105 protein-coding genes and 1 riboswitch (1 of these 106 cut by a window edge) are annotated in these 112,406 nt (G+C 69.6%); of the genes, 54 read left to right on the top strand and 51 right to left on the bottom strand.

What is annotated here, in order from left to right; all coding sequences use genetic code 11:
• Positions 1-428: the beginning of a polysaccharide pyruvyl transferase family protein gene (locus tag ACZ63D_RS02835; RefSeq protein WP_465352580.1), read on the bottom strand. It extends 745 nt beyond the left edge of the window; only the first 428 of its 1,173 coding nucleotides appear in the window; it begins with the start codon at positions 426-428; its stop codon lies beyond the left edge, outside the window.
• Positions 425-1,006 carry an OmpA family protein gene (locus ACZ63D_RS02830; RefSeq protein WP_465352579.1) on the bottom strand — a complete coding sequence of 194 codons (582 nt, stop codon included), beginning with the start codon at positions 1,004-1,006 and terminating at the stop codon, positions 425-427. The genes ACZ63D_RS02835 and ACZ63D_RS02830 overlap by 4 nt, the downstream gene beginning before the upstream one ends.
• 396 nt (positions 1,007-1,402) lie before the next feature.
• On the opposite strand from ACZ63D_RS02830, the gene ACZ63D_RS02825 reads away from it, so the two are divergent.
• On the top strand, positions 1,403-2,014 hold the full coding sequence (locus ACZ63D_RS02825; RefSeq protein ID WP_465352578.1) for a DUF998 domain-containing protein: 612 nt from the start codon (positions 1,403-1,405) through the stop codon (positions 2,012-2,014).
• Positions 2,011-4,026 carry a glycosyltransferase gene (locus ACZ63D_RS02820; RefSeq protein WP_465352577.1) on the top strand — a complete coding sequence of 672 codons (2,016 nt, stop codon included), beginning with the start codon at positions 2,011-2,013 and terminating at the stop codon, positions 4,024-4,026. The genes ACZ63D_RS02825 and ACZ63D_RS02820 overlap by 4 nt, the downstream gene beginning before the upstream one ends.
• A 92-nt stretch (positions 4,027-4,118) precedes the next feature.
• Here the strand turns inward: ACZ63D_RS02820 and ACZ63D_RS02815 are convergent, their stop codons facing one another.
• The 4 genes from ACZ63D_RS02815 to ACZ63D_RS02800 all read right to left on the bottom strand — a co-directional run bounded on the left by ACZ63D_RS02815 (position 4,119) and on the right by ACZ63D_RS02800 (position 10,130).
• On the bottom strand, positions 4,119-7,376 hold the full coding sequence (locus tag ACZ63D_RS02815) for a GH92 family glycosyl hydrolase (protein WP_465352576.1): 3,258 nt from the start codon (positions 7,374-7,376) through the stop codon (positions 4,119-4,121).
• Positions 7,377-7,717: 341 nt separating this feature from the next.
• A complete protein-coding gene (locus ACZ63D_RS02810; protein ID WP_465352575.1) occupies positions 7,718-8,920 on the bottom strand; it encodes a sensor histidine kinase in 1,203 nt (400 codons plus the stop codon).
• Positions 8,917-9,588 carry a two-component system response regulator CseB gene (gene cseB, locus ACZ63D_RS02805; RefSeq protein ID WP_465352574.1) on the bottom strand — a complete coding sequence of 224 codons (672 nt, stop codon included), beginning with the start codon at positions 9,586-9,588 and terminating at the stop codon, positions 8,917-8,919. The genes ACZ63D_RS02810 and cseB overlap by 4 nt, the downstream gene beginning before the upstream one ends.
• An 8-nt stretch (positions 9,589-9,596) precedes the next feature.
• Positions 9,597-10,130, bottom strand: a complete 534-nt coding sequence (locus ACZ63D_RS02800) for a hypothetical protein (RefSeq protein ID WP_465352573.1) — start codon at positions 10,128-10,130, stop codon at positions 9,597-9,599.
• Positions 10,131-10,285: 155 nt separating this feature from the next.
• On the opposite strand from ACZ63D_RS02800, the gene ACZ63D_RS02795 reads away from it, so the two are divergent.
• Positions 10,286-11,452, top strand: coding sequence for a DUF418 domain-containing protein (locus tag ACZ63D_RS02795; RefSeq protein WP_465352572.1), 1,167 nt, complete (start codon positions 10,286-10,288; stop codon positions 11,450-11,452).
• Here ACZ63D_RS02795 and ACZ63D_RS02790 read toward each other — a convergent pair.
• From ACZ63D_RS02790 to iolC, 5 genes are read right to left on the bottom strand one after another with little or no spacing between them, the layout of a single operon-like run.
• Positions 11,441-12,790 (bottom strand): MFS transporter, encoded by a 1,350-nt coding sequence (locus ACZ63D_RS02790; protein ID WP_465352571.1) that lies wholly within the window; start codon positions 12,788-12,790, stop codon positions 11,441-11,443. The two genes, ACZ63D_RS02795 and ACZ63D_RS02790, sit on opposite strands and share 12 nt — an antisense overlap.
• Before the next feature lie 43 nt (positions 12,791-12,833).
• Positions 12,834-14,693, bottom strand: coding sequence for a 3D-(3,5/4)-trihydroxycyclohexane-1,2-dione acylhydrolase (decyclizing) (gene iolD / locus ACZ63D_RS02785; protein ID WP_465352570.1), 1,860 nt, complete (start codon positions 14,691-14,693; stop codon positions 12,834-12,836).
• A complete protein-coding gene (gene iolB, locus ACZ63D_RS02780) occupies positions 14,690-15,496 on the bottom strand; it encodes a 5-deoxy-glucuronate isomerase (protein WP_465352569.1) in 807 nt (268 codons plus the stop codon). The genes iolD and iolB overlap by 4 nt, the downstream gene beginning before the upstream one ends.
• Complete coding sequence (locus tag ACZ63D_RS02775) at positions 15,493-16,359, bottom strand: Cgl0159 family (beta/alpha)8-fold protein (protein ID WP_465352568.1); 867 nt, start codon at positions 16,357-16,359, stop codon at positions 15,493-15,495. Before ACZ63D_RS02775 ends, iolB begins: the two co-directional genes overlap by 4 nt.
• Positions 16,356-17,303 carry a 5-dehydro-2-deoxygluconokinase gene (iolC, locus tag ACZ63D_RS02770; protein WP_465352567.1) on the bottom strand — a complete coding sequence of 316 codons (948 nt, stop codon included), beginning with the start codon at positions 17,301-17,303 and terminating at the stop codon, positions 16,356-16,358. The genes ACZ63D_RS02775 and iolC overlap by 4 nt, the downstream gene beginning before the upstream one ends.
• Positions 17,304-17,393: 90 nt before the next feature.
• Between iolC and ACZ63D_RS02765 the strand changes: the two genes are divergently transcribed.
• The gene (locus tag ACZ63D_RS02765; RefSeq protein ID WP_465352566.1) at positions 17,394-18,158 is read left to right on the top strand and encodes a GntR family transcriptional regulator; all 765 of its coding nucleotides are present in this window, start codon (positions 17,394-17,396) and stop codon (positions 18,156-18,158) included.
• On the opposite strand, the gene ACZ63D_RS02760 is transcribed toward ACZ63D_RS02765, so the two are convergent.
• The 3 genes from ACZ63D_RS02760 to ACZ63D_RS02750 all read right to left on the bottom strand — a co-directional run bounded on the left by ACZ63D_RS02760 (position 18,127) and on the right by ACZ63D_RS02750 (position 21,194).
• Positions 18,127-19,359: an RNA polymerase sigma factor gene (locus ACZ63D_RS02760; protein ID WP_465352565.1), complete on the bottom strand. Its 1,233-nt coding sequence runs from the start codon at positions 19,357-19,359 to the stop codon at positions 18,127-18,129. The genes ACZ63D_RS02765 and ACZ63D_RS02760 overlap by 32 nt on opposite strands.
• Before the next feature lie 67 nt (positions 19,360-19,426).
• Entirely contained in the window at positions 19,427-20,245 is an 819-nt protein-coding gene (locus ACZ63D_RS02755) for an enoyl-CoA hydratase/isomerase family protein (protein WP_465352564.1), read from the bottom strand.
• Positions 20,246-20,318: 73 nt separating this feature from the next.
• Complete coding sequence (locus tag ACZ63D_RS02750) at positions 20,319-21,194, bottom strand: HTD2 family dehydratase (protein WP_465352563.1); 876 nt, start codon at positions 21,192-21,194, stop codon at positions 20,319-20,321.
• A gap of 159 nt (positions 21,195-21,353) precedes the next feature.
• Here ACZ63D_RS02750 and ACZ63D_RS02745 point away from each other — a divergent pair, with 159 nt between their 5' ends.
• On the top strand, positions 21,354-22,031 hold the full coding sequence (locus ACZ63D_RS02745; RefSeq protein ID WP_465352562.1) for a GntR family transcriptional regulator: 678 nt from the start codon (positions 21,354-21,356) through the stop codon (positions 22,029-22,031).
• Positions 22,032-22,036: 5 nt separating this feature from the next.
• Here ACZ63D_RS02745 and ACZ63D_RS02740 read toward each other — a convergent pair whose 3' ends face one another.
• Complete coding sequence (locus ACZ63D_RS02740; protein ID WP_465352561.1) at positions 22,037-24,820, bottom strand: FAD-binding and (Fe-S)-binding domain-containing protein; 2,784 nt, start codon at positions 24,818-24,820, stop codon at positions 22,037-22,039.
• Positions 24,821-24,874: 54 nt separating this feature from the next.
• Here ACZ63D_RS02740 and ACZ63D_RS02735 point away from each other — a divergent pair, with 54 nt between their 5' ends.
• Positions 24,875-25,636 (top strand): FadR/GntR family transcriptional regulator, encoded by a 762-nt coding sequence (locus ACZ63D_RS02735; protein WP_465352560.1) that lies wholly within the window; start codon positions 24,875-24,877, stop codon positions 25,634-25,636.
• A 36-nt stretch (positions 25,637-25,672) separates the two neighbouring features.
• On the top strand, positions 25,673-26,017 hold the full coding sequence (locus ACZ63D_RS02730) for a DUF3140 domain-containing protein (RefSeq protein WP_465352559.1): 345 nt from the start codon (positions 25,673-25,675) through the stop codon (positions 26,015-26,017).
• Between the two features lie 352 nt (positions 26,018-26,369).
• Here ACZ63D_RS02730 and ACZ63D_RS02725 read toward each other — a convergent pair whose 3' ends face one another.
• The 4 genes from ACZ63D_RS02725 to ACZ63D_RS02710 form a co-directional block, all read right to left on the bottom strand.
• Positions 26,370-26,675 carry a MoaD/ThiS family protein gene (locus ACZ63D_RS02725; protein WP_465352558.1) on the bottom strand — a complete coding sequence of 102 codons (306 nt, stop codon included), beginning with the start codon at positions 26,673-26,675 and terminating at the stop codon, positions 26,370-26,372.
• Complete coding sequence (locus ACZ63D_RS02720; protein WP_465352557.1) at positions 26,672-27,787, bottom strand: WD40/YVTN/BNR-like repeat-containing protein; 1,116 nt, start codon at positions 27,785-27,787, stop codon at positions 26,672-26,674. Before ACZ63D_RS02720 ends, ACZ63D_RS02725 begins: the two co-directional genes overlap by 4 nt.
• Before the next feature lie 31 nt (positions 27,788-27,818).
• The gene (locus ACZ63D_RS02715; RefSeq protein ID WP_465352556.1) at positions 27,819-28,616 is read right to left on the bottom strand and encodes a helix-turn-helix domain-containing protein; all 798 of its coding nucleotides are present in this window, start codon (positions 28,614-28,616) and stop codon (positions 27,819-27,821) included.
• Between the two features lie 220 nt (positions 28,617-28,836).
• On the bottom strand, positions 28,837-29,403 hold the full coding sequence (locus tag ACZ63D_RS02710; RefSeq protein ID WP_465352555.1) for a CGNR zinc finger domain-containing protein: 567 nt from the start codon (positions 29,401-29,403) through the stop codon (positions 28,837-28,839).
• A gap of 81 nt (positions 29,404-29,484) precedes the next feature.
• On the opposite strand from ACZ63D_RS02710, the gene ACZ63D_RS02705 reads away from it, so the two are divergent.
• On the top strand, positions 29,485-30,639 hold the full coding sequence (locus ACZ63D_RS02705) for an epoxide hydrolase family protein (protein WP_465352554.1): 1,155 nt from the start codon (positions 29,485-29,487) through the stop codon (positions 30,637-30,639).
• A gap of 7 nt (positions 30,640-30,646) precedes the next feature.
• On the opposite strand, the gene ACZ63D_RS02700 is transcribed toward ACZ63D_RS02705, so the two are convergent.
• Complete coding sequence (locus ACZ63D_RS02700) at positions 30,647-32,518, bottom strand: FAD-binding monooxygenase (protein ID WP_465352553.1); 1,872 nt, start codon at positions 32,516-32,518, stop codon at positions 30,647-30,649.
• A gap of 153 nt (positions 32,519-32,671) precedes the next feature.
• Here ACZ63D_RS02700 and ACZ63D_RS02695 point away from each other — a divergent pair, with 153 nt between their 5' ends.
• From ACZ63D_RS02695 to ACZ63D_RS02680, 4 genes are read left to right on the top strand one after another with little or no spacing between them, the layout of a single operon-like run.
• On the top strand, positions 32,672-33,328 hold the full coding sequence (locus ACZ63D_RS02695; RefSeq protein ID WP_465352552.1) for an IclR family transcriptional regulator: 657 nt from the start codon (positions 32,672-32,674) through the stop codon (positions 33,326-33,328).
• Between the two features lie 37 nt (positions 33,329-33,365).
• Positions 33,366-34,370: a D-cysteate sulfo-lyase gene (gene cuyA, locus ACZ63D_RS02690; protein WP_465352551.1), complete on the top strand. Its 1,005-nt coding sequence runs from the start codon at positions 33,366-33,368 to the stop codon at positions 34,368-34,370.
• Positions 34,367-35,044 (top strand): cysteate racemase, encoded by a 678-nt coding sequence (gene cuyB / locus ACZ63D_RS02685; protein WP_465352550.1) that lies wholly within the window; start codon positions 34,367-34,369, stop codon positions 35,042-35,044. Before cuyA ends, cuyB begins: the two co-directional genes overlap by 4 nt.
• Positions 35,045-35,056: 12 nt before the next feature.
• Positions 35,057-35,995: a GNAT family N-acetyltransferase gene (locus ACZ63D_RS02680; protein ID WP_465352549.1), complete on the top strand. Its 939-nt coding sequence runs from the start codon at positions 35,057-35,059 to the stop codon at positions 35,993-35,995.
• Here ACZ63D_RS02680 and ACZ63D_RS02675 read toward each other — a convergent pair.
• Positions 35,982-37,343 carry a serine hydrolase domain-containing protein gene (locus tag ACZ63D_RS02675; protein ID WP_465352548.1) on the bottom strand — a complete coding sequence of 454 codons (1,362 nt, stop codon included), beginning with the start codon at positions 37,341-37,343 and terminating at the stop codon, positions 35,982-35,984. The two genes, ACZ63D_RS02680 and ACZ63D_RS02675, sit on opposite strands and share 14 nt — an antisense overlap.
• On the bottom strand, positions 37,340-37,600 hold the full coding sequence (locus ACZ63D_RS02670; protein WP_465352547.1) for a hypothetical protein: 261 nt from the start codon (positions 37,598-37,600) through the stop codon (positions 37,340-37,342). Before ACZ63D_RS02670 ends, ACZ63D_RS02675 begins: the two co-directional genes overlap by 4 nt.
• A 180-nt stretch (positions 37,601-37,780) precedes the next feature.
• Between ACZ63D_RS02670 and ACZ63D_RS02665 the strand changes: the two genes are divergently transcribed.
• Entirely contained in the window at positions 37,781-38,743 is a 963-nt protein-coding gene (locus ACZ63D_RS02665) for a GbsR/MarR family transcriptional regulator (protein ID WP_465352546.1), read from the top strand.
• A gap of 87 nt (positions 38,744-38,830) precedes the next feature.
• On the opposite strand, the gene ACZ63D_RS02660 is transcribed toward ACZ63D_RS02665, so the two are convergent.
• A complete protein-coding gene (locus ACZ63D_RS02660; RefSeq protein ID WP_465352545.1) occupies positions 38,831-39,967 on the bottom strand; it encodes an FAD-dependent oxidoreductase in 1,137 nt (378 codons plus the stop codon).
• Positions 39,968-40,147: 180 nt separating this feature from the next.
• On the opposite strand from ACZ63D_RS02660, the gene ACZ63D_RS02655 reads away from it, so the two are divergent.
• The 11 genes from ACZ63D_RS02655 (at position 40,148) to ACZ63D_RS02605 (ending at position 50,822) form a co-directional block, all read left to right on the top strand.
• Positions 40,148-40,429 carry an alkylmercury lyase gene (locus ACZ63D_RS02655; protein WP_465352544.1) on the top strand — a complete coding sequence of 94 codons (282 nt, stop codon included), beginning with the start codon at positions 40,148-40,150 and terminating at the stop codon, positions 40,427-40,429.
• A 159-nt stretch (positions 40,430-40,588) separates the two neighbouring features.
• Positions 40,589-41,131: a TetR/AcrR family transcriptional regulator gene (locus ACZ63D_RS02650; protein ID WP_465352543.1), complete on the top strand. Its 543-nt coding sequence runs from the start codon at positions 40,589-40,591 to the stop codon at positions 41,129-41,131.
• A gap of 176 nt (positions 41,132-41,307) precedes the next feature.
• Positions 41,308-42,747, top strand: a complete 1,440-nt coding sequence (locus ACZ63D_RS02645; RefSeq protein ID WP_465352542.1) for an aldehyde dehydrogenase family protein — start codon at positions 41,308-41,310, stop codon at positions 42,745-42,747.
• A gap of 24 nt (positions 42,748-42,771) precedes the next feature.
• Positions 42,772-44,049, top strand: coding sequence for an aminotransferase family protein (locus ACZ63D_RS02640; RefSeq protein WP_465352541.1), 1,278 nt, complete (start codon positions 42,772-42,774; stop codon positions 44,047-44,049).
• Between the two features lie 10 nt (positions 44,050-44,059).
• A complete protein-coding gene (locus ACZ63D_RS02635; RefSeq protein WP_465352540.1) occupies positions 44,060-45,100 on the top strand; it encodes an extracellular solute-binding protein in 1,041 nt (346 codons plus the stop codon).
• Entirely contained in the window at positions 45,097-45,978 is an 882-nt protein-coding gene (locus tag ACZ63D_RS02630) for an ABC transporter permease (RefSeq protein ID WP_465353682.1), read from the top strand. Before ACZ63D_RS02635 ends, ACZ63D_RS02630 begins: the two co-directional genes overlap by 4 nt.
• Positions 45,971-46,789: an ABC transporter permease gene (locus tag ACZ63D_RS02625; RefSeq protein WP_465352539.1), complete on the top strand. Its 819-nt coding sequence runs from the start codon at positions 45,971-45,973 to the stop codon at positions 46,787-46,789. Before ACZ63D_RS02630 ends, ACZ63D_RS02625 begins: the two co-directional genes overlap by 8 nt.
• A complete protein-coding gene (locus ACZ63D_RS02620; protein ID WP_465352538.1) occupies positions 46,786-47,826 on the top strand; it encodes an ABC transporter ATP-binding protein in 1,041 nt (346 codons plus the stop codon). The genes ACZ63D_RS02625 and ACZ63D_RS02620 overlap by 4 nt, the downstream gene beginning before the upstream one ends.
• Positions 47,823-49,445, top strand: coding sequence for an amidohydrolase (locus tag ACZ63D_RS02615; protein ID WP_465352537.1), 1,623 nt, complete (start codon positions 47,823-47,825; stop codon positions 49,443-49,445). Before ACZ63D_RS02620 ends, ACZ63D_RS02615 begins: the two co-directional genes overlap by 4 nt.
• A 6-nt stretch (positions 49,446-49,451) precedes the next feature.
• Positions 49,452-50,087 (top strand): flavin reductase family protein, encoded by a 636-nt coding sequence (locus tag ACZ63D_RS02610; protein ID WP_465352536.1) that lies wholly within the window; start codon positions 49,452-49,454, stop codon positions 50,085-50,087.
• Between the two features lie 69 nt (positions 50,088-50,156).
• The gene (locus ACZ63D_RS02605) at positions 50,157-50,822 is read left to right on the top strand and encodes a DNA alkylation repair protein (RefSeq protein ID WP_465352535.1); all 666 of its coding nucleotides are present in this window, start codon (positions 50,157-50,159) and stop codon (positions 50,820-50,822) included.
• Here the strand turns inward: ACZ63D_RS02605 and ACZ63D_RS02600 are convergent.
• Positions 50,806-51,582 (bottom strand): methyltransferase domain-containing protein, encoded by a 777-nt coding sequence (locus tag ACZ63D_RS02600; protein ID WP_465352534.1) that lies wholly within the window; start codon positions 51,580-51,582, stop codon positions 50,806-50,808. The genes ACZ63D_RS02605 and ACZ63D_RS02600 overlap by 17 nt on opposite strands.
• A gap of 760 nt (positions 51,583-52,342) precedes the next feature.
• Entirely contained in the window at positions 52,343-52,606 is a 264-nt protein-coding gene (locus ACZ63D_RS02595) for a hypothetical protein (protein ID WP_465352533.1), read from the bottom strand.
• On the opposite strand from ACZ63D_RS02595, the gene ACZ63D_RS02590 reads away from it, so the two are divergent.
• Complete coding sequence (locus ACZ63D_RS02590) at positions 52,575-59,534, top strand: DUF7927 domain-containing protein (protein ID WP_465352532.1); 6,960 nt, start codon at positions 52,575-52,577, stop codon at positions 59,532-59,534. The two genes, ACZ63D_RS02595 and ACZ63D_RS02590, sit on opposite strands and share 32 nt — an antisense overlap.
• A gap of 800 nt (positions 59,535-60,334) precedes the next feature.
• On the opposite strand, the gene ACZ63D_RS02585 is transcribed toward ACZ63D_RS02590, so the two are convergent.
• Both ACZ63D_RS02585 and ACZ63D_RS02580 read right to left on the bottom strand, forming a co-directional pair.
• Positions 60,335-60,910 (bottom strand): DUF305 domain-containing protein, encoded by a 576-nt coding sequence (locus tag ACZ63D_RS02585; protein WP_465352531.1) that lies wholly within the window; start codon positions 60,908-60,910, stop codon positions 60,335-60,337.
• A gap of 57 nt (positions 60,911-60,967) precedes the next feature.
• Positions 60,968-61,342: a hypothetical protein gene (locus tag ACZ63D_RS02580; RefSeq protein ID WP_465352530.1), complete on the bottom strand. Its 375-nt coding sequence runs from the start codon at positions 61,340-61,342 to the stop codon at positions 60,968-60,970.
• Positions 61,343-61,556: 214 nt separating this feature from the next.
• Between ACZ63D_RS02580 and ACZ63D_RS02575 the strand changes: the two genes are divergently transcribed.
• The 3 genes from ACZ63D_RS02575 to ACZ63D_RS02565 all read left to right on the top strand — a co-directional run bounded on the left by ACZ63D_RS02575 (position 61,557) and on the right by ACZ63D_RS02565 (position 64,377).
• Positions 61,557-62,180 (top strand): superoxide dismutase, encoded by a 624-nt coding sequence (locus tag ACZ63D_RS02575; RefSeq protein ID WP_009077066.1) that lies wholly within the window; start codon positions 61,557-61,559, stop codon positions 62,178-62,180.
• A 385-nt stretch (positions 62,181-62,565) separates the two neighbouring features.
• Entirely contained in the window at positions 62,566-63,492 is a 927-nt protein-coding gene (locus tag ACZ63D_RS02570; protein ID WP_465352529.1) for a winged helix-turn-helix domain-containing protein, read from the top strand.
• Positions 63,493-63,882: 390 nt separating this feature from the next.
• A complete protein-coding gene (locus ACZ63D_RS02565) occupies positions 63,883-64,377 on the top strand; it encodes a hypothetical protein (protein ID WP_465352528.1) in 495 nt (164 codons plus the stop codon).
• Here the strand turns inward: ACZ63D_RS02565 and ACZ63D_RS02560 are convergent.
• The 3 genes from ACZ63D_RS02560 to ACZ63D_RS02550 form a co-directional block, all read right to left on the bottom strand.
• Positions 64,356-64,637: a DUF3040 domain-containing protein gene (locus ACZ63D_RS02560; RefSeq protein ID WP_465352527.1), complete on the bottom strand. Its 282-nt coding sequence runs from the start codon at positions 64,635-64,637 to the stop codon at positions 64,356-64,358. The genes ACZ63D_RS02565 and ACZ63D_RS02560 overlap by 22 nt on opposite strands.
• A 178-nt stretch (positions 64,638-64,815) precedes the next feature.
• Complete coding sequence (locus ACZ63D_RS02555; protein WP_465352526.1) at positions 64,816-65,079, bottom strand: GlsB/YeaQ/YmgE family stress response membrane protein; 264 nt, start codon at positions 65,077-65,079, stop codon at positions 64,816-64,818.
• Between the two features lie 123 nt (positions 65,080-65,202).
• Positions 65,203-66,099, bottom strand: a complete 897-nt coding sequence (locus tag ACZ63D_RS02550) for an RNA polymerase sigma-70 factor (RefSeq protein WP_465352525.1) — start codon at positions 66,097-66,099, stop codon at positions 65,203-65,205.
• Positions 66,100-66,234: 135 nt separating this feature from the next.
• Between ACZ63D_RS02550 and ACZ63D_RS02545 the strand changes: the two genes are divergently transcribed.
• The 5 genes from ACZ63D_RS02545 (at position 66,235) to ACZ63D_RS02525 (ending at position 69,454) form a co-directional block, all read left to right on the top strand.
• A complete protein-coding gene (locus ACZ63D_RS02545) occupies positions 66,235-66,861 on the top strand; it encodes a class I SAM-dependent methyltransferase (RefSeq protein ID WP_465352524.1) in 627 nt (208 codons plus the stop codon).
• Positions 66,862-66,914: 53 nt separating this feature from the next.
• A complete protein-coding gene (locus ACZ63D_RS02540) occupies positions 66,915-67,109 on the top strand; it encodes a hypothetical protein (RefSeq protein ID WP_465352523.1) in 195 nt (64 codons plus the stop codon).
• Positions 67,106-67,621, top strand: coding sequence for a TetR/AcrR family transcriptional regulator (locus ACZ63D_RS02535; protein WP_465352522.1), 516 nt, complete (start codon positions 67,106-67,108; stop codon positions 67,619-67,621). The genes ACZ63D_RS02540 and ACZ63D_RS02535 overlap by 4 nt, the downstream gene beginning before the upstream one ends.
• Before the next feature lie 26 nt (positions 67,622-67,647).
• Positions 67,648-68,178 carry a Chromate resistance protein ChrB gene (locus ACZ63D_RS02530; protein WP_465352521.1) on the top strand — a complete coding sequence of 177 codons (531 nt, stop codon included), beginning with the start codon at positions 67,648-67,650 and terminating at the stop codon, positions 68,176-68,178.
• Positions 68,179-68,314: 136 nt separating this feature from the next.
• The gene (locus tag ACZ63D_RS02525; RefSeq protein ID WP_465352520.1) at positions 68,315-69,454 is read left to right on the top strand and encodes an MFS transporter; all 1,140 of its coding nucleotides are present in this window, start codon (positions 68,315-68,317) and stop codon (positions 69,452-69,454) included.
• A 50-nt stretch (positions 69,455-69,504) separates the two neighbouring features.
• Here ACZ63D_RS02525 and ACZ63D_RS02520 read toward each other — a convergent pair whose 3' ends face one another.
• Together ACZ63D_RS02520 and ACZ63D_RS02515 are read right to left on the bottom strand one after the other, a co-directional pair.
• Positions 69,505-71,568: a phosphocholine-specific phospholipase C gene (locus ACZ63D_RS02520; RefSeq protein WP_465352519.1), complete on the bottom strand. Its 2,064-nt coding sequence runs from the start codon at positions 71,566-71,568 to the stop codon at positions 69,505-69,507.
• 126 nt (positions 71,569-71,694) lie between these two features.
• On the bottom strand, positions 71,695-72,660 hold the full coding sequence (locus tag ACZ63D_RS02515; protein WP_465352518.1) for an Lrp/AsnC family transcriptional regulator: 966 nt from the start codon (positions 72,658-72,660) through the stop codon (positions 71,695-71,697).
• 110 nt (positions 72,661-72,770) lie between these two features.
• Between ACZ63D_RS02515 and ACZ63D_RS02510 the strand changes: the two genes are divergently transcribed.
• Both ACZ63D_RS02510 and ACZ63D_RS02505 read left to right on the top strand, forming a co-directional pair.
• Complete coding sequence (locus ACZ63D_RS02510; RefSeq protein ID WP_465352517.1) at positions 72,771-74,168, top strand: FAD-dependent monooxygenase; 1,398 nt, start codon at positions 72,771-72,773, stop codon at positions 74,166-74,168.
• Position 74,169: 1 nt separating this feature from the next.
• On the top strand, positions 74,170-74,811 hold the full coding sequence (locus ACZ63D_RS02505; RefSeq protein ID WP_465352516.1) for a class I SAM-dependent methyltransferase: 642 nt from the start codon (positions 74,170-74,172) through the stop codon (positions 74,809-74,811).
• A 4-nt stretch (positions 74,812-74,815) separates the two neighbouring features.
• Here ACZ63D_RS02505 and ACZ63D_RS02500 read toward each other — a convergent pair whose 3' ends face one another.
• Complete coding sequence (locus ACZ63D_RS02500; RefSeq protein WP_465352515.1) at positions 74,816-75,220, bottom strand: SRPBCC family protein; 405 nt, start codon at positions 75,218-75,220, stop codon at positions 74,816-74,818.
• Entirely contained in the window at positions 75,217-75,534 is a 318-nt protein-coding gene (locus ACZ63D_RS02495; RefSeq protein WP_465352514.1) for an ArsR/SmtB family transcription factor, read from the bottom strand. Before ACZ63D_RS02495 ends, ACZ63D_RS02500 begins: the two co-directional genes overlap by 4 nt.
• Positions 75,535-75,873: 339 nt before the next feature.
• Here ACZ63D_RS02495 and ACZ63D_RS02490 point away from each other — a divergent pair, with 339 nt between their 5' ends.
• A complete protein-coding gene (locus tag ACZ63D_RS02490; RefSeq protein WP_465352513.1) occupies positions 75,874-76,599 on the top strand; it encodes a S1 family peptidase in 726 nt (241 codons plus the stop codon).
• A gap of 82 nt (positions 76,600-76,681) precedes the next feature.
• Here ACZ63D_RS02490 and ACZ63D_RS02485 read toward each other — a convergent pair whose 3' ends face one another.
• A complete protein-coding gene (locus ACZ63D_RS02485; protein ID WP_465352512.1) occupies positions 76,682-77,581 on the bottom strand; it encodes a LysR family transcriptional regulator in 900 nt (299 codons plus the stop codon).
• Between the two features lie 72 nt (positions 77,582-77,653).
• On the opposite strand from ACZ63D_RS02485, the gene ACZ63D_RS02480 reads away from it, so the two are divergent.
• Positions 77,654-79,438: a gamma-glutamyltransferase family protein gene (locus tag ACZ63D_RS02480; protein ID WP_465352511.1), complete on the top strand. Its 1,785-nt coding sequence runs from the start codon at positions 77,654-77,656 to the stop codon at positions 79,436-79,438.
• 143 nt (positions 79,439-79,581) lie between these two features.
• Complete coding sequence (locus ACZ63D_RS02475; RefSeq protein WP_465352510.1) at positions 79,582-82,149, top strand: glutaminase domain-containing protein; 2,568 nt, start codon at positions 79,582-79,584, stop codon at positions 82,147-82,149.
• A gap of 5 nt (positions 82,150-82,154) precedes the next feature.
• On the opposite strand, the gene ACZ63D_RS02470 is transcribed toward ACZ63D_RS02475, so the two are convergent.
• The gene (locus tag ACZ63D_RS02470; RefSeq protein WP_465352509.1) at positions 82,155-83,651 is read right to left on the bottom strand and encodes an acyl-CoA synthetase; all 1,497 of its coding nucleotides are present in this window, start codon (positions 83,649-83,651) and stop codon (positions 82,155-82,157) included.
• 83 nt (positions 83,652-83,734) lie between these two features.
• On the opposite strand from ACZ63D_RS02470, the gene ACZ63D_RS02465 reads away from it, so the two are divergent.
• Positions 83,735-84,397 carry a TetR/AcrR family transcriptional regulator gene (locus ACZ63D_RS02465; RefSeq protein WP_465352508.1) on the top strand — a complete coding sequence of 221 codons (663 nt, stop codon included), beginning with the start codon at positions 83,735-83,737 and terminating at the stop codon, positions 84,395-84,397.
• Here the strand turns inward: ACZ63D_RS02465 and ACZ63D_RS02460 are convergent.
• Positions 84,384-85,958 carry a succinic semialdehyde dehydrogenase gene (locus tag ACZ63D_RS02460; protein WP_465352507.1) on the bottom strand — a complete coding sequence of 525 codons (1,575 nt, stop codon included), beginning with the start codon at positions 85,956-85,958 and terminating at the stop codon, positions 84,384-84,386. The two genes, ACZ63D_RS02465 and ACZ63D_RS02460, sit on opposite strands and share 14 nt — an antisense overlap.
• A gap of 16 nt (positions 85,959-85,974) precedes the next feature.
• Positions 85,975-87,603, bottom strand: a complete 1,629-nt coding sequence (locus ACZ63D_RS02455) for a GMC family oxidoreductase (RefSeq protein ID WP_465352506.1) — start codon at positions 87,601-87,603, stop codon at positions 85,975-85,977.
• A 405-nt stretch (positions 87,604-88,008) separates the two neighbouring features.
• Positions 88,009-88,093, top strand: a riboswitch (adenosylcobalamin (AdoCbl) riboswitch).
• A 42-nt stretch (positions 88,094-88,135) separates the two neighbouring features.
• Here ACZ63D_RS02455 and ACZ63D_RS02450 point away from each other — a divergent pair.
• From ACZ63D_RS02450 to ACZ63D_RS02440, 3 genes are read left to right on the top strand one after another with little or no spacing between them, the layout of a single operon-like run.
• On the top strand, positions 88,136-88,345 hold the full coding sequence (locus ACZ63D_RS02450) for a CbtB domain-containing protein (RefSeq protein WP_465352505.1): 210 nt from the start codon (positions 88,136-88,138) through the stop codon (positions 88,343-88,345).
• Positions 88,346-88,370: 25 nt separating this feature from the next.
• The gene (locus ACZ63D_RS02445; protein ID WP_465352504.1) at positions 88,371-89,210 is read left to right on the top strand and encodes a CbtA family protein; all 840 of its coding nucleotides are present in this window, start codon (positions 88,371-88,373) and stop codon (positions 89,208-89,210) included.
• Entirely contained in the window at positions 89,207-89,872 is a 666-nt protein-coding gene (locus tag ACZ63D_RS02440) for a (2Fe-2S)-binding protein (protein ID WP_465352503.1), read from the top strand. Before ACZ63D_RS02445 ends, ACZ63D_RS02440 begins: the two co-directional genes overlap by 4 nt.
• A 4-nt stretch (positions 89,873-89,876) precedes the next feature.
• On the opposite strand, the gene ACZ63D_RS02435 is transcribed toward ACZ63D_RS02440, so the two are convergent.
• Positions 89,877-90,434 carry a DUF3558 family protein gene (locus ACZ63D_RS02435; protein ID WP_465352502.1) on the bottom strand — a complete coding sequence of 186 codons (558 nt, stop codon included), beginning with the start codon at positions 90,432-90,434 and terminating at the stop codon, positions 89,877-89,879.
• Between the two features lie 156 nt (positions 90,435-90,590).
• Here ACZ63D_RS02435 and ACZ63D_RS02430 point away from each other — a divergent pair, with 156 nt between their 5' ends.
• Positions 90,591-90,791 carry a hypothetical protein gene (locus tag ACZ63D_RS02430; RefSeq protein ID WP_465352501.1) on the top strand — a complete coding sequence of 67 codons (201 nt, stop codon included), beginning with the start codon at positions 90,591-90,593 and terminating at the stop codon, positions 90,789-90,791.
• 91 nt (positions 90,792-90,882) lie between these two features.
• Positions 90,883-93,255, top strand: coding sequence for an HAD-IC family P-type ATPase (locus tag ACZ63D_RS02425; protein ID WP_465352500.1), 2,373 nt, complete (start codon positions 90,883-90,885; stop codon positions 93,253-93,255).
• Between the two features lie 2 nt (positions 93,256-93,257).
• Here the strand turns inward: ACZ63D_RS02425 and ACZ63D_RS02420 are convergent, their stop codons facing one another.
• Both ACZ63D_RS02420 and ACZ63D_RS02415 read right to left on the bottom strand, forming a co-directional pair.
• The gene (locus ACZ63D_RS02420) at positions 93,258-95,087 is read right to left on the bottom strand and encodes a DUF4236 domain-containing protein (RefSeq protein WP_465352499.1); all 1,830 of its coding nucleotides are present in this window, start codon (positions 95,085-95,087) and stop codon (positions 93,258-93,260) included.
• A 58-nt stretch (positions 95,088-95,145) separates the two neighbouring features.
• Entirely contained in the window at positions 95,146-95,415 is a 270-nt protein-coding gene (locus ACZ63D_RS02415) for a DUF1918 domain-containing protein (protein WP_465352498.1), read from the bottom strand.
• A gap of 251 nt (positions 95,416-95,666) precedes the next feature.
• Here ACZ63D_RS02415 and ACZ63D_RS02410 point away from each other — a divergent pair, with 251 nt between their 5' ends.
• The 4 genes from ACZ63D_RS02410 to ACZ63D_RS02395 all read left to right on the top strand — a co-directional run bounded on the left by ACZ63D_RS02410 (position 95,667) and on the right by ACZ63D_RS02395 (position 100,016).
• The gene (locus ACZ63D_RS02410; RefSeq protein ID WP_465352497.1) at positions 95,667-96,188 is read left to right on the top strand and encodes a PadR family transcriptional regulator; all 522 of its coding nucleotides are present in this window, start codon (positions 95,667-95,669) and stop codon (positions 96,186-96,188) included.
• The gene (locus tag ACZ63D_RS02405; RefSeq protein ID WP_465352496.1) at positions 96,188-96,877 is read left to right on the top strand and encodes an ABC transporter ATP-binding protein; all 690 of its coding nucleotides are present in this window, start codon (positions 96,188-96,190) and stop codon (positions 96,875-96,877) included. The genes ACZ63D_RS02410 and ACZ63D_RS02405 overlap by 1 nt, the downstream gene beginning before the upstream one ends.
• Positions 96,874-99,174 (top strand): FtsX-like permease family protein, encoded by a 2,301-nt coding sequence (locus ACZ63D_RS02400; protein ID WP_465352495.1) that lies wholly within the window; start codon positions 96,874-96,876, stop codon positions 99,172-99,174. The genes ACZ63D_RS02405 and ACZ63D_RS02400 overlap by 4 nt, the downstream gene beginning before the upstream one ends.
• Before the next feature lie 200 nt (positions 99,175-99,374).
• Positions 99,375-100,016: a TetR/AcrR family transcriptional regulator gene (locus ACZ63D_RS02395; RefSeq protein WP_465352494.1), complete on the top strand. Its 642-nt coding sequence runs from the start codon at positions 99,375-99,377 to the stop codon at positions 100,014-100,016.
• A 327-nt stretch (positions 100,017-100,343) separates the two neighbouring features.
• Here the strand turns inward: ACZ63D_RS02395 and ACZ63D_RS02390 are convergent, their stop codons facing one another.
• The gene (locus ACZ63D_RS02390; RefSeq protein ID WP_465352493.1) at positions 100,344-100,781 is read right to left on the bottom strand and encodes a hypothetical protein; all 438 of its coding nucleotides are present in this window, start codon (positions 100,779-100,781) and stop codon (positions 100,344-100,346) included.
• 47 nt (positions 100,782-100,828) lie between these two features.
• Positions 100,829-101,629: an IclR family transcriptional regulator gene (locus ACZ63D_RS02385; protein WP_465352492.1), complete on the bottom strand. Its 801-nt coding sequence runs from the start codon at positions 101,627-101,629 to the stop codon at positions 100,829-100,831.
• Between the two features lie 58 nt (positions 101,630-101,687).
• Between ACZ63D_RS02385 and ACZ63D_RS02380 the strand changes: the two genes are divergently transcribed.
• The 5 genes from ACZ63D_RS02380 (at position 101,688) to ACZ63D_RS02360 (ending at position 105,368) form a co-directional block, all read left to right on the top strand.
• Positions 101,688-102,788, top strand: a complete 1,101-nt coding sequence (locus ACZ63D_RS02380) for a mandelate racemase/muconate lactonizing enzyme family protein (RefSeq protein ID WP_465352491.1) — start codon at positions 101,688-101,690, stop codon at positions 102,786-102,788.
• Positions 102,785-103,954 carry an iron-containing alcohol dehydrogenase family protein gene (locus ACZ63D_RS02375; RefSeq protein ID WP_465352490.1) on the top strand — a complete coding sequence of 390 codons (1,170 nt, stop codon included), beginning with the start codon at positions 102,785-102,787 and terminating at the stop codon, positions 103,952-103,954. The genes ACZ63D_RS02380 and ACZ63D_RS02375 overlap by 4 nt, the downstream gene beginning before the upstream one ends.
• 81 nt (positions 103,955-104,035) lie before the next feature.
• Entirely contained in the window at positions 104,036-104,452 is a 417-nt protein-coding gene (locus ACZ63D_RS02370) for a hypothetical protein (RefSeq protein WP_465352489.1), read from the top strand.
• A gap of 77 nt (positions 104,453-104,529) precedes the next feature.
• The gene (locus ACZ63D_RS02365) at positions 104,530-104,943 is read left to right on the top strand and encodes an SRPBCC family protein (RefSeq protein WP_465352488.1); all 414 of its coding nucleotides are present in this window, start codon (positions 104,530-104,532) and stop codon (positions 104,941-104,943) included.
• Complete coding sequence (locus tag ACZ63D_RS02360) at positions 104,940-105,368, top strand: MarR family winged helix-turn-helix transcriptional regulator (protein ID WP_465352487.1); 429 nt, start codon at positions 104,940-104,942, stop codon at positions 105,366-105,368. The genes ACZ63D_RS02365 and ACZ63D_RS02360 overlap by 4 nt, the downstream gene beginning before the upstream one ends.
• A gap of 40 nt (positions 105,369-105,408) precedes the next feature.
• Here ACZ63D_RS02360 and ACZ63D_RS02355 read toward each other — a convergent pair whose 3' ends face one another.
• The 8 genes from ACZ63D_RS02355 to ACZ63D_RS02320 form a co-directional block, all read right to left on the bottom strand.
• A complete protein-coding gene (locus tag ACZ63D_RS02355; protein WP_465352486.1) occupies positions 105,409-106,011 on the bottom strand; it encodes an SRPBCC family protein in 603 nt (200 codons plus the stop codon).
• Between the two features lie 131 nt (positions 106,012-106,142).
• The gene (locus ACZ63D_RS02350) at positions 106,143-106,496 is read right to left on the bottom strand and encodes a hypothetical protein (protein WP_465352485.1); all 354 of its coding nucleotides are present in this window, start codon (positions 106,494-106,496) and stop codon (positions 106,143-106,145) included.
• Between the two features lie 312 nt (positions 106,497-106,808).
• Positions 106,809-107,951, bottom strand: coding sequence for a hypothetical protein (locus tag ACZ63D_RS02345; RefSeq protein WP_465352484.1), 1,143 nt, complete (start codon positions 107,949-107,951; stop codon positions 106,809-106,811).
• A 212-nt stretch (positions 107,952-108,163) separates the two neighbouring features.
• Positions 108,164-109,957, bottom strand: coding sequence for an APC family permease (locus ACZ63D_RS02340; RefSeq protein WP_465352483.1), 1,794 nt, complete (start codon positions 109,955-109,957; stop codon positions 108,164-108,166).
• 95 nt (positions 109,958-110,052) lie between these two features.
• A complete protein-coding gene (locus tag ACZ63D_RS02335; protein ID WP_465352482.1) occupies positions 110,053-110,325 on the bottom strand; it encodes a DUF3040 domain-containing protein in 273 nt (90 codons plus the stop codon).
• On the bottom strand, positions 110,319-110,639 hold the full coding sequence (locus ACZ63D_RS02330; protein WP_465352481.1) for a DUF3618 domain-containing protein: 321 nt from the start codon (positions 110,637-110,639) through the stop codon (positions 110,319-110,321). The genes ACZ63D_RS02335 and ACZ63D_RS02330 overlap by 7 nt, the downstream gene beginning before the upstream one ends.
• Complete coding sequence (locus tag ACZ63D_RS02325; protein ID WP_465352480.1) at positions 110,636-111,046, bottom strand: phage holin family protein; 411 nt, start codon at positions 111,044-111,046, stop codon at positions 110,636-110,638. The genes ACZ63D_RS02330 and ACZ63D_RS02325 overlap by 4 nt, the downstream gene beginning before the upstream one ends.
• Before the next feature lie 54 nt (positions 111,047-111,100).
• Complete coding sequence (locus ACZ63D_RS02320) at positions 111,101-111,679, bottom strand: hypothetical protein (RefSeq protein ID WP_465352479.1); 579 nt, start codon at positions 111,677-111,679, stop codon at positions 111,101-111,103.
• 101 nt (positions 111,680-111,780) lie between these two features.
• Between ACZ63D_RS02320 and ACZ63D_RS02315 the strand changes: the two genes are divergently transcribed.
• Entirely contained in the window at positions 111,781-112,200 is a 420-nt protein-coding gene (locus tag ACZ63D_RS02315; RefSeq protein ID WP_465352478.1) for a CBS domain-containing protein, read from the top strand.
• Positions 112,201-112,406 lie beyond the last annotated feature (206 nt).

The following is a 112,406-nucleotide window of genomic DNA, read 5'->3' as shown; positions in this document are numbered from 1 at the left end:
CGCTGTGCGGCCGCGGCGGCCCCGGCGACCAATCCCAGATGCCGGGGCCACAGCGCGTTGACGTAGCCGCCGCCGATCAGGTGCACGACGTCGAGCTCGCCGAGCAGTTCGATCCCCGCGTCCCAGCGCGGTGCGCGACCAGGGTCGTGCACCGCGGCCTGCACCCAGGACGCGACTTCCCACGGATCGTCCGACGGCGCTTCGCCGCACAGCCGCCACAAAGTGTCCGTGCAGCGCAAACGTGGGTGCAAAGCGCCGAGCAAATGCTGTGCCGGTCCCGGCGAATGCGTGTCGAGCCAGACCTCGGCGTCCGGTTCGGTGCGGGCCAAGCGGCGAATCCAAGCCGCGGCGATCAGCTCGTCGCCGAAGTTCGGATACCCGCTCGGCCCGACCAGGTAATGCCGGCGGGGGGACGGGGCACGAGTCACGAAGCGACGCTGAGCTGCGTGTCCAACGCCTGGTCGCCCTGCGCCTTTTCGTTGCCGCTCGGCTCGGCCTGCACCCGGTCCTTGGCGACGCCGTCGCCCTCGAGCGCGGTCGCGATCGCCTGCGCGCGCTCTTCGGACAGCTTCTTCGCCTTCTCCGCGTCCGGGTAACCGGCGTGGGTTTCGACCTTCAGCTTGACGTCGTTGCCCTGCATGGCTTTCGCGATCGCGGCCAGGCCTTCCTTGGCCTTGCCGGTCAGTTCCGCCTTCTCCGGCTCGAATTTGATCGGCGAGGCCTGCGAAGCCTGCTGGATCGCGGCGGTGACCGCCTGCGCGGCCGGGCCGTTCTGCCCGGCGGCTCCGTTCTGGCCCTGCGCGCCGTTCTGGCCGGACGCGCCGTTCTGCCCGGCGTCGCCGGACTGGTTGGCTCCGCTGGGCTGCGCGGCTCCGCTGGACTGGGCGGTGTTCTGCCCGGACGCTCCGGATCCGGACGAGTCGTTCCCGCCGCCCGATCCGCACGCGCTGACCAGCGCGACGACGGCTGCGGCTCCGACGACCGCCTTGACGAATGCCCTCTGCATGGGAATTGCGCTCCTTCGGCTGGGGTTCGCCGGGATCTGAACACGGGGCCACGGAGGCGGCAACCGCGGGCTCACCCGGCGCGGCCGCCGACCGCTGGCGCGGTTTCGCGCCGTCAGCAGGGCGGGGGCGGCGGCACGCGGCTTCGCTCTGCGGACCCGACATCCACCCGGGTGAGGGACCCATACGTCCATAAAGGACAGTAAGATCCCGGCGCGCCGACTGGTGTATAACGCCCTATTCAGCTCGCGTGTTGACAGTTCATCCGGGGTGCCCCGGCCGGTCCGGCCCGGCGGGAAAAGGCCCAGAAGCAGGCAGGGGATTCCCGGGGTGCATCTCAGGGTGTTCCCCGATGCCCGGCGGTCACGGCCGCCAGCATGCTGATCGATGTGACCCTCATGACGCGGAAGGCCAGTGCGGCGGCGCCGGTGCTCGCGACCGCGGCCCTGGCGTTTTCGCTGGTGCCGATCCTGCTGCTGCACGTGGTCGCGGCGGGCGCGGTCGACCCGGTCCGCGACGTCATCAGCGATTACGTCTTCCCACCCGGCGGAGCAGCGCTGCTGGCGGTCGCCTCGCTCGGGCTGGCCGGTGCGTCGCTCGTGGTCCGGCACGCACTGCTCAGGCAGGGGTTGCCGAAACACGGCCCGGCGTCGGTGCTGATCGCGTTGTGGGCGGCCGGATTGGTCGTCGCCACGTTTTTCCCGACCGACCCGACCGGCACGGAGACGTCGTTTTCCGGTGCGGTGCACCGTTACGCCGGTGCGGCGATGTTCGTCTGCCTGCCGCTGGCCGGATGGCTGCTGGCGCGCCGAAATCCGGAAGCCAAGGCGGTGCGCTGGCTTTCCTTGGCCTCCGGCGCCGCCTCGCTCGCCTTTCTGCTGGCACACGCGCCGTTGCTGGAGCAGTCCGTGCCCGAGTTCCTCGGGTTGTTCGAACGCGTGCTGTACGCCCTGCTGTACGCGCAGCTTTTCGCCGTCGCCGCGATGGCCCGAACCAAGGTGGCCTCATGACGATTCTCGCCATCGCGCTTGCCGTGCTCGGCGCGGTTTTCTTTTCCGTTGGCGCACTTCTGCAGCACGGGGTGGTCACCGGGCTGTCCGGCCGGCCGCGGATCGGGGAACTGATCCGGGCACCGCGCTGGCTCGGCGGGCTGGCCCTGCTCGGTTCGGGCGCGGGCGTGCACGCGGTCGCGCTGGGGATGGCCCCGCTGACCGTCGTGCAGCCCGTCGGTGTCATCGCCGTCGCGATCACCGCGATTCTCGGCCGGCGACGGCAAGATCTGCCCGCGGTCGCGGTCACCATGCTCGGCGTCGGGACGTTCGTGACCGTCGCCGCGGGCAGCACCACGAGCACCGAGGTCGGCGCCGACGCGCAAACGCGGGCGGCGTTGCTGGTGCTGGGGGTCGTGGCGCTGCTGACGCTGATCGGCGCGCTCGCTTCTCGGTCGTCAGTCCGCGGATTGTGTTTCGGCGCGGCTGGCGGTGCCGCCTATGGCTTCGTTTCGGTGTTGATGCGAGCGGTTTCCCTCGAAATACGTGGCGGCACCGTCGATTTCGGCACCGCGGTGTCCGTTGCCGTGATGGTGACGGCGTTGCTGATCGGCGGCTGGCTCGTGCAGTTGTCCTACCGGTGCGGTCCGCCGCATCTCGCCGTCGCTTGCCTGACTGTCGTGGATCCGCTGGTCGCAGTGGGTCTTGGCGCCGGGGTGCTGGGGGAAGCCACCCACCTCGACGCCGCGGCGACCGCGGTCGCGCTGATCGCGGCGGTGCTCGCGGTCGGCGGTGTCGCGGTGCTGAGCCGGAGCAGTTCTTCTTCTGTCCCTTTAACCAGATCGGAGCGCCTTGTGAACGACGACCGGCCTTTACGCGTAGTGGTCGCCGCTGAAACCTATCCGCCGGACGTCAACGGCGCGGCGCAGTTCGCGTACCGGCTCTCCACCGGCCTCGCCGGACGCGGCCACGAGGTCCACGTGATCAGCGTCGACCCGGACGGCCCGGCACGCACCGAAAAAGACGGCGACGTCGTGGTGCATCGCGTCCGGTCGCATCGCACGCCGTTCCACCGGACCTTCCGGATCGGCCTGCCCTGGGAGGTGAGCAAGGACGTCGCTGCGCTACTGGAGGAGTTGCAGCCGGACCTTGTGCACGTCCAAGCGCATTTCGTGGTCGGAAGGTATGTGTTGAAGCACGCCGCGGAGATGGGTGTCCCGGCGGTGGCCACGAACCACTTCATGCCGGAGAACCTCTTCGGCCACGTGCGAGTGCCGACCTGGCTGCGTGGCGCGGCTTCGCGGTGGGCGTGGCGTGACCTGACGCGAGTGTTCTCGAGTGCCCGCGTGGTGACCGCGCCGACGCCGCGCGCGGTGGAACTTTTGCACGACAACGGTTTCCCGAAGCGTGCGATTCCAGTTTCGTGCGGCATCGACATCGATCGCTACCGGTTGCGCACGGTGTCGCGGACCTCCGATGATCCGACGGTGTTGTTCGTCGGACGGCTTGACGAGGAGAAGCGCGTTGACGAGCTGCTGCGTGCTGTCTCGCTCGTGCCCGGACTGCGCGCGGAGATCATCGGCGACGGTTCGTGCCGGGTCGAATGGGAAAAGCTGGCTGACGAACTAGGCATCGCCGACCGGGTGCGGTTCCGCGGGTTTGTGTCCGAAGAGGACTTGCTGGACGCCTACGCGGCCGCGGATCTCTTCTGCATGCCCGGTATCGCCGAACTGCAGAGCCTCGCCACGATGGAGGCGATGGCGGCGGGGAAGCCAGTGGTGGTCGCGGACGCGATGGCGCTGCCGCACCTGTGCCGCCCGGGATACAACGGCTGGCTGTTCGAGCCGGGAAACGCGGGGGAACTGGCGCAGCGGCTGCACGCGGTGGCGGCCGACCCGGCGACGCGGGCACGGATGGGGGCGGCGAGCGGCCGGATGATCGCCGGGCACGCGCTGGAGTCCACTTTGGATGCTTTTGAGGCGTGCTATGCCGAGGCGATGGGTCGCGTCGCGGCGGTGCCCGCGGCCGCCTGAGGCTTCCGGCTTGGGGGACTGGGGGATGCGGGGGATGGCCGGGTTCGCCGGACGAAGGGGAGGGATCCGGCGAACCCGGCCGGGCTCTGGGTTCAGGCCAGGGTGATCGCGTAGAGCTGGACGCGCGGGTCGTTCGGCAGGCTCACCGACTGGACGGTCTTGGCACTGTCCACTGTGGAGGCGATGCCGAACAGCCGCACCGGCGGACCGTCGACCCCGCTGCCCGCCTTGATGCGATGGGGCAGGTCGAGCACGACCGACGTGCCGGACGGCGTAGATCCAGCCCAGTCGCCGAACGTCACCGGGAGATCCGCGCTGGACCCGTCGCTGTAGTGCACGGTCAGCGAGGTGGACACCGGACCGTTGTGCGACGACCCGATCAGCTGGACCGTTTGGTGCTTACCGGCTGGCAGGAGCAACGATTGCCCGCGTGCTTCCACGAAATTCGCCGCGGTCCCGGTGGAATCGGGTGCCGCGTAGGTGACTCCATTATGGACGAATGGACCGGCTTTCGGCATCAGGTCGGCATCGTAGCTCCACCCACTGCCGTCGAAATTGCCCTCCGTGGACGCCGCGACAGTCGCGGTACCGTCGTGGTTTCGGTCGTGGCTGAGATCGACCGCGCACTGAGTTCCGGACGTCGTCGCGCACACCGTCGGTTCCCGGACCTCGATGCTCGCGGTGCGGGTGACGGTATTCGCTCCCGGTCCGGATGCCTTGAGCTGTACCGAGTACGTCCCGACTGGCGTGTTCGCCGGAACGGTCACCGTCACCGGCGCGGTCTTCTGCGTCGGCAGCCGGAAAGACCACACCAGCTGCAGTGGTTCGGTCCGCACCTGCCAGCCGGACGGTGCCGACGACGTCACGAAGACCGGCTGTGCACCGGGGCTCTGGCCGAGAACGTCCAGGTTCAAGTGGACAGTCTGCGCTGCCGATTGTTGGGGCAGGACAATCGAACCCGGCCGCAGCGTCGTGTCCACATGCCGACGCAGATCGCCGGTCGCCTTGTTCACCGAGGGCGGTTCCGTCCCCGGCTGCGTGCCCCAGCGGGACGGCGTCGAGCCGACTTGGTAGGCGAGGGTGCCGCCGTGCGCGACCACGGACCAGTCGAGCCAGGTCTGCCGGACGTCCCGGCCGTTGAGCGAAACGCTTTGCACGTAACGGTTCGTGTCGCTCGCACCCGGAGCGGTGACGGTGAGCGTTCCGCCCTGCTTGCCCTCGTACTGTCCGATCTGGACGGTCGCCGATTCGAACTGCGGACTGGACACGGCGAGGAAGTTCGCACCACTCATCGTCGGATACAGGCCGAGCGAAGAGAAAACGTACCAAGCGGACATCGTGCCGAGGTCGTCGTTGCCGGTCATGCCGTCCGGACCGGTGGTGAACAGCGTCATCGCCGCGCGGACGACGGTCGCGGTCTTCGCCGGAGCGCCGACCCAGTTGTACATGTACGGCGAGAGCAGGTCGGGCTCGTTGTTGGGGTTGTAGGTGGCCTTGGCGTAGTAGTCGTACGGGCTGGCGATCCAGTCCTTGCGCGCGGTGCCCGCCGGGTCCTTGAGCAGGTTGCCGTAGGCGAAGAAGGAGTCGAGCCGCTTTTCGGTCGCCTGCTTGCCGCCCATCAGCTCGGTGAGCCCGGCGGGATCCTGCGGGACCAGCCATTGGTACTGGTACGCGCCGCCTTCGTGGAACTGATGGTCGGCGTCGACCGGATCGTACGGCGCGAGCCAGGTGCCGTCAGTGGTGCGCGGACGGAACTGCTTGTCCGCGGCGTTCCAGACGTTGCGGTACCACTGGCCGCGCTCGGCGAACATCCGCGCGTCGGCCTGGTGGCCCAGACCCTTGGCCATCAACGCGAGCGCGGCGTCGGCGGCGGAGTACTCCATGGTCGCCGACGTCGGATGCTCGCAGTCGTTGTCGCCGCCCTTGGCCGCGCAGTCCTTGCCGAGGGTGAGACCGCTGGGGATGTAACCGCGATCGTTGTAGTAGTTCACGCCGGAGCGCCCGTTGTACGGCGAATCGGCGGGTGGCGTGCTGGTCGCGTTCTTCTTGAGAAGCGCGTACGCCTCGTCCTCGTGCCCGGCCAGCAAACCCTTCGACCAGGCCTCGACGAGGAACGGCGTCACCGGGTCTCCGGTCATGATGTTCGTTTCGCTGCCCGCCAGCGCCCATCTCGGCAGCCAGCCGCCGTCGCGGCCGATCGCCAGCACGGACAGCGCGACGTCCCGGGCCACCTGCGGTTCCAGCATTTCCAGCAGCTGGTTTTGCGGGCGGTAAGTATCCCAGAGCGAGAAGTTCTGATATGGCGTGTAGCCGTTGGCATGGTGGACCTTGCCGTCGAAGCCCGCGTAGTCGCCGCTGATGTCGCCGGCCAGATTCGGGTGCAGCTGTGCGTGATAGAGCGAGGTGTAGAAGGCGGTTTGCCGCTCGGTGGTGCCGCCGCTGATCTTGATCGCGCCGAGCCGATCGGACCACTGCTTGCGCAGCGCGGCGCGGGTGGCGTCGAAGTCGTAGCTGTCGCCGGTTTCCTTCGCGAGGTTTTCCCTCGCGCCAGGAAGGCCGGTGTAGGAGAGGCCGACTTTCAGGACGACGTCGTGGTCAGCGGCGGCGTCGAAGCTGACCCACGCGCCGTTGCCGCCGGTGCCCGCGGCGTCGCGGCTGCCCGCGGTGCGGGTGGTGCCGCGCCAGGTGCCGTAGGAGGCGAACGGGCGGTCGAAAGTGGCGGTGAAGTAGACGGTGTGCTCGTCGTGCCCCGCGCAGAAGCCGCCCGCGCGCACACGACCCTCGAGGGTCCGGTCGCCGACGACGTGGATCTCGGAATCCTTCACCGACTGGTTCGCCTGACCGGTGTTGAACAGCACGTTGGCCTGTCCGGTCGACGGGAAGGTGTAGCGCTGCCAGCCGGTGCGCGGGGTGGCGGTGAGTTCGGCGTTGACGCCGTATTTCTTGAGCCCGACGCGGTAGTAGCCGGGTTCGGCCTGCTCGTCGTCGTGGCTGTACCCGGATTTGTAGGAGTTCTTGTCGACGGAATCGACGGCCCCGGTGGTCGGCATGACCGGCAGTTCGCCCATCACGCCGCAGCCGACGCCGGAGAGGTGGGTCTGGCTGAACCCGTAGAGGGAGTTCTGCTGGTAGTCGTAGCCGCCTTGGCCGCCGGTGTCCGGGCTGACCTGGACCATGCCGAACGGCGCGCTGGCTCCGGGGAAGGTGTTGCCGAAGTTCTGCGTGCCGACGAACGGGTTGACCAGCGTCACCGGATCCGCCGCCGCCGCGCTCGCGGGCGTGGCGGGCGCCAGCCCGGCCAGCACGAACCCCGCCGCCGCGGCGGCCACCCGTCTCTTCTGCGACCACATGGACGCGCTACCTCCAGGGCTGACAACGTTGTCATCATGCGAGCCGGCCCCGAGGCGACCGGCTGGTGAGCAGCTTGTCATCCCGGCGGGGCTTTGAGAAGGCCGACAACGGGACAGCTTCCTCCGGCTTCCGTCCGGTGCGCCGTTCTCGAGGGGCTGCTTCCCGGACTTCGCCCGCTCGCCCCGGAAGCATGGAGGGGCTCCTTCGCCTGGAACCTGATTCCCGCACGGAGTCGTTCCCGGGCTCGGGTTCTTGCGGGAAGTTGTTCCTCGGGCTCGGGTTCTTGCGGGGAGTCGTTTCTCGGGCTCAGGTTCCCTGCGAGGAGCCGTCCCCCCCGGACTCAGGTGTCCGCAGGAAGTCCTTCCCGGACCGACGATTCCGGCAACCGCAGCACCGCCCGCGCCCCGCCCTCCGGGAGGTTCGCGAACTCCAGCTCCGCCCCCAGCACCCGCGCCTGCGCGACCGCGATCGTCAACCCGAGCCCGTGCCCCCCGCCCCGCGAGTCCGTGCCGGTCCGGAACCGCGCGGGTCCCTCCCGGAGCAGCACCTCCGGATACCCTGGCCCCCGGTCGCTGACCGTCACGCACCGCCCCTCCACCTCGACAGTCACCGGCGGGGCCCCGTGTTTGGCCGCGTTCGACAGCAGGTTCGCCAGGATCCGCTCCAGCCGCCGGGGATCCGTCCGCACGGGGACCGCGGCCGGGGCCACCGCGTCCGGCACCCGCCGCCGGACGAATTCCGCGAGGTCGAATTCCGCCAGGTCCGCCCGTTCGGCCGCGGTGTCCAGCCGGGCCACCTCCAGCACGTCCTCGACCAGCGACCGCAGCGCGGCGACCCGGTCGCGAACCAGTTCCGCCGGGCGTCCGGGCGGCAGCAGTCCGGCGGCGGTCACCAGACCGGTCACCGGGGTCCGGAGTTCGTGCGCGATGTCCGCGGTGACCCGTTGTTCCGCGGCCAGCCGGGCCTGCAAGGCGTCCGCCATCGCGTCCACGGCTTGCGCGAGGTCGGCCGTTTCGTCTCTCGGGCGGGGGCCGATCGCGTCGCGCACTCTGGTGGTGGCGCCGCTCGCAACGTCGCGGGCAGCGTCGGCGGCCCGCCGGAGGCGACGGGCCATCCCGGCGCCGAGTACGACGCCCAGCAGCGCCCCGGCGACGGTCACGACAGCGGAACCCGCCAGCAATTCCCGATCCACAGTGGCCAATGCCTGCGTTTGCGCGGCATAGCTGACTCGCACCGAAACGACGTGCCCGCCGGATTCGGCGGCTGCCCACAGCACCGGTCCGTCCAAATAGGTCGCTCGGTAGCCGCCACGGACGGCGTCGCGCAGGGGAGCGGGCAGCGCCGGATCGTCGAACTGGCCGTCGACGCCGGGGTTGCGCAACAGCAGCTGGATCCATTCGTCTTGCGCACGCCGTGCCTGGTCGGCTTGGGTGCGCGCGAATTGCTGGTGTACCAGCAAACTCAACGTCAGCGCTACGGCGGCCGACACGAGCGCGACCGCCGCGGTCAGCCGCCACCGAAGCGTGGCGGGGAAGAGTTTCACGGCTCGGCGCGGAGCTTGTATCCGAAGCCCCGCACGGTTTGCAGCCGGTCTTGACCGATCTTCACCCGCAGCCGTTGCACGTGGACGTCGACCACCCGCGTGTCGCCGCCCCACGCGTAGTCCCACACGCTGGCCAGCAACGTGTCCCGGCTGAGCACAGTGCCGGGCGATTCGGCGAAGCGCAGCAGCAGCCGGAGTTCGGTCGGCGTCAGGTCCACCGGCTGCCCGGCTCGGCGCACGTCCAGTCCGGCGCGGTCGATTTCGAGGTCGCCGAAGCGGACGAACGCGTCCTCCTCGGGCCCGGACCAGCCGCTTCGCCGCAGCACCGCTTGGATCCGCGCGATCAGGACCGCGGTGTCGAACGGTTTGGTGACGTAGTCGTCGGCGCCGGCTTCGAGCCCGAGCACGACGTCGACCGCGTCGTCGCGGGCGGAGACCATCAGCACCGGCGTCCGGCTTTCCTCGCGGATCCGGCGGCACAGGCTGACCCCGTTGAGCCCGGGCAGCATCACGTCGAGCAACGCCACGTCCGGCGGCTGCGCGCGGAACTGGTCGAGCCCGGCGAGCCCGTCCGCGGCCGTCGACACCCGGAACCCGGCGCGTTCCAGGGCGAGTTGCGTCGCCTCCCGGATCACGTCGTCGTCCTCGACGAGCAATACCTGCGTCATGTCCCCTCTCACCCCGGCGAGAAACCGTTGCCGGTCCAGTGGTAGCGGGCCACCCCGTTGTTCGGTCCGGTCGCCGACATCGTGGCCAGCTGCCCGTCGAGCACGGTCAGCATGGCGCCGGAGTTCTCCAGTTTGAACAGCTGTTTCCCGCCGATGGTGTAGACGTAGCCGCCGAGATACGCGCTGACCGGCACGCCCGTCGCGCCGCTGCTGCCGATGCCCGGAGCCCCGACCGCGCCGCACGGGTACACGTTCACCACGACGTCGACCTCGCCGGTCAGCTCGTGATAGGCGGTGCTGACCGGATACGACCCGGCGCTCGGACCGTACGGACACGGCTGCAGCGCCGCCTTCGTCCTCGCGCTGACCGTCGGATCCGCACGCAGCAAAGCAACCGCGTCGACGCTCGGGCCGCGCGGATTGTTCGCTGGTGCCGGGGCGGCTGCTGCCGGTGGAGCCGGGCCAGCGACGCGCACACCGTCCACATCGGAGCAAGCGGTGAGCGACAGCAACGCGACCGTCGCGACCACTGTCCTCCGCATGCTTCGCACAGTAGCCATTTTGCCGTCCGCGCGCTGCCCGGGAAGCGCTGTTACCAGACCGATGGGTTTCCTCCGGTCCGCCGCAACGCGATTCCCGGCGGCCGGTGATCCGCCGTTCCTACCTTGGCCGGGAAGCGACCAGGGAAAGGAGTCCGATGAGGACGGAAGCGATACGGGATCCGGCGGAAACCCGGGTGCCGAGGGGACGGCTGCTCGGCGTGGACGCGGTGCGCGCGCTGGCGATCGTCGGGGTGTTCATCGAGCATTTCTTCGCCAGCGGCTGGCTGCACGGCGGCCCGCCCGATCAGGCCCCGGCATTCCTGACGTGGCTGAACGTGCAGACGTCTTCCCGCGCGATGAGCCTGTTCGTGCTGCTGTTCGGGCTGTCCGCGGCGTTGATGACCGGCGGCGCGACCCCGTACGCCGGGAACGAACGGTGGCGCGCCCGCGGCAGGCTCGCGGTCCGGGCGGTGGTGCTGTTCGTGCTCAGCCTGGTGATCGACGAGTACGGCATGTCGGTGATCGAGTACTACGCGGTGCTTCTCGTCTTGCTGCTGCCGCTGACCCGGCTGCGTGCGCGAACGTTGTTCATTCTGTCCGGAATCGCCGTGCCCGCGGTGACGCTTTACGCGTTCTGGGTGTTCAACGCCCATTCCGAATGGCTGCGGTCCGAAACCGCGAACGGGCTGGCGATCTTCGGCCACCCTGAGCAATGGGGCGAGTTCTTCACGGGACTGGTGTTGACCGGCGGTGGTTTCCAGGTCGCCTATGGTCTGCCGCTGGCGTTGGCGGGGATGGCGATCGGCCGCCTCGACCTTCGCGCGCACCGGATCCGGATTCGCTTGCTGTACACCGGTTTCGTGCTCGCTTCCGCGTCGGTCCTCGGTTCGTGGATCGCGACCTATCCGCTGGGCGGAGCCGACGCGATCGCGACGACCCCGCCGCCGGGGATGCCCTGGCAGGTGCTCCTGGCGATGCCGACGGACGGATCGCTGTACGCCACCAGCCCGCTCGGCATCGTGCTCATGATCGGCGTCGCGATGGTGCTGCTCGGCGGGCTGCTGATCGCACTGGACCGGCCGCTCGGCCGTCGCGCGCTGTGGCCGCTCGCCGCGGCCGGCGGGATGGCTTTCACCTGGTACGCGGCGCATTTCGCGGTCTTGAAGCTGGTGCCGAAGCCGTATTCGTTCGTGTTTCTGCTGACGGTGGTCGCGGTGATGCTGGCCGCGTCGGTGGCGTGGCGGCACTGGCGGCGGCGCGGTCCGCTGGAATGGCTGGTGCACCGCGCGACCCTGCTCGTGCCCGCAGGATCAGCGAGGTAAGGCCGCCAGTTCCCGCGGGCGGGTGGCCAGCAGGGTGCACCCGACCGCGGCGGCGTAACCGAGGGCGACCACGGTCATCGGGATGCTCAGCGACATCGTCGAGCCCGCGGTGAGCAGCGTGCCGAGCACCGCCGTGCCCAGCGCGCCGCCGGTTTGCCGGGCGGTGTTCAACACCCCGCTGGCCAGTCCGGTGTGCTCTTCGGGCGGCGTCGACATCGCCACCGACGTCATCGCGGGCATCGCGATCGAGCAGCAGCACAGCACCACGCCGCCCGCGACCGCCATCGGCAGGGAATCGGCCGCGGCCAGCAGGACAGCGCCGAGTCCGGCGAGACTGAACCCGGCCAGCATCGGGACCCGGGGACCGAAACGCGCGGTCAGCCGTCCGCTGGCGGTGGCCCCGATGCCGATCGCGATGGTGAGCGGGAGCGTCAGCATGCCAGTCGCGTACGGGCTCTGGTGCAGCGGCCCTTGGAGGAACAGCGACAGGCAGAGCAGGGTGCCGTAGAGGCAGAAATTGAAGAGCAGCCCGGCGACGCTGGCCGCGGAGAACGGGCGGGACGAGAAGATCGCCAGCGGCAGCATCGGATCGCGCCGGTGCCGCTCGACCAGGACGAACGCCAGGCCGGTCAGTACTCCGGCGGCGACCAGCGGGAGAGCCCAGCCGGACCGGCCGACCTGGATCAGCCCGCCGGCGAGCGCGGACAACGCGACGGTGCCGAGGACGAGCCCGTACGGATCGAGGCGACGGTCTCGCCGGGACGGCGATTCGACGACGTAACGGCAGGTCAGCACGATAGCGAGGGCGGCGAACGGAACGTTGACCCAGAAGATCGCCCGCCAGTCGGCCAACGCGATGAGCACGCCGCCCGCGACCGGTCCGGTGGCGAGGCCGATGGCCGCGATGCCGCCCCAGAGGCCGAGTGCGTGCGCTCGCGCCCTCGGCTCCGGGAACTGCCGGACGATCAGCGCGAGCGAACACGGCAGCAACGCGGCCGCGCCGACGCCCTGCAGCGTTCGCGCGGCGATCAGCACCGGGAGGCTCGGGGCCAGCGAACACAGCGCGGACCCGACGCCGAACACGAAGATCCCCAGCACGCAAACGCGCCGCGAGCCGTACCGGTCGCCGAGCGAGCCCGCGGTGAGCATGCCCGCGGCCAGCGCGATGGTGTAGCTGGCGATCACCCATTGCTCGCCGCCCAAGCCGCCGCCGAGGTCCCGCCGGATCGCTTCGACGGCGACGTTCACCACGGTGGCGTCGAGCTGGACGATGAAAAAGGGCAGGCAGAGCGCGATCAGTGCCAGCCGTTGCCTGTGTGCGGAAGTTGGTGCGGTCACGAGACAAGGGTGCGGCGAGAACGCTTCGGCGGGCACCGAAGCGTCAGAGATACGGTCGCTGGTTCCGCTTCTCTTCCAGGTAGGTCGCGTAAGCCGCCCTTGTGGAGTCCAAATCGGACACTTCGCTCACCGGCACGTCCCACCACGCCGAACCAGGCGGATTGGGCGCGAGCGGGTCGGTCTCGACGTGCACTACGGTCGTCACCGGATTCGCCTTGGCCTGCTTGAGAGCCGCCCGGAACTCGTCCACCGTGGACGCTCGCAGCACCGTCGCGCCCAGGCTCGCCGCGTTGGCCGCGAGGTCGACCGGCAGCACGTCGCCCTCCAGCAAATCGTTGCCGGCGCGATAGCGGTAGGACGTGCCGAACCGTTGCGAGCCCAGCGATTCCGACAGCGAACCGATCGACGCGAACCCGTGATTCTGCACCAGCACAATGATCACCTTGAGCCGTTCGGCGATCAGCGTGACGATCTCCTGCGCCATCATCAGATACGAGCCGTCGCCGACGAGCACGACCACTTCGCGCTCCGGCGCGGCCAGCTTCACTCCGACGCCCGCGGCGACCTCGTATCCCATGCAGGAATACGCGTATTCCACGTGGTAGGACTTGGGATCTCTCGCTCGCCACAGCATTTGCAGGTCGCCAGGCATCGAACCGGCGGCGTTGATCACGACGTCGCTGTCGTCGAGCGAGCGGTTCAGCGCGCCGAGGATCTCGGTCTGCGCGGGCAGGGGAGCGTGCCCGAGGTCGAAGCAGGCTTCGGCGGTGCGGTTCCATTCGCCGGCGAGCTGCCGGGTCCGCGCGCGATAGGCGTCGGAGACCTGCCAGCCGGATAACGCGGTCGACAGCGCTTCCAGGCCGCGCCGGGCGTCGGCCACCATCATCTCGGCGGAGTGTTTCGCGGCGTCGAACCGGGCGACGTTGAGGTTCACGAACCGCACGTCCGGGTTGCCGAAAACGGTGTGCGAAGCGGTGGTGAAGTCGCTGTACCGGGTGCCGATGCCGAGCACCGCGTCCGCGTCCGCAGCCAGTGCGTTCGCGGCGGAAGTGCCGGTGGAGCCGAGCCCGCCGACCGCGCACGGGTGGTCCCACGGAACCGCGCCTTTGCCCGCGTGGGTGTCGGCGACCGGAATCCCGGTAGCCGAGGCAAAAGCGCGTAGCTCTGCCCACGCCTCGGAGTACACGGCGCCTCCACCGGCGACGATCAGCGGCGCCTTCGCGGACCGCAGCAGTTCCGCGGCGCGGGCGACGGCTTCGGGAGCCGGTGCCGCGCGGTCGACATGCCAGACGCGGCGGCGGAAGAAGTCCTCGGGCCAGTCGTACGCTTCGGCCTGCACGTCTTGCGGCAGCGCGAGCGTGACCGCGCCCGTTTCCACCGGATCGGTCAGCACCCGCATCGCGGCGAGCGCGGCCGGGATCAGCTGTTCCGGGCGGGTGATCCGGTCGAAATACTTCGACACTGGGCGGAACGCGTCGTTCACCGAGACGTCGCCGGAACGCGGGTCTTCCAATTGCTGCAGCACCGGATCCGGGACACGACCGGCGAAAACATCGCTCGGCAGCAGCAATACCGGCAGCCGGTTCGTGGTCGCCAGCGCGGCACCGGTGATCATGTTCGTGGACCCGGGCCCGGTGGACGCGGTGCAGGCGAACGCCTGGAGCCGGTTGCGCATTTTCGCGAACGCGGTCGCGGCGTGCACCTGGCCTTGTTCGTTGCGGGCGAGGTAGTACGGGAGAGTCCCGGAATGCGCGGCTTGCAGCAGCGCCTGGCCGAGCCCGGCGACGTTGCCGTGCCCGAAGATCCCGAAACAGCCCGGAATCAGCCGATGTTCGGCGCCGTCGCGTTCGGAGTACTGGTTGGCGAGAAACCGCACCAGGGCTTGCGCGGTGGTCAGCCTCATCGTGCGCCTCCGAACGGCAGCCGCGGATCGACTTCCTGGGATTCCCAGGTTTGGCGCACCCACGCGTGCGCGGGGTCGTCGCAGATCAGCCAGGCCCGTTCGGGTCCGGGACCGGCCATCACGTTCAGGTAGTAGAGGTCGTAGCCGGGCGCGGCCATCGACGGACCGTGCCAGCCGTGCGGGATCAGCACGACGTCGCCGGTGCGGACCTCTTCCAGGATGTCGATCGGCCGCTCCGGGGTGCCGTAGACGCGCTGGTAGCCCATGCCGCCACCGGCGACCTCGAAGTAGTAGATCTCCTCCAGCTCGCTTTCGCCCGCACGCGTCTCGTCGTGTTTGTGCGGCGGGTAGGACGACCAGTTCCCGCCCGGGGTGAGCACCTCGCAGACGAGCAGCTGGTCGGCGTCGAAGGTGTGCGGAAGGCAGTAGTTGTTGACTTGGCGGCTGCAGTTGCCCGCGCCGCGCAGTTCGGTCGGCACTCCTGAGGCCGGGCCGTAGCGCGCGGGCAGCCGCTTCGAGGTTTTCGCCGACGGCAGGGCGAACCTTCCCCGGCCGGCCACTACGGCTTCGGAATCCCTGGGCAGATAAGCGAAATCGGTCACCGCGTCGAACACGCCGGGACGGCCGGCCAGCTCGAAGGTTTGTCCGTCCACTGTGACCGAGCAGCTGCCCGACAGCGGGAGCACCAGCGTTTCCGCGTCGCCGGTGGAGACGGTTTCGGTGCCGTCGAGTTCCAGCACGCGCAGGCCGGAGAAACCCCATCCGGCCGATTCGGGAGTGATGACGAGACTGAACTTGTTCACAGCAACCCCACCGCCGTGTCGACTGCCTTGGCCACGTCGCCGTCGTGCGGGTAGAGCAGCGAACGCCCGACCACCAAACCCTGCACCGTCGGCAACGCCAGCGCCTCCTGCCAGGACGCGAACGCCGCGTCTGGATCGGTCACCTCGCCGCCGAGCAGCACCGCGGGCAGCGTCGAGGCCGCCAATACGCGCTCCATGTCGGCGACCACCGGCAGTTTCAGCCAGGTGTAGGCCGAGGACCGGCCGAGCCCGGACGCGATGGTGATCGACCGGATCACCGCCTCGGGGGAGAGGTCGTTCTTGATCTTCCCGCCGGCCCAGACGGACAGGAACGGCTCGACCATCGCGAGCAGTTTCCGGTCGGCGAGCGCGTCCACGGCTTTCGCGGTGTTCTCCAGGACGCTCGGCGTGGCCGGGTCGTCGAGGCAGATCCGGGTGAGCATCTTGCCGCCGTCGAACCGCATGCGCGCGATGGTTTCCGCGTCGTAGCAGGCGAACCGGTCGTCGATCTCGAAGCTCGACCCGGCCAGTCCGGTGCGGTTCATCGACCCGAGCACCGTCTTGCCGTTCAGCACGCCGAGCAGCAGCAGATCGTCGATCACGTCCGGAGTCGCGAGCACGCCGGTCACGCCGGGGCGCTCCAGCGCGAGACACAGCCGATCCAGCAGTTCGCCGCGGTCGGCCATCGCGAGCGGATCGGAGCCGACCGCGTTCGCTCCGCGCGCCGGGTGATCGGCGGCGATGATCATCGCCGCGCCTTTGTCGTTGAACGGCGATTTCGCCCGCACGCGCGCGGCGGCGGCTTCGGCGATCGCCTCCGGATCGTGCACCCGTTTGGCGACGATCCGCTCGACGGTGTTCATTCCCCTCCTCCGAGCCTGCGCAGTACTTGGTCCTCCGTCGGCATCGCGTCCGAACAGGCGAGTTCCCCGGCCACATGCGCACCCGCGGCGTTCGCGAACCGCATGATCCGCTCGGTCTCCCAGCCGGACAACAGCCCGTGCACCAGCGCGCCGCCGAACGCGTCACCCGCGCCGAGACCGTTGACCACCTCCACCGGAACCGGCGGCACTTCCACTTCGCCGGTGTCGTCCACCGCGAGCACGCCCTTCGGCCCCTGCTTCACCACAGCGAGCGAGATACCCTTGTCCCGCAAGGCTTTCGCTGCATCGCGCGGCTCACGGACGGCTAGCGCGGTGTCGCATTCGTCGAGGTTGCCGACCGCGACCGTCGCGTGGTCCAGCGCTTTGCCGACCCATTCGCGCGCCTGCTCGCGCGACTCCCAGAACATCGGCCGGTAGTCGAGGTCGAGCACGGTGATGCCTTCTCGGCCGCGGGCTTCCAGCGCGGCGAGTGTGGCCGAGCGGCTCGGTTCCTGCGACAGCCCGGTCACCGTCGCCCAGAACACCTTCGCGGCGCGGATCGCGTCGAAGTCGAGTTCGCCGGGGGAGAGGTCGAGATCCGGGGCTTTCGGGTAGCGGTAGAAGTAGAGCGGGAAATCGTCCGGCGGGAAAACCTCGCAGAACGTCACCGGCGTTGGCAGGTTCGGCGAGATCCCGGCGAACCGGTCGTCCACGCCGTATCCGGCGAGCGCCCGGCGCAGGAACCGGCCGAACGGATCGTCGCCGGTTTTGGTGATCACCGCGCAGGAACGGCCGTACCGGGCGGCGGCGACCGCGACGTTGGTCGCGCTGCCGCCGAGGTATTTGCCGAACGAGGTGACGTCTTCCAGGCCCACGCCGGTCTGCAGCGGATAGAGGTCCACCCCGATCCGGCCCATCGTGACGAGGTCGAACCCCGTGGTCATCGCGTCCTCCTCGCAGGCTGTGCCCCGACCGTGCCCCGCACCCGGGGACTTTGTCAAGACATACGGACATAAGCGAGGTAGGCTGCGGCGATGACCACCAGTCCGGCCTGGGACCCCGTCCGCGGGATCGCGGTGGACCCGGCGAGCCCCGAACCGCTGTACTTCCAGGTCGCGCGCCAGCTGCGGGCCGCGATCGACGACGGCCGGCTCCCCGCGGGCTCCCGGCTGGCCAACGAACTGGACCTCGCGGCGGGGCTGCGGCTGTCTCGCCCGACGGTCCGCCAGGCCATCCAGTCGCTCGTCAACCAGGGTTTGCTGGTGCGCAAGCGCGGCGTCGGAACCCAGGTGGTGCGCACGAAAGTCGCCCGGCCGCTGCGGCTGAGCAGTCTTTTCGACGACCTCGCCGCGCTGGGCGAGAAGCCGTCGTCAGAGGTGCTGGTCAACCGCGTGGAACCGGCCGGCGCCGAGACCGCCGCGGTGCTGGAAGCACCCGAGCTGACGCGGGTCCGGCGGCTCAAACGGATCCGCCGCACCGGCGGCGAACCGCTGGCGGTCTTGAACAACTGCCTTCCGGACGGCATTCTCGACGTCACCGACGACGAATTGCGGTCCCAAGGGCTCTACCAGCTGCTCCGGCAGGCGGGCATCCGGCTGCATTCGGCGCAGCAGAGCATCGGCGCGCGGCTGGCGACCGAGGAAGACGCGGCACAGCTGGAAGAACCGCCCGGTGCGGCCTTGCTGACCATGCAGCGCACTACGTATGACGAAACGGGCCGGGTGGTCGAATACGGCTGGCACGTTTACCGGGCTTCGCGGTATTCGTTCAATCTGCCGCTGACGCACGGTCCACAGTAGAAACCTCCGCTGCTTCGGCAGCGCAGGACAATTCTTCCAGGTGCGCCAGCAATTCGACCGGCGACTTGAGCAAGTGCTGATTCTGTTCCAGCGCACGGACTTGCGCGACGGAAAGCGTCTGAGTGAACGCCGTGACCCGGCCGCCCTCGTCGGTGTGCTTCACCAGCAATAGGGAACCCACGAGGGCGACGAAATTGTCACAGGCCGCGGCGGCGGACAGCAGTTTGTTCGCCGCGTCAGCGTGCTGGGCGTTCACCTCGCTCATCGGTTTCTGCACGGCGACGACTTCGATCGCGTGCTCGACCTTTTGCAGGCGTTGTTTGACCTCCGAGCGGGTCAGCCCGCGCTTCATCCGGAGCGTGAACCGTTGCGCCCAGGACGAAATCACCGGCGGCCCGTCCGGGACGGCTTCGATGCCCTCCTGGGCGAAGACCTCCGTGATGGCCGCGGCGAGCCGTTCCGCCGCCGCGTGATCGTCCCCGGAGACGTACACGAAGCAGTAGCCGTCCGGCACCGCATCGGTGGTCACGGCGGCCGCCATCCGCGAAGGCAGGTCCTCCGGCGCCGGGTCGGCCTTGTCCAGCAATCCGTCCAACTGGCCGGGCAGCTCTTCGGGATCTCCTTGCCCGGCGTCGTCGGCGAGGCGCTCGCGCAGCATGGTGAGGCAGCGGCCCCAGGTCGGCCCAATGCTGGCCCCCGGCAGCCGCATGGCCTCGGCGACCAACTGGTAGTCGGCGCGACCGGCGAGCGCAGTCAGCCGCAACGACATCTGGCAGCGGTCGGGCAGCTGGAGGAAGGCACGCCAGATCCGGCGGTCCCGGTCCTCGCGGAGGGCTTTTTCCCCGGCCCCGGCCAGATCGCGCTCGAGCGGCGTTGGCCGCCCTCCCCGCCGGCGGGCCGACTCGCGGCGAGTGGCGACGATCAGCCAGGCGACGAGTGCCCGCGGATTGGGGAACCGGTCGATGCGCGCGAACAGGCCGAGCCATACCGTCTGCAGAACGTCTTCGGCTTCTCGCGGGCTCAAGCCCCGCGCCCGGGCCACGTGCCAGGCGACCGGCGTAAGGCGCCTGACCAAAACTCGCACCGCTGCCCGGCTTCCGGCTTTGGCCTCGTCCAGGCTTGCCCGCAGCTCTTCTTGCTCGGGCCCGGAACGGACGGTATCGTCCGCTTTCTGCCAGGTCCCCGCTCTCCACCAGGTCATCCGCACCCGCCGATCCCCATGTCCTCGACTGCCGATCCTAGAGCAGCGAACCCCGTCGCGGGCCGGGTCAGCCGTCCTGTTCGTGCACCTTCGTGAAGTCGGGCTTGCGGCGTTCGCGGTGCGAGGCGAGGCCTTCGCGGACCTCGGGACCGGCGAAACCGTAGAACTCCAGTGCCAGCGAGGAGTCGAAGATCGCGCCCGCGAGCTGGCGGTACCAGAGGTTGAGGCTTTGCTTGGTCCAGCGGATCGCGTTCGGCGCGCCGGTGGCCAGCTCGTGCGCGATCTCCCGCGCGGTGGGCAGCAGGCCGGCCTCTTCCTCGACGCACAGCGAAACGAGCCCGATCCGTTCGGCCTCGGCTCCGCTCATCGGACGGCAGGTCATCAGGTAGTACTTGGCCTTGGCCATCCCGCACAGCAACGGCCAGCACACCGCCGCGTGGTCGCCTGCCGCGACGCCGAGCCGGGTGTGCCCGTCGATGATCTTCGCGTTCGCGGCGGCCACGGAGATGTCCGACAGCAGCCCGGCGACCAGGCCCGCCCCGACGGCGGGGCCGTGGATCGCGGAGACGATCGGCTTCGAGCAGTCGATGATGTTGTAGACCAGGTCGCGAGCCTCGCGCATGGTGCGGGAGCGGGCCTCGAAGTCGTTCGCCAGCTTCTCCACCAGGTCGAAGGAGCCGCCCGCGGAGAATCCTTTGCCTTCGCCGCGCAGCAGGACGGCTTTCACCGAGGGGTCGCGGTCGAATTCGCGCCAGATGTCGGCGAGTTCGCCGTGCGCGGCTTCGCTCACCGCGTTGAGGTGCGGCGCGTCCAGGACGAGTTCGGCGACGCCGTCCTCGTCCGGTCCGTCGACCCGCAGGTTCTCGAACTGCGCGTAGCGGCTCATCCAGCTTCCCTCCGTCGTCCGGGATCCCCGAGCCACCATGCCATCGGTTCCGGCGCTGCCGCCAGAGCCGGGGTCACCCGCCGTCCTCGGCAAGTTCGACGGCGAGGCTGGTGCTCGGGCCGGACGGGCCGAGCAGATCGAGCTCCATCGAACGGGCGCCGGAGCTGGCCCGCAGCTGCGCGGGTTGCCCGCAGAACAGCGGAGCCTGGTTGCGGTGGCTGATCCGGCGCACGCGCGACGCGGGAGAGTCGAGCCGCAGCACCTCGGCCAGCGCCAGCGACATCAACGGCCCGTGCACGACCAGGCCGGGATAGCCCTCGACACGCGTCGCGTACGGCCAGTCGTAGTGGATGCGGTGCGCGTTCGCGGTCGCCGCGGAGAACCGCATCAGCAGAGTCGGATCGGTGGCGAACTCCCATGTCTGCCCGTCGGTCCGGCGGAACGGCGAGCCCACCGGCTCCAGCGCGGCGGCGGTTTCCGGGACCGCGGGCGCGGCGGACGGCCCGGCCTCGCGGTGGAGCATGTCCTGGCGTTCCCCGACGTACGGCGTTCCGTCCATTCCGGACAGTTCCGTGCGCACCTGGACGAGCACCAGTTTCCCGGACCGGCCGGACTTCTCGGTGACGGAGTCCACAATGGAGCGCCGACGCACGGTCTCGCCGACCTTCGGCGCGCGGTGCACGACAACCTCGCCGCCGGCGAGCATCCGGCGCGGCAGGTCCACCGGAGGCAGGAAGCCGCCGCGCACCGGATGCCCGTCGAGCCCGAGCCGCGACGACACCGGCCAGCGCGGCAGTGCGACCCAATGCCACAGCGGGGGCAGCTCGTCGCCTTCCCGCGGCGCGGGAAGCCCGTTGTCGAACAGCGCGGCCAGTGCGGCGACCGGGCCGGGTTCGATGACCTCTTCGCTGGTGACGGCGTACGGTTCCCAGGCTTCCGGTTCGGACATGGGTTCCTCAGATCCTGTCGCGGGCGAGGCGGTCGGCTGGAAACCTTATCAGGAATCGCCGCGTTGGCCCGCTCGAACGACGAGGTGAGCCCGGTCTGGAGCAGAAGAGCTTATGTAATACTTTATCTGGAAGACGTTGGCCAGGGGGAGGCTGAGGCGATGCCCGAAACCACGGGTGCGGGACCGCGCCGCAGCGGTCCGGCGAACCTGAAAGCGCTGGCCGCGCACGAGATCCGGAAACGGGTCTTTTCCGGGCAGCTGCGCGCCGGGCAGAAGATCGACCAAGAGGCGCTGGCCGACGAGCTCGGCATCAGCAAGCTGCCGATCCGGGAAGCGTTGATCACCCTCGACCACGAGGGCGTCGTGGAACACATCGCCCGGCGCGGCGCTTTCGTCGCGCAGATGACGCGCGACGACATTCGCGACCACTACCGCGTTTTCGGCCTCGTCTCCGGGCTGGCCGCGGAGCGCGCGGCGAAGAAGCTGTCACCGGAAAGCCTGCGGGCGCTCCAGGATCTCGCGGACCAGATGGAGTCCGGAGTGGACCGTGCCGAACAGGAACGGCTGAACCTCGAGTTCCACCGCAGGATCAACTATGCCGCCGACTCGCGAAGGCTGGTCTCGATCCTGGGAATTCTGGCGAAAACGGTGTCGCACGGGTTCTACGAGGCGCACGAGGACTGGCCGGGAAAGGCGCACGAAGACCACCGGAAGATCCTGAACGCGCTCAGCGCACGGTCCGCTTCGCGCACACGGTCCATTGTGGAGAAACACTTCTCGGACGGCGGCGAGCGCGCGGTCGCCTTGCTGGAGAAACAAGGCTTCTGGGACCGCTGACCCGGTCAGCGTCGGTTCAGCAACTGTGCCAAGTGGACCCCGCGCACTCCGGCCAGCTGATCGGCCTGGGTGCGGCAGGAGAAACCGTCGGCGAGGAAGACGGCGTCCGGGTTTTCGCGCAGGGCGGGAAGCAGTGCGTTCTCCGCTACCGCGACGGAAACGTCGTAGTGGCCGCGTTCCATGCCGAAGTTTCCGGCCAGGCCGCAGCATCCGGCGAGAGTGTGCAGTTCCGCGCCGGTCGCCGCGAGCAGTGCTCGGTCGGCTTCGAAGCCGAGCACCGAATGGTGGTGGCAATGCGGCTGCGCGACCACCGTGACGCCGGACAAGTCGGGTGCTTGCCAGCCTTCGGTTTTGGCGAGGAGTTCGGCGAGCGTCGTGACCGCGGCCAAGACCTCTTTGGCGTCCGGATCGTCGGGGAACAGGTCCAGCAAATCGGAGCGCAGGACAGCGGTGCACGACGGTTCGACACCGACGATCGGGAGCCCGGCCTGTGCGTAGGGGCGCAGCGTGTGCACGAGATCGCGAAGCTTGCGACGAGCGGTGTCGAGCTGGCCGGTGGTGATCCAGGTGAGGCCGCAGCACGGCCGGTGCGGCGGGACGATCACGCGGTACCCGGCACCGGTGAGCACCGTCGCGACAGCCTCGGCGACCTCGGTGTCCATGCCGTCGGAAAAGGAATCCGCCCACAGCACCACTTCCGGCCCCTGCTCGCGGGTCCTGCGCCGGGAGCGAGTGAACGAGCGGCGGGCGAATTTCGGAGCCCGCCGTCGAGTGTCCACTCCGGACAGTGCCAACAGTGCCTTTTCGATCGGGCGGAACGACATCAGCGCGTTGACGACGAGCGGGCCGAGCACAGGGAACCGGTGCAGCAGACGGATCCAGTCCGGCAGACGGCCCAGCGTGTAATGCGAGACGGGACGGAGCCGGCGGCGATATTTCCGGTGCAGGGCCTCGGATTTGTATTGCGCCAGGTCCACTCCGGCCGGGCAGTCGCTGGCACAGGCCTTGCACGACAGGCAAAGATCGAGCGATTCGTGCACCGCGGCGTCCGACCAGCCGGAGACGAGCGAACCGTTCGCGACCTCCTGCAGCACCCGGGCGCGGCCGCGGGTGCTGTCCTTTTCGTCGCGGGTGGCGAGGTAGGACGGGCACATGAAACCGCCCGACGCCCGGTTGTCGGCGCGGCATTTGCCGACCCCGACACAGCGGTGGACGGCACGGGTGAAGTCGCCGCCGTCGTGCGCGAAGGAGAACCCGCCCGCGACCACCGGGAGCGGATGTGCTTGCGGGCGGCGAAGATCCGCGTCGAGCGGCTGCGGCCGGACGACCACCCCCGGGTTGAGCAAGTCGCCGGGATCGAAGAGGTTTTTGACCGCACCGAACAATTCGATCGTTTCGGCCGAGTACATCCGCGGCAGCAGTTCGCCGCGCGCCCGGCCGTCGCCGTGCTCGCCGGAGAACGAGCCGCCGTAACCGACGACCAGCTCGGCAGCGGCGGTCATGAACGCGCGGAACACCGACGCGTCGCGTTCGAGCGGCAGCCCGAGCCGGACGTGCACGCAGCCGTCGCCGAAGTGGCCGTAGGGGAGTCCTTCGAGACCGAATTCGTCGAGGAGGGCGTCGAAATCCCGCAGATACGCGCCGAGCCGTTCCGGCGGGACCGCGGCGTCCTCCCACCCGGGCCACGCCTGCTCGCCGGCCGGAGTCCGGCCCGCCAGCCCCGCCCCGTCCTCACGGATCCGCCACATCGCAGCGGCCTCGGCTCCCTGCGCCAGCACGACGTGATCGAGCGCCTGCGAATCCGCGACGAGACGCTCGGCGTTGTGCCGGGCCTCCGCTTCCGTCTCGCCGCCGACCTCGATCATCAGCCAGCCGCCGCCGTCCGGGAGCGCGGGCACGGCGCCGCGGTGGTCGCGCACCAGGTCGACCAGCCGGGCGTCAAGTCCTTCGACCGCCAGCGGCCGATGCGGCAGCAATCCCGGCACGACGTCCCCCGCCGTCGCCATGTCCGGGTATCCGAGCACGACCAGCAGCCGCGCGGGGGAGATGTCGACCAGGTCGACGGTCGCTTCCAGCGTGACCGCCAGGGTGCCTTCGGAGCCGACCAGCGCACGGGCGAGCGACCGGCCGTTCTCCGGCAGCAGATGTTCCAGCGAGTAACCGGACACCTGACGGCTGAACCGCCCGAATTCGGTGCGCACCAGGCTGAGCCGGGTGTCGATCAACTCGGCGAGGCCCGGCACCGCGTCCGACCGCCCCGCGGTGAACTGACGGCCCGTGCCGTCGACCACGCTGAGCTCGCGCACATTGTCCGCGGTGCGGCCGTAGGCGATCGCGTGCGGTCCGCAGGCGTTGTTGCCGATCATGCCGCCGAGCGTCACGCGGGCGTGCGTGGACGGGTCGGGGCCGAACCGCAAGCCGTGCGGCGCGGCCGCCCGCTGCAGGTCGGCGAGAACGACACCCGGCTGGACGATCGCGGTCCGCGCCTTCGGGTCGAGCTCGACGATCCGGTTGAGATGTCGCGAAAAGTCGAGGACGATCCCCGTCCCGATCGCGTTGCCCGCGACCGACGTGCCCCCGCCGCGGCTGGTCAACGGAGCCCCGTGGCGACGGGCGATTTCGAGCGTCGCGAGGACGTCGCCGGTCTCCCTCGGCAGCACCACGACCCGTGGCACCACGCGGTAGTTGGACGCGTCAGTGGAGTACTCGGCGCGGCGGCGGACTTCGGCGTGCACCTCGCCGCGCACGTGCGCGCGAAGGTCGGCGAGCAGATCGGTTTCGGTGGGCATCCCGGCCTGAATTTAGGTGTTTGAAACAGTGCCGTCAATCCGTACGCTGGCCCGATGACCTCGGGACGGAGGGGCCCGCGCAAGCGCCCGCCGGAGCTGTCGCAGGTGCGGCGGGTGAGCGTGGTGGACTCGCTGGTCGAAGAAATGACCCGGAAAATCCTCGGCGGCGAATGGCCGCCCGGCGCCGCGCTGCCGTCACTGCGGCACTTCGCGGCCTCCGCCGGGGTGTCGATGCTGACCGTCCGAGAGGCGGTCCGGACCTTGCAGGCGCGCGGCTGGGTCGAGACGCGCCAGGGAATCGGAACCTTCGTGCTGGAGCCCGAGGCGGACCGTTTCGTGCCGTGGCAGCTGGGCGCCTCGGACGTCGCCGAGTACCGGGAACTGGTCGAGGCCCGGGAAGCGATCGAAGCGGCCATCATCGCCCTGGCCGCGCGCCGCCGAACCGCCGCCCAGCTGACGTCCTTGACGAACCTGGTCGACCGGATGGCCGCGGCGTTGACCGACCGGGACCGCTTCCTGGAAGCCGACGCCGAGTTCCACGTCGCGCTGGCGGAGGCCGCGCACAACCGGATCCTGCTGCGGAGCATGCTCGCGATCCGCCTCCCGCTGCGCCGCCTGATGGCCGACCGTCTCCTGGAGGAACTCACCGACCACGGCGACCTCGCCCGATCGTGGGAGGACCACCGGACGATCGCGGAGGGCGTGCGGTCGGGTCGCCCGGAACCGGCGTGCGCCGCACTGGCGCGGATCGCCGGGCGCGCCCGGTCCTATGTGGACTCGAAACTGCCCGGGTTTGCCACCCCGCCGTCCGGGTAACCGGCTTCGCGACGACGACACCGGGAGGTGATCGAAGTGGCCACGCACGAGACCGTGGACGAGGAACTGTGGACGGAATTCCATCGCGTCGTGAACATGACCTCGCGGGAACTGGCCGACTGGCTGCGCACCCGGGAAGCCGGACCGGAAACCGAGCCGCTGCCCGACCAGGCAGGGCCCGACACCGGCCGCAAGGTGCTGTCGATCCTGGGCAAACGGAAGTCGGACGTGACCAAGGGCGACGTCGAGGTGATGCGCGACGTGGTGGACCGCGTGCACGCCTCGCGCCGCGACGACCTGGAACCCGTGGCGGGCGACGCGGGATGGCGGCAGGGATTGATGTCGCTGGGCCACGACCCGGTGAAGCCGGTGCGGGACTGATCCGGCCGATGGAGTTCGTGCTCGGCGGGTTCGGCGGGCGTTGAGTGCGCTGCGGCTGTGCGAGCGGGTCGGTTTTCGCGGGCGCGTGGCTCCGGGCAGTTGCGGCTTACGGCTGTCCGGGTAGGGTCGCGAAATCCGGCCCGGCGGACAGTGCGAGGCGTGCGGCGGTGCTCAGTCGATGCCCGTCCTTCACCCCGGGTGCGAGCCACCCCGCCGTCAGCCCAGCCGATTGATCCAAGACCGAAGCACGGCACCGCAAGCCCGCTCTCCCGCGTACAAGCCCCGAACCTCGGTGCGTCCCCTCGGGCCGCACCGAGGCCCGGGGTTCTTCCCCTCGGCCGGTGGTTCGTGGTCAGCCGCCCGCCATGGCTCCGATGATCAGGAAAGGTTCTGTTCCGGACTGGACCGGGGCGGGCAGTGCGGTGTCCGGGGCGGTGTTCGACAGGTCTTCCTCGCAGGCGAAGAACCGGACGAATGCCCGGCGCTTGCCGGTGGCCGGGTCGCGGACTGTGCCGCGCAGCTGCGGGTAGGCGCGCTCCAGGGAGTCCAGCAGGGCGTCCCGCGTCGGCGGGTCCTCGACCGGCAGCTGGATCTCCCCCTCGACCTTCGCCAGGCGGCGCAGGTGCGTGGGCAGCTTTACGCGCACGACGGTCGTCATCGGAGGGTCTGCACCTCGACCGAGCAGACCGCGGGCAGGTCGCGCACGATCGGGGTCCAGCTGTCGCCCGCGTTGTTCGACGCGTAGACCTGGCCGCCGGTGGTGCCGAAGTAGATGCCCGCTTCGTCGCAGGAGTCGACGGCCATCGCGTCACGCAGGACGTTCACGTAGCAGTTCTCTTGCGGCAGGCCCGCGGTCAGCGGCTCCCATTCGCCGCCGCCGGTGCGGCTGCGGTACACGCGCAGCTTGCCTTCCGGCGGGTAGTGCTCCGAATCGCTGTGGATCGGGACCACGTACACCGTGTCCGGTTCGTGCGGGTGCACCGCGATCGGGAAGCCGAAGTCGCTCGGCAGGTCGCCGCTGATCTCGTGCCACTGGCCGCCCGCGTCGTCCGAGCGCATCACGTCCCAGTGCTTCTGCATGAACAGCACGTCCGGCCGCGACGGGTGCAGCGCGATCCGGTGCACGCAGTGCCCGACCTCGGCGTCCGGGTCCGGGATGCTGTCGGAGTGCAGGCCGCGGTTGATCGGTTGCCAGGTTTCGCCGCTGTCGTCGCTGCGGAACGCGCCCGCGGCCGAGATCGCGGCGAACATCCGCTCCGAGTTCCGCGGGTCGAGGATGATCGTGTGCAGGCACAGCCCGCCCGCGCCCAGCTGCCAGTCCGGCCCGGACGCGTGCTTGCGCAGCCCGGTCAGCTCCCGCCAGCTTTTCCCGCCGTCGGTGCTGCGGTACAGCGCAGCGTCCTGCGCGCCCGCGTACACCGTGTCCGGGTCGGTCAGCGACGGTTCGAGATGCCAGATCCGGGTGAACTCCCACGGTTTCGGCGTGCCGTCGTACCAGAGGTGGTCGCCGGTGCCGCCCTCGTAGGCGAAGTCGTGGTCGACCTGGTTCCAGGTCTTCCCGCCGTCGTCGGAACGCTGGATCAGCTGCCCGAACCACGACGTGGACTGCGACGCGTACAGCCGGTCCGGGTCCGCGGGCGAGCCGGCGAGGTGGTAGACCTCCCAGCCGCCGAAATGCGGCCCCTCGACCTCCCAGCGCGTGCGGCCCTCGTCCGAGGTGAGGACGAACGCGCCCTTGCGCGTGCCCACCAATACGCGAACTCCAGGCATGCTTTCTCCCTGACAACGGCTGTGACCTGCTTCAACCTAATTTCGCCAACCGGGAGCCGCCTCTCCATTCTTGCGCTCCTGACGACGCCAGCGGCGGCAGCGCGACCAGCACCGGAGGCGACCACGCGGGCGCGACGTCCAGCCGGACGTCCTGGCGCAGTGGCACCGGCCCGGCCCGGATCCGCACCGGCCGGGCGGCCGAGCCGACCGCCTGCACGCTGGGCGCGAGCTGCCCGCGCGGATCGGCGGCCGAGGGCAGGGCGCAGGCCAGCAGCCGGTAGGTGCCCGGCGGCACGTCGAGGAGCGTGAACTCCAGATCCGGCCCGAGCAGCGAGCCGCTGACCGGGACGCCGCGCGCCGAGGCCGCGGCGAACAGCCCGACGTACACCGCCGGAGCCCCGTCGAGCGCGGCGACCGCGGCCGGGCTCAGCAGCGCGCGTCCGGTGACGGCTCCGCCCGCGCAGTCCGGGCCCGCGACCCGCACCGGTTCCGGCGGGTGCTCGGCGAGAAGCTCGGGCAGCTGCCGGAACCGGTGCGGGCTCACCCCGACCGCCGCGGTGAACCGCGTGGTGAACGTGCCCGGCGCGGAGAACCCGACCTCGTGGCAGATGTCGACCACTTTCTCGCCGGTGTCCAGCAGTAATTCCTTGGCGAGCTGGAACCGTTGTGCGGCAAGGAATTTCCCCGGAGGCAGGCCGATCTCCCGCTCGAACGCGCGCGCCAGGTGGAACGGGCTGTACCGGACGTGGTCGGCCACGTCCTCGAGCGTGAGCTGCCGGGTGCGTCCGGCGGCCAGGAACCTCGCCGCCTCCAGCACGGCGTCCCGCATGTGCACACCTCCTCGGATGTGCCCGCCATGGTAAGTCGGGGGACCGACAATTCCTGGGCGCGAGCCGTCGCGAATATCCCAGGACGACGGCTGGGCGGCGGCTGGCACAGGCCAGCGCGTGTCCGTCGGCGGGCCAGGCACCCGGTCCGGAAACTTCGAACAGTCCCTAGTGGACGGTCGAGATCCGGTGCGGAACCGGCACCCACACCCGGGACGCCAGTCAGCGCGCGGCTTCCCGGTTCTTGGCGTTGAAGCGCGCCTTCTTCTGCCGGTTGCCGCACGTGTTCATGTCGCACCACCTGCGGGTGCGGCTCTGGCTCGTGTCGAAGAAGGCGGCTTGGCAGGTCGGCGAGGCGCACAAGGCCAGTTTTCCGTCCCGTTCGCCCGAGATGATGCTGATCGCGTCGGCGGCGATGACACCGAGGGCGTCTTCCACGGCGGTCGCCGAGCCGAGCTGCCAGCGCCGTTTGCCGTCGGGAGTCAGGACCGCCGCGGCCCGGCCTTGCGCGCTGCGGGCGTTGATGATCTCGACCGCAGCCGCCGGGAGCGGGTCTTGACGCGCCGCGGCGGTCGCGGCGGCGTGAATCGACTCCCGTAGTTCCCGGGCGAGTTCGAGCTGGGCGGGGGTGCAGGAGTCCACGGCGAGGCCGACCACGGCCAGCCAGTCGGCGAGGCGATGAGGGGTCGGAATGCGCTCGACGGCGTCGCCGCACCGCTCGGTCAGGGTCGCGGTGAAGCTGGTCGCGAGCACGGCGCCGAGGCGGAAGTCAGGGAACGCGGCAGGCATGGAACCAGCTTAGCCGGTTGCGCTAGGGCGCGGGCGGCTGCTAGAACCGTCTAAGCCGGTTCCACTGACTGAGGAGGACTCATGACCGCCGTGACCAGCGAAGTGCACCCGTTCGAAGCCCGTGCGCCGGAGGCTGACCTCGACGATCTGCGGGCTCGGCTCGCCGCGGCGAGGCTTCCGGAAGCCGAAACGGTGTCCGGTCCGCGCCGATGGGATCAGGGCGTCCCGCTCGCCGACCTGGTCGATCTCGTGCAGTACTGGCGCACCGAGTACGACTGGCGCGCGTTCGAGGAACGGCTGGACCGGATCGGCCAGTTCCGGACGGTCATCGACGGCCTGGGAATCCACTTCCTGCACCGCCGGTCCCCGCGCGAGGACGCCACTCCGCTGCTCTTGACGCACGGCTGGCCGGGCAGCGTCGCGGAGTTCGTCGACATCGTGGACGACCTGACGGATCCGGACGACCGGAGCGCGCCGGCGTTTCACCTCGTGATTCCGTCGTTGCCGGGTTTCGGGTACAGCGACAAGCCGACGGCGACGGGATGGGGGACGGAAAAGATCGCCGCCGCCTGGGTGGAACTGATGGACCGGCTCGGCTATCGCCGGTTCCTGGCGCACGGCGGCGACTGGGGCGGCAATATCACCACGGTTCTCGGCGGCCGGTTCCCGGAGCGGGTGCTCGGCGTGCACACGCTGTTCGCGGAGGGTCCGCCCGGGTTGCCGACGGACGGGCTGACGGCGGAAGAGCGCAAGTGGACCGAAGAGACCCGCCATTTCTGGCGGCATCGCGCGGCGTACGCGAAGCAGCAGGCGACCCGGCCGCAGACCATCGGCTACTCGCTCGTCGACTCGCCGGTGGGGCTGCTGGCCTGGATCGTCGACAAATTCGCGGAATGGTCCGACACCGAGGACAGCCCTTTCGAGACGATTTCCCGCGATCGCGTTCTGGACGACGTCACGTTGTACTGGCTGACGCGGTCCGGTGCGTCGGCGGCCCGGATTTACTACGAGAGCCACAATTCGCTCGATCCGGAGCTGCGGGTCGACGTCCCGGCGGCGATCACCATGTACCCCCGCGACACCGAGAAGACCCCTCGTCCCTGGGCGCGCGAACGGTTCCGGCAGATCGTGCGGTGGCGGGAACCGGAACGGGGCGGGCATTTCCCGTCGCTGGAAGTGCCCGCGTATTTCGTCCGGGACCTGCGGGAAGGGCTCGCCGCGGTGCTGCGGGGGTGACGAACCGCTATTCGGCGGCGAAAATCGGCGCGAAGAACTCGGCCAGTTCGGCGGTGGCGGTGAGCGGAAGGACGTTCGCGACGTATTGGTCGGGCCGGACCACCACAACCGCGCCGTCCGGCGAGATGCCGCGGGCGGCGAAGATGCTGTCCGCCGGATCGGCCGCGTAGACCTTTTCGTAGTCGATCAGGGAAAAGGGTCCGGTGCGCGGGAGGAAGACGTCCGGGACCTCGCCGAGATCGATGTCCTCGTAAGGCTGCGGGTAGATCACCTTGACGTCGAACCAGGCGTCGAGGTCAAGGTTCTTCGGCGTGTGGGCGACGACCGGAGAATCTTCCGCGCTGCCAAGCCAGTCGGCGAATTCCGTGACCGAAGCGGGCGCGGCGGGGGCGAAAACGTAGATGCGCCACCGGCCGTCGGCTTGGGCGTGGTGTCCTAAGTGGACCAAGTTCGCGTCGCAGACCCGCGTCACCGGGGCCGATTTGAAGCGTTTGCCGAGGGGGAAACCGGTCGCCAGCTCCTGGTGCTCCGGCGAGGCGATCAGCACCGAAGGCTGGTAGCACGTCATGAAGCCGGACGGGAACTCGAAGGTCTTCACGTAGAACTCTTCCAGTTCCGCCGGATCGGCCAGGTCCTCGGGCTTGGCCGCCATCAGGGCCGACCATTCCTTGTCGAAGTCGATGAGGTTTTTCGCGATCAGCTGGCGTTCCGCCGAATAGGTGGCCAGCAGGGAAGCGGGACCGCGGCCGTCGAGGACGTGGCCGAGCTTCCAGCCGAGGTTGAACCCGTCCTGCATCGAGACGTTCATGCCCTGTCCGGCTTTCGCGCTGTGCGTGTGGCAGGCGTCGCCGGTGATGAAGACGCGGGGCAGCCGGGTGTCGCCGACGGGCACGTCGTCGAACTTGTCGGTGAGGCGGTGGCCGACCTCGTACACGCTGTGCCAGGCGACGTTCCGCACGTCCAAAGTGTAGGGACGCATGATCGCGTTGGCGCGCGCGATGATCTGGTCGATCGTCGTTTTCCGAATGGTGCCGCGGTCGTCCTCGGGCACCTCGCCGAGGTCGACATACATCCGGAACAGCGCGCCGCCCTCGCGCGGGATCAGCAGGATATTGCCGCCGTCGTGGGATTGGATGGCGCATTTCGTGCGGATGTCCGGGAAATCGGTGACGGCGAGGACGTCCATCACGCCCCACGCGTGCAAGGCCTGGTCGCCGACGAGCCGCCGCCCGATCGACTCGCGGACCGCGCTGCGGGCGCCGTCGCAGCCGACCACGTATTTGGCCCGGACGACGCGATCCTCGCCGGTGCGCGGGCCGGTGGTGTGCCGCAGCGTGACGGCGACCGGGTATTCGTCGCCCTCGGTAATGGCCAGAGAAAGGAATTCCAGGCCGAAATCGGGCGTCATCCGGCTCGGCGAATGGGCCATGTACTCGGCGAAATAGTCCTGCACGCGGGCCTGGTTCACGATGAGGTGCGGGAATTCGCTGATCCCGGTGGGATCGTCCGGGACGCGCGACGAGCGGACGATGCGCTTCGGGTCGGCGGGATCGGGTTTCCAGAACGACATCGTGGTGATCCGGTAGGCCTCTTCGATGATCCGGTTCGCGAAACCGAACGCCTGGAACGTTTCGACGCTGCGCGCCTGGATCCCGTCCGCTTGCCCGACTTCGAGCCGTCCGCCGCGGCGTTCGACGACGCGCGTGGTGACGTCCGGGAACCGGGACAGCTGCGCGGCGGTGATCATGCCCGCCGGGCCGGTGCCCACGATCAGCACGTCGACCTCGTCCGGCAGTTCCGCGGGCCGGTCGATCCCGGTTCCGGCGGCGGGCAGGACGCGCGGTTCGCCGGAAACGTAGCCGTGGTGGTGGAACTGCATAAGTCTTCTCACCTCACTGTGAGCGCCGGAGCGCGGTGCAGCACGCCATCGGGGACCGTGTTCGATAATCGAACTAGCTGTTCAATTATTGAGTACATCGATGCTAAGGTGGGCCGCTCCGGTGCACAAGACCCCGCGGGGAAGGACCGAGTCGTGACGGAAGCCAAGCAAGCGGCCGGGTCGCAGACGTTGTCGCGCGGGCTCACCGCGCTGGAAATGCTCGCCGAGTCCGACGCGCCGCTGTCGATCGGCGAACTGGCTTCGCGGCTCGGGCTGCACCGGTCGATCACCTACCGCATCGTGCGCACGCTCGAGGACCACGGCCTGGTCGTGCGCGGCGCGAACGGCGAACTGGAGCTGGGAGCGCGGCTGGCGGCGTTGGCGCGCAACGTTTCCCGCGATCTGCAGTCGACCGCGTTGCCCGAGCTGACCGTGCTGGCGAACGAACTCGGCATGACGGCGTTCCTCGCGACGCTCGACGGCGAGGATTCCGTCGTCACGCTGGCGAGCGTGGAACCGCGGCAGGCGACCGCGGCGGTGGCGCAGCGGCCGGGCAGCCGGCATCCGATCACCGACGGCGCGCCGGGCCGCGCGATTCTGCAGCAGTTGCGCGGGGAGCAAGCGGCGTACGAAACCAGTCACGACGAGGTGATTCCCGGGCTGTCGTCGATCGCGGTGCCGCTCGCGGTGCCCGGCCAGCATCCGGCCGCGCTCGCGGTGGTGTATTTGACCGGTCCGGCTGATATCTCTGCGATCGGGGAGCGGCTGGCACGGGCGGCGCGGGTGATCCGGGACGAACTGCACCCGTAATGGACGCGGTGGACAGCGGCCGGGCCAGGGAAGCACGATGGCGTCCGTGGTACAGACGACGCGCTTCGCCCGCTTCCCGCTCGGACACTTCCCGACTCCGCTCGAACCGCTGGAACGGCTGACCGCGCGGTTGCGCGAACGGCATCGCGACGTTCCGGACCTCTGGATCAAACGCGACGACTGCACCGGCCTGGCGACCGGCGGCAACAAGACGCGCAAGCTGGAATTCCTCGTCGGCGACGCACTGGCGCAAGGCGCGGACACGCTGATCACCCAGGGCGCGACGCAGTCCAACCACGCCCGGCAGACCGCCGCGGCCGCCGCGCGCGCCGGGCTGGCCTGCAAGCTGCTGCTGGAACAACGTCAGGTGCGCGACGAAGAGTACGAGAACTCCGGGAACGTCTTCCTCGACGAACTTCTCGGCGCGGACATCGTGGACCGAGTACCGGCCGGAACTGATATGTCAGCGGCGCTGGAGGACTTGGCGGCGAAGCTGCGCGCGGAAGGACGGCGGCCGCACGTGATCCCCGGCGGCGGGTCGAATCCGATCGGCGCGCTCGGGTACGTCCAGTGCGCGCTGGAGCTGGACGCCGCGCCGGTCCCGGTCGACTGGGTCGTGCACGCGACCGGCAGCACCGGCACGCAAGCCGGGCTGGTCGCCGGGTTGCGCGCGGTGCACAGCCCGGCGCGGGTGCTCGGCGTCAGCGTGCGACAGCCGCGAACGCGGCAGATCGACGCGGTGCACGGGCTGGCCGCCCGGACGGCGGAGCTGATCGGCACGGAGGTTTCCCGCGACGACGTGCTGGTGGACGACCGCTGGGTCGGCGAGGGCTACGGCGTGCCGACCCAGTCCATGGTGGACGCGGTGCGGCTGCTCGCGGAAACCGAAGGCATCCTGCTGGACCCGGTGTACTCGGGGAAGGGCTTCGCCGGCCTGCTCGGCGCGATCGGGGAAGGCCGGTTCGCCGCGACCGAGCGCGTCGTGTTCGTGCACACCGGCGGCGTCGCCGGGCTGTTCGGCTACCGGTCGACGTTCCAGTGATCGCGGGCATCCTCGGCGGCCTGGGTCCCGCCGCGACGGCGGAGTTCTACGCGAAGCTCGTCGCGCGCACCGCCGCGGAGCGCGACCAGGACCATCTGCGGGTGGCGATCTGGGCGGACCCGACGGTGCCGGACCGGGTCGCCGCGGTGCTCGACGGGAGCACCGATCCATATCCGGCTTTGCTTGCCGGGGCGGAGAAACTCCGTGCTCTCGGCGCTGGCGTGGTCGCCATTCCTTGCCATACCGCGCATCTCTGGCTGCCTCGGCTCGCCGCGGACAGCGGGATGCCGTTCGTGGACATGATCGCGGAAACGGCGCGGTTCCTCGCCGGACGGCCGGGACCGGTCGGACTGCTCGGCACTCGCGGGACGATCGCCGCCGGGCTGTATCAGCGGGGAATACCCGGGGTCGAGTGGGTTGTGCCGTCCGAAGCGGGGCAGCGGGACGTCGATGCGGCGGTGGCGGCGGTGAAGCGCGGGGATTTGACGGGTGGAGCGGCGTATTTCGACCGGGCACTGGCGGCGGTCGACGCGTCGCTGACGGTGCTGGCGTGCACGGAGCTTCCGTTGGCAGCGAGGCAGAAAGCCGGGGTGCTGGACCCGACGGACTTGCTGGCTGACGCGGTGATCCGCCGCTGCGGCGGAAAACCGGTCGACGCCCGGCTGTTCGCCTGACAGAGTCCGGTCATGACCGATCTGCTGACCGCCGCGGATGTGTTGCTCATGCAGGGCCTCGCGCAGCGGATCACCGCAGTGCGCCCGGAGCTGGTCAACGCCGACGCCTCCTACGGCGAACTGGCCTGGAACTGGGGCAAAGCGCACGCCGCGCAAGGTGCGAGCTGGGTCCGGCGGCTGTGGTTCTCCGGGGATGACCTTGTCGCGTGGGGGTGGGCGCAGCTGCCCCGGAGCGTGCGGCGCTGCGACGGGTCGGTCAAAGACATCACTGGTGCGTATCTGGCCTTCCAGGTCCATCCCGACCATGCCGCGCTGGTCGACGAGGTGATCGACTGGTTCGACGCCACCGCCGACGGCCTCGAACGCACCGTGCTGCCCGGCGCGGCGGACAAGTTCGGCCTGGACCGCTGGGCCGCGCACGGTTACCGGCCCGACCCGGACGGCCTTGCCGACACTGGATCCTGGACGCAGATGAACGAACGCGACCTCGAGGCGCTGGAAAAACCTGTGCTGCCCGAAGGATTCCGCTTCCGCACCGCGGCCGAAGCCGGACCGGAGGCGGCCGTCCAGGCCCATCTGGATGCCTGGGGCGTGATCGCGTACTCCCTGGAAAGCTACGAGGGGGTCCGCGCGACCCCGGCGTACCGAGGCGACCTGCACTTCCTGGTCGAAGCACCGGACGGGACGATGGCGGCGTCCACGATCATGTGGCTCGACGAGGCGAACAAAACCGCCGAATTCGAGCCGGTCGGCACCCATCCGGACTACCGGCGGCTCGGGCTGGGGCGCGCGATGCTGCTGCACGGCATGGACCGCGCGCGGGCGGCCGGAGCCACCCACGCGACGGTCGCTTGCCTTGGCGCGCCTGGACATCCGGCGGCGCGGGGGTTGTACTACAGCGTGGGGTTCCGGGAGTTTTCCCGGGATTTTCCGCTGCTCAAGCCCGCGTGACGCGCGGGTGCACCCGGCAGTTGGTGTGCAAGTACCGCGCCGGACCATTCGCGAAATCGTAGATCGCGACGGACTGGGTGTCCTCGAGCGGGTCGGTCGGCGGCATCAGGAATAGCGTCTCGCTGACCGGAAGCAGTTCGTACGTGAGGCGATCCGGTTTACGGAGGAACTCGGCCTGCATCGGGTCGATCGACAGCGTCGCGTAGAGCTTTCCGGCTTCGGCGGACACCTCGTATCGCGCGCCGGGACGTTCGTAGACGCCTTCGTATTTTCCGAAGTCGAGTTTCACCGCGGGGTCTGGTGCGGGCGGTGCCGGGAGGGTGGCCTCGCCCAGGAGTTCGGCGAACACGGTGCGGCAGAAGCTTTCCCGCGGCCCGCCGTTGGTCAGTATCGCGACGGCGGTGTTCGATTCCGGCAGGATCCGGAGCCGCGAGTTCTGGCCGATAGTGCTGCCGTCGGTCGCGTAGACGGTTTGGCCGGGCCAATCGCACACAATGAGCCCGAGCGCCCATTCCGGTCCGAACAGCAGCGGATCCGGCACCGGGACTCGCGAATTTTTCATTTCCTGGAGAAGCCGGGCCGAGAGCACGCGGGCGCCGTTCGCCGCCACGCCGTCGTTCAGCAGGACGTGCGCCAGCGCGAGGACATCTCCGATCGTCGAGGTGATGCCGCCGCCGGGGCCGTACGCGCGCGGCAGGTAGCCGATCGGGGTCACGATCGGACCTTCGGCCAGGGAACGGATCAAGTGCCCGGTCGCCGCCCGCGCCGGGTCGACCTGCTCGGGCCGGGTGTTCGTGCTGGTCAGGCCCAGTGGAACGAAGAGCCGGTCGCGCAGGGCGTCGTCCCAGGTCTTCCCGTCGGCCACCTCCAGGATGCGCGCGAGGATGGCGTAGCCCAGCGCCGCGCTGTAGCCGTGGGTGCGGCCGAGCGGGAAGACCTGCGGAGCGTCGGCGATGTTCGCGACCATGCGCTCGCAGACGTCGTCGCCCTCGCCGGGATCGCCGTACACTTCCTCGATTCCGTTGGTGTGATTGAGCAAATGGCGTGGCGTGACCTGTGCGCTGGTCACCGGATCAGCGACCGCGAAACCCGGCAGGTACGTGCGCACGGGCTGGTCGAGGTCGACCTTCCCCTCGTCGACCAGCTGCAGGAAAGCCAGCGCGGTCCAGGTTTTGGTCATCGAACCGCATTGGTAGACCGTGTCCGCCGTCGCGAGTTCCCGCGTTTCGACGTTCTTGACGCCGGCCGCGAACTCGGTGCGCTGCCCGTCGCGGAAGACGCCGATCACGGCGCTCGGTATTCCGTACTCCGCCAGGAGTTCGGCGAGCCGTGCGCTGTCGAAGGTCATCGCGCGAGACCGACCGCGTTCGCGGCGTCTGCTTCGAAGTATTCCGTTGTGGCGTAAGCACTGGCGTGCGCTTCGAAGAACGCCCGAAGCCCTTCGACGGAGTCGTGCACGATCACGTTCACCGCCTTGGTTCCGTCCGTGCTCGCGATCGCCAGCTTCCACTTCGCGCCCTTGGGGAGCTGGCCGTGCGCCTTCTTGAGGCCGTTCCAGAACTTGGCGTGGTCCGAGACCGTCGAGACGGCCAATACGTGCGTCATGGCGTTTCCCTTTCTTTTTCGAATGAGGAAAAGCTACGTTGCGTTTCCTGGGTCGTCAACCGTTTCGAGGCGCACATGGCCAGTTCACCGCTAATTATTGCAATGAGTCTGAGAATGAATGCAAATACGGAAATTCGACGTTGCACTGTACTGTGGACGAATGCACGAGAGGGCGCACTGATGCCGGGGGACCGGCTGACCCGGGACGAGCGGCTGCGGATCGAGGCCTGGCTGGCCGAAGGGCTCGGGTACGCGGAGATCGCCCGGCAGCTCGGCAGGCCGACGTCCACGATCAGCCGCGAGGTCGCGCGCAACAGCGCGGCCGGGGTCTACCTCGCCGACAACGCGCAGGAGACCGCTGGGCGCCGGGCCCGCCGTCGCAAGCCAGCAAGGCGCACCGAGCCGAGCCACGACGGCTACCCGTCCGAAGCCGCGCGCGATTTCGTGGAGGAGTTCGCGGCGCTGCTCGCCGCGACCGGCCTGCCGCGGATGACCGCGCGAGTATTCGCCTGCCTGCTGATCGCCGACGGCCTGACCTCTGCGGACCTGGTGCGAAGGTTGCGAGTCAGCCCGGCCTCGGTGTCCAAGTCGATCGGCTACCTGGAAGGCATGGCACTGGTGCTGCGCCGCCCAGACCCCGCCGGCCGCCGCGAGCGGTACGCGATCGACGACGGCGCCTGGCTCCGGGCCTGGCGAGCGGACACCGACGCACACGGCCGGATCGCGTCCGCCGCGCGCCGGGGCATCGACCTCTTCGGCGCCGACACCCCCGCCGGTGCCCGGCTCGGTGAACTGGGCCGGTTTTTCGGCAGGCTCAGCGAGCAGATGGGCGACAGCGACCTCGCGGAAGCGGCCGGGTACGACGCGTTGACCGTGGTCGCCGCGCTGGTGCACGCTGGTCGGCCGATGACGCTGGACGCTTTGGCCACCGCGCTCGGCTGGCCGCGGGGCCGCGCGCGGGTGGCGGTGGAGGTGGTCCGGGGTCACCCGGCGATGGCTGATCCGTTGGTTGTGCGGGTGGTCAGGGGCGAGATGTATTGCTTGGTGGTGCGGGCTGATCGGTTGAGTCCGGGTCAGCGTGCTGCGCTGGCCGCGGGGCCGGGTGTGGGTGGAGGTGGTCCGGGGTCGTCGGGCGATGGTTGATCCGCTGGCTTTGCGTCGTTGGAGCCGAGACATATCGCTTGGCCGTGCGGGAGGATCGGCTCAGCGCGCTCGAAAAGCAAACCGCCGTCAGTGCACCGGCAATTCGGGCTGGCCCATCCGCATCGCGCCGAACTTCGCCGACGTCCGGACGGCGTCGAAGCCGTAGCTGAGCATTGCCGTTTCGTACTCTCGCAGTGCCGGAATGGGATCCGTACCGGCCTCGGCGAGTTTCGCGGCCAGCAGGTCGGCGTCGCGCAGGGCGATGTTCGCGCCGACGCCCACTGCTGGGCTCATCGCGTGGATCGCGTCGCCGAGCAACGTCACCGACGTGGTCGGCCACGGCTCGATCGGCACGCTGGTGCGCATGAAAATGGGGAACAGCGTCTCGGACTCGGCGAGGGCCAGCAGTTCGCTCGCTTCCGGATTCCACTTGCGGGTCATGGAAACCACCAGATCCCGGAGTTGAGGTCCGGTGGCGGCGCGAAGTTCGTCGTCGGAGTACGGCAGCAGTTCGGTGCGGGCGGCGAACAAGCACATCACGTAGTCGCTGGTGTCGGTGAGGCCGGGCAGCGGCGCCGGACGCCGGGAGTGAACCGGGGCGATGCCGATGTGCTGGTGGTCCGGGCCGAAGAGGCCGTGGTAGAGCCCGAACCACTCGTCGGGGATCAGGTCGGCGGTTTCGCGCGTGAGCGGGAAGCGGCCGTACATGATGCGGACGCCGGTGTCCAGCACGCGGGCGTGCGGCAGGTATTGGCGGCGGATAACGGAATTCACGCCGTCGGCGGCGACCAAGACGTCCGCGGAGGTGGCGGAGCCGTCGGCGAAGGTCGCGGTGACCGTGCCGTCCAGGCGGTATCCGGTGCACTCGCGGCCGAACTCGACGACGTCGTCCAGCCCGTGCAGGAGGATTTCGCGCAGGGTGAGGCGGTTGATCGAGACATTGCGCTCGACGGGTTCCTCCGGCGGCGTCCCGGTGAGGTAACTGGTACGCGACGGCGTCGAACTGGCATCCCACACCGCCTGGCTGAGCTGCTCAGGAAGCAGCCGGTCGAGGGCGTCCAGGCCGTCGGCGTTGAGCCGCAGGCGATATCCCTGCCGCCGGGCGGCTGCTGAGATGTCACGTTCGCAGACTGTGACGTCAACCCCGGCGCGGTGCAATCCCTGAGCGAGCGCGAGCCCGCCCATACCGGCGCCGACGATCAGGACGCGAAGTTTTCCGGGCACGGCGAATTCCCCTTCTGGACAGCGGTCAAGGGGACGTGCTGGACGCACCGGAGAGGTGCGGGTACGAGCGCGACGCGCCGCCCGGACTACCCACCGGGCTGTGGCTTTCGACGTCCTGCGCCAGGCTAGCGTTTTCCGGAAGCGGATTGTCAAGGACCGATTTCCGCCTAGGCTGGGGTCATGTGCGCGCCAGGGCCGGTGATCCGCGGGACGCGGGTGGAACTGCTGACCGCGCCGGACTGCCCGAACGCCGAGGCGGCCCGGGCGCTGGTGGCCGAGTGCCTCGCCGAGAGCGGGCTCGACGCGGCGCTCGTCGAACGCGTCGGCCGTTACCGCTCGCCGACGGTCCTGGTCGACGGGGTCGACGTGATGGACACGGCCGGGCCAGTCGCGGGGGACGCGTGCCGGCTCGACGTGCCGACCCGGGAGCGAGTGCTCGCCGCGCTGGCGGGCCAGGGCTGAGTTCTCGCGGTGTCCGATGCGGACAGTGCGGTGAATAACCGACCGGAGAGCATCGCATTTCCGTCAGCGACAACCGGAAAACCAAGGCTGACAGCGCCATGCTTGGCTACATTACATCTGTAATGTAGCATCGGCCGGACGTCGGCCGAGGAGGTGCGGATGAGCCGGTCCGGGAGCCCGGACGATCCCGCCGGGACGAAGCTCGCCCTGCGCCGCGCGGCGGTGGGCGTGGTCGCTTCCGAAGGGCTGCGCGGTCTCACCTACCGGGCGGTCGCCCGGGCCGCGGGCTGCACCACGGGCGCGGTCCAGCATCATTTCTCCTCGATCGACGACCTTCTCCAGTCCTCTTTGGACCTTGTGCTGGAGGAAAGCGCGGAGAACGGCCTGATCGGCGCCCGCACCGGCGTCTACGCGGACGGTCCCGAGGTGCGCCAGCGCTTCCGGGACAGCGCGGACCTGCAAGTGTTCCAGTATCAGCTGGTCGTGGAAGCGGCGCGGCGGCCCGAATTGCGGCCGGTCGTCCGGCGGCTCTACGACGGCTATCTCGCCGCGGTCGGCAAGGAGCTGTCGGCCGGCGGCGGGCTGGCCCAGCTCGTGTTCTACGCCCTCGACGGAATGTTCCTGCACCAGGCGGCGGACCCGGACGTCGATCCGGGACCGGCGCTCGAAGCCCTGCGCGGCCTGCTCGCGGCCGCGCGTTAACCGAACCGTCCCCACCCCGGCCGCGCCCGACGCCGCCGGGGTCGATGTGTTGCCGAAGATCCTTGTCCGGCAAGGACTTCCGACTGTCCTTTCCGGAATTCGGGTGTTGACTTAATCAACACCTTGGGGTCAGACTCGGCGCATCCCCGAACCCGCCGACCCGAAAGGCGTACCCGATGCCCGACACCGCCGCCGCGACCTTGCTGATCGACGGCCGCTGGCAGTCCGCCCCGGCGACGTTCGACGTCGTCGACCCCGCGAGCCTCGTCGTCCTCGGCCAGGCCGCCGACGCGGGACCCGAGCAGGCGCGGGACGCACTGGCCGCGGCCGCGAAAGCCGCCCGGGGCTGGGCGGACACCGATCCGGAGACCCGCGGCGGGCACCTGCGTGCCGCGGCCACCGGAATCCGGGTGCGGCAAAGCGAACTCGCCGCGCTGCTGAGCCGCGAGAACGGGAAACCGCTCGCCGAGGCGAACGGCGAACTGGCCGGAGCCGCCCGGATGCTGGAGTGGGCCGCCGAAGAGGGCCGCCGCGCGTACGGGCGGGTCGTCCCGGCGAACGCGGCGGGCCCGGGGCTCGTGCTGCGCGCTCCGGTCGGCCCGGTGCTCGCCATCACGCCGTGGAACTTCCCCGCCAGCATGCTGATCCGCAAGGTCGGGCTCGCGCTCGCGGCGGGCTGCCCGGTCCTCGCGAAACCCGCCGAGCAGACCCCGCTGATCGCCACCGCGCTCCTGGACATCGTGCAGGGCACCGGATTGCCGCCGGGCGTGCTGCAGTCGCTGACCACCGCCCGGCCCGCCGAACTCGTCGGCGAACTGCTGGCCGACCGGCGGCTGCGCAAGGTCAGCTTCACCGGTTCCACCGAGGTCGGGCTGGGCCTGCTGCGCCGGACCGGCGACATCCTCCGCCGCACGTCGCTGGAAATGGGCGGGCATTCGCCGGCGATCGTGTTCGAGGACGCCGATCTCGAAGCGGCCGCGGCGGGTGTCGTCGCCGGGAAGTTCTTCAACGCCGGGCAGAGCTGCACGGCGGTGAACCGGCTGTACGTCCACGAAAGCGTCCGCGACGACCTGCTTTCCTTGATCGAAAAGAAAACCGCCGCGCTGAAGGTCGGCCGGGGCGACGCCGAGGGCACTGACGTCGGGCCGCTGATCGACGAAGCCGGGCTGGCGAAGGTGGAAAACCAGGTCGCGGACGCGATCGGCAAGGGCGCACGCGTGCTCGTCGGCGGCAGCCGGTGGACGGATTCCGCGCTGCCGGGCCATTTCTTCGAACCCACCGTGCTGGCCGACGTCACCCCGGAGATGCTGATCAGCCGCGAGGAAACGTTCGGCCCGGTGCTGGCGGTGTCGGCCTTCCGCACCGACGACGAGGCCGTCGAACTGGCCAACTCCACCGATTACGGCCTCGCCGCCTACGTTTTCGGCGCCGATCTGCGCCGCATCTGGCGCACCCTCGACCGGCTCGACTTCGGCGTCTTCGGGGTCAACGACCCGGCGCCGGTGCGCCCGGAACTTCCCTTCGGCGGTCAGAAGAACTCCGGCCAGGAACGCGAAGGCGGGGCCGAAGGCATCGAGGCCTACACCGAAATCAAAGCCGTCGCTCTGCGGTTCTGAACCGCTCCCCGAAAGGAATCCGCGTTGACCACCGCTGACCTCGCCGCCGCCGACCGGCGCACCCTCATCCATCCGCACACCGTCATCGGCGACCCGGCCGAACCGCTCGTCCTCGACCGCGGCGAAGGCGCACTGCTGTGGGACACCGAAGGCAACCAGTACCTCGACGGCACCTGCGGTCTCTGGCAGTGCCCGGTCGGCCACGGCCGCGCCGAACTCGCCGACGTCGCCGCCGAGCAGATCCGCAAGCTGGAGTTCTACTCGTCCTTCGGCGACTACTCCAACGCCCCGTCGATCCGCCTCGCCGAACGCCTGCTGTCGCTCGCCCCGGCCGGGCTGGAACGCGTTTTCCTCACCAACGGCGGCTCCGAGGGCAACGAAACCGCGATCAAACTCGCCCGGCTCGCCTTCCACCACGCGGGCTCGCCGGAACGCACCGTGGTGCTGGCCCGGCACGGCGGCTACCACGGCATGGGCGGCGCGTCGCTGGCCGCGACCGGGATCGAGGGCCTGCGCGCCGGATACGGACCGCTGCTGCCGGACGTCGAATGGCTCGGCAAACCGCACGGTCTCGAACACGGTCCACACGCGACTGATCTTCTCGTGGCAGAGCTGGAAGAACGCATTGCGGAAATCGGTCCACATCGGATCGCGGCGTTCATCGGGGAGCCGGTGCTCGGTGTCGGCGGGATGGTGCCGCCGCCCGAGGGCTACTGGCCGCGCGTGCAGGAAGTCCTGCGACGGCACGGGATTCTGCTCATCATGGACGAGATCGTGACCGCGTTCGGCCGCACCGGGCATTGGTTCGGCAGCGAGCATTTCGGCGTCGAACCGGACATGAGCGTCACCGCGAAGGGGCTTACGAGCGGGTACATCCCGATGGGTGCGGTCCTCATTGGACGGAGGGTGCTCGAGCTCGCCGAAGGCGCGACGTTCCTGCACGGCTTCACCTACAACGGCCATCCGGTCGGTTCGGCGGTCGCGCTGGCGAACCTGGACATCATCGAAAAGGAGCACCTGCTGGAACGCGCGACCGTCCTCGGCGCCCGGCTGCGCGCGCGGCTCGACCCGCTCGCCGAACTGCCGCACGTGCGCGAGGTCCGCGGCGTCGGCCTGATGCTCGGCATCGAGTTCGCGGACCGGCCCACCGCGCCGGTGCAGGCGGGCTGCCGCGCGGACGGCGTGGTGGTCCGCGCGTCCGGGACCAGCATCGTGCTGTCCCCGCCGCTGGTGATCACCGAGGAACAGATCGACACTTTGGCCGACGTGTTGTGCAGGCACGTCGCGGCCGCGGGGAGCTGACGGAGAAGCCATGAGACGCCGGATACCGACGCTGCTGTCCGCCGCGCTTCTGCTCACCACCGCCGGGTGCGCGCTTTCCGAGGGTGGTCCCAACTCGCTCGTCTTCGTTTCCTACGGCCAGGGCGCATACCAGGCGGGCCAGCGCGCCGCGTGGCTCGATCCGTACGAGCGGCAGACCGGGACCACGGTCACCCTCGACGGCCCGTCGAGCAACGCCAAGCTCAAGGCGATGGTCGAGGCGGGGAAGGTGACCTGGGACGTCGTCGACACCGACGCGTCCGCTGCCGCCGCGGTCTGCGGGAGCCTGCTCGAACCCGTCGACATGGGAGCGCAGGCCGCCGGGTTCCCGGAGGGCTCGCTCACCGATTGCGGGGTCCCGGACGCCTTCTTCGGCATGATGCTGATGTACGACTCGAAGGTCTACGGCCAGCATCCGCCGACGAAACTCGCCGATTTCTTCGACCCGAAGCAGTTCCCCGGCCGCCGCGTCATCTACGGCGGCGACCCGAGCGTCGGCACGATCGAAGCGGCGCTGCTGGCCGACGGCGTGCCGCGGGACCAGCTGTATCCGCTCGACATCCGCCGCGCGCTGCGGATGTACGACCGGATCCGCCCGCAGCTGTCCATCACCAGCACCTACGGCGACCAGCAGCAACGCATGGCCGGCGGGCAGGCGGACCTGGCGCTGATCGTCAGCGCCCGGGCGTTCTCGCTGCTCAAGGCGGGGGCGACGAACTGGAAAGTGGTGCCTGACATACCAGTTCCGGTGACCTGGGATGTCTTAGTGGTGCCGAAGGGGACGGCACGCGCCGAGGAGGCGAAGAAGCTCATCCGCTTCGCCTCACGACCGGCGCAAGCGGCGGACTTCGCCGCGCGGGCGGGCGTGGGACCGGCCAACACGGCCGCCCCCGCCGCCCGTTCGGAGATCGGCCGTCAGCTCGACATCTGGGGCGAGGGCAAGGAGGACCTGCGAGTGCTCAGCAACGTGCGTTATTGGGCCGCGCACCGGCCCGAGCTGGTGAAGGCGTGGTCGGATTGGACGACCGGATGACCGCCGTGGCGACCCGGCCCCCGTCCGTTCCGCAGGCCAGGCCGGAAAAACGGCGGACTTCGTGGCTGCTGCTCCCCGCCGCGGCGGTGGTGCTGGTGTTCTTTTTCTATCCGCTCGCGGTGATCCTGTGGCGCAGCTTCACCGAGCCGTCGTTCGGGATCGGCAACTACCTGGCGGTGCTCGGCGACGAGGTGCAGCTCCGCGTGATGCTGCGGACTTTGCGGACCGCGTTGATCATCACCGCGGCCACGCTCGTGATCGCCTACCCCTATGCGTACGCGATGACGCTCGTCGGCCGTCGTGCCCGGTCAGTGCTGACGCTGCTGGTTCTGATGCCGTTCTGGACCAGCCTGATGGCGCGCAACTTCGCTTGGTACGTGCTCGAACAGCGCGGCGGCGTCATCGAAAAGGCGCTCTCGGCGGTCGGCATCGACGGCGTCGTGCTGCTGGGCTCGGTGGCCGGCGTGACGGTCGCGATGGTGCAGGTGATGCTGCCGTTCATGGTGCTGCCGCTGCAAAGTTCGATGCTCAGCATCGACCGCAGCCTGCTGCACGCGGCGGGCAGCCTCGGCGCACGGCGACCGGTGGCGTTCCTGCGGGTGTACGTGCCGCTGTCGATGCCGGGCGTACTGGCCGGGGTTTCGGTGGTGTTCATCATGTCGCTGGGCTTCTACATCACCCCGGCGCTGCTGGGCACGCCGCAACAGGCGCTGGTCGCGCAGGTGATCGGCACCCAGGTCAACGACCTGCTGGACTTCGCGGGCGCCGGAGCGCTCGGGACGATCCTTCTAGTCGTGACGCTGGTGGTTCTCGCCGTGCTCAGCCGCGTGGCCGCGCCGCTGGGCACCAGCGCGGCCGGAGGTGCCGACCGTGGCTGACAATCCGTCCATCAGCAGAGCCGCTGCGGTGCGGCAACGGAGCCTCGGCTGGGGCTTGCGCGCGTGGGTCGTGCTGGTCGCGTTCGTCCTCGTCGCGCCGACGCTTGTGGTGATCCCAATGAGCTTCGGCGCGGGCTCGACGTTCGAGTTCCCGCCCAAGGACTGGTCGTGGCACTGGTACGCCGAGTTCTTCACCAGCAAGCAATGGCTGGCCGCGCTGGCGAATTCGGTCCAGGTCGGCGTGCTCGCGGCGGCGCTGGCAACGGTGCTCGGCGTGGCGGCCGTGCTGGCGCTCGACCGGATGCGGCGCGGCAGGGGAGTCGTCCGGCAGTTGCTGATGGCTCCGATGATCCTGCCGGGCATTGTCGTCGCGGTCGCGATCTACGGGGTTTTCCTGCGCTGGCAGCTGAACGGCATGATGCTCGGTTTCGTGCTGGCGCACGCGGTGCTGGGGCTGCCGTTCGTGCTCACCTCGGTGCGGACCAGCCTCGCCGGCTACGACCCGGTCATGGAGAAAGCCGCGGCCAGCCTTGGCGCGCCGCGATTCGCGACGCTGCGCAAGGTCGTGCTCCCGATCATCGCGCCCGGCGTGCTGTCCGGCTTCGTGTTCGCCTTCGCCACGTCGTTCGACGAGGTCGTGGTCGCGTTGTTCCTGCAGACGCCCGCGATCAAGACGCTGCCGGTGAAGATGTACGAATCGATCGTGCTGGAAATCGACCCGACGATCGCGGCGGCGTCGAGCCTGATCGTCGTGTTCACCACCATCCTGCTGTTCGTTCCCGTCTTTCTGCGCGGAAAAGAGCAATCATGACCGAGACAATCACCGGCGACGGAATCGCGACCGCCCACGTGACCAAGGCGTACCCCGGCGTCGACCGGCCCGCCGTGGACGACGTTTCGCTGCACATCGCCGACGGCGAGTTCATGACCTTCCTCGGCCCGTCCGGGTCGGGCAAAACGACGATGCTGTCGATGATCGCCGGGTTCACCCCGCTCACGTCCGGATCGATCACTGTGGACGGTCAGGAGATCTCGCGGCTCAAACCGCACCGGCGGAATCTGGGCGTGGTTTTCCAGCAGTACGCGCTGTTCCCGCACATGTCAGTGGCGCGGAATGTCGCTTTTGGACTGACTCAGCGCAAGGTGCCGAAGCCGGAGATCGCGAGGCGGGTGGATGAGGTGCTGGAGCTGGTCGGGCTTTCGGCGGTGCGGGACCGGTTGCCGCGCCAGCTTTCCGGTGGACAGCAGCAGCGCGTCGCTTTGGCCCGGGCGGTGGTATACGAACCGCGAGCGCTGTTGATGGACGAGCCGCTGGGCGCGCTGGACAAGAAGCTGCGGGATCAGCTGCAGCGTGAAATCGCGCGCATGCACCGGGAATTGGGCATGACGTTCCTCTTCGTCACGCACGATCAGCAGGAAGCGCTCACGTTGTCGGACCGGATCGCGGTGTTCAACGACGGCCGGATCGAACAGGTCGGCACGCCGGAGGAATTGTACGAACGGCCGGAAACGTTGTTCGTCGCGCAGTTCGTCGGGGAGTCCAATGCGTTGTCGCTGACCCCGGGGGAGGTGACGATCGTGCGGCCGGAACGCTTGACCCTGCACGCTCCCGCTGATCCAGTCCCGAGTGGACACCAGCGGGTGAGCGCACGGGTGACCGATATCGTGTACGTCGGCGACCACACGCGGATCTGGTTGCGGTACTCCGACGGGGCGCGCGGCTGTGCGGTGTTGCCCGCCGGGGTCGCGCACGACCACCGGCCGGGCGACGACGTGATCGTGGCCTGGCATCCGGAGCATCAGGCCGTGGTGCCGAGCGGCGACGTTCCGGAATTGGCGGCGGTATGACTGAGGATCTGCTGCTGCGTGGCGGAGTGGTCCGGACGTTCGATCCGGTGGCCGGGACCGCTTCGGCGGTGCTGGTGTCGGACGGCCGGATCGCCGCGGTCGGCGACGACAAGACGGTTTCCGCCGCGGCGGCACCGGGCACGCGGACAGTCGAACTGGGCGGCCGGACTGTCCTTCCTGGACTGAACGACGCCCATCTGCACCTGGCTTTCCACGCTGCCGCCGGTACGGAGTTCTGCGTGGACCTTTTCGCCGCTTCGGATCTGGCTTCGGTGGCCCGCGCGCTCGCCGACGCGCCGCCGGGGGAGTGGATCGTCGGCCGCGGCTGGCGGGAAACGACGATCGCCGAATTCGCGGACGGCCGGGCGACGCCGACCCGCGCCTGGCTCGACGGGGTGACCGGTGCCCAGCCGACGGTGCTGCATCACGCGTCGTCACACGAAGTATGGGCGAACAGCGCTGCGCTCGCGCGGGCCGGAATCACCGCGGCGACACCGGATCCGGAAGCCGGGGAGATCGTGCGGGATTCGGCGGGGGAGCCGACCGGCGTGCTCGTGGAGAGTGCGCAGGAATTGGTCGCTTCGCTGGTCCCGCAGCCGACCCGGGCTGTCCGGCTGGACGCGATCGTCCGCGGCATGGAACGGCTCAACGCCCTCGGGATGACGAGCTTGACCGACCCGATCGTCCCGCCCGAACTGTGGCAGGACTATCGGGACCTGCGCGCCGCCGGTCGGCTGCGGATGCGGATCACCGCTCTGCTGCACTGGAATTGGCCGTCGCCGACGACGTCCGCCGCTTCGCTCGCGCAACTGCTCGACGAGACGGAGTTCTCGGCAGGCGACGACCTGCTGCGGATCGGCGGGATCAAACTGTTCGCCGACGGAGTGCCGACGCACTGCACCGCGTGGATGCACTCGCCGTATCCGTCGGGCGGGCACGGGAGCCTGGTGACCTTCGGCCCCGACGACGCCGCGCGGGTGCGTGAGCTGCACGAACTGATCCGCGTCGCGCATGTGCGGCAGGTGCGGGTGCAGGTCCACGTGACCGGCGACCGGGCCGCGGACGCGGTAGTCGACGCGATCGAGGCAGCACAGGCTGCTGATCCCTGGCCCGAGGCACGGCACGCCCTGATCCACGGCACGTTCTTGTCCGAGGGGGTGCTCTCCCGGCTGGCGCGGTCCGGAATCGGGGTCATCACCAGCTCGTTGATGCGGACCTACAGCGGCCCGTCGATGGTCCGCGTGCTAGGCGAGGCTCGATGGGCCGACGCTTTCCCCGCGCGGGCTTTGCTGGACCACGGCGTCATGGTCGCCGACAGCTCGGACGCGCCGGTGACCGTGCCGGACTGGCGGCGCGGCGTCGCGACCTTCACCGGCTCGCCCGGGCCGAACGCGTACGCCGCGGTGGCAAGCCCGCTCACCAGGGAGGAAGCGCTGCGGCTGTGGACCACCGGCCCGGCGTGGCTGGAGCACGCCGAGTCGGTCAAGGGCACTCTCCGCGTCGGTTCCCTCGCCGACCTCGCGGTCTTCGCCCACGATCCGGTCACCGCTGCGGACTCGGACCTGCTGAGCGTACGGTCGGATTTGACCGTGCTCGGGGGCCGGGTAGTGACGGGGTGAGGTTTCGTGTACAGCAGCAATACCGACGAGGATCGCGGCGCTTTCGTGTGGATGGTGAAGAACGCGGTCGTCCCGCGGCCGATCGCGTGGGTGAGCACAGCGGACGGCGCGGGCGTGCGGAACCTCGCGCCGTTCAGCTACTTCGCGCCGCTGACGATGGATCCGCCGACTGTGGTCTTCTCGATTTCCGAAGCGTCGAAAGACACTTTGGCCAACATCTCGGAGCGGGGCGAGTTCGCGATCACGATGGCGCTGAGCGGCCAGGAGGAACTGGTCGCGCGCACCGCGTCCACAGTGGACTCGTCGGTGGACGAGGCGGAGCACGTCGGCCTGTCGTGGGAGCCCGGGGTGCGGATCGGCGTCCCCCATCCCGCCGGGACGGGCCCGAGCCTGGAGTGCACGCTGGTGAAGATCGACGAGTTCCGGGGCGCGCACCTGGTGTTCGGCGAGGTGGTCGGGGTAGCGGTGGACGACCGGCTGCTGCGCCCGGACGGGCGGCTGGACCAGGACGTGTACCAGCCGGTGGGCCGGATGGGCGGCGCGACGTTCACCCGGGTGAGCAACTGGGTGCGGGTGCCGATCCCGGCTCCGGAGGAGTTCCTGGCCGGGCGGCCCTCCGACCTCGGCGCGCGACCCCGCTGACCGCGACGCCGGCCGAGCCGCGTCAGCCCGTATTCTCGGCTCCGAGCACACCTGAGCAGGGAGGTTCCCGTGGCCGACGCAACCCTCTCCGAGATCCTGACCCGGCTTGAGGAACTCGACGACCCCAGAATCCGGGCGGTCAACGAGAACCACGGCGACGACCACAGCGTCAACCTCGGCAAGCTCCGTGCCCTGGCGAAGGAACTCAAAGCCCAGCCCGATCTCGCCCGTGAACTCTGGCAGACCGGCGACACCAACGCCCGCCTGCTCGCGCTTCTCGTCGCGCGGCCGAAGCAGTTCGACCGCGACGATCTCGACACCATGCTTCGCGAAGCGGGCAAACCCAAGGTTCACGACTGGCTTCTCGCGAACCTCGTCAAGAAAAGCCGGTACGCCGAGGACCTCCGCGTGGCCTGGCTCGAGGACCCGGACCCGGTGGTGGCGAGCGCGGGCTGGACGCTGACCGCGGACCGGGTCGCGAAGAAACCCGACGGGCTGGATCTCCCGGGGCTGCTCGACGTGATCGAGGCCGAGATGAAAGCCGCGCCGGACCGGTTGCAGTGGGCGATGAACCACTGCCTCGCCCAGATCGGCATCGAGAATCCCGGCCTGCGCGCCCGCGCGATCGGCATCGGCGAGCGTCTCGGCGTGCTCAAGGACTATCCGACGCCGCCGAACTGCACCTCGCCCTACGCGCCGGTGTGGATCGCGGAGATGGTCAAGCGCCAGGCTTGACGAAGACCCCGACGAACACCATGCTCGCCGCCAGAAACGGCCCCGCGGCGAGCGCCGCCAGCCACTCGTCTCCCGCTGCCCGGTCCAGCCGGCCCGCGCGCACCGCGCGCTCGGTGTTCCGGCTCAGCCCGAGAATCTTGTCCGCCGCCTCGAAATCGCGGAACACCGGCGCGGCGACCGAGACGTCGAGCACCTCCAGTCCCGCCCCCAGCGCCAGCCGCGGCAAGGAACGGCCGACTGTCGCGTTCCGGACCATCGTCGAGCACACGAACCGGTTGAACGCGAGGTTCGTCGCGCGCTCCCCGGGATCGACCACCAGGCTGTCCCAATCCGGTTCGGCCACGCACGCCAGCCCGCCCGGGCGCAGCACCCGGCGCAGTTCGGCGAAAACCGCGGCGGGATCCGCGACGTGCTGCACCATCCGGTCCGCGCGCGCCCGGTCGACGCTCGCGTCGGCCAGCGGCAGCGCTTGCGCATCGCCCAGCCGGACCGAGATCTGCGCTACCGCGGAAGTCCGGTTTTCCGCTTCCTTGACCATCGCTGGTTCCGTGTCCACGCCGATGACCGCGCCCGAGGGCCCCACCGCTTCGGCCATGGCGGGCAGATCGGTCCCGGGACCGCAGCCGACGTCCAGCACGGTCAACCCGGGCCGCAGATCCAGCGCGGACAGCACTCGCCGTTTGTATTCGCGCCCGGCTTCGGCGACGCGGGCGTAATAGTCGATTTTGTCCGGTCGCGGGACTCCGAAACTTTCGGCCATGGCTTCGAGTGAACCAGAATCGGCCGGGTCGGGTCGCGAGCGTGAGGAAGCTGCTCCAGCCCGGATCGGCCGGGCGAGCGCCGCTTCCGACCGCGTCGTGCGCGGGGTCGAGCCAGTCCGCCGCGCCTTCCGGCCACCAGGCGGTGTGGAGTCATTCCGTCAGGCCGTCGCTTCCCCGGGCTTGAACACTGAGCAGCAGCGCTCGCGTGCGCACGTATCCGGCCGGTTTCGCCTGCCGCTGGCCCGTCGCTCATCGTGGGCTTCCGCGGTCCGGTTCGACGCCGGACCGGTCCGGCCGCCGATTCCGGTCGACTTCGCCCGAGAAATATTCGCGGTGCGCCGGTCCTCGATCCGGTGCAGTTCCCGTCGGGAATGGCGACACCCTTTCAGGGCGTGACGGGTGGAACCGGAATCAGCCGCTTCTTCGGCGAACGCGCTCGTTTGACCTGGTTGGGTTCCCCCTATGCGGTGATTCCTCGCTCTTAAACTCCCCGTCGCGGGTGAGGGCGCGGTACGAATTCTCCTGCCAGGTGTCGATGAACGCGGGTAAGCAACTCGACAATTCCGTCCTTCTCCGTGGGAGCTTTGTGATGACCCGTCGTTCCGGATTCATGCGCTCCCGCGGGAAGCGCGCCGCCTCGGCTCTCGCCGTGGTTTTCGCGCTGGGGCTCGCGAGCGCCACGCCGGCGATGGGCGCGACCCTCCCGCCCAGCACCAGCCCGGCGGCCCCGGCCCTCGCGTCGGCGCCGTCGGCCTCGGCTCAGGACAGCCCCGCGCCGTCCAGCCCGGCCGCTCCCGCACCGGCCAGTTCGGCAGCACCCGAGCCCGCGAGCACACCACCGGCTGCCCCGGCGCCCTCCACCGCCGCAACGCCCGCCACCTCGGCGCCGGTCGCGCCACAGCCGAGGGCGGTCGAGCCGAGAGGGCTCGGCACACCGCGTAAAATCGGCCCCGACCCGGCCTTCTCGACGGTCGCCCACGGCGCGATCACGATGGCGTCGAACTCGGTCGTCAGCTGCGGCACCGTGCCCGCGTCCTGCGGGGAGACCGCGAACAACTCCGCCTACGGCTACTGGGTCAAGAGCGACCCGGCCGCGCCGGGCAACACCGCGTCGAGCGCGAACCTGACCATCCCGCCCGGGGCCACCGTGCTGTCCGCCCGGCTGTACTGGCAGGTCAACCCGATCTCCTCGAACGCCGATTCCGGCGACGTCTCCCGCGCGAACCAGGTCGCCTTCAAAGCCCCGGGCTCCGCCTCCTACCAGCGGCTGACGGCCGACACCTACGACTGGTTCGACGCGCTGGGCGGCGGGTCCCCGCAGATCACCGCGCACGCGGGCGTCAAAGACGTCACCGGCCTGGTGAAACAGGCCGGCGGCGGCTCCTACACGGTGGCCGACCTGCAGGCCTGCCGCGGCAACTCGGCCAACAGCGCGAGCAACCTCGGCTGCTGGGGCGGCTGGTCGCTGGTCGTGGCCTACGCGCTCGACACCGATCCGCTGCGCTACCTGCAGATCTGGGACGGCTTCGACTGGGTCCGCGGCGGCGGCAGCCCCACCGCGACCACCATCGACCTCAACGGCATCCGGAGCCCGGGCGACCACGCGCCGTCGGCCACCCTCGGCGTCGTCGTCGGCGACGGCGACGCCAACATCTCCGGCGACTACCTCGAATTCGGCCGGGACGCCTCGTCGCTGCAACGGCTGACGATGCCCGCCCCCGGCGGCACCAGCACGAGCAACGCCTTCAGCAGCCGGATCGACCGGGTCGCCGCGAACGGCACCGGCAGCAACGTCACCGACCGCACGCCTAACCCCGCCAACAACTTCGGCTACGACGCGCGCACGGTCGACGTCACCGGCAAGCTGCCCGCGGGCTCGGACCGGGCCCAGCTGAAGGTCGGGACCACCGGCGACGCGCTGTACCCGCAGACCGTCTGGCTGATGACCGAGGCCAACGAGCCCAACCTGCAGATCGTCAAGTCCAACGACCCCGAAGGCAACGTCCAGGAACGCCCGCCCGGCTGGGTCGCGCGCGGCGGCGAGATCGCCTACGGGCTGGACGTGGCCAACCGCAACCCCGACGGCAGTATCACGAACCTGGACACCGCGACCGGCGTGGTCGTCACCGACACCCTGCCGGCCGGAGTGTCCTATGTGGCCGGTTCGGACCCGAGGTGCTCGGCTTCCGGCCAAGTCGTCACCTGCACCCTGCCGGACCTGGCTCCCGGACAGAGCACGCACCTCGGCTTCCGCGTCACCGTCTCGCCGACCGTCGCCGCGGGCACCCGCCTCGACAACACCGCGTCGGTCGTCTTCCAGGGCAAGCAGACCGGGCGCGAACAGAGCCGGACGAGCAACACCGTCCGCAACGTGGTCGCGGTGCCGGAGTACACGCTGGCCAAGGTCGTCGATAAGGCGAACGCCCTGCCCGGCGACCAGTTGACCTACACCGTCACCCTGGCCAACACCGGTCATATCCCGGTGCCGCCCGCCACCGTCACGGACACGCTCCCGCCCGGCACGACGTTCGTCAGCGCGGCCACCACGAGCGGCACGGTCACCGGGACCGGTCCGCTGCAATGGCACGCCGCGGAGATACCGGTGGGCGGGCAGGTCACGATGACCGTCCAGGTCCGGGTCGACGAGGCGGCCATCGGCACCACGCTGATCAACCGCGCGAAGGTGACCGAAGGCCCGCCGCCGACCGTCCCGCCGGACCGGCGATGCGCGGACGACGCCGCGGCTTCCTGTGCGGAAACAGTCGTGCCCGGCCCGAAGATCGAGATCGCCAAGACCGCGGACAAGGCTTCGGCTAACCCCGGCGACACGGTGAAATACACCGTGGTCGTGCGCAACACCGGCCAGGTTTTCGCCCGCGGCGCGACGTTCGCCGACGACCTGTCGAAGGTCCTCGACGACGCCGTCTACAACAACGACGCCGCTCCGGCCGCCCAGACCACTTACACCGCACCGAAACTGACCTGGACCGGCGATCTCCCGGTGGGCGGTTCGGCGACGATCACCTACAGCGTCACCGTGAAGAACCCCGATCCCGGCGACCACAAGCTGATCAACACCATCACGTCGACGACACCGGGAAGCAACTGCGCGGCTCGGTCCGACGATCCTCGGTGCGGCACCACGACTCCGGTCTCCGGAATCCGGATCAGCAAGACCGCCGACCCGGCCAGTGCCAAGCCTGGCGACACGGTGAAGTACACCGTGACCGTCGCGAATACCGGCCAAACTCCGTTGTCTGGCGCGACTTTCACTGATGATTTGTCGAAGGTGCTGGATGATGCCGCTTACAACGGTGATGCTTCCGCGTCGGTCGGCTCGGTGGTTTACGCCGCACCTAAACTGACCTGGACCGGCGACCTGCCCATCGGCGGCACCGCGACGGTGACGTACTCGGTGAAGGTCAACAACCCCGACACCGGCGACCACAAGCTGGTCAACGCCGTCACTTCCACGACCCCGGGCAACAACTGTGTCGCTGGCTCGACCGATCCGGCCTGCTCGACCACGACGCCGGTGTCCGGGATGCGGATCGAGAAGAAGGCCGACAAACAGTCCGCGAACCCCGGCGACCAGGTGACGTACACGGTCGTCGTCGCGAACACCGGTCAAACTCCGTTGTCCGGTGCGACTTTCACGGACGATCTGGCGAAGGTGCTGGACGACGCGACCTACAACGGTGACGCGTCCGCCTCGGTGGGTTCGGTGGCTTACGCCGCACCGAAACTGACCTGGACCGGCGATCTGCCAGTGGGTGCCTCGGCGACGATCACCTATAGCGTCACCGTGAAGAATCCCGTGACTGGTGACCACAAGCTGGTCAACACGATCACCTCCACAACACCGGGCAACAACTGCGTCGCGGGCTCGACCGATCCCGCGTGCTCGACCACGACGCCGGTGTCCGGGATCGAGTTCGCGAAGACCGTCGACAAGACCAGCGCCAACCCGGGCGATCCGGTCCGGTACACCGTGACCGTCCGGAACACCGGGCAGACTCCGTTGTCTGGCGCGACTTTCACGGATGATTTGTCGAGGGTGCTGGACGACGCGACCTACAACGGCGACGCGTCGGCTTCGACCGGTTCGGTGAATTATGCGGCACCACGGCTGACCTGGACCGGCGACCTTCCAGTGGGCGGTACGGCGACAGTGACCTACACCGTCACCGTGAAGAATCCCGTGACTGGCGACCACAAGCTGGTAAACACGATCACCTCCACGACCCCGGGCAGCAACTGCGCGGCGGGCTCCACCGATCCCCGGTGCGGCACCACGACGCCGGTGTCGGGGATGCGGATCGCGAAGTCCACCGACCGCGAGCAGGTCGTTCCCGGGGACAAGGTGACTTACACGATCACCGTCACCAACACCGGCCAGACCCCCTTGCCCGGCGCGACTTTCACCGACGACCTGTCGCAAGTGCTGGACGACGCGGTCTACAACAGTGACGCGGCCGCCTCGGTGGGCTCGGTGGCTTACACCGCACCGAATCTGACCTGGACCGGCGACCTGCCGATCGGCGGTTCGGCAACGGTGACCTACAGCGTCACCGTGAAGAATCCGGACCCGGGAGACAAGAAGCTCCACAACGTCGTCACGTCCTCGACGCCCGGCACCAACTGCCCGCCGGGCTCCACCGATCCGTCGTGTTCGACCACGACGCCGGGCAAGGAACTGACGGTCGAGAAGAAGGCCGACAAGCAGACCGCGAACCCCGGCGACAAGGTCACCTACACCGTGAAGGTGACCAACACCGGCCAGGTCCCGCTGCCGGACGCGAGCTTCACCGACGACTTGTCGCAGGTGCTCGACGACGCTTCCTACAACGGCGACGCCGCTGCCTCGGTGGGCTCGACGGCTTACGCCGCACCGAATCTGACCTGGACCGGCAACCTGCCAGTCGGGGCTTCGGCGACGGTGACCTACAGCGTCACCGTGCACAACCCGATCTCCGGCGACCACCAGCTGCGCAACACGGTCAGCACCCCCGTGCCCGGCAACTGCGAGCCCGGGTCGACCGATCCGAACTGCTCGACTCTGACGCCGCTGCCCGGCTTGACGATCGAGAAGAAGGTCGACAAGCAGTCCGCGAACCCCGGTGACAAGGTCACGTACACGGTCACCGTGACGAACACCGGCAAGACGCCGTTGCCCGGCGCGACCTTCACCGACGATCTGTCGAAGGTGCTGGACGACGCCGCTTACAACGGTGACGTTGCATCGTCGGCCGGTTCCGTGTCGTACGTCGCGCCTCACCTGACCTGGACCGGCGACCTGCCGATCGGGGCTTCGGCGACGGTCACCTACAGCGTCACCGTGCACAACCCCGCTGGCGGCGACCACCGGCTGACGAACGTCGTCACGTCGGAAACTCCAGGCGGGAACTGCCCGCCGGGGTCCGCGGACCCGCGGTGCGGCACGACGACGCCGGTGTCCGGCATCTCGATCAGCAAGGTCGCCGACAAACAGTCGGCGAACCCCGGCGACAAGGTCACCTACACCGTGACCGTCGCGAACACGGGCCAGACGCCGCTGTCCGGCGCGACCTTCACTGACGATCTGTCGAAGGCCCTGGACGACGCTGCCTACAACGGCGACGCGGCGGCTTCGGTCGGCGTGGTGACCTATGCCGCGCCCCGGCTGACGTGGACGGGCGATCTGGCGGTCGGTGCTTCCGCGACGGTGACTTACAGCGTCACCGTGGCGAAGCCGGTCAAGGGCGATCACCAGCTGGCGAACGTGGTCACCTCCGACACCCCGGGCTCGAACTGCCCGCCAGGATCCGTGGACCCGAGCTGCGGCACGAGGACTCCGGTCTCGGGCTTGGAGATTTCCAAGGTCGTGGACAAGAAGGAGGCCAAGCCGGGGGACAAGGTCACGTACACGGTGACGGTGAAGAACACCGGGCAGACTGTCCAAAGGGGAGCGGCGTTCACCGACGATTTGTCCAAGGTGCTGGACGACGCTGCTTATGGCAATGACGCTTCGGCTTCGGTCGGCTCGGTGGATTATGCGGCACCGAGGTTGACGTGGGCTGGTGATTTGCCGGTTGGTGCTACGGCGACGGTTACGTACAGCGTGACGGTGAACAATCCGATCAAGGGTGATCACCGGTTGGCGAATGTGGTGACGTCGGAGACTCCGGGCGGGAACTGTCCGCCAGGGTCCACTGATCCGCGTTGTGGCACGACGACTCCGGTCGCGGGCTTGGAGATTGTGAAGGTCGCGGACAAGAAGGACGTCAAGCCAGGCGACAAGGTCACGTACACGGTGACCGTGAAGAATACCGGTCAGACTGTCCAAACGGGAGCGACCTTCACCGATGACCTGTCCAAGGTCCTCGATGACGCCACTTACGACGGCGACGCGGCTGCTTCGATCGGCTCGGTGAATTATGCGGCACCACGGCTGACGTGGACGGGTGATCTGCCGGTCGGCGCCACCGCGACGGTTACGTACAGCGTGACGGTGAACAATCCGGTCAAGGGTGACCACCGGTTGGCGAATGTGGTGACGTCGGAGACTCCGGGCGGGAACTGTCCGCCAGGGTCCACCGACCCGCGTTGCGGCACGACGACTTCCGTCGCGGGCTTGGAGGTCGACAAGGTCGCCGACAAGAAGGAGGCGAAGCCGGGCGACAAGGTCACCTACACCGTGACGGTGAAGAACACCGGTCAGACTGTCCTAACAGGAGCGACGTTCACCGATGACCTGTCGAAGGTTCTCGATGACGCGGCCTATGACGGTGATGCGTCGGCTTCGATCGGCTCGGTGACCTATACGGCTCCGAAGCTGACCTGGACCGGTGACCTCCCGGTGGGTGCCACCGCGACGGTCACGTACAGCGTCACCGTGAACAACCCCGTCAAGGGCGATTTCAAGCTGGCGAATGTGGTGACGTCGGCGACTCCGGGCGGGAACTGTCCGCCAGGATCCACCGATCCGCGCTGTGGCACGACGACTCCGATCGCGGGCCTGGACATTGTGAAGGTCGCGAACAAGAAGGACGTCAAGCCAGGCGACAAGGTCACCTACACCGTGACCGTGAAGAACACGGGCCAGACTGTCCAAACGGGAGCGACGTTCACCGATGACCTGTCGAAGGTGCTCGATGACGCCACTTACGACGGCGACGCGGTTGCTTCGGCCGGTTCCGTGTCATACGCCGCGCCTCGCCTGACCTGGACCGGCGACCTGCCGATCGGTGCCACCGCGACGGTCACGTACAGCGTCACCGTGAACAATCCGGTCAAGGGCGACCACACCCTGGCGAACGTCGTCACCTCGGACACCCCGGGCACGAACTGCCCGCCGGGCTCGAAGGATCCGCGCTGCGGGACCACGACTCCCGTCGCGGGCCTGATCCTCGAGAAGAAGGCAAGCGTCACCGAGGCGAAGGCGGGCGACAAGGTGACGTACACGGTGACGGTGAAGAACACCGGCCAGACCGAGCTGAAGGGCGCGACCTTCACCGACGACCTGACCGGCGTCCTCGGCAACGCTGCATACACCAACGACGCGACCGCCTCGACCGGCTCGACGAGCTACTCCGCACCCAGGCTGACCTGGACCGGAGACCTGCCAGTCGGCGCGACCGCGACGGTTTCCTACAGCGTGACAGTCAAGACCCCGATCGGCGACGGGCAAAGCCTGCGCAACGTCATCACCTCGACGACGCCCGGCGCCAACTGCCCCGACCCCTCCACCGATCCGCGGTGCAAGACGACCACGCCGCTCACGAAGACGCCGCCCACCCCGCCGACGCCCCCGACAGTGGCGCCGACGCCTCCGGTCCAGCCGCCCTCGCCGAAGCCGCCGCTGGCTTCCACCGGCGTGGTCCTGATCCCGGTGGGGATCGCGGCGATCGCCCTGCTGGCGGGCGGCGGAGCGCTGCTGCTGATCTCGCGGCGCCGCCGTTCCCGCGAGTGATCGCCTGAACTGGCCGGACGGTGGCTGGGCTCGTCCTGAGAAGGGCGGGCCCAGCTACCGCCGGAGGGGAGGTCAGCACGGGGGTGGTGGTTCGCCGAAGCGGGACCCGCGTCCGTGAACTCCAGCCGCGAGGGGTGCCGCTGGTCTCGGCCGGGGTGGTGCTGATCGTGGTGGGGTGCGGGGCGGTCGATTTGTCTGCGGGCGGTGGAGTGGTCGGGTCGTTTCGGTGGGGAGCGTTGGGAGCGAAGGTTCGTGTCCGGCGGCGTGGTCCTTGTGCCCGGGGCGCGGCTGGTCTCGGCCGGGGCGGCGTTGATCTCTGGTGGGGCGGTCGATTTGTCTGCGGGCGGTGGAGTGGTCGGGTCGTTTCGGTGGGGAGCGTTGGGAGCGAAGGTTCGTGTTCGGCGACGTCGTCCTTGTGCCCGCGCCGCGGCTGGTCTCGGCCGGGGCGATGCTGATCCTGGCGGGGTTCGCGGCGGTCGACTTGCCTGCGGGCGGTGGAGCGGTCGGGTCGTTTCGGTGGGAAGCGTCCGGAGCGAAGGTCCATGCCCGGCAACGTCGTCCTTATGCCCGAGTCGCGGCTGGTCTCGACCGGAGTGGCGTGATCCCCGCGGGAATCGCGACGATCGCCTCGCCTTCCCCCACCCGCGATCAGCCGACCCCAACCCCACGGTGGCTGAGCCCGTCCCAACTGGAGCCCAGCCACCGCGAGGTCAGCGCGGGAGCGGTGGTTCTCCGGCGAATGAGCCGAAGCAGGAACCGAGTCCGTCAGCTCCAGCCCCGGACCCGCCTCGGCACCCCGGTCACCCCTTCACCAACCCCCGCATCTCCGCGATCTCGGCCTGCTGCGCGTCGATGATCCGCTGCGCCAGCGCCTTCGCCCCGGCATCCGCGCCCTGGGCCAGTTCCGTCTTCGCCATCTCGACCGCGCCCTGGTGGTGCTTGATCATCATCTCCAGCCACGCCCGGTCGAACTCCGGCCCCTTGGCGGCGTCCAGGGCTTTCATGTCGGCGTCGGACATCATGCCGGTCATCGCGTGGCCGCCGGGCATTTCGTGGCCGCCGGGCATGGAGTGGCTCGTGGCCGCGACGCCCCAGGTCTTCAACCAGCCTTGCATCTGCTGGATTTCCGGGTCCTGGGCCCGGTCGATCCGGCCGGCCAGGTCGGCGACCTTCGGGTCGCTGCCGCGCGACGGCACCATTTTCGCCATTTCCAGCGCCTGCTGGTGGTGCGGGATCATCTGCTGGGCGAACGTGACGTCGGCGGCGTTGTGTCCCGCCTGCGAGCTGGGCGCGGGGGCCGGAGAATCCGGGCCGGAGCAGGCGCCGAGCAGGAGCGAAGCGGTCAGCACGGCAGCGCTGACAAAGATTTTGCGCACGAAAAAACCTTCTCTCAAAAGGGAAATTGCGAAAAATGACCGGAAAGGGGCTACCGGTCAGGTCCGCAGCACGCAGAGAGAAGTCAAGACAGTCTGGCCCCGTCTGTCGGGCGGCCGGTCGGCGGCGGGGGAGCCGCGGGTGCCGTCGAAAACCGGCTTCACGGCGGTGTAGCGGCGGAAGGCCAGCAGGCCGAGGACGAGCGCACCGGCTGCGTACAGGACCGCCAGGCAGAGGTGCAGCATGGAGTGTTCGCTGGCGGGCATGCCGGAGTCCGCAGTAGGGGCGGCACCGGATGCTTCGACCACGGACACGTGGCTCGTCATGGCGTGCCCGGCGCCGGGGGACGGCACGTGATGCATTACGGCGACGCCCAGCGCCAGCGCTAACAGCAGCAGAATTCGCTGCACGCTGCCGAGTCGGGACGTCGCCATGGGATCAACCGTACCGGGCCTTGGGGACCGGGTGCGCGAGCGGACAAACCGGTCACGCTGAGTGGTCGGCGAACGCGTCCCGTACTGGAAGTTGAACATTCACTCAAGCAGGTTCCAGCCCGTGGCGCGGAGGCCGCCCCCGGTCGCCCGGGGCGGGGGTGTGCTACTAGGTTCGAGGGGGCAAGACTTGATGTCGAAGACAGAAGGAGGGCCCATGGCCCGGTACGAGCTGCCCGAACTCGATTACGACTACGGTGCTCTCGCGCCGCACATCTCCGGCGAGATCAACGAGCTGCACCACAGCAAGCACCACGCGACCTACGTCAAGGGCGCGAACGACACGCTGGACAAGCTCGCCGCCGCGCGGGAGGCGGGCGATTTCGGCTCGATCGTGGGCCTGGAGACGACGCTGGCGTTCAACCTGGCCGGGCACGCCAACCACGTGGTGTGGTGGAAGATCCTGTCCCCGGAGGGCGGGGACAAGCCGACCGGCGAGCTGGCCGCGGCGATCGACGAGGCGTTCGGCTCGTTCGACAAGTTCAAGGCCCAGTTCACCGCGGTGTCGACCACCATCCAGGGCAACGGGTGGGGCGCGCTGTCGTGGGACCCGATCGGCAAGACGCTGATCACCCAGCAGCTGCGCGACCACCACAACAACCTGATCCTGCCGACCGTGCCGATCCTGCTGGTCGACGTCTGGGAGCACGCGTTCTACCTCGACTACAAGAACGTCAAGCCGGACTACGTCAACGCCCTGTGGAACATCTTCAACTGGGCCGAGATCAGCAAGCGCTTCGACAACGCCGTCGCCGGCGGCAACGGCCTCCTGCTCGGCTGAGCACGACGCACTGAGGCACCGGAAACGGGGTCCGGCCCGCGCGGCCGGGCCCCGTTTCGCGCATCCCGGCGCGGAAGTCGCCCGGCTGGGGGAAATCGCTGCGGCAGATGTCGGAAACTGCTGCTCTGCCGCCCTGTCCGCCAATCCGGGAAGCCGCCTGCACAACCTGGATCCTCTTGCATCTGGGCGTGCATCGCGCCCCGCCGCCGAATACGGGACGATTTGTCTCGCCTTCGCAGCCGGCTCTCCGGAGAACGGCCACCTGATTCAGCGAGATTCGCTGGCATTCGGTGGGTTCTTTCCCCGGAGAGAAAAAGCGCCTGGACAGCGGCCGGCCGGCGCGGCACTCTGGAAGCGCAACCATGTCGGGGGGCAGGGGGAGCACATGGCGTTGCGCATTCATTTCACCGACGACGATTTCGGCCGGACGAGGCGGCGCACCGGCCCCGATCCGCTATGGGAACTGGTGCTGAGCCTCACCGCGCTGCAGAGCCGCCGTCCCGCGGGCGGGCTGCGCGTCTGGTCCGCCCGGGGCCGCAAGCAGCTTCGCCGGGAGGGGCTGATTCCGCAACCCCGGCCCGCGGCCGCGCTGGAATTCCGCGACGGGGCCGTGAAGACGGTGAAGACGCTGCCGTCCGGCGCGCACTCCGGCCGCGGCGAAACGGCGGTGCGGCACGCCGGGGTGCTGAGACCGGCGGACCGGCTCCGCGAGCTCGGCCCGGTCGCGGGAGACGGCGTCGTGCACGTGGAGAAAACGAGGCTGCGCGCCGGCCTCCAGACGTTTTTCGTGCACGGGGTCGCGCCGTGGTGGGCCGGGGAGGCGGCCGGCGGGGTGCACGCGCTGGCGGGTTCGGCGCTCACGGCGTACGGGGCGGCACGGCGGGATCCGATGTGGCCGTCCGCCAGCACCAGGGCCGCGCCGATCCGCTGGGAGGCCGCGGAATCGTCCGGCGAGCCTCGCGCGGACCGCAGTGTCTACTTCGGAGGCTTGCTGGTGATCCCGGCCTATTTCCGGGTCGTGGAACCGGATCCGGTCCCGGTGCCGCCCGCGGAACGGGTGCTCGAGCCCGTCCCGGACCCGCTTCCAGAGCTGCTCGGCCCCATCCGGGCCCGCGTCCTGCACGCGCTCGCGGTCCCGCTGTCCACCGCCGAACTGGCCGGGGAGATCGGCGTGCCTCCGGTCGCGGCGGGCAAACATGCGAGCGTCCTGCGCCGCGCGGGATTGGTGGAGAGCTGGCGAGCCGGGAATACCGTCCGGCACGCGGTGACAGCCACCGGGCGGGCGCTGCTGGGCGCGTCCGGCGGGCAATGATCGCGCGCCCCGGAAGAATTCCACGTACTGGCGGAAGACGGCGGCAATAAGCGACGGGGATGTTCGGCTGACGTGGCTTCCGGGCGGAATTCCCCTCCGGCAAAGGGATCCGGTCGAATGCCCGGGCAGCCGATGCCCGCGGTGGGCGAACTCTGCCTCGGCCAGGCGCGGAATGCGACGCGGATGTCCGCTTCGCGCGGCAGCTCCCCGAACCGGCCGTCGCGTCCGGGTTGCCTCGGTAGGGTGTTACTCACGAATGAGTGAAAAGAGCGGGTGAAATCGGGCGGCCCCCGGCCACGATTGCCCGCGGCGGACGCTTTTTCCCGCGACTTGGGCACATTTGTCCGCAAACCCTGCCGTGCGCCCGGTTTTCCCGGCATTCTGGCAGGCATGGCTTCTGGTGGTTTCCGCGCCTTCTCGGTGCGCGGCCGCGTGTTCCTCCTTCCGGTCCTGGCCGCGGCCGTCGCGGTCTCGGCGGTCGCCGGGGTCTGGCTGGGGCTGTGGATCCACCGGCAGGGCTCGGCGGCGATCGGCCGCGCGCCCGGCCGCTCCGTCGTCGCCGCCGTCGAACCCGGATCCGGCGCGCTGCGCGGGACCGAGGGCTCCGCGACGCCCGACACCCGGCACGTCACGTGGACCGCCCCGGACGGCGGCGTCGAAGAAGCGAACATCCCGCTGCGCTCCGACCCGGCCGCGCGCGGGCTGACGCGCGTCCGCGTCGGCGATCGAGGCCAGCTCCGGCCGTCGTCCCCGGACCGGACGGACGTGCTGTCGGTGTCGGCGATCACGACGGTCGCTTGGGAGCTGGCGACCACGATCGCGGGTTTCGCGCTGTATCGGCGTTTCACCCACGGGCGGGTGGGTCAGCGCCAGTGGCAGCGGTAGAACCAGACGAGGGCGAGCGGCACGGCGGTCGTCAGCACCGCGCCCACCGCGATCGGCGCGGCGGAGCCCATGCCGAACCCGACCACCAGGGTGACCAGCCCGGTGAGGAACACGCTGAGCACGCCGAGCGCGGCCGCGGCGAAGGTGATCGCCGGCATCGGGCGGAACTTCTCGAACCGGCGGGCAAGGCGCGGATTTTCCTGGGCGAGGCGGCGTTCGATCTCGTCCAGCTGATGTTGTTCGTGGTCGCGCAGCGCCATCGTCAGCTCCGCCCGTCGACCTGGCCGGGACTTCTCCGCTGATTCTGCCACGAAACGCGGCCGGAATCCGGGGTCGAGTTCGATTCGAAGCCCCGCGCGGGGGAGGCCGCGGGCGACAGGGAGCCGGGACTGCGCGCCGGCGGCCCGCCGCGCACGGCAGCGGGCCGCCGGCTCGAGGTCACTCGCGGCGGCCGCCCACGATGAGCCGGTAGCCGGTCAGGATGACCAGCGCGCCGAGCACCGCGAGACCCCAGGTGCGCAGGTCGAAGAACGTTCCGAGCTGGGTGTGGAACAGCATTTTGCCGATCCAGCCGCCCACGAACGCGCCTCCGATCCCGAGCAGGATGGTGATGATGCAGCCGCCCGGGTCCCTGCCCGGCATGAGGGCCTTCGCGATCAATCCGGCGATCAGGCCCAGCACGATCCAGCCGACAACGCCCACGTCGGTCCTCTCCTCGGTACGACGACGGCCCTGGCGGGCCGCCCTTGGCCGGACCAGGATGGCATGGTCCGACCGGGTGGCGCGCGCCAGAGCGGGCGCCACCGTGGGTAGCACCGGCGGAAGTCAGCGGCGGAGCGCGGTTTCGGTGTCCATATGCGACAGCTTCGCCGGATTCCGCACCGCGTACAGGCCAGTGATCTTGCCCTCGTCGAGGCGCAGCGTGAGCACGGTGTCGACCTCGCCGTCGAGCTTGAGCACCAGCGCTGGATGGCCGTTGACCTGCATCGGGCGCAGCGGCGCGGGGATCTGGGTGCTCCCGGCGGCCAGCAGCCGCGCGACCTTGTCCGCGCCGACGACCGGCCGCAGCACCGCCTGCTTCACGCCGCCGCCGTCGCCGAGGAAGACGACGTCTGGGGCGAGCAGGTCGAGCAGCCCCTGCAGATCGCCGGTCTCGACAGCCTTCTGGAACGCCTCGAGTGCGCCGCGGGTTTCGGCGGGCGTCACGTCGCCGCGCGGACGGCGGGCGGAGACATGCGACCGTGCCCGGTGGCTGATCTGGCGCACCGCGGCCGGAGTTTTGCCGACGGCTTCGGCGATTTCCTCGTACGGCAGGTCGAAAACCTCGCGCAGCACGAACACCGCGCGCTCGGTCGGGCGCAGCGTTTCGAGCACGAGCAGCATCGCCATCGAGACGTTGTCGGCCAGTTCGACGTCCTCGGCGACGTCCGGCGCGGTGAGCAGCGGCTCGGGCAGCCAGGTACCGACGTAGGACTCCTTGCGCCTGCCGAGCGTGCGCAGCCGGGTCAGCGCCTGGCGGGTGGTGATCCGGACCAGGTAGGCGCGGTGCTCGCGGATCTCGCCGAGGTCGACGCCCGCCCACTTGAGCCAGGTTTCCTGCAGCACGTCCTCGGCGTCGGCGGCCGAGCCGAGCATCTCGTACGCCACGGTGAACAGCAGGTTCCGGTGGGCGAGGAAGGTCTCGGTGGCGAGGTCCGGGCTCGCGTCGCCGGGCGCTGTCATGGAGGGCTCCTTCGCGTTCTGGGGTCGATCGGCCATAGGACGCCGGCCGCCCGGGGTTTGTGACACCGCAGCGGTGCGGAGCCCCGCGAGATGCGAGGGTAGCCGGAGAGGACCTCGGCGGAGAGGGAGTTCGCGATGATGGCGGAGCGTGGACCGGACTGGCTGCGGCGGACGTGGGACGAGGCCGCGCCGCGATACGACCGCGACATCGCGTGGTTCGAGCGGGCGCTGCTCGCCGACGGCCGCGCATGGGTGTGCGGGCAGGCGGCGGGTGAGGTGCTGGAGGTCGCGGTCGGGACCGGGCGGAATCTGCCGCTGTACCCGCCGGACGTGCGCCTGACCGGGATCGACCTGAGCCCGTCGATGCTGGACCTCGCCCGCCGCCGGGCCGCCGAGACCGGGCGCGAGGTGACGCTGACCGAGGCCGACGCACAGTCCCTTCCGTTCCCCGACAGCACGTTCGACACGGTCGTCTGCACGCTGGGGCTGTGCGGCGTCCCGGACGAACGCGGTGCGATCGCGGAGATGCACCGGGTGCTGCGGCCGGGCGGGCGGCTGGTGCTGCTGGACCACGTCGGCAGTCACCGCCGCTTCGTGCTCGCTGCTCAACGGCTGCTGGAGAAGCTGACCGTGGCGCGGCTGGGTGACTACCTGACCCGGCGGCCGCTGCCGTTGCTAGCGGCGGCCGGGTTCGAGGTGGAGCGGGCGGAGCGAAGCAAGGCCGGGATCGTCGAACGGCTGGTCGCGCGGAAGTCTGGCTAAGCGGAGCACGAGTCCTGTACGGTCGTATTGTACGTTCGTATAGGAGGGTGCGGATGAACGGCAACGGGGGACACGTCGCGGTCGGCATGCTGATGGTCGTCGTCGGAGCGGTGTTGTATTTCGTCTTCCATGACGTCGAGACGCCGGTGATCGGGCTGCGGCAGGTCGGCGTGGTCGTGGGAGTGATCGGAGTGCTCGAACTGATCGCGGTCGCGTGGCGGGCGCGCACGGGGGCGTCTCGGCGGTGAAGCGGGCGGTCCACGTGCTCGATGCCGTGCTGGAGGTGCTGGCGGAGCAGGGGATCGCCGCGCTGAGCGTGCGGACGGTCGCCGCGACGGCGGGCGTTTCCCCGGCGCAGGTGCAGTATTACTACCGCGCGAAGAGCGACCTCGTACGGGCCGGTTTCGAGTACGTGGGCGAGCAATTCCTGGCGGAAATCGAAGCGGCGCAACCGAAATCGATCGCCGAGTTCGCGGAGCTGTGGCTGCCGCTGGATGAACCGCGCGCCCGGCGCGCCCGCGTGTGGCTCGCGTATGCGGCGGCGGCCGTGGTGGATCCGGTGCTGCGAAAGGAAAACGCGAACCTCGACCGCGAACTGCGGCAGTGGTATGTGGACGCCGGGTTGTCCGAGGACTTGGCGGCGCAGGTGTTCGCGATGATCGACGGTGTGACGCTGCAGTGTCTCTCGCTGCCGATGGCGGACCGCCGGGCTCTGGCGGAGCGGACTGTTGGGGCGTTCCTGGCAACGCTACCTGTCTGAATGTAACACGTGCTACATTCAGCGCCGTGACAGAAGGCAAATGGCTGGTGCTGGTGGTGCGGGTGCCGTCCGGACCGTCGCGGCATCGGGTGGCCGTGTGGCGCGAGCTGCGGCGAGTCGGCGCGTTGTCGCTCGGGCAAGGCGCCTGGGCGGTGCCGGACGTGCCCGGCTTCGCCGCCGGTGTCGCGCGGGTCGCCGAACTGGCCGAACGCGGCGAAGGCGAGGTGATCACGCTCGACGCCGCCGAACGGGATGGCTCGCGGTTGGTGGAGCTGTTCACCGCCGAGCGGGAGGAGGAGTGGACGGAGTTCCTCGCCGACTGCGGGAAGTTCGACGCCGAGATCGCCAAGGAAATTCGGATCGGCAAGTTCACGATGGCGGAGCTGGAGGAAGAAGAGCAGAGCCTCGAGCGGTTGCGGCGCTGGCATCGGGACTTGAAGGCGCGGGATGTGTTCGGCGCGCCTTCGGCTGGCGAGGCCGAGCAGCGGTTGAAGCAGTGCGCGGAGCGGCTCGCCGACTACACGGAGCAGGTTTTCCAAGCTCTGCACCAAATGTGAAGGCTGCGCCGAGTCGCTTTTGGACGGTTCGGCGGCTGTGCGGGGATTTCCGCCCCGGCGGCTGCGCATGCGTCCTGTCGTGGGTGGCTGGTCCTGGCAGGCATTCGACCGTCCCGCGGCAGAAGTGAGGTTTCCGATGGGTTCCGCTGAGCTGCGTCCGCTGTACGCCGCCGGGTTCGTCACCGCGTTCGGGGCGCACAGCATCGCCGCCAGTCTCGGTGCCTACACGCACGGCGATTCCTTGCTGACACTGGGATTGCTGCTCGCGGTCTACGACGGGGCCGAGGTCGTGCTCAAGCCGGTGTTCGGGTCGCTGGCCGACCGGATCGGGCCGCGGCCGGTGCTGCTGGGCGGGCTGCTGGCGTTCGCGCTCGCTTCGGCGGCCTTTGTCGTCGCGGGAAACCCGGCCGCGGTCGGGCTGGCGCGATTCGGCCAGGGCGCGGCCGCGGCTGCCTTCTCTCCGGCGGCTGGAGCGCTGGTCGCGCGGCTGTCGCCGGAGAAGCGGCAGGGGCGGGCGTTCGGCGGTTACGGTGCTTGGAAGAGCGTCGGGTACACGCTCGGCCCGCTGCTCGGCGGTGTGCTGATCATGCTGGGCGGGTTTTCCTTGCTGTTCGGCACTCTCGCGGTGCTGGCTTTCGTGGTAGCCGGGTGGGCCGCGCTGGTTGTTCCTTCGCCGGAACCGTTGCCGCGGCAACGACAGACCATCCTCGACCTCGCCCGGCGGCTCGCTGAGCCTGGTTTCCTGCGGCCGACCGCGGTACTGGCCGGGACGACCGGTGCGCTCGCGGTCGGTATCGGCTTCCTGCCGGTGGCCGGGGCGGTGAGCGGGCTCGGCACGGTGGCGACCGGGGCGGTGGTGTCGGTGCTGGCCCTGTGTTCCGCGCTGGTCCAGCCGTGGGCCGGCCGGCTCCGGGACGCCGGGCGGATCCCCGACGGACGGGGGATGGCTGGCGGGTTGCTGCTGACCGCCGCCGGGTTGGCGTTGGGGGCGTTCGTGCCCGGGGTCGTCGGGGTGGTGCTGGCGGCGGTGGCGATCGGTGCCGGGGTCGGGGTGGCTACGCCGATCGGATTCGCGCATATGGCTGAGTCCGCGCCGAAGGAACGGCTCGGGCAGACGATGGGGGCCGCGGAGGTCGGCCGCGAACTGGGAGACTCGGGCGGCCCGCTGCTGGTCGGCGCGCTCGCCTCGGCCGCGACGTTGGGCGCGGGGTTCGGCGGGCTGGCGGCGGTACTGGCTGTGGTCGGTCTGCTCGTGGCTGGCTTCCGAAAGCCGTGAGGGGAACCCTGCGGGAATCAGAGTCCCGCAGGGTTCCCCTCACGGACCGATCAGCTCGTGGCGATGGCCGGGTCGCTGGTCGAAGCCTGGCCGGTTTCCGCGTGGCCCGCGAAACGGCGGACGTACTTGCTGTCGTGATCCGCTTTCACCGTGATGTCGTACCAGCCGTTGGCCACGCCCCACTTCGGCACCGCGCGTGAAGTGCCGGGGGCGAGGGTGTACCGGTAGGACTTCGAAGGCGCGTAAGCGTCGACGCCGGTGAACGTGACCGTCCGGCTCGTCGGGTTCTTGAACGTCACCGTCACGTAGCCCGCGTCGTGCCGGGCAGTGACCTCCGGGCCCAAGCCGCCGATGGTCCCGGCCTGTTCGCGGAGCCAGCCGTTCGGGCCGAAAACCGAGTACTGGTACCCATCCGCCGCGCCGCTGGGCAGATGCCAGCTGTCGGTGACCGACTTGTGACCCTCCACAGTGTACGGCCACGGCCCGTCGGAACGCATCCGCGACGTCACGTGGAAGCCGGCTCCGGCGTCGCCGAGGTTGGTGAAGGTGAAGTACATCCGGCCGTCCCGCGCCTCGGTGTCGGCGGCCAGGTCGTACGGCAGCGGGCGCGCTTTGCGGGCGCCCGGCTCCTGTTTGGGCAGCGAGCCGTTCGACGGGGGCACCGGATGGTAGGTCGGCGGGGTGCTGTGGTCGGCGGGCGGCTGATAGTCGTCGGTGCCGGGCAGGGACGGGACGCCGCTGTTGGCTCCGGTGAAGTCGAACGCCGACGTCAGGTCCCCGCACACCGCGCGGCGCCACGGCGAGATGTTCGGGTTGTGCACGCCGAAACGCTTTTCCACGAACTGGATCAGCGAGGTGTGGTCGAAAGTCTGCGAGCAGACCCAGCCGCCGGTGCTCCACGGCGAGACGGCGAGCAGCGGCACGCGCGGGCCGAGGCCGTACGGCATTCCCTTGGCGTACGACGCGGCCGCGCCGCCTTCGTACCATTCCCCGGCGACGCTCGCCGTCGATTTGCCCCAGTTCGCGTCGCGCGGCGGGTACGGCGGCACGACGTGGTCGAAGAAACCGTCGTTCTCGTCGTAGGTGATGAGCAGGACGGTTTTGCTCCACACGTCCGGATTCGACGTGAGCGCGTCGAGCACGCCGGAGACATACCAGGCGCCGTAATTGGCGGGCCAAGCCGGATGTTCGCAATACGCTTCCGGGGCCACGATCCAGGAAACCTGCGGCAGGCGGTTCGCTTTGACGTCCGCGGTGAGATGGTCGAAGAAACCGTCGCCCGCGGTGGCGCGGGTGCCGGTGCGCGCGTTGTCGTAGAGCGGCGTGCCCTGCGTGGATTTCTGGTACTGGGTCAAATAAAGCAGCGAGTTGTCGCCGTAGTTGCCGATGTACGGGTCTTTGGTCCAGCCCCAGCCGTGGTCCTTGTCGAGGCCGTCGCCGACGTCCTGGTAGATCTTCCACGAAACCCCGGCCTTTTCCAGGATTTCCGGGAAACTGGTCCAGCCGTAGCCGGATTCTTCATTGCCCAGCACCGGTCCGTTGCCCGAGCCGTCATTTCCGGTCCAGCCGGTGTACATGTAGTACCGGTTCGGGTCGGTCGAGGACAGCATCGAGCAGTGGTAGCCGTCGCAGATGGTGAACGCGTCGGCGAGCGCGTAGTGGAACGGGATGTCCTTGCGCGTCAGATACGCCATCGTGGTGCGGGTTTTCGCCGGGATCCACTTGTCCCACCGGCCGGTGCTCCACGCGGTGTGCGTGCCGTTCCAGTCGTGGTTGAGGTCCTCGATGAAGGTGAGGCCGAGGTTGTCCTCGGCGGGCCGGAACGGCAGCGTCTCGGCTCCGGTGGAGTCGGCCTGGTGCCACACCGGTTTCCCGTTCGGCAGCGACACCGGGCGCGGGTCGCCGAAGCCGCGTACTCCGTTGAGGGTCCCGAAATAGTGGTCGAAGGACCGGTTTTCCTGCATCAGCACGACGACGTGCTCGACGTCGGCGAGGGTGCCGGTGCGCACGGCGGCGGGCACCGAAGCCGCGCGCGCGATGCTCGCGGGCAGGGCCGTGCCGGCGGCGGTGGCCGCGGCGAGTTGCATGAATCGGCGACGGCTGACCGATGACATCGAGGTCTCCTCGAAAAGGCGGGGACGCGTTCGGGAATTTCCCACCGGGGAAAGGCCGAACAGATCATTGACGGATCGTCCGGGCGCTGTCAACCGCCGACCGGGATGGTGCCCGTCAGTACCGCGTCACAGCCGGTTCGCTGCCTGTTTAACCGTTTTGATCACCGGCGCGCTTTCCACGTGGGTGACGGCGGGGAGCGCGGCGACGCTGGTGGTGAGGTACCGGTACAGCTCGTGCTGGCTGCCGCACACCGCCGTCGCGTACAGGTTGGTCGGGCCGGTGGTCGCGGCGGCGTACGCGACTTCCGGGTGCGCGGCGAGCGCGTTGCCGGTTTCCTCCAGCGCGGCCGGAGCGACCGAAAGCCACAGCAGTGTCCGGATTCCCTTTCCATACAACCGCCAGTCGAGGTCGAGATCGAAGTACAGCACGTCCCGTTCGCGCAGTTCCGCCATCCGGCGGCGGACGGTGGTGGGGGACCAGCCGGTCTCGGCGGCGAGTTGTTCGAACCCGGCGCGGCCGTCGGCGGCCAGCGCGGCCAGGAGTTTGCGGTCGCCGTCGTCGAGCCGCGCGGGGCCCGTCCGGCGGGGGAGCGGCGGCGGGCGCAATCTGGTGACGGTGGCGTCGTCCAGCGCGCCGAGTTTGGCGACCATGCTGTCCGAGCCGCCGTAGAACACGTGCAGCACCGAATGCGCGGTGACGCCTTCGACGCGTGGCGTGCGGGGGAGTTTGGCCAGCAGCAACGCTTCGCTGTCGGCGGCGTTCTCGATGCGGACTGTGCAGGTGATTTCCGTGCCACCGGACGTCAGGCTCACCCAGGCGGTGTCCGGCCGTCGCGCGAGTGCCTCGGCGACCGCGCCAGCCGCGGCGGGTGCACATCGGACCCGCAGAAACCATTGCACCGCACCGGAAGCTGTCTCGTTGACGCCGCCGATGACCCGGACCGCTCCCGTCGACCGCAGCCGGGCGTACCGGCGGGCGACGGTGCGATCCGACACGCCGAGCGCTTCAGCGATCACGCTGAACGGGGCGCGTGGGTCGATCTGCAGAGCGTGGACGAGTTGCCGGTCGAGGTCGTCGTAGTCGGAATCCACCGTCCTGAGAGTACCGGAGTCGGAATCCGACGCAATCATGTCGCTTTCTGGCTTGCCGCCGCTGCCGCGCCGAGAGTCGGAACCACACACCGAACCCCGAGGGAGAGATCATGACTGTCGAGGTGCTCGTCGTCGGCGCCGGCCCGACCGGGATGACGATGGCGAACGAACTGCGGCTCGCCGGAGTTTCCTGCGTGCTGGCCGACCGGCTGCCGCGGGCCAGCGAACTGTCCAAGGCCGGCGGGCTGCAGTCCCGCACGCAGGAGGCGTTCGACCAGCGCGGCCTGCTCGAACCGTTGCTGGCCACCGGCGATTACCCGGTCACCACCGCGCATTTCGCCGGGAACCCGCTGCCGCTGGTCCGCGAGCGGCACCGGTTCCCGTGGCGGTCGGTCCCGCAGGTGGCGATCGAAGGGTTCCTGGAGAAACACCTTGCCGCCCAAGGCATCCGCGTCCGCCGGAACCATGAGCTGGTCGGACTGGAGCAGGACGCGGAGGGCGTCACCGCGACGTTCGCGGACGGCTCCGTGCTTCGGTCCCAGTACCTCGTCGCGGCGGACGGCGGGCGCAGCACAGTCCGGAAGCTGCTGGGCGCGGAGTTCGCCGGCCGTCCCGGGACGGCCACCACGGTGGCCGCCGACGTGCGGCTGAGCGCCGAGGTCCCGATGCACACGATCACCCCGGAGGGTTACCGCGCACAGGTGTTCCCGCTCGGCGTCGACGCCGAAGGGCGGCCCCTGCGCCGCCTCGCGCTCGGCGGACCCGGCTGGTCGCTGGAGCGGGACGTCCCGGTCACCGAGGACGAGATCCGCACCGGGCTGAAAACGGTCTTCGGCGACCGGGTCGAATTGGTCGAACTCCGGTACGCGCGCCGGATCACGAACGCCGCCCTGCAGGCCACGCAGTACCGGCACGGCCGCGTTTTCCTGGCCGGCGACGCCGCGCATGTGCATCTTCCCTTTGGCGCGCAAGGCATGAACACCGGGATCCAGGACGCGATGAACCTCGGCTGGAAACTCGCCGCGGCCGTCCGGGGCACCGCGCCCGAGGGATTGCTCGACAGCTATCACGCGGAACGGCATCCCGTCGGCGCGGCGGTGCTGCGCAACGTCCAAGCGCAGTCGCTGCTTCTGGACGACGGTTCCGATTCGGCCGCGGCCCGGTCGTTGTTCGCGGAACTGGTGCAGTTGCCCGAAGTCCAATACCTGCTGGACGACCTGCTGTCCGGAATGGGCATCCGCTACGCCCTTCCGGGCAGCGAGAACCACCCGCTGATCGGGCTTCCCGCGCACGACCTCGGTCTGGAATTGCGTGCGGGCAAGGGCGTTCTCGTCGATCCCGACCGGCGATTCGGCGACCTCGCGCGGCGGTGGGCGGACCGGGTGCACCGGGTCGAGACGGGTGCCGAGGCGATGCTGGTCCGTCCGGACGGATATGTCGCGTGGGCCGGTGCTCCGGACGGTCTGGAACCCGCGATTCGCCGGTGGTTCGGCGCGCCGGTGGGCTAGCGTGGCCGTGGTGCAGACTTGGCTGACCGACACCCGGACCTCGTACGACACCGTCGCCGCCAGCTATGCCGACCGGTTGCGCGACTCGATCGCCCGAAGCCCTTCGCTGCGCATGACTTTAGGGCTGTTCGCCTCGCTCGTGCGCGAAAACGGCCCGGTGGCCGACGTCGGCTGCGGCACCGGACATGTCACCGCGCATCTGAGCGGCCTTGGCCTGGACACGTTCGGCCTGGACCTCTCGCCCGGCATGATCGAGGCGGCCCGGCGGGATCATCCGGAACTGCGGTTCGCGGTCGGCTCGATGACCGCGCTCCCGCTGCCGGGCGCTTCGGTCGCCGGGTTGCTTTCGTGGTGGGCCCTGATCCACGTTCCGGACGCGGAGGTGCCCACCGCGCTGGCGGAGTTTCACCGCGTGCTGCGGCCCGGGGCACCGGTCGCGATCGGCTTCCACGTCGGCGACGCGGCCCGGTGGAAGACGCAAGGTTACGGCGGGCATCCGATGCGCGTGCACGTCTATCGCCGCCGTCCCGCGCGGGTGTCGGAATGGTTGCGCGAGGCCGGATTCGCCGTCGAGGCGGAGTGGGTGGAAGAGCTGGACAGCGAGGTGCCGCAGGCGGTCGTCTACGCTCGCCGTCCAGCCTGACCCCTCAGCCGAGGTCCAGCTTCGCCAGCCGCGGCAGCACGCCGTCGCGCCAGCCGGGGCCCATCCGCTCGCACGCGTCGGCCTGGCGTTTGTCGTCGAGGTCGAACCCGGAGTGGTTCAGCAGGAGCCGGGTGCCCTGGCCTTCGGCGACGAGCGTCCAGGTGAGGGTCCAGTCGCCGTTGAAGGTGTAGACGAACCTCGACGGCGGCTCGGATTCCACGACACGGCAAGGGATCGAGCCGAAGCCGGGCATGTCCAGGTGGAATTCGTGGCCGACGTCCGGGCCGATGTCGCCGGGTGCCCACCATTTCGCGTGCAGTTCGGGATCGGTGAGCGCGCGCCAGACCTTTTCCGGTGCGGCGGCGATGAACTGGTCGACCGAGATGCTGCCGATCCGGGCGTACGTCACGGGGTTTCCTCCTCGTTTTCCAGCAGATCGGCCATGCTGCGCAAGCGTCCGCGCCAGAACCGCTCGAACGGATGCAGCCATTCGCCGACCTGCTCCAGCGGGTCGCTTTCCAGGTGGTACAAGCGTTGCCGCCCCACGCGTTCGTCCCGGACCAGCGCGGCGTCCCGCAGCACCTTGAGATGCTCGGCCACCGCCGGACGGCTCAGCTCGAACCGCGCCGCGAGACCGCCCGCCGTGCACGGGCCGTCCGCCAGGATCTCCAGCAGCCGCCGCCGGACGGGACTGGCGAGAGCGAGGAAAACGTCGTCGGGCATGACGCTACGTTACGTCGGGAGTTTCCGACATGTCAACTGGTGGCCGGACCGGTGGGGTGAAGAAGCGCGCGCGAACGCCGTGTTGTCGGGTTCGCGATCACGTCGGCACTGCTGCGCATGGTCTGCGGCAGCGGGGAAGCTCAAGTCCCGGTCCGGGCAAACTCCTCGAGCTTGCGGAAGTCCTCGTCGGCGGACGTCATGGGCGACCAACGTACGCGAACTCCCACGGCCGCCACAAAAGATTTCCCGGCACGAGCACGATCGTGTCACCGCGCAACCACTCGCCAGCCGTCGCGTCTTGAGGTGGTAACCACTGGCTGCCGAAGGGATGTTCTCGCCATGGTGCTGCGCAGGCTGGCCGTCCTAGCCCCCGTCGCCATTCTCGCCGCTGTCGCCGCGGCAGCCCCAGCTTCGGCGGTGATCGGAGGTTCGGTCAGCTCCTACGGCCCCTGGGCGGTGCGGATGCTGGTCGACGGCAAACCCGAATGCACAGCTGTCGCGATCAGTCGCGAGTGGATCCTCAGCGCCGACCACTGTTTCACCGAAGCCGCCGAGCCCATCGCGGATTCCCGGATCGAATTCCGGGTCGGCAATCTCGACCAGCGGCTCGGCACGGTCGTCCGGCCGGTTCCGGGCCGCCGCGACAACCACACGCTGGCTGATCTCATGCTGATCAAGGTGACCCCGATGGACATCACCCCGGCGAAGCTTCCGACTGCGGGGCCGGTGCGTCCGGGCGAGACGGTCCGCCAGCTCGGCTGGGGCGCGACGTGCACCGGCGACGAGAACAGCTGCCAGTCCGACGTGCTCAAGCAGGTCGACGCGAAGGTCATCGACCCCGACGACCCGCGCTGCGACGGGATGACCGTTTCGGGCGGCACCGATTTCTGCACGCTGACCACGACCGGCGTCACGGCCGGCGGCGACTCCGGCGGTCCGGTCATGGCCGCCGCCGATCGCGACACCATGGTGGGCATTACCAGCAAATCCGACCGCAGCAGCCTCGCGGCCGACGGCGACGTGTTCGGACAGCTGGACTGGATCAAGCGGACCATCAAGGGCTGACCGTCAGTGCGGCGGCCGAGCCGTCGGCGACGATCGCGCAGCCGAGGAAGTGGTAGGCGAAATCGTCAGGGAAGCCGTCGGCCTACGCGCCGCTGCTGGCGATTCCCCCAGCGGCGAGGGTGATGTCCAGAAAAGCCTGAGTTGCCGCGGTAATCGGCCCGCTCCGGTATATCAGCCACTGCGGAAGCGTTTCCGGCGGCGAGAACCGGAGCACCTCGGCACCGGCTCGGCGGGCGAGGTCCGCCCAGCCGTCCGGCATCAGGCTCGCGCCGATTCCGCGCAGCACCATCGGCAGCACCACGCTCCGGTCGCCCACCTCGGCCGCGATCGACAGATCCGGCACGGTCGCCGCGAGCCGGTCGTACAACCCCCGGACGGCCGTAGCCGAGGTCGTGACGACGAACTGCATGCCGCTGAGCTCGGACCGTTCCACGACCCCGTCCGCACCGATCTCACTACCCGGCGGGGCGACCAGCAGCAGCTCTTCGTCCCGCAGGTGATGCGCGACCAGGCCCGGCCCAACCGGGCGTTCCGCGCTCCCGCACACCCCGGCCTCGCACCTGCCCTGCACCACCATCGCCACCACTTCCGCCGCCGACAGCGCCGCCGAAGTGCTCACCAGAACGCCCGGATACCGCGTGCGCATTTCGGCGATGATGCTGATCACCGGTTCCAGCGCGGAAGACGACGTGGCCGCGACGTCGATCCGCCCGGCTGGTCCGTCGCCCGCCATCCGCGCGGCGGCGCGTAGTGCGTCGAGATCGCGCAGCACCAGCCGCGCGCGCTCGGCCAGCAGCTCACCGGCGTTCGACAGCACCGCGTTGCGGCCGACCCGGTGGAACAGTTCGACGCCCAAGTCCTGTTCCAGCTTCGCGATCGCCCGCGACAGCGACGGCTGGGCCACCCGCAACGCCCTTGCCGCGTGCGTGAACCCGCCGTGTTCCGCTATCGCGACGAAGTACTCGAGCTGACGGCGTTCCATAGCGATACGCTATCGGACTGGTGTCTCAGATGTCTTTGACGTACCGCCAGCTCACGCGCGACGATTAGACCCATGGTCCAGACGCGCCCGACGTTGCAGGGCACCTTCGGCATGGTGTCGTCCACTCACTGGCTCGCCTCGGCGGCCGCGATGGCGGTCCTGGAAGACGGCGGCAACGCCTACGACGCCGCGGTCGCGGGGGCGTTCGTGCTGCACGTCGTCGAACCGCACCTCAACGGGCCGGGCGGCGAGGTGCCGATGATCCTCGCCCCGGCGGGCGGCGCGCCGAAGGTGCTGTGCGGGCAGGGTCCCGCGCCGGCCGGGGCGACGATCGAGCACTACACCTCGCTCGGCCTCGACCTCGTCCCCGGCACCGGCCCGCTCGCCGCCGCGGTGCCCGGCGCGGTCGAGGCGTGGCTGCTCCTGCTGCACGACCACGGCACGAAGCCGCTGCGCGAGGTCCTCAAGTACGCCATTCACTACGCGGCGGACGGCCATCCGGCGGTGGAGCGGGTCGGCGCGACGGTGGAGACCGTCCGCGAGCTGTTCGAGAACGAATGGACGACGTCGGCCGAGCTGTACCTGCCCGGCGGGGTCGCGCCGAAACCCGGTGGGCTGCTGAAAAATCCCGCGCTCGCCGAGACTTGGCGGCGGCTGATCGCGGAAGCCGAGGCGGCCGGGAGCGATCGGGAAGCGCAGATCGAAGCGGCGCGGAAGGCGTGGCGCGAAGGGTTCGTCGCCGAAGCGCTCGCCGCTTTCGCCGCGAAACCAGCGATGGATTCTTCCGGTGAACGGCACGCGGGGACGCTGACCGCTCAGGACATCGCCGCGTTCCGGCCGACCTACGAGGACCCGGTCACCTGCACCTGGAACGGCTGGACCGTCGCGAAACCGGGGCTATGGAGCCAGGGTCCGGCCTTCCTGCAACAGCTCGCGCTCCTGCCGGACGATCTGGAGTACGCGACGCCGGACTACTACCACCGGCTCATCGAGGGCACGAAACTCGCGATGGCCGACCGTGAAGCCTGGTACGGCGACAGCACGGACGTGTCCATCGAAGCGCTGCTTTCCCCGGAATACACCGGCACCCGGCGGGAACTGATCGGCGAGCGGGCGTCCTTCGAACTGCGTCCAGGCAGTCCGGAAGGCCGCGAGCCGAAACTGAGCCGCCACGCGCATTACGTCGCGGGCGGCGGGGTCACCGCGTCGGCGATCGGGGCGGGGGAGCCGACCGTCGCGAAGGACGGCCTGACCCGCGGCGACACCTGCCATCTGGACGTGGTCGACCGCTGGGGCAACATGATCGCCGCGACGCCGAGCGGAGGCTGGCTCCAGTCCAACCCGGTCGTGCCGGAACTGGGTTTCCCGCTGGGCACCCGGCTGCAGATGGCGTGGCTCGACCCGGGCCTGCCGAACTCGCTCGCCCCGGGCAAACGGCCGCGCACCACGCTTTCGCCGTCGCTCGCGCTGCGCGACGGCGTGCCGGTGATGGCGTTCGGCACGCCCGGCGGCGACCAGCAGGACCAGTGGAACTTCCACTTCTTCCTCGCCGCGGCGCTGCGGGAAAAGGTCCGCGGCGGGCTCGATCTGCAGGGCTCGATCGACGCGCCGAACTGGCACACCGACAGCTTCCCGAGTTCGTTCTACCCGCGCGGCATGGCGGCGGGCAGCGTGACGGTGGAATCGCGGATCGGCGCGGACGTCATCGCCGCGCTGGAAAGCCGGGGCCACGACGTGACGGTCGGCGAGCCGTGGTCGGAAGGACGGTTGTGCGCGGTGGCCAAGGATCCCGAAACCGGCGTGCTTTCGGCGGCGGCGAACTCGCGCGGGGCGCAGGGGTACGCGGCGGGACGATGATCCGGAACTGACAAGCGCTGTCCGGAAACGGACAGCGTTTGTCAGTGCTTTCGGCAGATTTACAACGTTGTATCGCGGTGTCAGACTGGGTCCGCTCGGTTTCTTCTTTCCCGTGTCCGGCACCTGACCGAAAGAAGCTGTCGATGGCCTCGTCCGAACCTTCCCGCGAAGTCAGCCGCCGCGCCGCCTTGCGCTGGGCGAGCACCGGCGCGGCCGCGGTCGCCGCGCTCTGGTGTGCCCCGGAACTGGTCCAGTCCACTGCTGCGGCGGCTCCGGCAGGCACGCTGAGCCCGTTGCGTCCGCCCGCAACGCCGCTCGTCGTGCGGTCGCCGTACCTTTCGACCTGGCAGGCCGCGGACAATCTGCCTGGCACCTGGTCGACGTTCTGGACCGGGCACATCACCGCGTTGTGCGGAATCGCGCGGATCGACGGCACCGCGTACGTGTTCGCCGGTGCGCCGCAACTGCCGTCCGGGCCGAGCCTGACGCCGATGTCGCAGAGCTCCTTGCAGGTCACGGCAACCCGCTCGATCTACGAACTCACCGGCGGCGGCGTGACTCTCACGGTCACATTCTTCTCGCCAGTCGATCCCGGGAATCTCCAGCGGCAGTGCGTGCCGTTCGGCTATGTCACCATCGCCGCCGCGAGCACCGACGGCCGGGCGCATACGGTTTCACTGCATTTCGACTCGTCGGCCGAGTGGCTGCAATGGGATTCGGGCACGCCGGTCGGCTGGCGCCAGCAGGAATCCGGCGGTATCACGTCGCTGAGCGTCCAGGCCGCCTCACCGGGGGTGCTCGCCGAGGACGGGCACGACCAGCCGCGCTGGGGCTCGCTGGTGGTCGCGGCGCCTTCGGCCGGGGTGACCTGGCAGATCGGGCAGGACACGGTCGTGCGCGCGACGTCGGCGAATGGCGGAGCGCTGGCCGAGACCAGCGATCCGGACCAGCCGAGGGCGATCAACGACCGCTGGCCGGTCCTCGCGTTCGCCAAGGACCTGGGCACCATCCAGCCGGGCGCGGGCGCCGATCCGCTGGTGGTGGCGATCGGGCACGTCCGCACGCCCGCCGTCAGCTACCTCGGTGCGCAACTGCCGCCGTGGTGGACGCACTATTGGTCGTCGTGGCAGGACATGGTCGCCTGGTTCCACACCGACTATCCGGCCGCGCTCGCCGCGGGCATCGCGCTGGACCAGCGGATCAGCAACGAAGCCTCCGCCGCAGCCGGCGGCGGAAGCACCGGCGACCACTACGCGGCGATCTGCGCGCTCGCGCTGCGGCAGGCGTTCGGCGGCACCGAACTGGCCGACCGGAACGGCTCGCCGTGGGCTTTCCTGAAGGAGATCTCGTCCAGCGGCAACGTGTCCACAGTGGACGTGATCTATCCGGCGCTGCCCGGGTATCTGCATTTCTCGCCGGATTTCGTGCGGCTGCTGCTGGAACCGGTGCTCGATTACGCCGAACACGGCGGCTGGCCGATGACGTTCTCCGAGCACGACATCGGCGCGTCCTATCCGAACGCGGCCGGGCACAACGACGGCAACGAGGAAAGCATGCCGGTCGAGGAATCGGCCAACATGCTCATCATGTCCGCCGCGGTCGCGCAACGCCTGGACTCCGCGGCGGCGAAGGCGTTCGCCAGCGCGCACTACGGAATTCTCCGGCAGTGGGCCGAATACCTGGTGGGCGCCACGCTCGACCCGGGCAACCAGAATCAGACCGACGACTTCACCGGCTGGATCGCGCACAGCGCCAACCTCGCGTTGAAAGGCATCATCGGTATCGGTGCGATGGCTGTCCTCGCCGATGTCACCGGCAATTCCGCGGACGCTTTGCGGTATCGCTCGATTTCGCGGTCGTACATCAGCCAATGGACGACGCTGGCGAACGACGGATCGCACCTGCGGATGGCCTACGACCAGCCGGGCACGTGGAGCCTGAAATACAACGGTTTCGCGGATCGGTTGCTGGGACTTGATTTGGTTCCGCTCGGCACGGCCGCGCGGGAAGCCGCTTGGTATCAGTCAAAACGAGGCGCGCACGGCGTCCCGCTCGATCTCCGCCACGACTACACGAAGGCCGACTGGGAATTGTGGACGGCGGCTTGGCTGACCGATCACACCGACATCCGCACGACGCTTATCGAAGGCGTCTACAGTTTCGCCAACACCACCGGTTCGAGGGTCCCGTTCTCGGACTGGTACTTCGTCGCGGACGCCCGGCAGTCCGGTTTCCAAGCCCGCCCGGTCGCCGCTGGGTATCTGGCGCTGCTGCCGCGTCCGGCGGCCTCGGCCACTTCGTGGCGGCGGATCCAGAACCAGCGGTCCGGGAAACTGCTGGCGGTGCAGGACATGTCGCTTTCGGACACTGCCGACGTGACGCAATGGCAGGACAACGGCACGGTCGATCACGTGTGGACAGTCGTGGACAGCGGCGACGGGACCGTGCGGATCATGAACCGCAACAGCGGCAAGGTGCTCGCGGTGCACGACCAGAGTCTCGACAACGGCGCGCACGTACAGCAGTTCCAGGACAACGGAACACCGGACCATCTGTGGCGCATCGTGGACGCTGGCGGCGGCTGGTGGAAGCTGGTGAATGTCCACAGTGGAAAGGTGATGGCCGTCGATCAGCAGTCCACTGCGGATGGTGCGCAGGTGACGCAGTGGGACGACAACGGGACGCCCGACCACCTGTGGCGGTTCATCTGAAACCCTCAGCGGGAGACTGATTCAGCGGTACCCGTATACCGGGCGCGAAGTTCGCGTTTGAGCAGCTTCCCGGTGGCGTTGCGCGGAAGCTCGTCCACCATCTCGACCCGGCGGGGGCATTTGAACGCGGCGATCCTTTCCCGGCAGTAGGCGATCACCGCGTCCCCGTCGAGCGAATCGGCGGCAGGCACGACCACCGCGATGACAGTTTCGCCCCACTGCGGATCCGGTGCGCCGATCACCGCGACGTCGGCGATGTCCGGATGCCGGTGCAGCACCTGCTCGACCTCGATCGGATAAACGTTCTCGCCGCCGGAAATGATCATGTCCTTCTTGCGGTCCACCAGCGTCACGAATCCGTCGGCGTCGCAGCGGGCGAGGTCGCCGGAATGGAACCAGCCGCCGCGCAGGGCTTCCGCGCTCGCTTCGGGCAAACCCCAGTACCCGGCGAAGACGTTCGGACCGCGGAGCACCAGTTCGCCGACCGTCCCGATGGGCACGTCGTCGTCGCGTTCGTCCACGATCCGGGCCTCGACGTGCAGGAACGGCCGTCCGACGGACCCGGCGTGCGAGCGCACGAACGCCGATTCCAGCACCAGCGCGGCGGGGGAGAGCTCGGTCATGCCGAAGCCCTCCACAAAGGTCAGTCCCTTGCCCTGGTAAAACTCGATCACCGGAAGCGGGCACGGCGCGCCGCCGCACAGCAGATACCGCAGCCGTGACAGGTCGTAGGAATCGAAGTCCGGGACTTGCGTCATCGCCGCCCACATCGCGGGCACCATGAAGTGGACGGTGACCTTCTCCCGCTGGATCAGCGCGAGTGTCTCTTGTGGATCGAACTTGCCCGCGACCACCACGGTGCCGCCCGCGTACAGCAACGGCAGGGTGAACAACGCCAGCCCGCCGATGTGGAACAGCGGGGCCACGGTGAGCGTGATGTCGGAGGGGAGGACGCCTTCCCCGGAGGTGAGCACGTTGATCGCGTTCGCCTCCAGGTTGCCGTGGGTGAGCATGGCTCCCTTGGGGCGGCCGGTGGTGCCGGAGGTGTACATCAGCAACGCGACCTCGTCCGGCCCGGTCGGCTCGGCTTCGACGCGGCCCCCTCGGGAAAGTTCCCTGTTGTTGACCAGCGTGCGGCCAGCGGACGCTTCTCGCGCGAGCGTGGCGAAGGTGTCGTCGTGCACCACGACCACCGGCCGGGCGTCGTCGAGAAGGTACTCGATTTCGGCCGCCGCGAGCCGGAAATTGATCGGTAGCGTGATCGCGCCCAACCATGCGACCGCGAAGAGCGTTTCGAGATAGGCAGTGGAATTCAAGCCCAGCAACGCGACCCGGTCGCCCTTGCGCACTCCTAGCTCGCGCAGCGCCACCGCCCGTCCCGCGACCCGGCCTTCGAGGTCGGCATAGGTGATCCGTTCGCCGGTCTCCGCGGCCACGAGCGCGACCGCCTCGGGGGTGACGGTGCCGCGCCGGGCAATCCACTGCGCCAAGCTCGCTGCCATGCCGAGACTCCTTCGTCGCCGGGGACGAGGACGAAGGTAACCGTACGGACGGTCAGTGGTCAATCGTCGGCTACAGTGGGCCGATGCCACCGAAAGGCCGCGCCGGGGACATCCTGGCGACGTTCACCCGCTACGTCGCCGAGCGCGGTTACGACGCCACGAACTTCTCCGACATCGCCGGCGAGCTGGGGCTGTCGAAGGGCACCATCGTGCACCACTTCGGCACGAAGGACCGGCTGCTCGCCACGCTGCACGAGTCGTACATGCGCCGCAGGCTCGCCGAAGCCGCGCTGATCCGCGACCGCCTCCCGACGCCGTCCCAGCAGCTCGCCGGGCTGCTGTACGCGTTCGTCCTGTACCAGGTGGTGGACCGGGAGGCGACCGTCGCCTTCCAGCGCGAGGTCGTCCGGCTTGCCGACCACGAGACGATGGCCGAGGGTCGCCGGATGCGCGCGGAGTACCTCGAGCTGGTGCGGGAGGTGTTGTCCGCCGGTGTCGCGTCGGGGGAGTTCCGCGCGGGTGACGTCGACGTGCAGAGCTTGCTGATCTTCGGCTCGGCGCACTGGGCGTGGACGTGGTTCGACCCGGAGGGGCCGGTGTCGGCGGAGCAGGTGGGCACGCAGCTGGTCGACCTGGTCCTGGGCGGACTGCTGACGCGCCGCACGCGGCTCCGCGGGCTGGCCGAAGCGGACGGGAAGGTGGTCCGGGTCGTCCGTCAGTCCATTGCGGACACTACCGGATCCTGAACCGCCGCATCATTTTCAGCCCGGACAGCATTCCCTCCACGTACTTCTCGTACTTCTGTCCTGGCCGCGGGCTCATCACCGGCTTCTTCAACACCGCGAGGTTCTGCACGTCGGTGTACTTCAACAATCCCTGATCCCCGTGCCGGGCACCCACTCCGGAAGTCTTCACGCCGCCGGACGGAGTTCCCTTGGCGGCGTAAGCCGTGGCTAGACTGTCGTTCACGTTGACGTTGCCCGTCTCCAGTCGAGCGGCCACCGCGGACGCCGCGCGGATGTCCTTGCCCCACACCGAAGCGTTCAACCCATAGTCGGTATCGTTCGCCAGCTCGACAGCCTCGTCCACCGTCCGGTATCGGTGCAACGCCACCACCGGGCCGAAGGTTTCGGTGACCCCGCACAGCATGTCCTTCGTGACGCCTTCCAGAATGGTCGGCTCGAAGAACGCCGGTCCCAGATCCGGCCGGGGACGCCCGCCGCACAGGACGGTCGCTCCCTTCTCGACCGCATCGTCCACATGGGACTTGACCCGCTTCATGTGGTCCACCGAAACGAGCGAACCCATTTCCGGGCCGAAATCGTAGGCCGCCCGCACGTCCAGCGATTGAGCTTTGGCCACAAAGGCTTTCTTGAATTCCTCGTACCGCGATTCCGGCAGGTAGATCCGCTCGATGTGCATGCAGATCTGCCCGGTGTTGCCGAACGCGCCGAACACCGCGCCCGGGACCGCGTCGGCGAAATCGGCGTCCGGCAGCACGATCATCGGGTTCTTGCCGCCGAGTTCGAGACAGCAGCCGATCAGGTTCCGGCCCGCTCGTTCGCCGATCACCTTCCCGGTGGCGGTGGAGCCGGTGAACATCACGTAGTTGGCCTGGTCGATGAGCGTCGGACCGACATCCGGACCCTCGCCGCACACAACCTGGAACAGCCCCTTGGGCAACCCGGCTTCTTCGAGCAGTCTCACGCCGTACAAGGGGGAGAGCGCGGTTTTGTTGTCCGGCTTCAACACCACCGCGTTGCCCGCCATCAACGCCGGAATGGCGTCGGAAACTCCCGTGGCAAAGGGGAAATTCCATGGCGCGATGATCCCGACAACACCCTTGGGCACACGGATCTCGGTGGACGATGACACGAGCGGCACCGGTCCGCCGCGCCGGGCCGGGGCCAGGAGTTGGGGCGCGCGCCGCAGATAATGGCTCATGATCATCGGTGGATCGCATGTTTCCTCGATCGCCATCCGCCGGTTCTTGCCGCTTTCGACCTGGATCAGGTCGGCGATCGTCCGCGCGCGGTCGATAAAGAGCGAATGCGCCCGCCGGAACACCGCGAGCCGCTGTTTGAGCGGCGTCGCGGCCCACTTCGCCTGTGCTGCCCGCGCGGTGGCGAACGCCTGCTCGATGTCGGACGGCGTCGACTGCGGCAGGTCCACCAGGACGTCGCCGGTGTAGACCTCGGTGAGCGGCCACACCGCGCCGCCCGAACCCGGCACGCGCGCGACGAGCCCGCGGAGGAATTCGTCGGTCGCCGAAGCCGGGCGCGTGGGCCGGACCGGGGTGACGGTCATGGTCGTCCGCTCCTTCTCAGTTGCCGGAAAGGACCAGCTGCGCGCCCATTTCGCCGATCATGATGCAGGGCGCGTTGGTGTTGCCGCCGGTGATCGACGGCATGATCGAGGCGTCGCAGACCCGCAGCCCGTCCACGCCGCGCACCTTGAGGTCGGGCCCGACGACGGCGAGGTCGTCCACGCCCATCCGGCAGGTGCCGACGCCGTGGTACACCGACGTCGCGCGGTTGAGGATCGCGTCGCGCAGTTCCTGCCCGCGCAGGTGCTTGCCCGGGTGGATTTCCTCGTTGATCGAGCCCTTGAACGCCTTGGAGGCGAAGATCTCGCGCACCATCTCGGACCCCTCGCCGAGCACTTCGAGGTCAGCCGGGTCGGAGAGGTACTGCGGGTCGATGAGCGGCGCCGCGGCCGGATCGGCCGAGGCGAGCCGGATCGTGCCGCGGCTCTTCGGGTAGATCAGCGTGGTCAGCACGGTCAACGCCGGCCGCTTGTCGACCGCATGCCGGATCGGGGCGTCCTGGTTCGGCGACACGTATGCCCACGGCAGGAGGTGCAACTGCAGGTCCGGCACCGTCGTGGCCTGCGATGTCTTGAGGAACGCGAGCGCCTCGAACACCGAGTTCGCCAGGAACGTCGAACCCGGTTTGAGCAGCTCGCGGGCCATCCCGCGGGCGAAATACGGTGCGGTGCCCTTGTTCTTGCACGAGGACGCCTGGAACGTCAGCGCGTGGAACATGTGGTCGTGCAGGTTGTCGCCGACCGGCAGGTCGGCGACAACGTCGATGCCGTGCTCCTTGAGGTGCTCGGCGTGCCCGATCCCGGACAGCATCAGCAGTTGCGGCGACCCGACGAACCCGGCGGAGAGGATGACCTCCTTGCCCGCGCGGACCGTGCGGCGCTTGCCGTTGGCGTCGGTCACCTCGACGCCGGTCGCGCGGCCGTTCTCGATCACCACTTTCCGCACGAACACGCGGGATTGGATCTCAAGCGTCCGCGGTGCGAGGTGGTGCAGGTAGCCGCGCGAGGCGCTGTAGCGCAGGCCGTCGGCGGCGTTCTGCTGCATCCGGCTGACGCCCTCTTGGGACTCGCCGTTGTAGTCGTCGATGATGTCGCAGCCGATCGCGTCGGCCGTCGCGTCGAGGAACTGCAGCGTGCCTTCCTGCGGAATCTTGTTGCGGGTGATCTTGATCGGCCCGCCCGCGCCGCGGAAGGCGTTCTCGCCGTCCTCGAAGTCCTCCATGCGCTTGTACGCGGCGTTGACGCTGTCGGCGTCCCAGCCGGTGTTGCCCTCGGCCGCCCAGTCGTCGAAATTCGCCCGGTTGCCGCGGACGTAGACCATCCCGTTGACCGAACTGGAGCCGCCGAGCACCTTCCCGCGCGGCACCGGCATGCGCCGATCGAGAACATGTTTCTGCGGGACCGAGTAGAACCCCCAGTCGCTCAGTTTTTTCAGCTGGGGCACCGCGTGCAACGGGGCCACCAGCCCCGGCTTGCGCAACAGCAGCTGCTCGTCGCTCTTGCCCGCTTCGAGCACGATCACGCTGGCCCCGGACTCCGCGAGCCGTCCAGCGACGGCAGCTCCCGAGCTGCCCGACCCGACGACCACGTAGTCGGCTTCGTTGCTCCGGGCCACCCTGGCTGCCATGTCCGCTCCTCGTCCCGCGCACCACCGAAACTGTAACCTGTTCTAGTTCAGGAACGGTATAGCTTTCCCGCCGGACGCGCAACGCCTCGCGCGCGAACCTGATCGGACCGGCCGGAGGGCGATCTCCCGGAGCCGCACACGAAAACCGGCGCGGACTTCCGCGCCCCGAAAGCGATGTTCGGCCAACTCGATCCGGGCGAGGTCGGAGTTGGCCTGCTCCGCTGCGACACTTCGGAGGGCCTGTGCCCCGAGCACCTGGCCTTCTACCGCGACCCCGCGTGAACGGCCTTGCTCCGTTCGGTGCGACCCCGGGCACACCGGCCGCGCAAACCGGGAGATAGCGGACACCTCGGACCCTCGGGCGATTGACGACCGGCCGGACACCGCCGTACCGTGCTGCTCGCGCGACGGCTTCCCGAAGCCGGTGAGAATCCGGCACGGTCGCGCCACTGTGTGCCCATCCCGGGCGAGTCAGGTCGAGGAGCCGTCGTCAGGTCCACCCGCAAGGGACGCGTCATCCCGAAGGAGAGCCATGGCCACCATTCCGGCCGACCGGTCCACCCCGGTCGTTCTGCCCGTGTCGAAAGCCGCTTTGCTGCTCGGCGCCACCATCCTCGGCGCGCTGCTGCTGTACTACTTCATCGGCGTCGACCAGGGCGCGGTCTCGATTTTCGGCAGCGACACCCACGTGCACGAGTTCGTCCACGACGCGCGGCACTTCCTCGGCTTCCCCTGCCACTGACGCGCCCGGAACGGACAACCGAACAATGCAGAACAAGCTGATTCTGCGCGGCCTCCTCGCCGGAGCGCTGGGCGGATTGCTGGCGTTCGTCTTCGCCCGGATCTTCGCCGAACCGCTCACTCAGGCGGCGATCGACTACGAATCCGGCCGCGACGAGGCGCAAATGGCGCTCGACAAGGCCGCTGGTGTGCCGACCGAGCACGAGGGGCACGAGATTTTCAGCCGGGCGGTGCAGGGCAACCTCGGCATCGGGCTCGGCATGGTGCTCTTCGGGGTCGCGATGGGCCTGCTGTTCGCGGTGACCTACACGGTGCTGCTGGGCCGCGTCGGCCGGATCCGCGCGCGGGTGCTGGCGGTGCTCGTGGCCGGGGCCGGGTTCCTGTCGCTGTACCTCGTCCCGTTCCTGAAATACCCGGCCAATCCGCCGGCGATCGGGCACGAGGCGACCATCGGCGCGCGCACCGGGCTGTACCTGACGATGGTCGTCGCGTCGGTGGTCTTCCTGGTCGCGGCCGTCGTCGCGGGCAAACGGCTCGCGCCGAAGCTGGGCAACTGGAACGCGACGCTCGTCGCGGGCGCCGGGTTCGTGGTGCTGTCGGCGCTGTTGATGGCGCTGCTGCCGTCATTGGGCTCGCTGGCTGCCAACGTCGCCGAATACGGTCCGCAGGCCAGCGAAACCCCGCTGCCGCTCAAAGCCCCCGACGGGCAGATCGTCTATCCCGGGTTCCCGGCCGACACGCTCGTCGGCTTCCGGCTCTACTCGGTGCTGGCGCAGGTCATCCTGTGGACGACCATCGCGCTGGTGTTCGGCCCGCTCGCCGAACGCGTGCTGGGCCGCGGGCGCGCGGCTACCGTCGAGGCGTGAACCCGCTGACCGGACTGGGCCCGTTCTTCGCCGTCGACACGCATCCGGCCGGGGAACCGGCCGAGCCATGGCGGCTGCTGACCGAGGTTCTCGACGACGGTCCGGTTCTGCGCGAACGCGTCGCGCAGAACCGGGCCGTTCTCGGCGGCGATTTCGTGGAACTGCGGGTCGCGGCGTCGATCGCGCATCTCGGACTGGCGGCGCGGATCATCTCGCCCGCGCTGGGGCTCGCGGTCGGCGCGAGCGCGGTGCCGGACTACTCCACGGCCTGGTGGCAGCCGAAGCTGGGCGGCGCGTTTCCGTTGTCGCTGCAGGAAAACTCGCCGATCGAGTCCGATGTGGTCGGTGCGTTCGCCGAACGGGTTCTGCGGGGGCCGCTGGCGCGGTTGGACAAGGCGATGGAGCAGTTCTCGCTGGCTCGGAATGTCCGGCGGGGAAATGTGGCCTCGGCCTTGAACGGGGCGGTGACGGTGCTGCGAGCAGAGCGTCCAGAGTGGACTGAGCGGGTCGCCGGAATGGTTGCCGCACTGGAGGAATTGCCGGAGCTGGCCGGTACCGCTACCCGGGAGAACGGGCGATTCCGTCGTCGGAGCTGCTGCTTGTTCTATCGGGCGGCACCGGATCGCGACGGCCCCAAATGCGGGGACTGCGTGCTGGCCTGACCGGTCAGGGTTTCCGGTTGGCCAGATAAGCGATCATGACCCCGGCGAAATTGTCGGCCTCGTAACACGGGTCGCTGTAGGCATCCAGTTTGGGATCGGTCGCTGTCACGGTGACGGTGAGCAGAGTGTCGTCGGCGACGCCGGTTTCGACAGTGCACTGGCCGTCGCGAGCGTCCCGGTGAATGCCGGGATAGCTGTGGACGAAAACCGGGGCGAAGCCCGAAACAGTGGCGCGGCGGCGGTAGAGGGCTTCCAGGCCGCCTGAGGCGGTGTCGACGGAGGCGAGGTAGACCAGGGCTTTCGTGTCGCGGGGGATCCAGGTGCAGGCGGTTTTGCCACCGGACCGGGAGGCCGTTCCCCGGTCGGCGACGAAGAACCTGACCAGCTGGTCATGCGTCATCAGGTCGCAGGGCTTGGTCGTGAACTGTGTGAGATCCAGCGGAGCGTCGGGGAGCGGCGGCGAAAGGCGCGGCGGAGGCTGCGGCGCGGACGAGCAGCCCGCGACTCCGAGGATGAGCGCGACCAGCAGGCCGCCCGAAAGAACGGTTTTGTTCGGTGCCACGGAATTGAGCATAGCCGCGTTTCGGCGCTTTCCTTTTCCGGTGGAAACTGAACGAAAGACCGTTTTGCACGACCGGAAATCGGAAAACTCCCTTTTGGGCCTGCGATCAAGATCTGCGCGAGGAACACTCGGCAAAGAGAACGGCGGGAGGTCGCCATGCGCAGGTACCGGAACTATTGGACATACAGCGCTGGGCTGCTCGTCGCGTGGGCGCTGGTCTTCCTGCTCACCGGCCTGCTTCGCGGTGCCCACGAGGTGCGGGTGGTGCTGCCGGTGTTCGGCGGCTTCTGCATCGGCTGGGTGAGCACGACGATCGCGCGCTACGTCTACCCGCCGCCGAAGCACTGGCTGGGCTGAGCCGGTCCCGGTCGCCGAGTCACCCGAACGGGCGGACCCGCCGGGGCGGCGACCCGCCGGTTTCGCCCGGAAACTGCGTAAGGTCGGACCCATGCCAGGGGATGACGGCCTGCTCACGCAGGACAGCACGCGCGGGCTCACCGCGGCCGAGGTCGCCGAGCGGGTCGCCGCGGGGCGGACCAACAACGTGCCTTCGCGCACGAGCCGCAGTGCGTGGGAGATCGTCCGGGCGAATGTCTTCACCCGGATCAACGCGATCTTCGCGGTGCTCGCGGCGATCATCTTCTCCACCGGCTACCTGCTGGACGGCCTGTTCGCCGGGGTGATCGTCGCGAACAGCGTCGTCGGCATCGTGCAGGAGCTGCGCGCCAAGCGGACGCTGGACCGGCTCGCGATCGTCGGACAGGTGCGGCCACGCGTGCGCCGCGACGGGACCAGCGGCGAGCTGGCCCCGGAGGAGGTCGTGGCCGACGACGTGATCGAGATCGGCGCGGGCGACCAGGTGGTGGTCGACGGCGAGGTGCTGGCCGCGGACGCGCTCGAGGTCGACGAATCGCTGCTCACCGGCGAGTCGGACCCGGTGGTGAAGCACGCGGGCGATCCGATCATGTCCGGCAGTTTCGTGGTGGCCGGGAACGGCGCGTACCGGGCGACGAAGGTCGGCTCGGAAGCGTACGCGGCGAAGCTGGCCGAGGAAGCGGGCCGGTTCACCCTCGTCGATTCGGAGCTGCGGAACGGGATCAACAAGATCCTCAAGGTCATCACGTACCTGCTGATCCCGGCCGGCGCGCTGTCGATCTACAACCAGCTTTCCGGTTCGCAGGAGCTGCCCGCCGCGCTGCGCGGGATGGTCGCGGCGCTCGTCCCGATGGTCCCGGAGGGCCTGATCCTGCTGACGTCGGTCGCGTTCGCGGTCGGCGTGATCCGGCTGGGCAGGCGGCAGTGCCTGGTCAACGAGCTGCCCGCGATCGAGGGCCTGGCCCGCGTGGACGTCGTCTGCGCGGACAAGACCGGCACGCTCACCGAGAACACGATGCGGCTGTCCGAGCTGCGGCGGCTGCGCGACGCGGCCGAGGAGCCGGAGACGGTGCTGGCCGCGCTCGCCGCCGCCGACCCGCGGCCGAACGCCAGCCTGCTCGCGATCGCCGAGGGCTGCCCGGCCGCGCCGGACTGGACGCCGACCGCCGTGGTGCCATTCTCCTCGGCGCGGAAGTGGAGCGGCGCGGCCTTCGGCGACCACGGCGACTGGGTGCTGGGCGCGCCGGACGTGCTGCTGCCCGCCGAGTCGGAAGAACGCGCGGAAGCGGAACGGATCGGCGCGCAAGGCCTGCGGGTGCTGCTGCTCGGCCGGGCCGGGAACGCGGTCGACGCGCCGGACGGGCCGGGCGACGTCACGCCTGTGGCGCTGGCCGTGCTGGAACAGAAGATCCGCGGCGACGCCCGCGAGACCCTGGACTACTTCGCCGCCCAAGGCGTTGCGGTGAAACTGATTTCGGGCGACAACGCGGTGTCGGTCGGCGGCGTGGCCCGCGCGCTGGCCTTGCCCGGCGGCGAGGCCCCGGTCGACGCGCGGACGCTGTCCGAAGACCCCGGCAAACTGGCTGACCAGCTGGAGGGCACCGCGGTGTTCGGCCGCGCGACGCCCGCGCAGAAACGGGCGATGGTCGCGGCGCTGCAGGAACGCGGGCACACGGTCGCGATGACCGGCGACGGGGTGAACGACGTCCTCGCCTTGAAGGACGCCGACGTCGGTGTAGCGATGGGCGCGGGCAGCCCGGCGACGAGGTCCGTCGCGCAGATCGTCTTGCTGGACAACGCTTTCGCGACCCTGCCGCACGTCGTCGGCGAAGGCCGCCGGGTCATCGGCAACATCGAACGCGTCGCGAACCTGTTCCTCACCAAAACGGTGTACTCGGTGCTGCTGGCGCTGATCGTCGGCGTGCCCGGGCTGATCGGCCTGGACGCCATGCCGTACCCGTTCCTGCCGAGGCACGTGACGATCGTCGGTTGGTTCACCATCGGCCTGCCCGCGTTCGTGCTGTCGCTGGCCCCCAACAACGACCGCGCGCGCCCCGGATTCGTCGGCCGCGTGCTGCGGATGGCGGTCCCGGCCGGGGTGGTGATCGGGGCCGCGTCGTTCGTCTCCTACATCCTGGTCCACCCCGGCACCGCCACCACCGACGCGGAGCAGGTGCAGGCGAGCACCACGGCGCTGATGACGTTGATGGCGCTGGCGCTGTGGGTGCTGGCGGTGGTCGCGCGGCCGTACACGTGGTGGAAGGCCGCGCTGGTCGCGACGATGGCGGTGGTTTCGGCGCTGATGTTCGTGCTGCCGTGGACGCGGGACATCTTCCAGCTGGACCCGGGCAACGCGAGGTACACGCTGACCGCGGTGGTCTGCGCCGCGGCGGGAGTGGTGCTGATCGAGATCGGGCGGTGGATCGGGAACCGGATCGGGAACTAACGTCATCGGGGGACGGGTTCGGCCTTCGGAAGCCGGAGGTCGAGCTGGAAGCCGCGGTCGCCGTCGGTGATGAACGCTTCGCACAACGGGGCGCCGGTGACGAGATGCCGGTAGCGGGCGCTCATGGCGGCGGTCAGTTCGCCGACGCGCTGGCCGTCGAGGCGGACTTCGATCGCGTAGGAACCCTTGTGCTTGCCACTGGACACTGTGGACGGTGCGAGTTCGGCGGCGACGAGCGTGCGCGGGCCCGCGTAGTGCTGCCGCAAGGTCTCCTGGTGGTTTTCTTCTTTCGTGACGGTGATCGTTCGCTCCGGTGCGAGCAGCTCGGTCTCCGCGGTGAGATTGGCGAGCACCAGGGCGTCCGGGCTCGCGAGATGCAGGTACATCCCGTAGTTGCGGCTGCTTCCGCCCCCGGTGATCCGCGCCGGGCAGGTTCCGGCGTAACCCGCGTCGCCCAAAGCGCGGAGAACCGGCTGGTATTCGCGAGCGTCCGAACGGGACAGATACCCGACGGTTTCCGGCCCGGCGGCGGTGAGCGCGTCCACGCGGACGGCATGGAGATCGTGTGGATTCCGCGGTTCCGGGACCAGCAGCGCGACCACCGGAAGATGCTGGTCGAACCCTTCGCCCGCGGCGATTCCGCGTGCCGCGCGGTGCAAGGCCGGTTGATAATGCGATTCGCCGACGACCGCGACGCGTCCGTCCGCCGACAGCCGTCGCCGGGTCAGCGCGGTGCGCGGCGCGTCGTGTCTGCGGCGGGGTTCGGCCGGGGCGACGACTGGCCGCACCGGCACCGGCTGCGCGATGGCCGCGGCCATGGTGCGCAGTGCTTCCGCCAGCGCTGAGCTGGCGCGCGGGGTCGAGAAGTCGAAGGTCGCCCGGTACTCGTTCGGGCCGGAGAGCCGCAGCGAGCCGTACTCGAGGACGGGAAGCTGCCGGTTGTTCTTGTACCGCCGGTCCGGGCCGCCCTTGACGTTCACATACCGCCAGGTGCTCCCGACGACGCGGGCGTCGCCGGGAACCGAGCCGTCCTCGATGAACCGCTGGACGACGGCCTCGATCTCCAGGTTCCGGTACTCGACGTCGGCGTAGTGCTTGCCCTCGCGCACCAGCACCCGGTCCGGCAGGAAGTAGACCGCCCGGTCGCTCGTGGCGAGCGAGGGGATGGCGATGTTGGCCGACAGGTGCGGCGGCCCGCCGATGCCCCGGGTCAGCGAGACGCGTCGGACCAGCGCGGACGCCCCCGCGTTGACCTTGTGCTGACGCGTGGTCGACACCGCCCCCGACGCGACGACGTGCCACGCTCGTTCTGCCTGCCGAACCGGTCCGAACGCGTCGACCAGGCCTTGGAACCGGCGGGCTTCCCCGTCGTCCTGCACGTCGTAGAACACCACGACGGTCCGCCGGACCCGGTCGTTCAGGAAAACCCAGACCGTGAGAGGCACGCTGGCCAGGAGTGTCCACGGCGATGCGGCCACCAGCACGAGCGAGAGCACCAGAACCCACGGCCACCATCGCACCGAACGCGCGGCGTCGTTGAGCTGCCCGACGAACTCGCTCGCCTCGGCGGCCGCCATTTCCAGGGTGGTCGCGCCGGTGATGTCGGACAGCACGACGTCGCTCGCGGGCAGCAGCGGCGGCGCGGTGCTCGGTGCCTTCGAGCGAGTCGTCGCCTGGTAGCTGACCCGGCCGCCGCCGAGCGTGACGTAGGCGCCGCGCGGACCGGTCCCGACGCGGAACCCGGGCACGCCGACGGACGCGCCGAGCCCGGCCCGCGACATGCTCACGCGCAGCGGGCCGACCTTGACTCTCGTACGCAGATAGAACGACATAGGCGACCTTCGACGGGCGGCATTTGCCCGCTCTGGATCGCCACGCGTGCGCTGGCTGTTACGCCTCGCTCGGAAGATGCTGCTGGAGTGCGCCGAGCCCCTCGGCCCGCTCCCGGTCGTGCGCGTCCTGGGCGGTCAGCTCCGCCTCGGTCAGCACGATCGCGTCCGGGCCCGGGAAGACCGTCGATTCGTGGTCGGCGCCCTCCCAGCGGACGGTGAACGGCGGTCCGCCGTCGGCCGAGCCCACGGCCACGATGCGGCCCCGGTGCTCCGGCACGTCCACCTGGTTTCCCTTCACGACCAGCCAATCTCCGCGCTGTGCGTGCATGTCGCCTCCTCGGAACGACGTCGTCGCCCGCACGGATGCCTCGCCACGTCGGCCGCGAAACCTCGCACTAGGCCGATCAGGGGGAGACAAGCGCCCGGCCAGCGAAAGTAGCGCACGCCCGGGCGGCGCACCGAAAAACCCTCTGACCTGCGGCAATGAACTATTCTATGGTGGTATACACACCGCGTATACCCCTGTTGTATAGTGATCTTCACCCCCCGGGATTCCGGGGGCAAGGGAGGAACAGGGGAATGTCGGTTTCACATACCTTGCTCGGGTTGCTCGAGTCGGGTCCGAGACACGGGTACGACCTGAAACGGGCGTACGACGAGCAGTTCGGGCAGGACCGCCCGCTCGCCTACGGCCAGGTCTACTCGACGCTGTCGCGCCTGCTGCGCAACGGCATGGTCGAGGTCGCGGGGGTCGAGAGCGGCGAAGGGCCCGAGCGGAAGCGCTACACGATCACCGACGCCGGGATCACCGACGTCGAGAAGTGGCTGAGCACTCCGGAAAACCCGGAGCCGTACCTGCAGAACACGCTGTACACGAAGGTGGTTCTCGCGCTGCTGTCGGGGCGCGACGCCAACGACGTGCTCGACGTCCAGCGCGGCGAGCACCTCAAGGTGATGCGCTCGCTCACCAAGCGGAAGTACGAGGGCGACCTCGCCGATCAGCTGATCTGCGACCACGCGCTCTTCCACCTCGAGGCGGATCTGCGGTGGCTCGAGCTCACCGCGGCCCGGCTCGGCGAACTCGAGAAGGCGGTGCGCTGATGACCAGGCCGGGAACTCCGTTGCTCGCGGGCAACGGGCTGCACAAATCGTTCGGCCAGACGCGGGCGCTCGACGGGGCGGCGCTGACCGTCTCGGCGGGGGAAGTGCTCGCGATCATGGGCGCGTCCGGTTCCGGGAAATCGACGCTCCTGCACTGTCTCGCCGGGATCGTCCGGCCGGATTCGGGGACCATCCACTACGGCGGCCAGGACCTGGTCGCGATGGACGACAAGGGCCGCAGCGCGTTGCGGCGCACCGAATTCGGCTTCGTGTTCCAGTTCGGCCAGCTCGTTCCCGAGCTGACCTGCCTGGAGAACGTCGCGCTTCCGTTGCGGCTGACCGGGGCGAAGCGCGGGCCGGCCGAGGCCAAGGCGAAGGAATGGCTCGCCCGGCTGGAGGTCGACAACCTGGCCAAGCGCCGTCCGGGCGACGTCTCCGGCGGGCAGGCGCAGCGGGTCGCGGTGGCGCGGGCGCTGGTGACCGGGCCGAAGGTGGTCTTCGCCGACGAACCGACCGGCGCGCTCGACTCGCTCAACGGCGAGAAGGTCATGCAGATGCTCACCCAGGCGGCGCGGGAAACGCACGCCGCGGTGGTGCTGGTGACCCACGAAGCGCGGGTCGCGGCATACTCCGACCGCGAGATCGTGGTGCGGGACGGGCGCACGGTCGACCGGGAGCTGGTCGCATGACGCGGGATCTGCTGCTGGGACTCCGGCTGGCCGTCGGGGGCGGCCGGATGTCCGGGTCGGCGCTCCTGCGGCTCGCGATGACCGCGTTCGGGATCGCGCTCGCGGTCGCCGTGCTCCTGCCCGCCGCCTCGGTGAGCCATCTCGTGGACGCGCGGGCGGACCGGGCGGCGGCGATCAAGCAGGACACCGCGCCGCGGGAGGGGATCGCGCCGCTGGCGACCTACCGCTGGTACCCGTCGGTCGGCGAGGACTTCCTCCAGCTGACCGCGGTGGCGCCGACCGGACCGAACTCGCCCGTGCCGCCGGGGATTTCCCGGCTGCCCGCGCCGGGCGAGGTGATCGTGTCGCCGGCGCTGGCGGAGAAGCTGAACTCGGCCGACGGCGCGTCGATCAAGGCGCGGCTGCCGGGGAACGTGGTCGGGCAGATCGCCGAGCCGGGCGTCAGCGACGCCGCCGACCTGACGGCGTACTACGGGTCGACCGCCGCGGAAATCAAGGCCGAGGGCGAGAACGCCAGCAGCGTTTACGCCTACGGCAAGCCCGCGGAAGGGTTCACCCTGCCTTTGGTGATGTGGGTGTTCATCGCGCCGATCGCCGCGGTGCTGCTGCTGCCGTTGCTGATCTTCGTGACCACCGCGTCGCGGATGGGCGCGGCGCAGCGGGAACGGCGGCTCGCCGCGCTGCGGCTGATCGGCGTGGACGCCCGGCAGATCAAACGGGTCGCGGCGGCGGAATCGCTGGTCGGCGCGGTGATCGGGCTCGTGGCCGGCGGTGCGCTGTTCTACGCGCTGCGGCCGTTCATCGGGGACTGGCTTCCGTTCGGCCTGCGCGTGTTCCCGGACGATTTCACGCCTTCGTGGGTGTCGTTGCTGGTGATCGTGCTGCTGGTGCCCGGTCTCGCGGTCGGCTCGGCGCTGTTCGGCCTGCGCCGGACGATCGTCGAACCGCTCGGCGTGGTCCGGCAGGGCAAACCGGTGCGGCGGCGGATGTGGTGGCGCTGGACGCTCACCGGGATCGGCGTGCTGTTCCTGCTCGGAACGCTCCTCGTCCCGCCGGGGTCGGGGGACCAGGCCGCGGCGACGGTGCTCGCGGTGGGCAGCGTGTTCCTGCTCATCGGCGTCGCGGCGCTGCTGCCGTGGCTGGTGGAGCGGATCGTGGAACGGCTGCGCGGCGGGCCGCCGTCGTGGCAGCTCGCGGTGCGCCGGCTGCAGCTCGACAGCGGCACCGCCAGCCGGGTGGTGTCCGGGCTGGTCGTCGTGCTGGCCGGGACGATCCTGATCCAGGGCGTGCTCACCTCGTTGACCGACCGCACCTCCTCCCGGTCGTACGAGACGCCGCAGGGGGTCGCGGCCGCGCCGGTGCGGGTGGACACGACGACCGCGCACGAGGCCGAGGTCCGGCAGCAGCTGTCCGGAGTGCCCGGGGTGACTGGCGTGCACAGCGCCAAATCCCTGCAGTTCAAGTCCGGCGAACAGAACGTCTTCGGCACTCTCGGGGACTGCGTGGCGCTGAAGACGCAGGCGAACATCGGAGCCTGCGCGGACGGCGACGTCTTCTATGTCGCGGGATCGTCGGCCCAGCCCGCTCCGAAGGGCGAGTTGCAGATGTACGACTACCGCAAGAGCAACGAGGTCGCCGGTCCGAAGTGGACGGTGCCGGGCAACGTCCGGGTGGTGTCCTCGGGCAACAACGCGAAGGCAGTGGCGAGCGACCTGCTGGTCACGCCCGGTGCGCTCGGCGGCGTCCAGGCTCCGGGGGAACGCCTGCAGCTGGTGGTCGAAGGCCCCGGCAGCGTCGACGCGCTGATCGACCGGGTCGCCACCGCGGTGCGCCCGCTGGCGTGGAAGGCCGAAGTCGGCAAGACGGACTACCTGTCCGACTACGCCGGCCGTGACGAGCGCATGCTGGCGAGCTTCCGCGCGGTGCTGCTGACCGCGTCGCTCTTCGTGCTCGCGGTGGCCGCGATGAGCCTGCTGATGCTGTCGATCGAGCAGATCAGCGAACGACGGCGCCCGCTCGCGGCGCTGTCCGCGGCTGGCGTGCCGATCGGGGTGCTGGCCAGGGGATCGCTGTGGCAGACGGCGGTTCCGGTGATCGTCGGCGTGGTGCTGGCGGTCGGGGCCGGGCTGGGCTTGACCGCGCCGATCCTGCGGCTGGCGAAAATGCCGATGATGGTGGACGGCGGGGTGCTCGCCGGGCTGGCCGGGGCCGCGGTGGCCGCGGTGCTGCTGGTGACGGCGTTGACGTTGCCGCTGCTGCGTCAGGTGACAAGGCTGGACACGTTGCGCTCGGAGTAGACCGGGGTGATTCGGGGGGCGAAGGGCTCATCGGGGATTTCCTCGGTGGGCCCTTCGCTGTGCCTGCTGCGGGCAAGAGGGCTCTCCGCGAAGCAGACCCGGAAGCTGGTGTCGGACATGCGTTTTCGTGGTTGTGACCAGTGGTCATACGACTCTCGGTCAAAGAGTAGGATCAGGGCGGGGAGAGGAGGAGGTCGGCGGTGCCGACGGGAACGTGGGAGCGGCTGCCGGAGAAACGGCGGGCGGCCGTGCTGGCGGCGGCCGAGGCGGAATTCGCGGCGCGCGGTTTCAGCGGCGGCAGCCTCAACACGATCTGCCGCGAGGCCGGGGTGTCGAAGGGCAGCCTTTTCCAGTACTTCACCGACAAGGCCGACATGTACGTCCACCTCGCCGAGCTGGCGAGCGCGCGGATCCGCGCGGCCATGGAGGCCGAGGGCGCGAAACTCCCGTGGGACAAGGATTTCGCCGGTTCGCTCGACCAGCTGCTCGACGCGTGGGTGCGGTATTTCTACGACCATCCGCGCGAGCGCGCGATGACCGCGGCGGCCAACCTCGAACCCGATCCGGTCGCCCGCACGCAGGTGCGCGAGGCGGTCGACAGCCACTATCTGGCGGTGCTGCGGCCGCTGGTCGAGCGCGCGGTGGCGGCGGGGCAGCTGCGTGCGGACACCGAGGTCGAGATCGTGTTGTCGTTGCTGCTGCTGGTTTTGCCGCATCTGGCGCTGGCCCCGCACGTCGCGGGGCTCGACCCGCTGCTCGGGCTGGCGGAAGGCGATGCCGCACACGCGTCGGCGACGGCGCGCAGGCTGACCGGGGCGGTGCTGGCGCCGTATGTGCGCTGAGCGGCGCGGAACGGTGTGGTGTCGGGAAGGGGCGGTTCGTCGCGCTTCGCGAAGGCAGGCGGGTAAGGCGTGAGCGGTAGGCGAGGAGCTGGGGGCAGGTCTGGCTGGGGGTGCGGTGGCGAGGGTCGGTTCGGAACCCGCGCCGTGCGAAGGCGGGCTGTAAGTCGCGCGCGGCGTGAAGCTGGGGCAGCGCGAAGCGGGTCTGGCTGAGGGTGCGGCGGCGACGGTCAGTTCCGATCTCGCGCTCCGCGAAGGTAGGCCTTAAGTCGCGCGGCGTGAAGCTGAGGCAGCGCGAGGCAAGCCCGGCCACGGGTGCGGCGGCGAGGATCAGTTCGGAACCCGCGCCGCGCGTAGGTAAGCCGCCAGCCGGATTCGCAGGCCGCGCAGGTCGCGCAGGGCGAGCGGCAGGTGGTAGGCCGGGCGGTATCCCACCGTGTGGCCGGATTCCCCGCACGGTCCGGCGAAGTAGACGAATCCCTCGTCGTGGTCGCGGCGGGCCGGGGACCACGGCTGGTCCTGCCAGGCGCGCGCCGCGGCGTGGCTGGCGATCCAGTAGTTCGGGGCTTTCATCGTCTCGGCGATCGCGGCGGCGAAACCGGCGGCGTCGGTGTCGCTGACGCCCAGGCCGCGGCCCGGCCACAGGCGGGGCAGCACCCGGTCGGCGGTGTGGTCTTCGAGCCACGGCGCGCAGGCGAAGATCGCGCGCGTCCCGTCGACGGAGACCGACCAGCGCTGCATGGCCGCAGTGGGCGGGATTTCGTACATGGCGACCACCTGCTGAACGGACGGGAAACACGAAGCATAAAGGAACTTCACCGCGATGCGCCGAGCGCGGCGGAGATCCGGTCCGCGACCGTCCGGGTGAACCGGCCCGCCGCGGGGAGGCGTCCGCCGAGGCGCGATTTCGGGGCGGATACGTTGACCGCGGCGACGATGTCGCCCCGGAATCCGTACACCGGCGCGGACACGCCGACGAGCCCGGGCTCGAATTCCTCGTCCACCGTTTCGTAGCCGCGTTTTTGGATGCCAGCGAGCTTCCCGGTCAGCTGGCCGAGCGTGAGCGGCGGCGGTTGCTCGGCGGCTCCGGGGAGGTCGGGGAGCGGGTGCCCGGCGGCGCCGGCGAAGGTCCGCCACCACTGCCCGACGGTTTCCTCGTCCCATTCGCTCAATAACACCCGTCCGGGTGAGGTCGTGAACGGGTCGACCCCGACGCCTTCCCAGCCGAGCCCGCGAAAAGCGTGGGACGCGAGTTCGCTTCGGAGGGTGAACACCTGCCCCGCACGCAGAACGCACAAATGCGTCGTTTCGTTCAGCCGCGCCACGATCGTGCGCAGAAAAGGCGCGGCGAGGTGCGCGAGATGCGTTTCGGTGGCGTGCGTGGCCAATGCGAAGAGCCGCCAGCCTGGCCGATAGGCGCGGGTGTGCTCGTCGCGCGACACCAGACCGGCGTCGGCGAGGGTCGCGAGGGCTCGCGAGACCTGTGCCTTGTCGCGGCCGGACAGTTCGGCCACGCGGGACACGCCGAGTCCGTCGCGCGCTTCCGGCCGCGCGAGGACTTCGAGCAGGTCGACATCGCGGACCAGGCCCGAACCGTAGGTGCGCTGGTTCGCCATGTTGAGGACTGTGCAACAACGATTGGGCGACAGTCAATCCGCGATTACCGTCGCGGGAGTGCAGATCGCCGAGATCCAGCTGCTGTCCGGGACGCTGCCGCTCGATCCGCCGTTCGACGCCGCGTGGGATCCGGTGCCGCGCACGCGGTTCGACGCGACGGTGGTCAAGGTCGTGACCGACGAGGGCGTGACCGGCTACGGCTCCGGCGACACGATGGCCGGGTTCGAGCCGTACGCGGAGCTGTTCCTCGGCCAGGATCCGATGGCGATCAGCCGGCACGTCCGGGCGCTGGAGACCATCGCGTTCCACGCCGGGCGCTACTGGCCGTTGGAGATCGCGCTGTGGGACGTCATCGGGAAGGTGCTCGGCGTCCCGGTCGCGACGCTGTTCGGCGGCGCGGCGGACGCGATCCCGGCGTACGCGTCGACCGGCCGGATCCTGCCCGCCGAGGAGCGCGCCGAGGTCGTGGTCGGGATCCGCGAGCGCGGTTTCCGGGCGGCGAAGATCCGGCTGGCCGCGGACGATTTCGCCGGCGGAATCCGCACCATGCGGGCGGTCCGGGAGGCGGTCGGCCCGGAGATGACTCTGATGGCCGACCTGAACCAGGCGTGGCGGATGCCCGGCGACGTCCGGCCCTCGCTCGACCCGGCGGCGGTCCGCCGGTTCGCGGAAGCGTTGCGGGAACTGGACGTCTTCTGGCTCGAGGAACCGCTGCCGCTGGACGACCGGCCCGGCCTGCGCGCGGTGCGCGGCACCGGGATCCGCGTCGCCGGGGGCGAGATGGTCCGGACCTTCAGCGAGCTGCTGGACCTGGCCGGATCCGACGCTCTCGACGTCTATCAGCCCGACGTCGCGCTCGCCGCCGGAATGCTGCGCGCCCGCACGCTCGCCGAGCTGGTGCTGGCGCGCAACCGGCTCTTCACGTCGCACACCTGGTCGAACGGCCTCGGCCTGCTCGCGAACCTGCACGTGACCGCGGGCGTCGGCGGCGGGCCGTATCTGGAATTCCCTTACGACCCACCGGTGTGGACGCCGGAGCGGCGCGATTTCCTGCTTGCCGCGCCGCTGGACATCGACGCGGACGGCCTGCTGCACGTGCCGTCCGCGCCGGGGCTGGGCGTCACTGTCGACGAGGAACGGTTCGGGAGGAAACGATGACCGAGATCCCGGCGATCGAAATCGGTCCCTATCCGGCCGCCGCTTTTGCCGCCGGAGCCGTCGAACAGTTGCCCCGATTGGTCCGTACGGCCGGAGCGAGGAAGGTCGTGGTGGTCAGCGACCGCGGCCTCGTCGCGACTCCATTGCCGGAGCGGGCGGCGCAGTTGTTGCGGCAAGACGGCTTAGCGGTCGAGGTTTTCTCGGAGGTGCATCCGAATCCGACCACCGACGACGTCGACGCGGGTGCCGCCTTCGTCCGTGCCGCCGGTGCGCAAGCCGTGATTTCGCTGGGCGGCGGGTCCGCTTTGGACGCCGCGAAGGCGATCGCCCTGGCCGCCGTCAACGACCGCCCGGCCACTGAGCTGACGTGGAGCACCGAAACCTCGCCGGAATTGGCGCCCGCGTTGCCGATCGTGGCGATCCCGACCACCTCCGGCACCGGTTCGGAATGCAACGACCTCGGCGTCATCACCGACCCTCGGCGGCAGCGCAAGTGTTACCTGGGCGGCCCGACTTGCCTTGCCCGGTATGCGCTTCTCGACCCGGAACTCACGCTGAGCCTGCCGCCTCGCGCGACAGCGGCCGCCGGAATCGACTGCCTGACCCATGCCGTCGAGTCCTTCCTTTCCGCCCGCCCGAACCCGTGGGCCGATGGTCTGGACCTGCAAGCCGTCCGTTTGGTCGCGGAGAATCTGCGCCGCGCGGTTTCCGTCGGCGGAGACTTGGCGGCACGGGCGAACCTGATGCTCGCCGCGCATACCGCGGGCCTGGCGATGCGAACGACCGGACTCGGGGTGGTGCACGGCATCGGACACTCGCTCGGCGGCCGGTTCGACCTGCCGCACGGCCAGGCTTTGGCCTTAGTGCTCGGCGAATGCCTGCGGTTCAACCGCGCGGTGCGGGAGGACCGCTTGGCGCGTTTGGCGGAACCGCTGGGTGTCGCCGACGCCCGGGAATCCGTCGCGCGCAACGCGGAAGCGGCGATCGCGGCCGTCGAGCGGCTGGTGGCGGAGGTCGAACTGGCTGGCCGGTTGCGGGAATTCGGCGTAGGAGAAGGGGATTTGCCGGATCTGGTCGCCGACACCTTGGCGGACGGCGTGCTGGCGAACACCCCGCGCGAGGTCTCGGCGGCGGACGTCACCGGGATTCTCCGCGCGGCCTGGTAGCCCGGCGATGCCGGATGTCGTTGTCCGGCAACGGCGGACCGGGACGGAACGCTGACCCGAGGCGTGAGGATAATCCGGGTGGTGGCCACGCTTCGGTTCGTCTTCCATCCGCCCGCTGAGCTGGGCGGTCCAGTTGTGGTGCCGTACGTCGACGACGTCGCGCTGACCGACTTGATCGACCGGTTCGAACTCGCTGCGGGCATGTCTCCGGCGGGGGAGGCGTACGGCGGCCTGATCCCGAGCCGGTTCAGCGCCACGATGGCCGAGCATTTCCACGGCCTCGACTTCGGCGAAGGCGAAACCCCGCTGCTCGCCTGCGCGTGCGGCGACTGGGGCTGCTGGCCGCTGCTGGCTCGCATCACCGTGACCGAGGACGAGGTCGTCTGGGATTCGTTCGCGCAGCCGCACCGGCCGAAGCGGGACTACCGCGGGTTCGGGCCGTTCCGGTTCGCCCGCGCCCAGTACGAGGCGGCTGTGCTCCGGCTGGAGTCCGCCTGACCACTGTCTTCGAAGGGGCTTGCCAGTTAGTCTGCGCGCAGATAGTCTCTGCGCAGACCAACTGGAAGGACGAACTCATGTGGACCACTGACTACAGCGCGGACACCACGGCGAGCCCGGAGGCGGTGTGGGCGGCGCTGCGGGCGCTGCACAGCGGGACGTCGCTCAGCGAGCGCAGCGACCGGTTCGAACTGCACGGACCGTTCGAGAAGGGGACCGAACTGTCGGTCACGCCGCAGGGGCAGGACACGTTCCGTTCGCGCATCACCGAACTGACCGAAAACGAGGTCTACGAGGATGAAACACGGTTCGGCGACGTGGTGCTGCGGTTCCGGCACACGCTCGCGCCGCGCTCCGGCGGCGGCACGCGCGTCACGCATCGCTTGGAGATCGAGGGCGCGGCGGGTCCGGAGCTGGGGCCGCAGATCAGCGAGGACTTCCCGGCCGCGATGAGCGATCTGCTCGGCTACGCGGAGCGGTCCGCGCGATGACGCGGTTCGCGGGTCCGGGGGACAGTCCGGGTTTTCTGCTGTGGCACGTGACTTTGGCGTGGCAGCGGCGGATCCGGCAGACGCTCGAACCGCTGGGTCTCACGCACGTCCAGTTCGTGCTGCTCGCGTGCTGCTGGTGGCTGGAAACGCACGGAACGCCGCCGCGGCAGCAGGAACTGGCCGCGCAGGCGGGCACCGACATCAAGATGACGTCCCAGGTGATCGCCCGGCTGGAGACGGCCGGGCTGGTGACGCGGACGGTCGACGCGGGCGACACGCGCGCGAAACTGGTGCGGCTGACCGAAAAGGGCCGCGACCTGGCCGGGCGGGCGGTGGTCGCGGTGGAGCGGGTGGACACGGAGATGTTCGGCGCGGATGCCGGGCCGCTGCTGCGGACGTTGCGGTCGGTGCTCGACGCGGAGTGAGGGACTCTGGGCAGGCGGCGGGTCGGCGCACGGGTCGCGGTCAGCTGCGGGAACTGGTTTCAGCAGCGGTTTTGAGGTCGCGCAGCCAGGCTTCGAGGCCCATGTCGGAGGTCGGGTCCGCTTGCGGGCCGGAGTGGCTTTCCTCGGTGCGGACGAGGACGCCGCCGCGGACGGGACGGAACGTCCAGACGTGGACGCCGTCGATGTGGTACCCGGCGGCGTCGGCGGGCCCGGTCCAGCGGAGGCAGTTGCCGCGCTGGAGTTGCCGGACCGTGGAGCTGATGACGACGGTGCTCGGGGGAGTCGAGGGCACGTGGACGGTCGCCTGGAACCGCGAATGCTTGCGCAGCGGTCCGGGATCCAGGCGGCGCACGGTCATCGGGGCGGCGGGTTTCTGCCAGGACGTCCAGGCTTCGACGTCGGTCTGGAGGTCCCAGATCGTGCGCAGCGGCGCGTGGATCAGGATTTCGGCCCGGTGGCGGGCTTCCGCTGACGGGTCGACGCCTCGGCCCTGGCAGGTCGGACCGGGGCCGGGAGCGGCGGCTTGGGCGGGGGCGGCGAGGGCGAGGGTCAGCGGGACCGCGAGCAGGGCAGCCAGCAGGCCGGTCCGGCGCCGCGGGAGCTTCGAGCGGGTGTCTGGCATGGGTTTCTCCTTGTGTTAATGGCATTAACTACAGTGAAACCCTATAGCTCGGCGGCGGTGAAGGTCAATAGGAAAGGTGAAGGGGTTTAACTCAGCGTCGGTGGGTGGAGCCTCGTCCCGTCGGGCGCGCGTCAGGCGCGAAGGAAGGCATCCGTCAAAGCGAAGTGCGGCTGGGTGTGGACGCACATCCGGCCGCGGCCGCCTTCCGCTTGGTACTCCACCGCGATGACGGGTCCGGCGGGATGGCGCTCGATTGTCAGCACGGTCGCGTATTCGCGGAAGACGTCGACGACAAGGGCGGATTCCCTCCGGTACCGGACGCGGACGCTCCGCTCGGCCACGTCCCAGCTGACGTGGAGTTCCTCGTTTCCGGAGACGGGGATCTTGACCTCGCGCACGAAGTTGTCGCCCGAAATCTCCTCCCACTGAGGGAGGACGTCGAAGACCGAGAACCACACCTCGTCGTCGGCGATCGCGAACTCCACGCCGGGCAACGTACCGGCAAGACTCAAGCAGCCGTAACGGAATTAGCTTCCGGAAGCTCCGGAGGCGGGGATCAGGTAGACCGCGTCGGTGCGCACGGCGAGCGGCCAGGTGGCTCGGCAGCACGATCGCGACCTGGCGGCGAAGGTCGTGTTCGGCGAGCGCCGCATCGAGCGGGCCGAAGGCTGACGGCGGCCGCCATGTGCGGGGTGACGGTATTTCGAGGTGGCCGACCTGCTGGTCGCCATCGCCGCCTGAGCACGCGAACAGGCCCCGTCTCCCAGGATCGGAGACGGGGCCTGCTCAGGCGTCGATCAGTGCGCCGCGGCCAGCGCCGCCGTGGTGGGCGGCATCAGCTTCGGGTATTCCTTCTGGAACTTCTCGATCATCTTCGCGGACGGGATGATCCGGTTCGGGTTGTTCTGGGTCACGGCCTGCTTCTCGCCCCACGCCCCGGCGGCCTTGCGCTGCTCGGGGGTGCCGTGGCTGTGGAAGCAGTCGCCGATGGAGGCGTCGAGGTAGGTGACCTCCTGCTGGGTGCGGGCGTTCCAGGCTTCGCCCTTGGCGTGGGCGCCGAAGTAGCCGCCGTAGGCGTCCGGGCCCATCTCGCTCGACTCGTTGCGCGGGTAGTTGTTGTGCGCGAAGTCGACCTGATGGCCGTATTCGTGGCCGACGACCGCTTCCACCGACACGTCGTCGAAGCCGAGGTGGTTGACCACGTCGAGCAGGCCGTCGCCGAGCATGATGCGCTTGCCGCCGAGGCTGTCGGCCGGGGCGGAGAACGCGTTCAGGGTCAGCAGCGGATGACGGCCGCCCTGCAGGCCTGGGACCTCGTAGAGCACCTTGGTCGCGAGCGCGCCCGCTTCGGCGGCGCGCTTCGGGTCGAGGCCGAGCTTGAACGTCTGGGTCGTGCGCTCCTGGCTGCCCAGGTCGGTGCCCTTCCAGGCGACCAGCTGGATGTTCCAGCTCTCGATGTCCCAGAATCCGCGCAGTTTGTCGATCGTCGCGCCGGCGCGCGGCGTGTACTGGCCGTCGGTGCCGAAGACCTGCGGGGTCTTGTCGCTGGCGACGGCCTGGGTGTAGAGCTGGCCGATCGCGCTCAGCGCGCTGAGCGCCTTGCCCTCGGTCGGGGTCAGCTTGGCCGCGAGGCTGTTCGCGTAGGTCAGCAGCGAGCCCTCGGTGCAGCCCGGGATCGGGCCCTGCGCGGCGTTCGCCTGCTGGCCCGGCCGCTTGACCGGCGAGTCGAACAGCGGGTCGACGCCGCGCAGCGCGTTCGCGGGCAGCCCGTTGTAGAGGTCTTCGACGTCCTGGTACAGCTGCGCGATGTCCTGCTCGACCGAGGTCGGCTCGGCCGCTCGCGGCGCCGCGGTCGCCGGGACGGCCGTGGCCATCGTCAGCGCCGCGAGGGTGCCCGCCGCGGCGAGCGTTCTGCCGAGAATCCTGGTCCGTTTTCGCATGGGCCCCTCATTCCGGTTTTCAAGATCGCCAACTGCGGCAACCCTAAGACGATCTTGGCCGAGGAAACCGGGCCGGGCGAAAGAACCCCGGGATGGCCCACGCCTTTCGGCGGGTTTTCGCCCGGCGGACATCGGCCGAAAGTACTATCGGGCAGCTCTCCGGGCGTGCGGGAAAACCCGGTATTCGGGAAAACCGGACGAAATCCGCTTCGTCAGGCCCCGATCCGAAACCGCATCCGGCACACCACCGCGTCGGAACGGCGGCGCAGCGCCCGGGCCAGCACCGCGCCGCGGCGGTTCTGCAGGACGCGCTGCCAGACGTGCTCCGGTTCGACCTCGGCGACCAGGACGAAGACGTGGCATCCGGCGTGCCGGCGGAGGTGCTCGACGATCGGCTCGCCGAGGCGGCGGCGTTCGTCGTGCAGCTGGACCAGCGGGACGTCCGGACGCCACTGCTCCCACGCTTCGACGAACTCGCGTGCCGAGGCTTCCTCTTCCGGATGCGTCACGTGGACGGCCTCGACGTGGTCGCCGAGCGAGAGCGCGGCAGCGAGCGCGTCGCGGGTCAGCCGGGACACCGTGTGGACCGGGACGACTACCAGCGACCGGTTGGGCCGCGGCGGGGGAGGGATCCGCCCGAGTTCGAGCCGGTCGCCGATCCGGCGATAGTTGCGGTGGACCCATTCCATCAGCAGTACGAGCACCGGCAGCGCGACCACGATCAGCCAGCCGCCTTCGCCGAATTTCGTCGCGGTGACGACGATCGCGGCGAGTCCGGTGAGCAGTGCGCCGAAACCGTTCAGCGCGGCTTTCCCGCGCCAGCCACGCGGACGGGAACCGAACCAATGCCGCACCATTCCGGTTTGCGACAGCGTGAAACCGACGAACACTCCGATCGCGAACAACGGCACGAGCGTGTTCATGTCGCCATTCGCGAGGATCAGCAGCAAGGCCGAAGCGAGCGCGAGGAAACCGACGCCGTAGCGGTACACCTGGCGTTCGGCGCGCAAGGCGAAGACGTGCGGCAGATTGTTGTGTTTCGCGAGCAGCTGAGCCAGTACCGGAAGGCCGCCGAAGGACGTGTTCGCGGCCAGCGCCAGCAGGACGACGGTGGAGAATTGCACGACGTAGTAACCGAAACCGTCGCCCAGCGAAGCTGCGGTCACCTGCGACAGCACGGTCACGCCGTCGACCGGGTGGATGGCGAACTTCCCGATCAGCACGGCGGTCCCGAGCAGCATCACCGCGAGCAGTCCGCCGAGCGCGACCTCCGCCCGTTGCGCCCGGCGTACGCGCGGTTTGCGGAACGACGGCACGGCGTTGGCGATCGCTTCGACCCCGGTCAGTGCCGCGCAGCCATTGGCGAAAGCCTTGAGCAGCAGAAGGATTCCGACCGTCTGGAGGTTCGGGAGGGGTCCACTCGCGACAGTCGCGGCCGGAGTGGCGCGGAAAAGGCCGACCACGACGACGGTGAGGATCGATCCGACGAACACCGCGGTCGGAATGATGAATACCCGCGCGCTTGCGGCGATGCCGCGGAGATTGATGCCGGTGATCAGCGCGAGGATTCCGAGGCACAGCCACAGCTTGTACGGCAACAGCGCGGGAAACGCCGAGGTCAGCGCGGCGACCCCGGCGGCGACCGACACCGCGACGTTCAGCACGTAGTCGACGATCAGCGAGGCGGCGGCAACGAGCGAGGCGCGTCGGCCGAGGTGGGTGCGGCTGACGCCGTAGGCGCCGCCGCCGTCCGGGAACGCGGCGATGACCTGCCGATACGACAGGGTCAGCACGGCGAGCAGGACGGCGATCGCGAGCGTGACGGGCAGCGTGAAGCCGAGGCCGGTCCCGCCGGCGACGGCCAGGACGAGCACGATCGCCTCGGGTCCGTAGGCGACCGACGCCATCGCGTCGAGGGACAGCGCGGCGAGGCCGCCGACAACGGAAAGCCGGTGTCGGTCGGCGGCCGCGCGCGACGTTTCCGGGCGGGACAAAGTTGCGGTCACCCGGTCAGGCTGGCCCTCGCGACGCGACCGAGGGAGCGTCGTTGACGGTTTCCTGACAGTGATCTAGCGAACGGCAGTGATCCAGCGAACGCGAGTCAGCCGGAAGACCCGGCTTTCCAGTGCCGCACCGCGAACGGCCCGCCCCCGAGGATCGCGAGCGCGACGACCCCGGCCACGATCATGCCCGGCCGCAGGTCGAACGCGCCGGTGGCGATCAGCACCAGGCTCGTGACGATCGCCAGCACCTCCAGAGCGGACCGGCGCCGACGGCCGGATCCGCGGCTCAGCTCCGCGCTGAGCCGCGGATCCGTGGCGGACAACCCGCGTTCGATTTCGTTCAGGGCACGCTGTTCCCGATCGGTCAGCATGCGCCCCCCTGCTCGCGGTGCGCGTGCCGGCGGCGGATCAGGAACCGCAGGATGAACACCCCGCCGAACACCGCCGCGAACAGCGGGAGCGGGTTGTTCCGGACAGCCTCCGCGCCCGCGCGGACCTTCTCCGCGGCCGGGGCCGAGACGGTCTTCTCCACCTGCGCGGCGGCTCGGTCTATCGTCTCGTCGACCTTCTCGCTGGCCCGGGTCCGGACGTCCAGCTTGTGGCTCAGCGCGTCCAGTGTTTCGGCCAGTTCCTCGCGGGTGACGTCCCGGTCCGCGCGGGCCTGCTCGACCTTGCGTTCAGTCATGACCGCACCTGCTTCATCGTCTCGACGTCTTCGCGCACCCTCTCGACGGATTCCTCCGGCACCAGCGGTCCGGCGCGTTGCGTTTCCTTGCGACCGGCCAGCGCGGCGAGCCCGGCGATCAGCAGCAGGGCGCCCGCCACGATCAGCGCGGCCAGCCACCCGGGCAGCACGAGCGCGAGGGCGAGCACGGCCGCCGCAATCAGGGTCGCGCCGCCGAAAAGCGCGAGCAGGCCGGCGAAGCCGAAGAGCCCGGCCCCGATGCCGAAGCGCTTGCCCTTTGTCTGCAGTTCCGCCATAGCCAGCCGGAATTCGTCCTGGATCAGGCGTTTGACGGAAGCGGTCAGATCGGCCGCGAGGTCCGCGGTGGATTTCTCGTGCGCGGGCGTGCGGTTCATTTCCTCCAGCACGGCTTCCTCCCTTCCTTTTTCGAGGCTTACCCCGCAGGTGGGCGGCGAAACCGGTCAGCGCCCCGCCGATTCCAGCGCGGCCAGCGCCGTGCGGAGTGCGTCGACGACCCAGTCGTGGCCCAGCGGGAGCGGGCTCGGCACCTGGTCGCGCGGGCTGTCGGAACTGTGGGCGAGTACCTCGACTTCGACGCCGGACTCGCGCAAGGCGGCGATCTCGGCCTCGTGCTGGGCCAGCCAGGCCTCGTCGGCGACGGCGGCGTCCGCGGGGCTGATCACGCCTTCGGCGGCCGGGTCGACGAGCAGGATGGAACGCAGCGACCCGGAATGCTCGGCAGCCAGCCGCAGCGCGTCCGCGGCGAGGGGGCCGCTCGTCACCAGGTCGCTGCGCTCCGGCCCGTCGAGGGTTTCGGCGCTTTCGTGCCACGCGCTGTCCACTGGGATCCGGAACCAGAGGATCTCGTGGTCCTCGGCGAGCGGACGCCAGGTGGCGGGCAGGCCGTCGTGTTTGGCGGCACCGGCCGGGTCGAGCACGATCAGCCGGGGTGCGCCGGGGCGGCCCGCCGTGACCAGCGACGGGCCTTCCGCGGACTGGGTCGGACGAGAACGGTTCGGGCATGTCGGCTCCTTCCGCAAAGCCTGCGGTTACCCGGGCGGATGCGGGAGAAACGGTTCGGCACGCGTAACGGCCGGGAACGTGGGTAGCCGGGGAGTGATCGAGGAAGGGAGACGATCTGATGACCACTGCCCGCGATTTGATGACGCCGAACGCGGTGTGCGTGCGCGAGTCGGACACCGTCAACGACGCCGCGCAGAAGATGGCGCGCGAACAACTGGGTTCGCTGCCGATCTGCGGCGAGGACAACCGGCTCAAGGGAATGCTGACCGACCGCGACATCGTGGTGAAGGTGATCGCCGAGGGCAAGGACCCGCGTGCGGTGCACGCCGGCGAGCTGGCGCAAGGCGAAGCGGTGACGATCGGCGCGGACGACGACGTCGCCGAGATCATGCAGACGATGTCCCAGCACCGGGTTCGGCGGCTGCCGGTGATCGACGGCCACGACTTGGTCGGCATCGTCGCGCAGGCGGACGTCGCCCGCGCTCTGCCCAATCCGGACACCGGGGTGCTGGTCGAGGCGCTGTCGCACGACTACTGACCGGCTCCTGTTTGCCCCCGGCGGGTCTGGGTACCCGCCGGGCAAGCGCAGTGCGGGCCAGGGGGCCGACGGCCGCGGGGGGGGGGGGGGGGGGGGGGGGGGGGGGGGGGGGGGGGGGGGGGGGGGGGGGGGGGGGGGGGGGGAGGGGGGGGGGGGAGGGGAGGGGGGGGGGGGGGGGGATCGTCCGGGCGCTGCTTATGCGCGAG

Source organism: Amycolatopsis sp. NPDC104775, assembly GCF_055583325.1.
The sequence above is the reverse complement of the archived record's forward strand: the minus strand, read 5'-3'. Positions and strand labels throughout refer to the sequence as shown.

Bases quoted from the DNA above. Each gene is read 5' to 3' on its own strand.
- ACZ63D_RS02820 (WP_465352577.1), top strand. From the start codon at position 2,011: ATGACGATTCTCGCCATCGCGCTTGCCGTGCTCGGCGCGGTTTTCTTT.
- ACZ63D_RS02410 (WP_465352497.1), top strand. From the start codon at position 95,667: ATGTCGGTTTCACATACCTTGCTCGGGTTGCTCGAGTCGGGTCCGAGA.
- ACZ63D_RS02485 (WP_465352512.1), bottom strand. From the start codon at position 77,581: ATGGAACGCCGTCAGCTCGAGTACTTCGTCGCGATAGCGGAACACGGC.
- ACZ63D_RS02355 (WP_465352486.1), bottom strand. From the start codon at position 106,011: ATGCCAGACACCCGCTCGAAGCTCCCGCGGCGCCGGACCGGCCTGCTG.
- ACZ63D_RS02360 (WP_465352487.1), top strand. From the start codon at position 104,940: ATGACGCGGTTCGCGGGTCCGGGGGACAGTCCGGGTTTTCTGCTGTGG.
- ACZ63D_RS02650 (WP_465352543.1), top strand. From the start codon at position 40,589: ATGAGCCGGTCCGGGAGCCCGGACGATCCCGCCGGGACGAAGCTCGCC.
- ACZ63D_RS02425 (WP_465352500.1), top strand. From the start codon at position 90,883: ATGCCAGGGGATGACGGCCTGCTCACGCAGGACAGCACGCGCGGGCTC.
- ACZ63D_RS02645 (WP_465352542.1), top strand. From the start codon at position 41,308: ATGCCCGACACCGCCGCCGCGACCTTGCTGATCGACGGCCGCTGGCAG.
- ACZ63D_RS02520 (WP_465352519.1), bottom strand. From the start codon at position 71,568: ATGTCATCGGTCAGCCGTCGCCGATTCATGCAACTCGCCGCGGCCACC.
- ACZ63D_RS02665 (WP_465352546.1), top strand. From the start codon at position 37,781: ATGCCGGGGGACCGGCTGACCCGGGACGAGCGGCTGCGGATCGAGGCC.
- ACZ63D_RS02830 (WP_465352579.1), bottom strand. From the start codon at position 1,006: ATGCAGAGGGCATTCGTCAAGGCGGTCGTCGGAGCCGCAGCCGTCGTC.
- ACZ63D_RS02430 (WP_465352501.1), top strand. From the start codon at position 90,591: ATGCGCAGGTACCGGAACTATTGGACATACAGCGCTGGGCTGCTCGTC.
- cseB (WP_465352574.1), bottom strand. From the start codon at position 9,588: ATGACGCAGGTATTGCTCGTCGAGGACGACGACGTGATCCGGGAGGCG.
- ACZ63D_RS02455 (WP_465352506.1), bottom strand. From the start codon at position 87,603: ATGGCAGCCAGGGTGGCCCGGAGCAACGAAGCCGACTACGTGGTCGTC.
- iolD (WP_465352570.1), bottom strand. From the start codon at position 14,693: ATGAGGCTGACCACCGCGCAAGCCCTGGTGCGGTTTCTCGCCAACCAG.
- ACZ63D_RS02825 (WP_465352578.1), top strand. From the start codon at position 1,403: ATGACGCGGAAGGCCAGTGCGGCGGCGCCGGTGCTCGCGACCGCGGCC.
- ACZ63D_RS02740 (WP_465352561.1), bottom strand. From the start codon at position 24,820: ATGCCCACCGAAACCGATCTGCTCGCCGACCTTCGCGCGCACGTGCGC.
- ACZ63D_RS02800 (WP_465352573.1), bottom strand. From the start codon at position 10,130: ATGCGGAGGACAGTGGTCGCGACGGTCGCGTTGCTGTCGCTCACCGCT.
- ACZ63D_RS02795 (WP_465352572.1), top strand. From the start codon at position 10,286: ATGAGGACGGAAGCGATACGGGATCCGGCGGAAACCCGGGTGCCGAGG.
- ACZ63D_RS02615 (WP_465352537.1), top strand. From the start codon at position 47,823: ATGACTGAGGATCTGCTGCTGCGTGGCGGAGTGGTCCGGACGTTCGAT.
- ACZ63D_RS02385 (WP_465352492.1), bottom strand. From the start codon at position 101,629: ATGGCGAACCAGCGCACCTACGGTTCGGGCCTGGTCCGCGATGTCGAC.
- ACZ63D_RS02420 (WP_465352499.1), bottom strand. From the start codon at position 95,087: ATGTCGTTCTATCTGCGTACGAGAGTCAAGGTCGGCCCGCTGCGCGTG.
- ACZ63D_RS02620 (WP_465352538.1), top strand. From the start codon at position 46,786: ATGACCGAGACAATCACCGGCGACGGAATCGCGACCGCCCACGTGACC.
- ACZ63D_RS02575 (WP_009077066.1), top strand. From the start codon at position 61,557: ATGGCCCGGTACGAGCTGCCCGAACTCGATTACGACTACGGTGCTCTC.
- ACZ63D_RS02400 (WP_465352495.1), top strand. From the start codon at position 96,874: ATGACGCGGGATCTGCTGCTGGGACTCCGGCTGGCCGTCGGGGGCGGC.
- ACZ63D_RS02345 (WP_465352484.1), bottom strand. From the start codon at position 107,951: ATGCGAAAACGGACCAGGATTCTCGGCAGAACGCTCGCCGCGGCGGGC.
- ACZ63D_RS02510 (WP_465352517.1), top strand. From the start codon at position 72,771: ATGACTGTCGAGGTGCTCGTCGTCGGCGCCGGCCCGACCGGGATGACG.
- ACZ63D_RS02760 (WP_465352565.1), bottom strand. From the start codon at position 19,359: ATGACCTGGTGGAGAGCGGGGACCTGGCAGAAAGCGGACGATACCGTC.
- ACZ63D_RS02700 (WP_465352553.1), bottom strand. From the start codon at position 32,518: ATGCAGTTCCACCACCACGGCTACGTTTCCGGCGAACCGCGCGTCCTG.
- ACZ63D_RS02710 (WP_465352555.1), bottom strand. From the start codon at position 29,403: ATGCCTGCCGCGTTCCCTGACTTCCGCCTCGGCGCCGTGCTCGCGACC.
- ACZ63D_RS02630 (WP_465353682.1), top strand. From the start codon at position 45,097: ATGACCGCCGTGGCGACCCGGCCCCCGTCCGTTCCGCAGGCCAGGCCG.
- ACZ63D_RS02755 (WP_465352564.1), bottom strand. From the start codon at position 20,245: ATGAGCCGCTACGCGCAGTTCGAGAACCTGCGGGTCGACGGACCGGAC.
- ACZ63D_RS02590 (WP_465352532.1), top strand. From the start codon at position 52,575: ATGGCGTCGAACTCGGTCGTCAGCTGCGGCACCGTGCCCGCGTCCTGC.
- ACZ63D_RS02765 (WP_465352566.1), top strand. From the start codon at position 17,394: ATGACCACCAGTCCGGCCTGGGACCCCGTCCGCGGGATCGCGGTGGAC.
- ACZ63D_RS02570 (WP_465352529.1), top strand. From the start codon at position 62,566: ATGGCGTTGCGCATTCATTTCACCGACGACGATTTCGGCCGGACGAGG.
- ACZ63D_RS02330 (WP_465352481.1), bottom strand. From the start codon at position 110,639: ATGACTGAACGCAAGGTCGAGCAGGCCCGCGCGGACCGGGACGTCACC.
- ACZ63D_RS02335 (WP_465352482.1), bottom strand. From the start codon at position 110,325: ATGCTGACCGATCGGGAACAGCGTGCCCTGAACGAAATCGAACGCGGG.
- ACZ63D_RS02580 (WP_465352530.1), bottom strand. From the start codon at position 61,342: ATGGCGACGTCCCGACTCGGCAGCGTGCAGCGAATTCTGCTGCTGTTA.
- ACZ63D_RS02725 (WP_465352558.1), bottom strand. From the start codon at position 26,675: ATGACGACCGTCGTGCGCGTAAAGCTGCCCACGCACCTGCGCCGCCTG.
- ACZ63D_RS02670 (WP_465352547.1), bottom strand. From the start codon at position 37,600: ATGACGCACGTATTGGCCGTCTCGACGGTCTCGGACCACGCCAAGTTC.
- ACZ63D_RS02470 (WP_465352509.1), bottom strand. From the start codon at position 83,651: ATGGCAGCGAGCTTGGCGCAGTGGATTGCCCGGCGCGGCACCGTCACC.
- ACZ63D_RS02415 (WP_465352498.1), bottom strand. From the start codon at position 95,415: ATGCACGCACAGCGCGGAGATTGGCTGGTCGTGAAGGGAAACCAGGTG.
- ACZ63D_RS02775 (WP_465352568.1), bottom strand. From the start codon at position 16,359: ATGAACACCGTCGAGCGGATCGTCGCCAAACGGGTGCACGATCCGGAG.
- ACZ63D_RS02735 (WP_465352560.1), top strand. From the start codon at position 24,875: ATGACCTCGGGACGGAGGGGCCCGCGCAAGCGCCCGCCGGAGCTGTCG.
- ACZ63D_RS02720 (WP_465352557.1), bottom strand. From the start codon at position 27,787: ATGCCTGGAGTTCGCGTATTGGTGGGCACGCGCAAGGGCGCGTTCGTC.
- ACZ63D_RS02490 (WP_465352513.1), top strand. From the start codon at position 75,874: ATGGTGCTGCGCAGGCTGGCCGTCCTAGCCCCCGTCGCCATTCTCGCC.
- ACZ63D_RS02405 (WP_465352496.1), top strand. From the start codon at position 96,188: ATGACCAGGCCGGGAACTCCGTTGCTCGCGGGCAACGGGCTGCACAAA.
- ACZ63D_RS02815 (WP_465352576.1), bottom strand. From the start codon at position 7,376: ATGTGGTCGCAGAAGAGACGGGTGGCCGCCGCGGCGGCGGGGTTCGTG.
- ACZ63D_RS02635 (WP_465352540.1), top strand. From the start codon at position 44,060: ATGAGACGCCGGATACCGACGCTGCTGTCCGCCGCGCTTCTGCTCACC.
- ACZ63D_RS02445 (WP_465352504.1), top strand. From the start codon at position 88,371: ATGCAGAACAAGCTGATTCTGCGCGGCCTCCTCGCCGGAGCGCTGGGC.
- ACZ63D_RS02565 (WP_465352528.1), top strand. From the start codon at position 63,883: ATGGCTTCTGGTGGTTTCCGCGCCTTCTCGGTGCGCGGCCGCGTGTTC.
- ACZ63D_RS02460 (WP_465352507.1), bottom strand. From the start codon at position 85,958: ATGACCGTCACCCCGGTCCGGCCCACGCGCCCGGCTTCGGCGACCGAC.
- ACZ63D_RS02465 (WP_465352508.1), top strand. From the start codon at position 83,735: ATGCCACCGAAAGGCCGCGCCGGGGACATCCTGGCGACGTTCACCCGC.
- ACZ63D_RS02715 (WP_465352556.1), bottom strand. From the start codon at position 28,616: ATGCGGGACGCCGTGCTGGAGGCGGCGAGGTTCCTGGCCGCCGGACGC.
- ACZ63D_RS02750 (WP_465352563.1), bottom strand. From the start codon at position 21,194: ATGTCCGAACCGGAAGCCTGGGAACCGTACGCCGTCACCAGCGAAGAG.
- ACZ63D_RS02390 (WP_465352493.1), bottom strand. From the start codon at position 100,781: ATGTACGAAATCCCGCCCACTGCGGCCATGCAGCGCTGGTCGGTCTCC.
- ACZ63D_RS02475 (WP_465352510.1), top strand. From the start codon at position 79,582: ATGGCCTCGTCCGAACCTTCCCGCGAAGTCAGCCGCCGCGCCGCCTTG.
- ACZ63D_RS02675 (WP_465352548.1), bottom strand. From the start codon at position 37,343: ATGACCTTCGACAGCGCACGGCTCGCCGAACTCCTGGCGGAGTACGGA.
- iolC (WP_465352567.1), bottom strand. From the start codon at position 17,303: ATGACCACGGGGTTCGACCTCGTCACGATGGGCCGGATCGGGGTGGAC.
- ACZ63D_RS02450 (WP_465352505.1), top strand. From the start codon at position 88,136: ATGGCCACCATTCCGGCCGACCGGTCCACCCCGGTCGTTCTGCCCGTG.
- cuyA (WP_465352551.1), top strand. From the start codon at position 33,366: ATGGCGTCCGTGGTACAGACGACGCGCTTCGCCCGCTTCCCGCTCGGA.
- ACZ63D_RS02495 (WP_465352514.1), bottom strand. From the start codon at position 75,534: ATGCCCGACGACGTTTTCCTCGCTCTCGCCAGTCCCGTCCGGCGGCGG.
- ACZ63D_RS02560 (WP_465352527.1), bottom strand. From the start codon at position 64,637: ATGGCGCTGCGCGACCACGAACAACATCAGCTGGACGAGATCGAACGC.
- ACZ63D_RS02540 (WP_465352523.1), top strand. From the start codon at position 66,915: ATGAACGGCAACGGGGGACACGTCGCGGTCGGCATGCTGATGGTCGTC.
- ACZ63D_RS02480 (WP_465352511.1), top strand. From the start codon at position 77,654: ATGGTCCAGACGCGCCCGACGTTGCAGGGCACCTTCGGCATGGTGTCG.
- ACZ63D_RS02525 (WP_465352520.1), top strand. From the start codon at position 68,315: ATGGGTTCCGCTGAGCTGCGTCCGCTGTACGCCGCCGGGTTCGTCACC.
- ACZ63D_RS02745 (WP_465352562.1), top strand. From the start codon at position 21,354: ATGCCCGAAACCACGGGTGCGGGACCGCGCCGCAGCGGTCCGGCGAAC.
- ACZ63D_RS02545 (WP_465352524.1), top strand. From the start codon at position 66,235: ATGATGGCGGAGCGTGGACCGGACTGGCTGCGGCGGACGTGGGACGAG.
- ACZ63D_RS02680 (WP_465352549.1), top strand. From the start codon at position 35,057: ATGACCGATCTGCTGACCGCCGCGGATGTGTTGCTCATGCAGGGCCTC.
- ACZ63D_RS02705 (WP_465352554.1), top strand. From the start codon at position 29,485: ATGACCGCCGTGACCAGCGAAGTGCACCCGTTCGAAGCCCGTGCGCCG.
- ACZ63D_RS02375 (WP_465352490.1), top strand. From the start codon at position 102,785: ATGACCGAGATCCCGGCGATCGAAATCGGTCCCTATCCGGCCGCCGCT.
- ACZ63D_RS02550 (WP_465352525.1), bottom strand. From the start codon at position 66,099: ATGACAGCGCCCGGCGACGCGAGCCCGGACCTCGCCACCGAGACCTTC.
- ACZ63D_RS02315 (WP_465352478.1), top strand. From the start codon at position 111,781: ATGACCACTGCCCGCGATTTGATGACGCCGAACGCGGTGTGCGTGCGC.
- ACZ63D_RS02365 (WP_465352488.1), top strand. From the start codon at position 104,530: ATGTGGACCACTGACTACAGCGCGGACACCACGGCGAGCCCGGAGGCG.
- ACZ63D_RS02600 (WP_465352534.1), bottom strand. From the start codon at position 51,582: ATGGCCGAAAGTTTCGGAGTCCCGCGACCGGACAAAATCGACTATTAC.
- ACZ63D_RS02655 (WP_465352544.1), top strand. From the start codon at position 40,148: ATGTGCGCGCCAGGGCCGGTGATCCGCGGGACGCGGGTGGAACTGCTG.